We start from the raw sequence: 99,835 nt of genomic DNA, 5'->3' as shown, positions 1-99,835 counted from the left end.
ACTTTTTGATCCTTCAAAAAGTTACCCGCCGTAAGGGCGGAAAGGTGAATAAGCGTCGACATCACAAATGAATGCGCCTACAACTTACAAAACAATCAAAAAACCAAAAAAACCCAACCCTACTCCACTACCAAATCCCGCCCAACATCCCACCCTCCCCCAAGCGCCGCGATCAACTGCACACTCGCCACCAACCGCCCCTGCAACAACGTCAACACACTCCGCTCGTTGCTTAGCGCCGTCGTCTGCACATTGACCACATCCAGATACCCGATCAACCCCGCCTTGTACTGGTTCTCGGTCAACCGCAACGACTCCCGCGCCGCGTCCAGCGCCTCCTGCCGCACCACCGCCTCGTCCCCGTACACCTTGAGCTGCACCAGATAGTTCTCGACCTCCTTGAACCCGTCGAGCACCGTCTGCCGATACTGCGCCACGGTCTGGTCGTACACCGCCACCGTCCGGTCAACCTCGGCGCTACGCTTGCCGGCGTCGAACAGCGTCAGCGCCAGTTGCGGCCCTACCGACCAGTAGCGGTTGGGCAACTCGATCCAGTTGTTGAAGCTGCTGCTGGAGTACCCCCCGTTCATGCTCAGCGACAGATCCGGGAAATACGCCGCCCGCGACACGCCGATGTTCGAGTTGGCCGCCATGACCTTGCGCTCGGCCGAAGCGATGTCGGGACGCCGCTCGAGCAACTGCGATGGCAACGACAGCGGCACCTGCGGCAACGCTGGAATGTCGTTGCTCGCCGCCAGGGCAAAATCGGCTGGCGCCTTGCCCATCAGCACGGCGATGGCGTTCTCGTACTGCGCCCGCTGCCAGGCCAGGTCGATCAGGTCGGCCTGGGTGCTCTTGAGCTGGGTGCGCGCCTGGGCCACGGCATCCGGCCCGGCAACCCCGGCGCGGTACTGGTTTTCGTTCATCTTCAACGACCGTTCATAGGTCGCGACCGTGGCTTCGAGCAGGCGCTTCTGCGCGTCGATCACCCGCAGTTGCAGGTAGTTCTGCACCAGCTCCGACTGCTGGCTCAGGCGGATGGCCGCCATGTCGGCCAGGCTGGCCTCGGCGCTGGACTCGTTGGCGTTCATGGTTTCACGCAACTTGCCCCACAGGTCGATCTCCCAGCTCACCCCGAGCTGCGCGTTGTAGGTGTCGCGGATGCCGCTGCTGTTGTTCGACAGACTGGAGCTGGAACTGCCGGTGCCCTGGGCCGAACGGTTCTTGCTGGTGGTCAGGTTCAGCGAAGGGAACAGCGAGGCACGGCTGCTGCGCACCAGCGCCTGGGCCTGACGGTACTGCGCCTCGTACTGCGCCACCGTCTGGTTGCTGCGGTTGAGCTCCTCCACCAGGGCGTCGAGCTGCTTGTCGCCATAGATCTCCCACCACGCCCCGCGGGCAATGGCGTCGGACGGGTTGGCCTGGGTCCAGCCTTCGGCCTGCTTGAACTGCGCCGGGGTACTGACCTCAGGGCGGTGGTAGTCCGGGCTCAGGGTACAGGCGCTGAGCATGGCCACGCACAGCCCGGCGCTGACCAGGCGCGAACCGCGTCCCTGGGTCAGCAGCTTGAGGGCACGGTGGATTCGGGTGTGGGCAAAGTTCATAGCGGGGTATCCAGGGCAGCGTCGGTGCGCACGCCGCGCCAGCGGTTGAACCGGTGGCGCAGACGATCGAGGTACAGGTAGACCACGGGAGTGGTGTAGAGGGTGAGAATCTGGCTGAACACCAGGCCGCCGATGATGGTCAGGCCCAGCGGCTGGCGCATCTCGGCGCCCTCGGCGCGGCTGAGCAGCAGCGGCAGCGCGCCGAGGATCGCGGCCAGGGTGGTCATCAGGATCGGCCGCAGCCGCAGCAGGCAGGCGCGGCGGATCGACTCCTCCGGCGACAGGCCGTCATGGCGCTCCAGCTGCAGGGCCAGGTCGATCATCAAGATGGCGTTCTTCTTCACCACGCCGATCAGCAGGAACAGCCCCAGCAGGGAGATCAGGCTGAACTCGCCACCGGTCAGGTACAGCGCCAGCAAGGCGCCGACCCCGGCCGAAGGCAGCGTGGAGAGGATCGTCAGTGGGTGGATGTAGCTCTCGTAAAGAATGCCCAGCACCAGGTACACCAGCACCAGGGCGCCGAGGATCATCAGCGGCTGGCCTTCGGTGGTCTTGGTGAAGGCGTCGGCGTCGCCGCCGAGCTTGGCGATCACCGACTCGGGCAGGCCGAGCTTGGCCACCGCGCGTTCCAATGCGGCCATGGCCTGGTCGGGGCTGTAGCCTTCGGCGACGTCGAACGAGATATCTTCGGAGGCAAACTGCCCTTCGTGGCTGACGCGGTCGTTGGCCAGGCTGTTCTCGTAGCGGGCGAAGGTGGACAGCGGCACCCGGGCGCCGTCGGCGGTGATCACCTGCACCTGCTCGAGGGTGCTCGGGTCCCAGGCGTATTTCGGGTTGATCTCCAGCACCACCTGGTACTGGTTGAGGCTGTCGTAGATGGTCGAGATCTGCCGCTGGCTGTAGGCGTTGTTCAGCACCGCGGTGACCATGTCCATGTCGATGCCCAGGCGCTTGGCCTGGTCACGGTCGACCACCAGGGTCACCTGCTGGGTGCCGGCGCCGTCGCGGGCGTCGATGGCGGTCAGCTCGGGCAGCTTGCGCAGCTCGGCGGCCACCTTCGGGAACCACTCGCGCAGGGCCGCCAGATCGCCGCTCTGCAGGGTGTAGAGGTACTGCGAGGTGCTCTGGTCGCGGCCACCGCCGCCCAGTTGCAGGTCCTGGTCGGCCATCAGGTACAGGCGCCCGCCAGGGATCTTCGGCAGGTCCTTGCGCAGGCGATCGATCACCTTCTGCGCGTTCTCCTTGCGCTCGGCGATCGGCTTCAGGCGCACCAGCACGAAGGCGTTGTTGGTGCCGCTGTTGCCACCGATGAAACCGGCGACGCTCTCCACCGCCGGGTCCTTGAGCAGGGCGCGGCGGTAGATCTCCATCTTCGGCTGCATCACGGTGAACGACAGGCCGTCATCGCCACGGATGAAGCCTTGCAACTGGCCGGTGTCCTGCTGCGGCATCAAGGTCTTGGGCACCACCACGTACAGGGCGATGTTCAGCCCGATGGTGGCCAGCAGGCTGAACAGGGTCAGGCGCTTGTGGCGCAGCGCCCAGCCCAGGCTCTTGTCGTAGCCGGCGACCATGCGCTGGTGGATGCGGTCGCTCCAGCGCTGCAGGCGGGTCTGCTGCTGCGGGCCGTGGACCTTGAGCCAGCGCGAACAGAGCATCGGCGTCAGCGTCAACGACACCACCAGCGAGACGATGATCGCCGCCGCCAGGGTGATCGAGAACTCCTTGAACAGCCCACGGACGATACCGCCCATGAACAGGATCGAGACGAACACCGCCACCAGCGAGACGTTCATCGACAGCAGGGTGAAGCCCACCTCCTGCGCGCCCTTGTAGGCGGCGCGCATGGGATTTTCGCCGTTCTCGATGTGCCGCGAGATGTTCTCCAGCACCACGATGGCGTCGTCCACCACCAGGCCGGTGGCAAGGATCAGCGCCATCAGCGACAGGTTGTTCAGCGAGAATCCGCACAGGTACATGACCGCGAAGGTGCCCACCAGCGACACCGGCACCGCCAGGCTCGGGATCAGCGAGGCGCGCAGGTTGCCGAGGAACAGGTAGACCACCAGGATCACCAGCACCACGGCGATCAGCAGGGTGTGCTCGGCTTCCTTCAGGGTGGCCTTGATCACCGGCGAGCGGTCCATGGCCACGTTGAGCTTGACGCTGGCCGGCAGCAGCGACTGCAACGCCGGCAGCTCGGCCTTGATCTGCTCGACGGTCTGGATGATGTTGGCGTTGGTCTGGCGGTTGACCACCAGCAGCACCGCGCTCTCGTCGTTGAAGAAACCGCTGTTGTAGCGGTTCTCCACGCCATCGCTGACCTTGGCCACGTCGGACAGGCGCAGGATCGCGCCGTTCTGCTGGCGGATCACCAGCGGCTTGTAGTCCTCGGCGGTTTCCAGCTGGTCGTTGGCCCGCACCTGCCAGTTGCGCTCATGGTCTTCGACGAAGCCCATGGGCCGGCGCTGGTTGGCGTTGGCCACCGCATTGCGCACATCGTCCAGGGACAGGCCGTACTGGTTGAGCAGCTGCGGTTCGAGTTCGATGCGCACCGCCGGCAGCGAGCTGCCGCCGATCTGTACCTCCCCTACTCCGCTGACCTGCGCCAGGCTCTGGGACAGGATGGTGTCGGCCAGGTCGTAGAGCTTGCCCTTGGACAGCACGTCCGAGGTCAGCGACAGCACCATGATCGGCGCCTGGGACGGGTTGATCTTCTTGTAGGTGGGCATGCTGCGCATGCCGCTGGGCAGCAGGTTGCGGGTGGCGTTGATCGCCGCCTGCACCTCGCGCGCCGCGCCGTCGATATCGCGGCCCAGCTCGAAACCGATGATCACCCGGGTCGAGCCCTGGTTGGAGCTGCTGGTCAGGGTGGTGACGCCGGCGATGGCGCCGAGCTTGCGCTCCAGCGGCGTGGCCACGGTTGAGGCCATGACCTCGGGGCTGGCGCCGGGCAGGCTGGCCTGCACCACGATCACCGGGAAATCCATCTGTGGCAGCGGCGATACCGGCAGCAGGCCGAAGCTCACCCCGCCCAGCAGCATGATCGCCAGGCTCAGCAGCATGGTGGCTACCGGCCGGCGGATGAAAGGTCCGGACAGGTTCATGCTTCGGCCTGCCGCGCATCGTCAGCCGGGCGCCAGCGGCGCGCCAGGCGGTCGAAGTACAGGTAGATGACCGGCGTGGTGAACAAGGTCAGCACCTGGCTCACCAGCAGGCCGCCGACCATCACCAGGCCCAGCGGCTGGCGCAGCTCGGCGCCGGAACCGGTGGCGAGCATCAGCGGCATGGCGCCGAACAGCGCGGCCAGGGTGGTCATCAGGATCGGCCGGAAGCGCAGCAGCGCCGCCTGGTAGATCGCGTCGCGCGGGCTCATGCCCTGGTGACGCTCGGCCTCCAGGGCGAAGTCGATCATCATGATCGCGTTCTTCTTGACGATGCCGATCAGCAGGATGATGCCGATGATGGCGATCATGCCCAGGTCGTTGCCGCTCAGCAGCAGCGCCAGCAAGGCCCCCACCGCCGCCGAGGGCAGCGTGGAGAGGATGGTCACCGGGTGGACGTAGCTCTCGTAGAGCACGCCCAGCACGATGTACATGGTCACCACCGCGGCCAGGATCAGCAGCAAGGTACTCGACAGCGAGGCCTGGAACGCCTCGGCGGCGCCCTGGAAGCGGGTCTGTACGCCGATCGGCATGCCGATGTCCTGCTGCACCTGCTCGATCACCTTGACCGCCTCGCCCAGGGACGCGCCGTGGGCCAGGTTGAACGACATCATCACCGCCGGGAACTGGCCGATGTGCGAAATCGCCAGCTGGGCCTGGCGCTGCTCGATGCGCGCCAGGGCCGACAGGCGCACCTGGCCACCGTCGGTGGCCTTGACGTGGATCGACTCCAGGGCCTGCGGGCCGAGGCTGGCCGCGGTCTGCGACTGCAGCACCACGCGGTACTGGCTGGCCTGGGTGTAGATGGTCGAGATCTGCCGCTGGCCGAAGGCGTCATACAGCGCGTTGGTGATCTGCGCCACGGTGATGCCCAGACGACTGGCCATGTCGCGATCGATCACCAGGAATACCTGCAGGCCCTGGTCCTGCAGGTCGCTGGCCACGTCCTGCAACTCGGGACGGTCCTTGAGCGCCTGCACCAGCTTGCCGCTCCACTCGGCGAGCATGTCGGCATCCGGCGAGCTGAGGCTGAACTGGTACTGGGTGCGGCTGACCCGGTCCTCGATACTCAGGTCCTGCACCGGCTGCATGAACAGGCGGATGCCGACCAGCTTGTCGAGTTGCGGCTGCAGGCGGTTGATCACCTCGGAGGCGGTGACGTCGCGCTCGCCGTGGGGCTTGAGGTTGATCAGCAGGCGGCCGCTGTTGAGGGTGGCGTTGTCACCGTCGACGCCGATGTAGGAAGACAGGCTCTGCACCGCCGGATCCTGCAGGATCACCTTGGCCAGGGATTGCTGGCGCTCGCTCATGGCGGCGAACGAGGTCGATTGCGGCGCCTCGGAGATGCCCTGGATGACCCCGGTGTCCTGGGCCGGGAAGAAGCCCTTGGGCACCATCAGGTACAGCACCACGGTCAGCGCCAGGGTAGCCACGGCCACCAGCAGGGTCAGCGGCTGGCGCTCGAGCACCCAGGTCAGGGTGGTGCCGTAGTGCTTGATCAGCCAGTCGATACAGGCGCCGCTGGCGCGGTAGAAGCGGCCCTGCTCCTCTTCCTTGGGTTCGCGCTTGAGCAGGCGCGCGCACATCATTGGCGTGAGGGTCAGCGACACCACCAGGGAAATCAGGATGGCCACCGCCAGGGTGATGGCAAACTCGCGGAACAGCCGCCCGACCACATCGGCCATGAACAGCAGCGGAATCAGCACGGCGATCAGCGAGAAGGTCAGCGAGATCAGGGTGAAACCGATCTGCTTCGCGCCCTTGAGCGCGGCCTGCATGGGTGTTTCGCCCTCCTCGATGTGCCGGGAGATGTTCTCCAGCATGACGATGGCATCGTCCACCACGAAACCGGTGGCGATGGTCAGGGCCATCAAGGTGAGGTTGTTGACCGAGAAACCGGCCAGGTACATCACCCCAAAGGTGCCGATCAACGACAGCGGCACGGCGATGGAGGGGATGATGGTGGCGCTGAAACGGCGCAGGAAGACGAAGGTGACCATAACCACCAGGGCGATGGCGAACAGCAGCTCGTGCTGCACGTCGCGCACGGCGGCACGGATGGTCTGGGTGCGGTCGGTGAGCACGCTGACATCCAGGCCCGCCGGCAGGTTGTCGGTGATCGACGGCAACAGTTCCTTGATCCGGTCGACCACCTCGATGACGTTGGCGCCGGGCTGGCGCTGGATGTTCAGCAGCACCGCCTCGTTCTGGTTGGCCCAGGCGGCCAGGCGTTCGTTCTCGGCGCCGTCGACGATCTCGGCGACATCTTTCAGGCGCAGCGGCGCGCCGTTGCTGTACTTGAGGATGAGGTTGGCGTACTCCTCGGGCGAGCGCAGCTGGTCGTTGGCATCGAGCATCGACACCCGGGTCGGACCGTCGAAGTTGCCCTTGGGCTGGTTGACGTTGGAGGCGCCGATCAGGGTGCGCACGTCGTCCAGGTTGAGGCCGTTGGCGGCCAGGGCGTCGACGTTGACCTTGATCCGCACGGCCTGGCGCTGGCCGCCGGCGATGCTGACCATGCCGACGCCGCTGATCTGGGCGATCTTCTGCGCCACGCGGGTGTCGACCAGGTCGTTGAGCTTGGGCAACGGCATGGTCTTCGAGGAAATGGCCAGGGTCAGCACTGGGGTGTCGGCCGGGTTGACCTTGTTGTACACCGGCGGCGCCGGCAGGTCGCTGGGCAGCAGGTTGCTGGCGGCGTTGATCGCGGCCTGCACCTGCTGCTCGGCGACATCCATGTTCATGTCGAGGTTGAAGCGCAGGGTCAGTACCGAGGCGCCGCCGGAGCTGGTCGAGGCCATCTGCTCCAGGCCCGGCATCTGCCCGAACTGGCGTTCCAGCGGTGCAGTGACGGCGCTGGTCATCACCTGCGGGCTGGCGCCGGGGTACAGGGTCATGACGCGGATGGTCGGGTAGTCGACCTGGGGCAAGGCCGCCACCGGCAGCAGCTTGTAGGCAATCAGGCCGGCCAGGACGATGGCCAGCATGCTCAGCGTGGTGGCGACCGGCCGCAGGATGAACAGGCGCGAGAGGTTCATGCGCCCGCCTTGGTGCCTGGCTCAGCGGTCTGGGCCGAGCCCTTGGCGCCCTGCCCCTGCAGGTGCTGGCCGGGGGTGGTCGGGACCTGGGAGCTGTCCTCGACCACATCGACCTTGGTGCCTTCGCGCAGGCGGTCGGTGCCTTCCAGCACCAGGCGCTCGCCGGCGGCCAGGCCCTCGACGATCACCGTGTTCTCGCCATCGCTGGCGCCGACCTTGAGCTTGCGCACGTTGATGGTGTTCTCGGCGTTGACCACATAGGCGAAGGTGCCGTCGTTGCCGAACTGGATCGCCGCGGCCGGTGCCAGCACCACCTGCTTGAGGGTGTCGGCCAGCAGGCGCACGTTGACGAACTGGTTGGGGAACAGCGCGTGGTCGCTGTTCTGGAAGGTGCCCTTGAACTTCAGGGTGCCGGTGGCGACGTCGATCTGGTTGTCGAGGCTGCCCAGCACGCCGGTGGACTGCAGCTTCTGGTCGCCCCGGTCCCAGGCCTCGACCGGTAGGCTGGCGCCGCTGCGATAACGGGCCAGCACGGTGTCGAGCTGGGTTTCCGGCAAGGTGAAGGCGACGCTGATCGGCTGGGTCTGGGTGATGACCACCAGCGCCGTGGTGTCGTTGGCCGCCACCAGGTTGCCCAGGTCCAGCTGGCGCAGGCCCACGCGGCCACTGATCGGTGCGCGGATCTGGGTGAACTCGAGGTTCAGGCGGGCGTCGTTGACCTGGGCCTGGTTGGTCTTGACCAGCCCCTGGAACTGACCGACCTGAGCTTCGGCGGTGTCCAGGGTCTGCTTGGCGATGCTGTCCTCGGCGTACAGGCCTTTATAACGGGCCAGGTCGACCTGGGCGTTCTTCAGTTGCGCCTGGTTCTGCGCCAGGGTGCCTTCGGCCTGCTGCAGGGCGATGCGATAGGAACGTGGGTCGATCTCGGCGAGCAGATCGCCGGCCTTGACCTGCTGGCCTTCCTTGAAGTGGACCTTGACCAGCTCGCCGGCGACCCGGCTGCGCACGTTGACCGTGTTGGTCGCGGTCACGGTGCCGAGGGCCTTGTAATAAAGCGGGAAGTCTCCGACCCGCACCGGCTCGACCCGCACCGGCACTGCCTCGGTGGAGGCGCCGAAGCCCGGCCGCCCGCCCATGCCCAGGCCCTTGCCCGGACGGTGCCCGCCGCCTTCCTTGTGGACGGTCGCCGCGGGCCACAGCCACCAGGCCAGCAGGGCCACCAGCAGCAGGATCAGCAGGCCGAACAGCCAGCGACGAGGGGAACGGGAGTTGGAGGCTTGCATGGGTCGAACGAACCTTGTTCAGAGAAAGACGGCGTGGAGAGCGTGAACGATAAGCACTGGCATCGCTTTAGCAAAGGGGCTTTACCAGTGCTTTACCTTCGGCTGACGTTGGCAAAGGGGTGAACTTTAAATGAAAACGGCCTGGAACAGGGTCCAGGCCGTTACAGGGTGTGACGCACCCGTGGGAGCGGGCTTGCCCCGCGATGGCGTCGTATCAGGCTGTGACGTCTGCCTTCAAGGCGCAATCGCGGGTCAAGCCCGCTCCCACGCAGCCCCAAACGGGCACGCGGTGTTACTTCAGGACAGCCAGCGCCGCCTCGTAGTTCGGCTCGTCGGCGATTTCGCCCACCAGCTCGCTGTGCAGCACCTTGTCGTTTTCGTCCAGCACCACCACGGCGCGGGCGGCCAGGCCGGCCAGCGGGCCGTCGGCGATGGCCACGCCGTAGTTTTCCAGGAACTCGCGGCCACGCAGGGTCGACAGGTTCTTCACGTTCTCCAGGCCTTCGGCGCCGCAGAAGCGCGCCTGGGCGAACGGCAGGTCGGCGGAGATGCACAGCACCACGGTGTTGGCCACATCATTGGCCTGGGCGTTGAACTTGCGCACGGAGGTGGCGCAGGTCGGGGTGTCGACGCTCGGGAAGATGTTCAGCACCTTGCGCTTGCCGGCGAAGTCGGCCAGCGACTTGTTCGACAGATCGCCAGCGACCAGGGAGAAGGCAGGTGCCGCGGCGCCCTGCTTCGGCAGTTCACCGCTGACCTGAACCGGGTTGCCTTTGAGAGTCACTTGAGCCATGGCGGAAATCCTTATACGGGGTTGGAAAAGGATTCAGAGTTAACCATGAAGGGACGCAAGTGCCTATGGGTAAAGATGAAATTGTCCTACGTTCGGGCAATTCCTGTAGACAAACGCCCGGGTGACTGGCGTCGACCCGGGCGTTTTTCCTACGTGACGGGGGCTCAGGCCAGCAGGCCGTACACCACCGAGGTCAGGGCTACCAGGCCGACGACCACCACGAACAGGTTGGACAGCGCGCCGCTGTACTTGCGCATCGATGGCACGCGACGGATGGCGTACATCGGCATCAGGAACAGCAGCACGGCGATGATCGGGCCGCCCAGGGATTCGATCATGCCGAGGATGCTCGGGTTGAGGGTGGCGACGATCCAGCACACCACCAGCATCAGCGCGGCGACGATGCGGTCCAGGGCCTTGGCACCCGGGCGCATGCCGGACTTGACGATCATGCCCTTCAGGCCCTCGCTGGCACCGATGTAGTGGCCCAGGAACGACTTGGCAATGGCGATGAAGGCGATCAGGGGCGCAGCGAAGGCGATGGCCGGCTGCTCGAAGTGGTTGGCCAGGTACGACAGGATCGACAGATTCTGCGCCTTGGCCTCGGCCAGCTGGGCGCTGCTCAGGGTCAGCACGCAACTGAACACGAAGAACAGCACCATCAGCACCATCAGCAGGTGTGCGCGACGCAGGATCTGGCCGCTGCGCTCATCGGCGTGCTCGCCATAGCGACGCTTCTGGTCGACGGCGAAGGCCGAGATGATCGGCGAATGGTTGAACGAGAACACCATCACCGGGATCGCCAGCCACACGGTGTGCAGGAAGGCCGAGCCGGACGGCACCTGGGTGGCGGTGTCGAGGATGCCGCCGGTCCAGTGCGGCACCAGGTACAGGGCCAGTAGCGCCAGGGCGACGATGAACGGGTAGACCAGCAGGCTCATGACCTTGACCGTGGCCTGCTCGCCGCAGCGCACGATGGCCAAGAGGCCAAGGATCAGCACGAAGGACAGGATCGCCCGCGGTGGCGGCGCGATGTGCAGCTGGTGCTCCATGAAGCTGCTGACGGTGTTGGTCAGCGCCACGCTGTAGATCAGCAGGATCGGGAAGATGGCGAAGAAGTACAGGACGGTGATCAGCGCGCCGGCGGTGATGCCGAAATGCTCCTCGACCACTTCGGTGATGTCGCCGCCCTTGCTGCCGGAGAGCACGAAGCGGGTCAGCCCGCGGTGGGCGAAGTAGGTCATGGGGAAGGCCAGCAAGGCCAGCACCAGCAGCGGCCAGAAACCGCCAAGGCCAGCGTTGATGGGCAGGAACAGGGTTCCGGCGCCGATGGCCGTGCCAAACAGGCCCAGCATCCAGGTGGTGTCTTGACGCGACCAGCTGCCGAGGGTGGCGGGGGTCGATTCTACAAAGCGTTGTTCAACGCTTGGGGCCTGCTCATTCATTCCGGGTGACGCTCCACTCGCAAGACTGCAACAGGCTGAGAATGGCGAAATAGACGATTCGCCCAACTCAACCGGGGAAGAGGGGCGCGATTGTGCATGCAAAGGTTGCACTTGGGGAAGCCCCGCCCGAGGGACGGTTGCACTTGTCTTTACAAGAGATCTGGTTTTGCGGGGGCAAAAGCATCGCGGGGCAAGCCCGCTCCCACGCTGACCTCCTGGATGCGGGGCAGCGTGGGAGCGGGCTTGCCCCGCGATAAAGCCAGATCGGTCAGCGCCGAGCTCAGCCCTTTTGCACGGCGGCAAACGCCTCGGCCACCTGGCGCAGGTTGGCCGGACGCAGCCCGGACATGCACACCCGGCCGCTGTCGATCAGGTACACGCCGAACTCGTCACGCAGCCGACGCACCTGCTCCACGCTGAAGCCGGTGTAGCTGAACATGCCGCGCTGGCGCAGGAAGAACTGGAAGTCCTGGCCCGGCAGCAGCTCGCCGAGCAGGTCGACCAGGCCCTGGCGCATGTCGAGGATACGCTTGCGCATCACCTCCACTTCCGCCGCCCACTGGGCATTGAGCGCGGCGTCGCCGAGCACGCCGGCCACCAGCTGGGCGCCGAACGCGGGCGGGCTGGAGTAGTTGCGGCGCACGGTGGCCTTGAGCTGGCCGAGCACGCTGGAGGCGGTGGCGGCATCGTCGCAGACCACCGACAGGCCCCCTACCCGCTCGCCGTACAGCGAGAAGATCTTCGAGAACGAGTTGCTGACCAGGCACGGCACACCGGCACGGGCCATCTCGCGGATGGCGTAGGCGTCCTCCACCAGGCCTTCACCGAAGCCCTGGTAGGCGATGTCGAGGAACGGAATCAGCTGGCGCGCCTTGACCACCTCGACTACCTGCTGCCACTGGTTCTGCTCCAGGTCGACGCCGGTGGGGTTGTGGCAGCACGGGTGCAGCAGGACGATGCTGTTCGCCGCCAGGGTCTGCAGGGTCGCCAGCATGCCAGCGAAATCGACGCCACGGCTGGCGGTATCGAAGTACGGGTAGCTGTGCACCTTGAAGCCCGCGCCTTCGAAGATCGCCCGGTGGTTGTCCCAGGTCGGGTTGCTCACCCACACCTCGGAGCCCGGGAAGTAGCGCTTGAGGAAGTCGGCGCCGACTTTCAGCGCGCCGGAGCCGCCGACGGTCTGCACGGTGGCCACGCGGCCATCGGCCACAGCCGGGTGATCTGCGCCGAACAGCAGCGCCTGGATCGCCTGGCGGTAGGCGGCCAGGCCTTCCATCGGCAGGTACAGCGAGGCTTCATGGGGCTGGCCGGCCAGGCGCTTCTCCACCTCGCCCACCGCCGCCAGCTGCGGCACCACGCCAGCTTCGTCGTAGTACAGGCCGATACTCAGGTTGACCTTGTCGGCGCGCGGGTCGGCCTTGAAGGTTTCCATCAACGAGAGGATCGGGTCGCCGGCATAGGCATCGACATGTTTGAACACAGCGTGCAGCTCCTTGGAAATCAGGACAGTTCAGGGAAGGCTCCAGCGAGGATACCCGCAGTGGGGCGTCAGGAACATCACCGATGTGCAAGGAGTCGATGCAGGGGTGCAAGAGCGAGCGTTACGACGCAAAGACATTTCCCACATCAATTACGGAAACGGATGAATAGGCACCCTCTGCATCGGCCTGCCATTGTCCCGCTCACACGAATTACATCTATAAGAAAGAGAGGGACTGATGCAGGCGGACAGGACGTACCAGGTCATTGCCCATCATGGAATTGCCTTCGATATCAGCGAGTTCACCGTCCAGCCAGGTGAGCACTGTCAATTGCGCAAGTTGGCCTTACCCTTCGTGCACAAAGGGCATTACCAAATCGTGGAGGCCGTGGCCCAACTCTATGACCGCATGCTCGCAGGCAATCTGCCATGCCAGATGAAAGTTGCAGTATCACGCCCACTCACACGTCAGCAGGGGGACGTGCTGAATGATCAACGGAGCGATGTGCTCACCCTGGTCGGAGCAGCAGTGGGTAAAGCGGCAGGAACTACCGTTGTCGGAATCGCGGGTACGATGGCCGCTGGCTTAGTGGCCTCCGCTGCAGGATTTGCAGCTTCGAGGCTGGCAAAGGGAGCAATACCAACATTCCATGCCGGCGATGTTTTGGTATCGCTTCAAGCCCAGGTCAACGGGGGAATTGGCCCTCAACGTAGCGCGCTGCTGCTGATTCTCTGAGGACGGGTATACACAATGTCCTATATCTACCTGACTCTGTGTACTGCACTGACAGGCTGGTTCCTCGACTGGATCTGTAAACCGACGCTGGTACGCAGATGGCTCTACCTGGTTTTCCAGATCACAGGCATCACCGCTTGCACCCAACTCGGTGCCCAGGAGGTTCTTTACTGGGATGGAGGGGCATGGGGCCTGTTCTTTTCACTCGCCGGATTTCCTCTGCTGTTCGAACGCTCGAGTTGGTATGAGCGAAACCGATAGAGGAGGCACTCATGAACATGCTTTACCTGCTGATCTATCTGCCGGTCGCAGTCCTTCTGTTCGACTGGCTTTGCAGGTCAGTACTGCTTCGCAGAATCCTGTACATCGTCTTCATGGTGGCGGGCATCAGTACCTGTTCACAGCTGGGACAACGCGAGTTCATGAATCTCGATGGTGGGCAATGGGCTCTATTCTTCGTCGTGCTCGGCACGACCCTGCTGTTTGATCGCTCGCACTATTTTGATCGTGATCGGGATTGAGGACCTGCGCCCCATCCCGATCCAGATGGGGCCAATTCAGCCTGCCAACCCCTGCAACTCCCCCCACTCCCGCTCACTCAACGCCACCCCTTCCCGCCCGGCCACTTCACGCTCGCGATAACGCCGCTCGCCCGGCATCCGCGTCAACCCGACTGCCTGCATCTGCTCCACCAGTTCGCGGCTGCGCAGCGCAAAGCGCTCGCCCTCGGCCTTGTTCGGGTCGATCACGATGATCAACTGCCCGGTCCAGGGGGTCTTGGCTCCTGGGTGGCCCGACCAGTCGAACTCCCAGGAGAAATTGCCTCCTGTCAGCGCCGCCGCCAGCAGCTCGACCATCATCGACAGCGCCGAGCCCTTGTGCCCGCCGAACGGCAGCAAGGCGCCGCCCTCGAGAATCGCCTTGGGGTCGGTGGTCGGCTGGCCATCGGCATCCACGCCCATGCCCGGCGGCAGTTGCTCGCCCGCCCGCGCGGCGATCTGCACGTCGCCATGGGCCATGGCACTGGTGGCCATGTCGAAGACGATCGGATCATGCCCGGCGCAAGGCGCGGCAAAAGCAATGGGGTTGGTGCCGAACAGCGGCTTGCGCGCACCGTGTGGCACCACGCAGGTCATGCTGTTGACCACGCTCAGGGCGACCAGGCTCTCGTCGGCGAACGGTTCGACATCCGGCCACAGCGCGGCGAAATGGTGCGAGTTGTGGATCGCCAGCACCGCGATGCCGGCCGTGCGCGCCTTCTCCACCAGCAGCGGGCGGGCTGCGGCCAATGCCGGCTGGGCAAAGCCGCCCTTGGCATCGACTCGCACATAGGCCGGCGCAAGGTCGGTCACCTGCGGCTCGGCGCGACCATCGACCCAGCCGCTGGCCAGGGTCGAGACATAACCAGGAATACGGAACACCCCATGGCTGTGGGCACCGTCGCGCTGGGCACTGGCGCAATTGTGGGCAAGCACGGCGGCCACCGCCGCGCTGCAGCCATGACGCTCGAAGATCGCCTGCAGCAATGCCTGCAGTTCGTTAAAAGGCACGCGCACGACAGGGCCGGTGGAAGGTGAAGACATCTGGAGCTCCTTTCTTGGAATTGGATTCGCTACAGCGCAACTGCACAGACTTTCCCGCCAATGACAGCTATCTGTCAAATATTGACTTGATGACAGAAAACAGCCATTTTGGCTTCCACGCCAGAAATCAACCGGAACCGACCATGAGCCAATCGATCAAGCAACGCCTGGAAAGCAGCCTGCACACCGCTGCCGCCTCAGGCCGCCAGATCGCCAGCTACATGCTCGCCAACCTCCACGAACTGCCGTTCCAGACCTCGGCCAGCATCGCCACCAAGCTGGGCGTCAGTGAATCCAGCGTCGGCCGCTTCTGCCGCTCGCTGGGCTACGCGCACCTCAAGGCGCTCAAGCAGGACCTGCAGAACGACCTGGGCGACGGCCCCTGGCTGGTGGGCGACCGCCTGCAGGAATTCCGCCAGCAACCCGAGGATGACCAGCGCTCGGGCAGCCTGGAGCTGGAAATGGCCGCGCTGGTGCGCGTACACGAATACAGCCGCGGCGAAGCCTGGCAGCAGGTGGCCCGGCGCCTGGCGGAAAAACCACGGGTGTTCGTCGCCGGCTTTCAGACCGAGCGCGGCGTGGCCATGTGCATGAGCCACCTGCTGCAATACCTGCGCGACGGCGTGCAACTGGTCGACGGCAGCGCCGGGCACTTCGCCGAGGTGCTGCTGGGGCGCCCGCAGGACTGCGCGCTGGTGGTGTTCGAGGCGCGCCGCTATTCCCGCCATGCCCTGCAGCTGTGCCACAAGGCCCGTGAGCTGGGCATCCCGGTGACCCTGGTCACCGACACCTTCTGTGAATGGGCCGATGCCAACGCCGACGAGGTGTTCCGCATCCCCACCGAATTCAACCTGTTCTGGGAATCCACCGCGACCATGCTGTCGTGGGTGCACCTGATGGTCAACGAGGTCTGCAAGAAGCTCGGACCGGATGTTGAAAGACGCTTGGAAGCAACTGCCGCTCTACATAACGAGTTCGTCGGCTACACCTCGTGGCCGGCGGGCAAACAACAATAGCAAGAGTGCAACTACCGAGGTGCGAGATGAAAGGAACCATGGCTGTGGTGGGTGCGTGCGCCCTGCTGCTGGCGGCCGGCGCCAGTGCCGAGACCCTGCGTTTTGCCACTGAAGGCGCTTACCCGCCGTTCAACTACGTCGATGCGAACAACCAGCTGCACGGCTTCGACATCGACATCACCCATGCCCTGTGCGAGCAGATGAAAGTCGAGTGCACCCTGGTGGCCCAGGACTGGGAAGGCATCATCCCGGCGCTGATGGCGCGCAAGTACGACGCCGTAGTGGCCTCGATGATCGATACCGAGGAGCGGCGTCGCAAGATCTCCTTCACCGACCGCTACTACCGCACCCCGCTGACCGTGGCGGTCGCCAAGGACAGCAAGATCAGCGACGCGCAGACCGACTTCAAGGGCTACACGGTCGGCGCCCAGTCCGCCTCGACCCAGGCGATCTACGCCGAGGACGTGTACGGCAAGGCCGGTGCGGACGTGAAGCTGTACCCGACCCTGGACGAGGCCAACGCCGACCTTGCCGCCGGGCGTCTGGACGGGGTGATCGCCGACAAGTTCCCGCTGCACGAATGGCTGAACAAGAATGGCAAGGACTGCTGCAAGATCCTCGGCGACGTCGACGGTACCAAGGCCGATGCGGCGATTGCCGTGCGCAAGGACGACGAGGCCCTGCGCGTGCGGCTGAACGAGGCCCTGGCGGCGATCGTGGCCAATGGCACCTACCAGAAGATCGCGAGCAAGTATTTCGCCTTCGATATCTATAACTGATACGAATCCTGGGGCTGCTGCGCAGCCCTTTCGCGACACAAGGCCGCTCCCACAGGGCGCGCGCGATCCCTGTGGGAGCGGCCTTGTGTCGCGATCGGGGCGCTATGCGCCCCGCCGACCTCGAGGATGCACCCATGCTCGATCAACTCTCCCTGCTTTCCTTCGCCAGCGGCGGCTGGGGCCAGGCGCTGCTGGCCGGCGCGCTGGTGACCGTGTCGCTAGCCCTGGCCTGCCTGCCCATCGGCCTGCCGCTGGGCCTGCTGGTGGCGCTGGCCGCGCGCTCGCGCAAACGCCTGCCGCGAGCGTGGGCCACCACCTTTTCCACGGTGTTCCGCGGTCTGCCCGAACTGCTCACCCTGCTGATCATCTACTACGGCTGCCAGATCGCCGCGCAGAAGATCCTCGCCGCGCTGGGCTACGAGGGCGAGGTGCTGATCAACACCTTCCTCGCCGCGATGGCCGCCTTCAGCCTGGTGTTCGCCGCATTCTCCAGCGAGATCTGGCTGATGGCCTTCAAGACCCTGCCCAAGGGCCAGCTGGAGGCCTGCGCGGCCCTGGGCCTGGGCAAGCGCACAGGGTTCTTCAGGGTGGTGCTGCCGCAACTGACGCGCATCGCCCTGCCGGGCCTGTCGAACAACTGGCTGAGCCTGCTCAAGGATACTTCGCTGGTCTCGACCATCTCGCTGATCGACCTGATGCGCCAGACCAACCTGGCGGTCAGCGTGACCAAGGAACCGATGCTGTTCTACGGCGTCGCCTGCCTGGTCTACCTGCTGTTCTCGGCGCTGTCGGGCAGGGTCTTCGCCCTGCTGGAGCGGCGCAGCAACCGCCATCTGCAAGGAGCCCGCCCATGAGCCCGGAGCAACTGCAGGCCTACGTGCTCGATCCCGACCTGCTGGAGCGCTATGGCGCGCGCTTCGTCGATGGCCTGCTGGTCACCGCCAAGCTGGTGGCGATCTCCTTCACCCTCGGCGCGCTGCTGGGCATGCTCCTGGCCCTGGCGCGGATGTCGCAGCACCTCGTGCTGCGACGCCTGGCCGCCGGCTACGTGTATTTCTTCCGCGGCTCGCCGCTGCTGGCGCAGTTGTTCTTGCTGTACTACGGGCTCGGTTCGCTCAAGGGGTTCTGGCAGGACCTGGGGCTGTGGTGGTTCTTCCGCGAGGCCTGGTACTGCGCCCTGCTCGCCTTCACCCTCAACACCGCCGCGTACCAGGCCGAGATCTTCCGCGCCAGCCTGATGGCCGTCGCGCCGGGCCAGTACGAGGCCGCCAAGGCCCTGAACCTCAAGCGCTCGACCACCTTCTTCAAGGTGGTGCTGCCACAGTCGCTGCTGGTGGCCATCGGCCCGTTGGGCAACGAGCTGATCATGATGATCAAGGCCAGCGCCATCGCCTCGCTGGTGACCCTCTACGACCTGATGGGGGTGACCAAGCTGGCCTTCTCGCGCAGCTTCGACTTCCAGATCTACCTGTGGGCGGCGGTGCTTTACCTGCTGATCGTCGAGGTGGTCCGGCGCACCCTGAAACACCTGGAGGCCCGCCTGGGCCGCCACCTGAACTGATTGAAGGAATCCTTTCATGCATTGCCAGACCATCGTCCTGGGCGCCGGCATCGTCGGCGTCAGCACCGCCCTGCACCTGCAGGCCCGCGGACGCCAGGTGATCCTCATCGATCGCGACGAACCGGGCAGCGGCACCAGCCATGGCAACGCCGGGCTGATCGAGCGCTCCAGCGTGATCCCCTACGCCTTCCCGCGCCAATGGAGTGCCTTGCTGCGCTACGGCCTGAACCGCCAGCCCGACGTGCGCTACAGCCTGACCCACCTGCCAAAGGCCGCGCCCTGGCTGCTCAGCTACTGGCGCCAGTCCGCGCCCGGGCAACTGGCCCGGGCCGCCGCCGACATGCTGCCGCTGGTGCAGCGCAGCGTCGAGGAACACGATGCGCTGATCGAGGCCGCCGGCCTGCAGGGGCTGGTGCAGGCCAAAGGCTGGATCGAGGTGTACCGTGATGCCGCGCTGTTCGAGCAGGCCAAGCGCGACCTGAAGGGCCTGACCCGTTACGGCCTGCAGTACGAGATCCTCGAGCGCGAACAGCTGCAGGCCCGTGAACAGCAACTGGACGGTGGCGTGATCGGCGGCATCCACTGGCTCGACCCGAAGACAGTGAGCAACCCCGGCGGCCTGACCCGTGGCTATGCGGCGCTGTTCGTCCAACGCGGGGGGCAGTTCCTCCACGGCGACGCCCGTAGCCTGCGCCAGGTCGAGGATGGCTGGCAGCTGGACACGCGTCGCGGCAGCGTGACCGCCGACGAAGTGGTGGCCTGCCTCGGCCCGCAGTCGGCCGACCTCTACGAGCGGCTGGGCTACCGCTTTCCACTTGGCATCAAGCGCGGCTACCACATGCACTACGCCACCCGCGATGGCGCCGAGTTGGGTCATTCAATCTGCGATACCCAGGGCGGTTACGTCCTGGCGCCGATGGCCCGTGGCGTGCGCCTGACCACCGGCATCGAGTTCGCGGCGAGCGACGCCGCCGCCAACGAGATCCAGCTACGCCGCTGCGAGGCCCTGGCACGCCGGCTGTTCCCGGCCCTGGGCGAGCGCCTGGACGACAAGCCCTGGCTGGGCCGCCGTCCCTGCCTGCCAGACATGCGCCCGGTGATCGGCCCGGCCCCCCTGCACAAGCACCTGTGGTTCAACTTCGGCCATGCCCACCACGGCCTGACCCTGGGCCCGGTCAGCGGCCGCCTGCTGGCCGAACTGATGACCGGCGAGCGCCCCTTCACCGACCCTGCGCCCTACAGCGCCGCACGTTTCGACTGAATCTTGAGCGGGAGAACAACAAGATGACCGCCCCCCTGAGCCTTGCCAGCCTGCACCCTGCCCCCGATCCACGCCCGGAGCTGATCCGCATCGAGGGCCTGAACAAGCACTACGGCGCCTTCCATGTGCTGCACGACATCGACTTGTCGGTACGCGAGGGCGAGCGCATCGTCCTCTGCGGCCCGTCGGGCTCGGGCAAGTCGACGCTGATCCGCTGCATCAATCGCCTGGAGATCGCCCAGCAGGGCAGTATCCGCGTGGCCGGCACCGACCTCGCCAGCAAAGGCCGCCAGGCCGACCAGGTACGCAGTGAGATCGGCATGGTGTTCCAGCACTTCAACCTGTTCCCGCACATGAGCGTGCTCGACAACTGCCTGCTGGCGCCGATGAGCGTGCGTGGCCTGTCGCGCCGGGAGGCCGAGGAACGGGCGCGATTCTACTTGAGCAAGGTCGGCATCGAGAGCCAGGCGCACAAGTACCCCAGCCAGCTGTCCGGCGGCCAGCAGCAGCGGGTGGCAATCGCCCGGGCGCTGTGCATGAAACCGAGGATCATGCTGTTCGACGAGCCAACCTCGGCCCTCGACCCGGAGATGGTGGCCGAGGTGCTGGATGTGCTGGTGCAGTTGGCCGGCACTGGCATGACCATGCTTTGCGTCACCCACGAGATGGGCTTCGCCCGGCAGGTGGCCGAGCGGGTGCTGTTCCTCGAGGGCGGGAAGATTATCGAGGACAGCCCACCCGAGGTGTTCTTCGGCCAGCCGCGCACGGCGCGGGCGCAGGCGTTTCTCAAGCAGATCCTGCATTAGTTTCAATCAGGGCCGCGGTGCGGCCCTTTTTTCGACCAGCGTTCTCCAGCGCATGGCAGGTGACAGCCTGAACTGCCATTTTTATTGGCGCAGCCGCCCCAACGCCTCCAGTACATGTTCCGTCGCCCGTTCCACCTGCCCCTCGCGACAGGCAATCCCCAGCTGGCGCCACATCCCCGGTCGCAACGGCCGCCGGGCGATGCGTGGCGACGACTGTTGCACCTCCCCTTCCTGCGGCAGCAAGGTGGCGCCGTAGCCCGCCGCCACCAGGCTCTTGATCGCATCGTTGTAGTTCAGCTCGATCCGCGGCTCGGGGTACAGCCCCGCCGCGGCAAACCACTCCGATGTCACCCGCGACAACTGCGTGGAGTTGTCGTTGAGGATCAGCGCCCGAGCGGCGAGCCAGGCCGGCGTGACCCGGGCCGGCGGCAGCCAGTCGGCGGGAACATAGGCCATGATCGGGTCGCGCCGCCACGGTGTGATCCTCAGCCCTTTGCCCGCCACCTGCGGCAACGCCACCAGACCGATGTCCAGGGTGCCCTCGCGCAGTCGCGCCAGGGAGGCCTGGGAAGTGAGCACCTGAACCTGCACATCGATCCCCGGGTGGTCCACCTGCAGTGTTTCCAGGGCCTGGGGCAACAGGTGGGCGATGGCGCCGGTCGAAGCGCCCAGGCGCACCCGTCCGGTCAGGCCCTGCACCTGGCGGCGCACCTCGTCCAGAGCCTGGTCGGCGTCGGCCAGCAGGCGCCGGGCGCGGGCCAGCAAGGTTTCGCCGATGGCCGTGGGGCGCACCTGGCCGCGGGTGCGGGTGAGCAAGGGCGCACCAATGCGGGCCTCCAGCTCGGCCACGTGCAGGCTGATGGTGGGGGGCGCCAGATTGAGCTGACGGGCAGCGTCGGCGAAGGAAGCACGGTCGGCGATCACCACCAGGGTGCGCAGGCGGTCGAGGCTGATTTCTCGCATGGGGTCTCGGCACGGATGAAGAACTGACGGCTGACACGTCCCGGGTAGGAGCGGCCCTTTCGCGGCACAAGGCCGCTCCTACAGGGCAATGCGATTAAGTTCAGAAATACTGAACATGGAAATCATGATATTCAAATTTTCTTTCGTCCAGTGAACAGCGAGGATACGGCTATTCCTTCTCTTCACCGGACCACCGACATGCACCAGCCCCTCGTTTTCATCGACGGCGACCAAGGCACCACCGGCCTGCAGATCCATGCCCGCCTGCACGGCCGCCAGGACCTGCGCCTGCTCACCCTGCCCGAAGCCGAGCGCAAGGACCCGGCGCGGCGCAGCGAGGCGATCAACAGCGCCGATATCGCCGTGCTCTGCCTGCCCGACGACGCCGCCCGCAAGGCCGTGGCCACCCTGCACAACCCGGCGGTGCGGGTGATCGACGCAAGCTCCGCGCACCGCACCACACCCGGCTGGATCTATGGCCTGCCAGAACTGAACGAACAACAGGCCGAACGCATTGCCCAGGCATCCCGGGTAAGCAACCCCGGCTGCTACCCCACCGGCGCCATCGCCCTGCTGCATCCGCTGGTCAAGGCAGGCTTGCTGCCGGCGGACTATCCGCTGAGCATCCATGCCATCTCCGGCTACTCCGGTGGCGGCCGGGCCGCCGTCGAGCGGCATGAGCAGCGCAGCGACGCCTATCTGCCGACCCTCCAGCTGTACGGCCTGGAGCTCGCCCACAAGCACGTGCCAGAGATCCAGCAGCATGCGGGGCTGAGCGCGCGGCCGGTGTTCGTGCCGGGTTATGGCGACTACCGCCAGGGCATCGTGCTGAGCATCCCGCTGCAACTGCGCCTGCTGCCCGGGGTCAGCGCCGAGCAGCTGCAGGCCTGCCTGGAGCGACATTACCAGGGCGCCCGCCATGTGCAGGTGATGCCTCTGCACCAGCACGGCCCAGCTCAGGCGCTGGACCCGCAGGCGTTGAACGACAGCAATGACTTGCGCCTGGCCGTGTATGCCAACCCCGAGCATGGCCAGGTATTGCTGACCGCGGTGTTCGACAACCTGGGCAAGGGCGCCTCGGGTGCCGCGGTGCAGAACCTCGACCTCATGCTGGCCGGGCTGCGCTAGAATGATCGCCCGCCTCGTTCCGGGGCGGGTGTTTCAGTCCTGCCGGAGCCCGACCCGCAATGTTCATCCTCCGCCGCCTCGAAGGCGTGCCGCCCGAATCCTTCCAGAACCAGATCCGCCAGCTGGTGATCGACCATGTCGGCCAGCTCAGCAGCGTTGCCATCATCCCGGACAACCCGCTCTACCCGCTGTACCAGTACGGTGTTGGCCTGGAGGTGCACCAGTACCTGATGGCCCTGGACGGCACCCGCGGCCTGGCCGTCGAGCTGACCCTGGCCCTGGATGCCGAGGCTCCGGACCAACTGCTCGGCTTCGCCCTGGTACTGCCGGCCCAGGACAATCCCCAGGCCTGCGCCCTGGCCTACCTCGCCGTAGTCCCCAGCCACCGCCGCCAGGGCATCGCCCGTGGCCTGCTGCACGCGGTGCGTGAACGCTATGCCTGCGTCGAGCTGAGCACCTTTGCCCAGCAGGTGCCGTGGTTCGAGAACATGGGCCTGCAGGTGGTCGCCTGTACCGGGCCGCAGGTGTTGATGAGCAGCACCGGGCAGGCCAGCGGCGCGCTGATCGGGCGGCTGGACATCGCGCCGATCTACCAGACCGTCGAAGTCCGGCAGATCCACGCCTACCTGCTCAAGCAACAGGGCGAGGCGGCGATGATGGATGCCGAGCGCCTTCGCGACGAGCGGCTGGACGTCCTGACGGAACAGGCACGGGCGTGCGTCAGGGAACGCAAGACCGTGCATTGAGGCGCCTCGCCGTCAGCCCTTGATGGCCTTCTCGATCGTGGCAATGTCGATCCTGCCCATCTGCAGCATCGCCTCGAACGCCCGCTTCGCCAGGGCGCGATCAGGGCTGGCCACCGCCTGGGTCAATACCTGCGGGCTGATCTGCCAGGACAACCCCCACCTGTCCTTGCACCAGCCGCACACACTCTCGCTGCCACCGTTAGCGACGATGGCGTCCCAGTAGCGATCCGTTTCCTCCTGGCTGTCGGTCGCCACCTGGAACGAGAACGCCTCGCTGTGGCTGAACGCCTTGCCCCCATTGAGACCGATGCACGGGATGCCCATCACGGTGAACTCCACCGTGATCACATCGCCTGCCTTGCCCGAGGGGTAGTCGGCGGGCGCCTTGTGCACGGCGGTCACTTGGCTGTCCGGGAAAGTGCTGGCATAGAAGTTCGCCGCATCTTCGGCATCGTTGTCGTACCACAGGCAAACAGTGTTCTTGGCGGTCATGTCAGGGCTCCTGGGGTGGGCTAGTGTGGTGTTTCACAAATAACGACCATAACTCGCGGCGATTTTTGGTCGTATTTGCAAAACACCACACTAGACTCGTTGCCCACGAGTCTAGTCCTCTGTCCTGGCCTGCTCGGACAAGCGCGATCAGCGGCTGGCGAGCGGGATCCACAGGTCCACATGCCCGGTACCGCGCACAGGGTCGAAATCGGCGCTGTACTGCTCGAACTCCGGCGCGTCGGCCGCCTGGTGGCCTGAAGCCGGCAGCCACTGGTTGAACACGGTGAAGACGGTCTGATGAATCATCGACACATGACCCAGGTGGCGGAATACCACATAGTCTCGCGCAGCGAGCCTGAAGTGGTGAAAGTGCGCGGGCAGGTCATCGACACGGTGCACCTCGACCCCGGCGATGTACTCGAAACTGCCATCATCCCCCGGATTGCAGCACAGCCCGTAGGTGTCATCACCTACCTGCCCCGGCACCCGCCCAACGAAGGGATCGAAGGCCTGCCACAGGCCTGGGATCCCTTCGTTGCGCTCGAAGGTGAAGCGCTCGCCGAGGCCGGCGATGCAGAAATCCGGGCGACGCTCGAAGCGCGGCTCGGCCAGGGGAACGAAGTTGAGTGCTTTCATGCGCAAGGGCTCCACTAGGGCGATCGGTTGATGGGCACCACTGCGTACCCGGCTCGGCGCCACGCCGAACAGGTCGCAGAAGGCCCGGGTGAAGGCTTCGTGGGAGCCATAGCCTGCCGCCAGCGCCACCTCGAGGATCTCCCGTTTGCCGCTGCACAGCGTCTGCGCGGCCCGGCTCAGGCGCCGCGCCCGGACATAGCGCATCACCGACCAGCCGGTGGCAGCGGCGAACTGCCGCGCCAGGGCAAAGGGCGACAGGCCGAAATGCCCGGCGACATGGGTCAGATCCAGATCGCGGTCCAGGACGGTTTCGAGATACCACAGGATGTGTTCGATGCTGCGCATTGCCAGGCTCCTCACTCGACCCAGTCACCCTAGCAAAGCGACGCACCGGCCATTTGATCGTTCTTGCGCACTCAGCCCCGGCAGGCGAACGCCTGTGCCAGGTCACCGTCGCTCAGCGCGCTGGCCGGATGCAGCTGGCGATACTCGCTCAAGGCCTGCTCCAGCCGTGCGCCGCGCAGGCGCCCGTCGCTGGCGATGAACAGCAACGCATCGTCGCGGGCGGCCTGGTAAGTACGCGCCGGGTGGCTGGTGGAGCCGCTCACCGCTGCGGTGGCGAGGCTCGAGCCGACGGTGAAGTGGTCGGTCGAGTTGCCCTTGCCGTCCATGGCCAAGGCCGGGCCGGCAAGCAGCAACATCGCCAGCAATGCACGGCCGCGCAGGATCACGAGGCAACCCGTGCGGCTTGCACGACGTCAGCGTGCCGCTGACTGAAGGCCAGGTAATAGCCATTGCAATCACGCACGCCGAACTCCCGCGAACCATACTCCGTGTCGTGCAACGGCCAGGCGATATCCGCCAGCTCGCGGACTTGCGCGTAATAGCCGTCGACGTCCTCGACCACCAGGTAGAAGGTCCCGGCACACCCCGGCGGCAGCTGCCACAGGTCGTCCTCGGTGAACAGCAGGCTGCAGTCGTACAACTGCACGGTAAGGGTCGATTGCGCGGTGTCGGCGACAGAAAACTGCAGCACATCGCGGTAATGACGGCGGGTAGCGTCAAGGTCGGTGCAGCGCAAAAGCGGGGCAACAGGCATGCGGAACCTCCTTGTTGGTAAACGGGCTGCCGCGGATCATCGCCGCAAACCCAGGGAGCGGCAAGGGCTGTATGCCGCGTTTGCGGGCCATCTGTATCTAAACGCTGGCGCCGTGCACGCCTAGGATCGAGGTCTTCGACCCAAGGTAACTGCCATGAACGACCTGCCAACCGCCATCGACTTTCCCGGCCTGACCCTGCGCCGCCTGTTACCGGGCGACCATGCCATGGTCTGCGCCCATCGCGAGGCCATGTTCCTGGAAGCCGGTGGCGACCCGCATCGCCTGAAGACCATGACCGAGCACTTTGGCCCCTGGCTATCGGCGCGTCTGGCGGACGGTCGCTATTACGGCTTCGTATTGTTGGACGACGCGCAATCGGTGGCGGCGATAGGCCTGATGACGATCGAGTGGCCGCCGCATCCGGCCCACCCCGATCAGGAACAGCGCGGCTACGTGCTGAATGTCTATGTCGAGCCGTCCCATCGCCGTCAGGGCCTGGCGTCGAAACTGATGCGCCTCGCCGAATCGGAGTTCGCCGAGCGCGGCCTGGACTTCGCCGTGCTTCATGCCACCGACGTGGGCAGGCCGGTTTACGCCGGACTGGGTTGGGCGGCAACCACGGAAATGGCCAAGGCCCTTGGCTGAACGCTCAAGTCGGCCAGGCAAGAGCCGATACCCCTCGTGCATCCGATCGGATGCACGATTGTGCAGTTACTCAAGGAAGATTCATGTTACGCCACAACCTGCCAGCCCTGCTGGCACTGTCGCTGATGCTGTCACTCACCGGCTGCAATGGCCTGCCAAGCTCGAACGCCACCGACTCTGCGCCGCTCGGCCCGGTTCGCCCGGATAGCGAAGCCCGCACGACCTGGATCACGCAGATCCTGGCCCAGGACCCACTGGCCAGCCAGGACCGACAGCCACCACCGCGCCAGAGCAACGCGCAGATCGTCGACACATTGCGCCAGAAGCGCGACCTGAAGTTGCCGGATGCCTACTGGGCGCAATGGCAACGCAATCTCGATACTTTCGATGCCGAAGCCTCGCGTCACAAGGAAGCACAGCGCGCCCGTTACATCGCCACCTTCAGCGACCAGCTCAAGCGCGTCGACGACACCACCCTGCAACGCCTGGCCAGTGCGCCCGACACCCTGGACGCGGCCACCCGCGATGCCTGGAAGCAACGCCTGATCGAGCGCTACAGCCGCTACATCATCGACAGCGAAGTGGGCCGCGACATCCTCGACGCCCACCTGCGACGCATGGCGCTGATGGACCGGCAATTCGGCGTCTGCGACCTGGACAGCCATTGCTGGGACCGCACGCCCAAGCCGTGAAATTTGACTCGCGACGGCGCAGGGCTCAAGGTCGGTGATCCCACCGACTTGGAGCCCGACATGCATTTCGACCTGATCCAGAGCTTGTGCCTGGCTGGCAAGCCCGATGTGCCCAATGACGACCGTATCGGCAACGCCGACCGCCACGCCTGGGTCATCGACGGCGCCACCGACCTCGGCGCCCCCGGCCTGCTCGGCGAACGCGGCGGCGCGGCGTGGCTCTCGGCCACGGCCCAGCGCGCCTTCGCCACGGCCTCGGGACCACTGCGGCAGGTCTGCGAGACGGTCTTCGATTCGATTGCCCAGGCCTACCGGCAGGATCGCCGACGCGAGCCCCTGGCCACCTGGGAACTGCCGCGCGCCGCCTTTGCCGCGGTGGCCATCGAAGGTGAAGAACTGGTCTGCGCGCACCTGGCCGACTGCGTGGTGCTGCATCGCAGCGCGCAAGGCATCCGCTTCCTCACCCCCGAGCCCGATCGCGAGGTCGAACAAGCCGAAGCCGCCGCACTCGGCCCCGGCACCGGCGCCCACGGCGTGCGCACCCCGGCGGTGCTGGCCGACCGCCGCAGCGCCCGCGAGCGGCCCCGGGCCGTGCTCGGCGTCGATGCCGAGCTGTCCCGGGAGGGCACCTTCTACAGCCGAGCGCCAGTCGCCGTGGGTGACGATGTGCTGCTGATGAGCGATGGCTTCGCGGCGCTGTTCGATACCTACCGGGCCTATGACCCGGCAGGCTTCATCGAGCGCCTGCAAAGCCACGGCCTGGATGACCTGGCACGGACACTGCGCGGCATCGAGCACGACGATGCCGCATGCCTGCGCTACCCACGGTTCAAGATGAGCGACGACGCCTCGGCGATCTGGTTGCGGGTTGGTTGACCCTTGCAGGAGCGGCCTTGCGAGACGCTGAGGCGTGGCAGCCACCAATTGATATATATTTTTGTATACACCGTTGATTCCAATCCTGCGCAACGCTAGGATTGCCCCGCTCGACAATGCCCCCTGAAATTGTCAAGTGAAACTCCGCCCGTCGACACCCTGGGGAGGGCATATCGACGGGTTTTTATTGCCAACCGCTGTATACAAATAAATATAACGATACCGTGAGCCATCACCAGCACGGTCCCAGCAAGGAGCCGACATGAAGTCGCTAGCCCCGCGCCTGTCCCTGGCCGCACTCGCCGCCGTGACCAGCACATCCCCCTTCGCCGTCGAACAGGACAAGCCCTTCACCCTAGGTGAAATTCGCATCGCCGCCCCACAGGACGACAAGCTCGCTACCGGCAGCTCGGTGGTCGACGCCGCCGACATGCGCCTGCACGACCGCGAGACGGTGGACAAGGCCCTCGCCCTGGCACCCGGTGTCAACCTCGCGTACATGGGCGGGCGCGCCGAGCAGGTGGTGTTCGTGCGCGGCTTCGATCGCCTGCAGGTGCCGGTGTTCATCGACGGTATCCCGACCTACGTCCCCTATGACGGCAACATCGACCTGGGACGCTTCACCACCTACGACCTGTCGCGCATTGAAGTGGCCAAAGGCTTCGCCTCGCTGCTGTACGGCCCCAACACCCTGGGCGGCGCGATCAACCTGGTGACCCGGCGCCCGAGCAAGGCCTTCGAGGGTGAAGTGGGCGGCGGCCTGGAGCTGACCGACCATGGCAACGTCAATGCCTGGCGCAGCTATGCCAACGCCGGCTCCAACCAGGGCAACTGGTGGATGCAGGGTGGCGTCTCCTATGTCGACTACGACTACACCCTGCTGCCCGACGACTTCAAGCCCACCAACAACCAGCAGGGCGAGGGCCGCCGCGAGAACAGCGACAAGCGCGACGGCAAGTTCAGCTTCAAGCTTGGCCTTACACCCAACGACAGCGACGAGTACGTGCTCGGTTATGTCGAGCAGCATGGCCGCAAGGGCCAGCCGCCCTACGCCGGCGACCTGCCCGCCAGCGGCCAGCGCAAGCGCTGGTGGGAATGGCCAACCTGGGACAAGACCAGCCTGTACCTGGCCACCCACACACGCTTCGGCGAGCACGGCCTGAAGACCCGGGTCTACCACGACACGTTCAAGAACTCGCTGGAGAGCTTCGTCTACAACAATGGCATCGTCGGCCCCCTGCAGGCGGGTTTCCCCAGCAAGTACGACGACGCGTCCAGCGGCTTTTCCGTCGAGGGCGACCTGGCCCTGGGCAGCAGCAATCGCCTGGGCATCGCCTACCACTTCAAGGAAGACGTGCACCGCTCCCGCGACGGCGGCGATCCCTGGACGCATTTTCGCGACCAGACCCAGTCCGTCGCCCTGGAAGACACCTGGAAGCTCGACGAAGTGTTCAGCGTGGTCGGCGGCGTGTCGTACAACTACCGCAAGAGCCTGGATGCCGAGAACTTCGGCACCCACGCCGCTTCGCCGCGGATCAAGACCCTGTACGACGAGCCCACCGGCAGCGACGACGCGGTCAACACCCAGCTGGGCCTGTTCATGAACACCGGCCCGATGCTGGACATCGACCACGACGGCCAGGTACGCCTGACCGTGGCGCGCAAGAGCCGCTTCGCCACCATCAAGGACCGCTACTCGACCCGCTTCGGCACGGTGATCCCCAGCCCCGACCTCAAGTCCGAGCGCGCCACCCATTACGAGCTGGGCTACGCCGGCTCGCTGGGCGGCCTGTGGTCACTGGACGCGGCGCTGTTCGTCAGCGAGATCGAGGACTCCATCCAGCAGGTCAGCGTGGCGCCCAGACCCGGTTGCGCCGCCCCCTGCGGGCAGTACCAGAACATCGCCAAGGCCCGTAACCAAGGCGTGGAGCTGGGTCTGAAAGGTGACATCGGCGACTGGCAGCTCGGCGCCAGCTACACCTACCTGGACCGCACCAACCGCAGCAACCCCGATATCCGTCCGGTGGACACGCCACGGCAAAACCTGTTCGCCTCGGCCACCTGGAACCAGGGTGCCTGGCGCCACACCGGCAGTGTCGAGGCCGCCTCGCGCCGCTACAGCACCTCGGACGCCACGCAGATCGCCGCAGGTTACGCGGTCTACAACCTCAAGACCGGCTACACCTTTGCCAATGACCTGCGCATCGAGGCCGGCGTGCGCAACCTGTTCGACCGTCTCTACGAGTACACCGAGGGCTATCCGGAAATGGGCCGCAACTACTTCGTGCAGTTCAATGTGCCGCTGTAAGGCCTGGCTGGCGCCCCTCGTCCTGTGGGCCGGGGTCGCGTGCGCGGAGCCGGTGGTGGTGCTGACCAGCTACCCCGAAGCCATGATGACCCGCTTCGAGGATGCCTTCAGCCGCGCCCACCCCGAGCATCGCCTGCAACTGGTGTGGCGCCAGGGCTTCGATGCCCTGCCCTTCCTGCTGCAACCCGACCAGGGCGGCGTGGACGTGTACTGGGCGCCCTCGCCGGGCAACTTTGCCCGGGTGGCGCAAGCAAGTGGCTGGCAGCCGCTGGGTGTCGGCCTGCAGGGGCTGCCCGCGCAGATCGGTGGCATGGCGTTGCGCGATGCGCAGCAGCGCTACCAGGCCACCGAACTGGCCGGCTACGGTTTCGCCACCAACCCTGCACAGTTGCAGGCATTGGACCTGCCGACACCCAGCGATTGGCCCGACTTGCTCGATCCGCGCCTGCGCGGACGCATCGCCCTGCCCGATCCAGGCCGGGTCGGCTTCGCCCCGGTGCTGCTGGACATCGTGCTCGATGCCTATGGCTGGGATCGGGGCTGGGCGCTGTGGAGCGAGCTGACCGGGCAATCGCGGCTGGTCAGTCGCGGCGGCACGCTGGTCACCGACGAGGTCGCCAGCGGTCGCAGCGCGGTGGGCCTGTCCATCGACTTCTTCGTCGCCTCGGCCATCGCCAACGGTGAACCGGTCGACTTCGTCTACCCCCGTCATGGCGGGCTCAACCCCGCCCCTGTCGCGATCACCACCAAGGCGCGCCATGTGCAGGGCGCCAGGGCCTTCGTCGCCTTCGTGCTGTCGGAAGACGGCCAGAAGCTCCTGACCGATCCGGACATCCGCAAGCTGCCGGCACGCCCGAGCGTGTACGCGCAGTTGCCGGCCGACTATCACAACCCCTTTGCTGCGGCGCGCCAGGGGGCTTACCGCTATGGCAACGATGCGTCACGGGAACGCCTTGGAATGGTCAGCTCGCTGTTCAGCCAGTGGCTGGGGCAGCCCCATGAACGGCTGAGCGCGCTCTGGGGCCGGGTTCACGCTGGCGAAGCCGCCGGCCAGGACCTGGCAGCAGTGCGTGAACGGCTGACCCGCCCGCCGCTGGACGCGGCCCAGGCCGCTGCACCTGAATTGCTGGCCCTGTTCGCACAGCGCCAGGATCGGGGTGGGCAGGTGTCACCTTTGGATGACGCCTTGGGTCGGCGCGAGATCGGCTGGCAATTCCAGGCCGCGCTGCGTTTCACCGAAGCCGAACGACTGCTCGATGGGATGGGGCTATGAAGCCCCCTGCCCTCGGCCTGCTGGCGCTGCTGTGGATAGCCGGCCAGGCCTGGGCCGAACCACCCCGTACCGCTTACAGCCAGCCCCTGGCCAGCCTGACCCAGGAGGCCCAACTGGAGCGCTTCTTCCGTGGCCGCGGCCTGTTCCACCAGACCTGGGTGATCGCCCCCTCGCAGGACACCGCCGCCGATGGCCTGGGCCCGCTGTACAACCGCATCACCTGTGTCGCCTGCCACCCCCGCAACGGTCGCGGCCAGGCCCCCGTGCAGCCGGACGAACCGATGCGCAGCATGCTGGTGAGGCTGTCGGTGGACGGCCACGACGCCGATGGCGGCCCCGCCCCACACCCTGTCTATGGCGACCAGCTCAACGAAATCGGCATCCCCGGCGTAACGGGAGAAGGTCGCGCACAGTTGCAATGGACCGAACATCCCGTACGCCTGGCCGATGGCGAAGTGGTTCGACTGCGTCAACCCGGCTTGCGCTTTGTCGAACTGGGCTATGGCCCGCTGGGAACGGTACACACCTCTGCCCGGGTAGCGCCGTCGGTGTTCGGCCTCGGCCTGCTTGAGGCCATCGAGGCGAGCACTCTGCAGGCGATGGCCGACGAGACCAAACCCGACGGTGTCAAAGGTCGGGTCAACCAGGTGTGGAGTGTCGAACGCAAACGCCTGGAGACCGGTCGCTTCGGCTTGAAAGCCAACCAGCCGGATCTGCGCCAGCAGATCGCCAGTGCCATGCACGGCGACCTTGGCATCACCTCGCAGCTCTACCCGCGACAGAACTGCATGCCGGCGCAACATGCCTGCCGGCAAGCCACCAACGGCGGCGAACCGGAGCTCGACGGCGTGCAACTGGCAGACCTGCACTACTACTTCGCCCACCTGGCCGTGCCGCCCCGGCGCAACAGCGACACACCCGAAACGCTGGCGAGCGAGCGTCTGTTCAACGCCATCGGTTGTGCCGCCTGCCACCGCCCCCACCTGGTAACCGGCGTGCACCCGGACTACCCCGCCCTGTCCCGGCAACGGATAGCGCCCTACAGCGACCTGCTGTTGCACGACATGGGTAAAGGACTGGCCGATGGCCGCGCGGACTTCCTGGCCAACGGCCGCGAGTGGAAAACACCGCCGCTGTGGGGGCTGGGGCTGAGCCAGGTGATCGCCCCCGACAGCGGCTACCTGCACGATGGCCGGGCACGCACCCTGGCCGAGGCGATCCTCTGGCATGATGGCGAAGCCAAGGCCGCCCGGCAGCGCTATGAACAGCTGCCTGGTACCGCACGCCGGGCGCTGGAGGCATTTCTGATGTCGCTGTGAGGTGCCGCCCTATCAAAATCTTTGCGATTTTAATGCTGGGGTTGCAAAGCGGCCCCGGCTGTGAGGAGCGAGGTGCTAAGCCAACCGTTTATGCAGGAAATAACGGGTATGCCCAGGCGGAAAGTCGGCAAGCTCGCCAAACACCTCGAACCCCAGCTTGCGGTAGAAGTCCGGCGCCTGGAAGCTGAAGGTGTCCAGCCAGATCCCGCAGCAGCCCTTCTCCCTCGCCAGCGCCTCGGCCTGGGCCATCAGCTCGCGTCCGGTACCCTGCCCGCGCATGCGCTCGGGCACCACCAGCAGCTCGACGAACAACCAGCCCCCTCCGAGCCTGGCGTAGAGCCCGCCAACGACCTCATCATCGTCGGGATCGCGCAGCGTCCAGGCGACGGTAACCGCGCCGGGCGAACCGATCACGCTGTCGTTGAAGGCGCGCAGTGGCTTGAGAATCGCATCGTGATGCAGGCCGGTGGCCTGGTCGGTGAAATCGATCGTGAGCGTCATGGCAGGTCGTCCGGTTGACCACGTAGGAAGGCGGCGCAAAGCACGCCGGATTAAATTTACTTCACGTTGCGCCCTTTAGATATAAGGCATTCGACAGCGGTTCGGCCATACTCCAAAATGCAACGGTTTTTTGGGGGAAACCCTTGCACAGCCAACGACATACCAACATTTAGTGAGCCTCAACGTGAAAACTTCCCTGTCCATCCTCAGCCTGCTGCTGTTGCTCACAGGTACCGCGACCCTACCGTCGACCGCTGCTGCACAACCCCCGGCCCAGGTCCAACGCGACCCAAGCAAGCTGCACCTGGCCTCCGGCAGCGCCCTGTTGATCGACCTCAACACCAACAAGGAGCTGTATGCCAGCCACGCCGATCGCGTGCGCCCCATCGCCTCGGTCACCAAGCTGATGACCGCGATGGTCGTGCTCGACGCCAAGCTGCCCATGGACGAAATGCTCGGCATGACCATCGCCAACAACCCGGAGATGAAGGGCGTGTACTCGCGGGTACGCCTGGGCAGTGAGCTGAACCGTCGCGAGACGTTGCTGATCACCCTGATGTCATCGGAAAACCGCGCGGCCAACACCCTGGCCAACCACTACCCCGGTGGCTATGGCGCCTTCATCAAGGCGATGAACGCCAAGGCCCGCAGCCTGGGCATGAGCAACACCCGCTATGTCGAGCCGACCGGCCTGTCGACCCTCAACGTCTCCACCGCCCACGACCTGGCCAAGCTGCTGATGGCCTCGCGCAAGTACCCGCTGCTCAGCGAGCTGTCGACCACCCGCGAGAAGACCGTGGCGTTCCGCAAGCCCAACTACACCCTGGGCTTTCGCAACACCGACCACCTGGTGAACAAGAGCAACTGGGACATCGCCCTGACCAAGACCGGCTTCACCAACGAAGCGGGGCATTGCCTGGTGCTGCTGACGAAGATGGATAACCGCCCGGTGGCCATGGTGATTCTCGACGCCTACGGCAAGTACACCCACTTCGCCGATGCCAGCCGCATGCGCCAGTGGCTGGAGACCGGCAGCGCCAAGCCGGCACCGGCGGTGGCCATGCAATACAAGAGCGAAAGACAGCGAGCGCGCCTGGCGCAGGACTGACACACCGCTGAAACGACGACGCCCCGCATGATGCGGGGCGTCTTGCTTTACCGGTGTGGGCCTCAGGCCTGGGTGGCGATCATGCCACCGGCGCTGCTGCCGCCAGACTTGGTCAACGCTTCGAGCAACTGTTGCGTGGCGGCCAGGATCTGCCCGCTCAGGGTGGCGATGCTCGCCTGCTTGGCGGTGATCATGGCCAGCTTGGAGGTTTCGTCCATCTCTTGCTCGGCAATCATCGCCAGTTGCTTCTGCTCCTCGGCAAGCTGCTTCTGCAATTGCTTGATCATGTCGCGCAGCTGGGAGATGTGCCCCGGCTCGCCGCTGCCCTCACCCCCCTCGGCCTGCTTGGCCTCCTCGGCCTTGCCCGGGGTGGTCTCACCCGACAGGTCCACCGCGACACTCGTCAACGGTTTTTCTTTTTTTTCTGCGGGCTGGGCGTTAGCCACACTGGTGATCACGCCCATCGTCGCACTATTGATACCTACCATTCCCTAATCCTCCGTGGTGGGTCCTTTCAATACCAGCGCTATCGGCTGCGCCACGGCAGACTTGATGGCCATGTGCCGATAAATTTGCCGCCTCGTCATTCGTCCACCACATACCCGAGCCATGCCCTGGCGCCCCTGGCGACCCGACAGGCCGACCCGACCAGCCCCGCAACGAGATGGCAATGACCAAGACCCGTTCCCGCAAAGCCTTGTACATCGGCCTGCCCCTGGCCCTGGTGGCCGCCCTGGGTGGCGCCGCCGGCTATTACTTCTGGAAGCAGGACAGCGGCTATCCCCGCGCCATCGTGCAGCAGGCCAACGAACTGCACGAACACATGCTCTCCTTCGACAGCCATGTCACCGTGCCGCTGGGCTACGGCAGCGACGGCTACGAGGCCGACAAGGACGGCCGTGGTCAGTTCGACCTGGCCAAGGCGGCCAAGGGCCGGTTGTCGGGCGCGGCGCTCACCGTCTTCGGCTGGCCCGAGCTGTGGAACGGCCCGAACGCCCCGCACCGCCCGACCCCGGGCTTCGTCGACGAGGCCCGCAACCAGCAGGAAGTGCGCTACAAGATCATCAGCGGGATCGTGCGCGACTTCCCCAACCAGGTCGGCATCGCCTACACCCCCGAGGACTTCCGCCGCCTGAACGGCGAAGGCAAGTTCGCCATCTTCATCAGCATGCTCAACGCCTACCCGCTGGGTAACGACCTGTCGCAGCTCGACCTGTGGAGCAAGCGCGGCATGCGCATGTTCGGCTTCAGCTACACCGGCAACAACGCCTGGGCCGACTCCTCGCGTCCGCTGCCGTTCTTCAACGACACCCCCGATGCCTTCGGCGGCCTGTCTCCCCTGGGCGAGCAGGCAGTCAAGCGGCTCAACGACCTGGGCGTGATCATCGACGTCTCGCAGATGTCCACCCTGGCCCTGGAAGACGTGGCCCGCCTGAGCCGTGCCCCGTTCGTCGCCTCGCACTCGGCGCCGCGGGCGCTGGTGGACATCCCGCGCAACCTCTCCGACAAGGAGATGCAGCTGATCAAGGACAGCGGCGGCGTGCTGCAAGTCGTGGCCTTCACCACCTACCTCAAGCCGCTGAGCAAACCGACCCTGGAAAAACTCGAGGCCCTGCGCGCACGCTTCGACCTGCAGCCGCTACAAGGCCTGACCAACGCGCTGATGCCGGGTGACCCGATCATCGCCATCTGGCCCGAGGCGCGCTTCGGCGAGTACGCCAGCAGCCTCTATGCCATCGTCGACGAAGAACCCCGCGCCGGCCTCAAGGAATACGTCGATGCCATCGACTACGCCGTGAAGAAGATGGGCATCGACCATGTCGGCATCAGCTCCGACTTCAACGATGGCGGCGGTGTCACCGGGTTCATGAACGTCGGCGAGATCCGCAACGTCACCGCCGAGCTGCTGACCCGCGGCTACTCCGAGACCGATATCGCCAAGCTCTGGGCAGGTAACTTCCTGCGCGTCTGGGGGCAGGTGCAGAAAGCCGCCAATCCGGTCGCCCAGCACGACAGCAGCACCCGGGAAGTTCGCCATGACTGACCGCCGTGCCTTCCTCAAGCAGGCCGCCGCCCTGGCCGCCAGCCTGCCCTTGCTGCCCAGTGCCCTCGCCGCCAATCCGGTATCGCCGCCTCTGCAGGGGCCGGACAAATGGCGCCAATTGCGCGAGTTGTTCCCCCTGGCCCCCGATGTCGCGCACTTCGCCAATTTCCTGATCACCGCCCACCCACGCCCGGTGCAGGAAGCGATCGACCGCCACCGCGCCACCCTCGACCGCAACCCGGCCCTGTGCATGGACTGGGAAAGCGAGTACGAATGGCAGCGCGAGGACGAGGTCCGCGAATGGGCGGGGCGCTACCTTGACGTACGTCCGCGCCAGGTCGCCCTGACCGGCAGCACCACCGAGGGCCTCGGCATGATCTACGGCGGCCTGCACGTGGCGCCGCACCAGGAAATCCTCACCACCGAGCACGAGCACTACTCGACCCACAATTGCCTGGCATTCCGCCAGCGCCAGCACGGCACCCAGGTGCGCAAGCTGCGCCTGTTCGACAAACCCGGCGAGGTCTCCACCGATCGGGTCCTGAGCCTGATCGACCGCAGCATCCGCCCCGAGACCCGGGTGCTGGGCATGACCTGGGTGCACTCGGGCAGCGGCGTCAAGCTGCCGGTGGGCGCCATCGGCGAGCTGGTGCGCCAGCACAACCGCAACCGCGACGAGGCCGAGCGCATCCTCTACGTGGTCGATGCCGTGCACGGCTTCGGCGTGGAAAACGTGCGCTTCGCCGACTTCAACTGCGACTGGTTCATCGCCGGTACCCACAAATGGATGTTCGGCCCCCGGGGCACGGGGATCATCTGTGCGGCGTCGGAGCAGATGCAGCACCTGACGCCGACCTTCGCCACCTTCTCGCGCAACGAGGACTTCGGCACCATCATGACCCCGGGCGGCTACCACGCCTTCGAGCACCGCTGGGCGCTGGGCGAGGCCTTCAAGCTGCACCTGGCCCTGGGCAAGGCCGACGTCCAGGCGCGCATTCACCAGCTCAACGATTACCTCAAGGCACGCCTGGCCGAGCACCGCGCCATCGAACTGGTGACCCCGGCCAGTCGCGAGTTCTCCGCCGGCTTCACCTTCTTGCGTATCAAAGACCGCGATCCCGACGCCGTGGCGGCCTACCTGAACGCCAACAAGGTCATGGTCGATGCCGTGGACCGCGACGTCGGGCCGGTGATCCGCTTCGCGCCCAGCCTGCTCAACGACGAGCAGCAGATCGATCGGGCCATGGCGCTACTGCGCAAGCAGATCGGTTAAGACGCCTCCTGCTGTAAATGGGGCCGCTCTGCGGCCCTTTCGCCGACAAATCCAACTCCCCTTGCATGCATGCCTGCAGTCAGACGCGGCCCGGACTGAGCCGTGAGCCTGCTTGTCAGCGAAAAACCAACGTGCACGAGCGATCATTGCACCGATGCAATGAGCCGACTGCATCGTTAAATATTATTGACCTCAGCCCCCGCCAAACCCTTGCCAGCCAAGGCCTCGAACATCGCAAGCCCCCGGAAACCGGCGCCTGGACACCCCGCCACTCGTTTGACATATCGAACGGCTCTGGCAAGCTATGAGTCAGGCCCCGACCGACATCGCCTGCAAGGCGAGCCGGCAGTGCTCGGGGCTCCAGGCAGCACTCAAGGCCCCGGCCGTGCGCCTGCACAACAACGACAGGCATGACCTGTCTCAAGGTGACATATGTCCAACAGCAACATTGGCAACAAGCAACCCTCCCTGCGCAAACCCGTCGTCCTGATGACCATGGGCAGCCAAGAGCGCAAAGGCCATGACTATCAGGTCATGACCCACAAATACATCACCCCGCTGGTCGATTTCGCCGGTTGCGTCCCGGTCCTGGTGCCCACCTGCTGTGGCGTCGAAGACCTCGAGACCTACCTGGACATGGCCGACGGCGTCTACCTGACCGGTGCCGGCAGCAACATCGACCCGACCCTCTACGGCCAGGAAAACCAGACCCCCGGCAAGGGCCAGGACAAGGACCGCGACCTGTTCGACATGCCGCTGGTCAAGGCTGCGATCAAGCGCGGCCTGCCGATCTTCGGCATCTGCCGCGGCATGCAGGAAATCAACGTGGCCCTGGGCGGTGACATCTACCAGAAGGTCTACGCCGAACCCGGCTTCAACGACCACCGGGAAAACCCGGAAGATCCGGTCGAGGTCCAGTACGCCCCGGTACACAGCGTGAAGATCAAGCCAGGCAGCTGGCTGCGCGATACCCTGGGCACCGACGAGATCCGCGTCAACTCGCTGCACGGCCAGGGCCTGCGCAACCTGGGTGCCGGCATCGAGCCGATCGCCCATGCCGAAGACGGCCTGGTCGAGGCGATCCACGCCCCGAGCCTCTCGCCCTTCCTGTTCGCGGTGCAGTGGCACCCGGAGTGGCAGGCGGCGAAGAACCCCGACTCGATCAAGATGTTCCAGGCCTTCGGCGACGCCTGCCGCGCCCAGGTCCGCAAGTCCCAGGTCAAGCACCACCAGGCTGCCTGATCCACTGAAGCTTCGTTAGCTTTGATCGCGGGGCGGTGCAATACCGCCCCCGTTTCCCCGGTCACCCTCTGCTGGTCCCAGAACACTTCCCGTGGAAGCGGGCGGCGGGCTTGTGCCTGTCTCCGCGATCTTTTTTTCTTCCCCCGAAAGTCATACGACAACACTCCTCTGCCGAATTGTCGGGTTTACGCTTCCCCTGTAGGAGCGGCCTTGTGCCGCGAAAGGGTCGCATAGCGGCCCCGATTATCGTGGCTTCAACGCCGAATCCCGGGGCCGCTGCGCAGCCCTTTCGCGGCACAAGGCCGCTCCTACAGGGATTGGCGCTGTCATGGAGGGATGGATTCAAAATTTCTACCGCTAGGGGCTAGTCACGATTTAAGTTGTACGATAACTTACCTCTCACCTTGGTTCCCCCTCCTCCAAGCGCCACAGGATGCCTACAACAATGACCCCACAAGAACTGCAATCCATCCTCTCCCACGGCCTGCTGTCGTTCCCCGTCACCGACTTCGACGCCCACGGCGACTTCAACCCGGCCGGCTACGTCAAGCGCCTGGAATGGCTCGCCCCCTACGGCGCCAGCGCCCTGTTCGCCGCCGGCGGCACCGGCGAGTTCTTCTCCCTGGCCGCCAGCGAGTACAGCCAGGTGATCAAGACCGCCGTCGACACCTGCGCCACCTCGGTGCCGATCCTCGCCGGTGTCGGCGGCTCGACCCGTCAGGCCATCGAATACGCCAAGGAGGCTGAACGCCTCGGCGCCAAGGGCCTGCTGCTGCTGCCCCACTACCTCACCGAAGCCAGCCAGGACGGCGTCGCCGCCCATGTCGAGGCAGTGTGCAAGGCGGTGAACATCGGCGTGGTGGTATACAACCGCAACGTCTGCCGGCTGAACGCCGACTTGCTGGAACGCCTGGCCGAGCGCTGCCCGAACCTGATCGGCTACAAGGACGGCCTGGGCGACATCGAGCTGATGGTGTCGATTCGTCGCCGCCTGGGTGATCGCTTCAGCTACCTGGGTGGCCTGCCCACCGCCGAGGTGTATGCTGCGGCGTACAAGGCCCTGGGCGTGCCGGTGTACTCCTCGGCGGTGTTCAACTTCGTGCCGAAGACGGCGATGGACTTCTACCACGCCATCGCCCGCGACGATCACGCCACCATGGCCAAGCTGATCGACGACTTCTTCCTGCCGTATCTGGACATCCGCAACCGCAAGGCCGGTTACGCCGTGAGCATCGTCAAGGCCGGGGCGAAGCTCGCCGGCTACGACGCCGGCCCCGTGCGCACGCCGCTGACCGACCTGACCGCGCAGGAGTACGAGATGCTCGCCGCGCTGATGGACAAGATGGGCCCGCAATAAGCGAACGCCCTGCGGCCTGCCGATGCCGCCGCCGGAGCAGGGCCACCCTGCTCCGGCCCACAACCGATCCCCGTATAAAAATAATGAGTGGGAGTAACCAGCATGCAAGCGACGAAAAAGACGCATGTGCGCTACCTGATCCTGTTGATGCTGTTCCTGGTGACCACCATCAACTACGCCGACCGCGCCACCATCGCCATCGCCGGCTCCAGCCTGCAGAAGGACCTGGGCATCGACGCGGTCACCCTCGGCTACATCTTCTCCGCCTTCGGCTGGGCCTACGTGGCCGGGCAGATCCCCGGCGGCTGGCTGCTCGACCGCTTCGGCTCGAAGAACGTCTACGCCTTCAGCATCTTCACCTGGTCGCTGTTCACCCTGCTGCAAGGCTTCGTCGGCGGCCTGCCGGTGGCCTGGGCAGTGGTCACCCTGTTCACCCTGCGCTTTCTGGTCGGCTTCGCCGAAGCGCCGTCGTTCCCCGGCAACGCCCGGATCGTCGCGGCCTGGTTCCCGACGCAAGAGCGCGGCACCGCCTCGGCGATCTTCAACTCGGCGCAGTACTTCGCCACCGCGCTGTTCGCGCCGATCATGGGCTGGATCGTCTTCACCTTCGGCTGGGAACATGTGTTCGTGGTGATGGGCGCGCTGGGCATCGTGTTCTCGGCGGTCTGGCTGAAGACCATCTACAACCCGCGCCAGCACCCGCGCATCGGTGCCGCCGAGCTCGAGCACATCGAGCAGAACGGCGGCCTGGTGGACATGGACCAGAAACGCGGCAACGACGGCCCGAAATGGGGCTATATCAAGCAGCTGCTGACCAGCCGCATGCTGCTGGGCGTCTACCTGGGCCAGTACTGCATCAACGCCATCACCTACTTCTTCCTCACCTGGTTCCCGGTGTACCTGGTGCAGGAGCGCGGCATGACCATCCTCAAGGCCGGCTTCATCGCCTCGCTGCCGGCGGTGTGCGGCTTCATCGGCGGCGTGCTCGGCGGCGTGCTGTCGGACTGGTTGCTGCGCCGCGGCAACTCGCTGACCTTCTCGCGCAAGCTGCCGATCGTCTGCGGCCTGCTGCTGTCGACCACCATGGTCTTCTGCAACTACGTCGAGGCCGAATGGATGGTGGTCGGTTTCATGACCCTGGCGTTCTTCGGCAAGGGCATCGGCGCGCTGGGCTGGGCGGTGGTCGCCGACACCTCGCCCAAGCAGATCGCCGGGCTGTCGGGTGGGCTGTTCAACACCTTCGGCAACATCGCCTCGATCACCACGCCAATCGTCATCGGCTACATCATCAGCGCCACCGGCTCGTTCAAGTGGGCCCTGGTGTATGTGGGCGCCAACGCCCTGGTGGCAGTGTTCAGCTACCTGGTGATCGTTGGTCCGATCAAGCGTATCGAGCTCAAGGACGACCCGAAGCAGGAAGCGGCACCCACCGCTGAACTCGCCACTTCGCGCCATTGAGTGAAACACGCCTGCGCCCTGCCCGGGCGCAGGCTGGCGTACAAGAAGCCTGAAAGAAACGACAAGAAGGGCCTGACCATGCAGTTGATCGAACATTCCGAGTCGCCCCGCTACGTGCGCCTGCACCCCGACGACAATGTCGTGGTGGTGGTCAACGACGGCGGCCTGGGCGAAGGCGCGCGCTTCGCCGACGGCCTGACCCTGGTCGAGGGCGTGCCGCAGAGCCACAAGGTCGCCACCGTGGATATCCGCCGGGGCGAGGCGGTACGCCGCTACGGCCAGGTCATCGGCCATGCCCTGGAAGACCTGCGCCAGGGCAGTTGGGTCAAGGAAGATCAACTGGCGATGCCGGCCGCCCCCGAGCTCGACAGCCTGCCACGCTGCGACGCCGTGCCCGCCGCCCAGGCGCCCCTCGAAGGCTTCACCTTCGAGGGCTATCGCAATGCCGACGGCACCGTCGGCACCCGCAACATCCTCGGCATCACCACCACCGTGCAGTGCGTGACCGGCGTGCTCGACCACGCGGTCAAGCGCATCCGCAGCGAACTGCTGCCCAAATACCCCAACGTGGATGATGTGGTCGCCCTCACCCACAGCTACGGCTGCGGCGTGGCGATCAACGCCCGCGATGCCTACATCCCGACTCGCACCGTGCGCAACCTGGCGCGCAACCCCAACCTGGGCGGCGAGGCGCTGGTCATCAGCCTGGGCTGCGAAAAACTCCAGGCCGGCCAGGTGATGCACGAGGACGACCCATCCGTGGACCTCAGCGAGCCCTGGCTATACCGCCTGCAGGACGCCTCGCTGGGCTTCGTCGAGATGATCGAGCAGATCATGACCCTGGCCGAAACCCGCCTGAAGAAGCTCGACCAGCGCCGCCGCGAAACCGTGCCGGCCAGCGAGCTGATCCTGGGCATGCAGTGCGGTGGCAGCGACGCTTTTTCCGGCATCACCGCCAACCCCGCCCTGGGCCATGCCGCCGACCTGCTGGTGCGCGCCGGGGCCACGGTGCTGTTCTCGGAAGTCACCGAGGTGCGCGACGCCATCTACATGCTCACCTCCCGCGCCGAAACGCCGGAAGTCGCCGAGGCGCTGGTGCGCGAGATGGACTGGTACGACCGCTACCTGCAACAAGGCGCGGCGGATCGCAGCGCCAACACCACGCCGGGCAACAAGAAAGGCGGCTTGTCCAACATCGTCGAGAAATCCCTGGGCTCGATCGTCAAGTCCGGCAGCGGCGCCATTCAGGGCGTGCTTGGCCCGGGCGAGCGAGTCACTCGCAAGGGCCTGATCTTCTGCGCCACCCCGGCCAGCGACTTCGTCTGCGGCACCCTGCAGCTGGCTGCCGGGATGAACCTGCATGTGTTCACCACCGGCCGCGGCACACCCTACGGCCTGGCCATGGCGCCGGTGGTCAAGGTGTGCACCCGCAGCGAACTGGCCCAGCGCTGGCCGGACCTGATCGACATCGACGCCGGGCGCATCGCCAGTGGCCGGGCGAGCATCGAGGAGCTGGGCTGGGAGCTGTTCCACTACTACCTCGATGTCGCCAGCGGTCGCAAGCGCACCTGGGCCGAGCAGCATGGCCTGCACAACGACATCACTTTGTTCAATCCCGCACCGATCACCTGAACGACACAGGTGGCGTGGGAGTGGGCTTGCCCCGCGATGATGCAATCGCGGGACTAGCCCGCTCCCACGCCCTGGCTCATCACTCATCCAGGAGTTTCCATGCCCAATATCCTCGGCCACAACTTCATCGCCGGCCAACGCAGCGCCGTCGGCCCGCAACGCCTGCAGAGCCTGGACGCCACCACCGGCGAGGCACTGCCCTATAACTTCGCCCAGGCCACCGAGGGCGAAGTCGACCGCGCCGCCCGAGCCGCGGCCGGTGCCTTCGGCGAGTTCCGCCAGCTGCCCCCGGCACGCCGCGCCGAATTCCTCGAGGCGATCGCCGCCGAACTGGACGAACTCGATGACAGCTTCGTGGCCATCGTCTGCCGCGAAACCGCCCTGCCCGCCGCCCGTATCCAGGGCGAACGCGGCCGCACCAGCGGGCAGATGCGCCTGTTCGCCCAGGTACTGCGCCGCGGTGACTTCCTCGGCGCACGCATCGACCTGGCGCTGCCCGAGCGCCAGCCACTGCCACGGGTGGACATCCGCCAGATGCGTATCGGCGTCGGCCCGGTAGCGGTATTTGGCGCCAGCAACTTCCCGCTGGCCTTCTCCACCGCCGGCGGCGACACCGCCGCAGCCCTGGCCGCCGGCTGTCCGGTGGTGTTCAAGGCCCACAGCGGCCACATGGCCACTGCCGACCTGGTGGCCTGCGCCATCCTGCGCGCCGCCGAACGCACCGGCATGCCCAAGGGCGTGTTCAACATGGTGTTCGGTGGCGGTGTCGGTGAGTGGCTGGTCAAGCATCCGGCGATCCAGGCAGTCGGCTTTACCGGCTCGCTCAAGGGCGGCGACGCCCTGTGCCGCATGGCTGCCGAGCGGGCGCAACCGATCCCGGTGTTCGCCGAGATGTCCAGCATCAACCCGGTGATCATCCTGCCGGCCGCGCTGGCCAAGCGTGGCGAGGCCATCGCCCGCGAACTGGCCGGCTCCGTGTGCCTGGGTGCCGGGCAGTTCTGCACCAACCCGGGGATGCTGATCGGCCTGCGGTCGCCTGGCTTCAACCAGTTGCTGAATGACCTGGGCCAGCATCTGGACCAACAGGCTGGCCAGACCCTGCTCAACGCCGGCGGCCTGCGCAGCTATGTCGCCGGCCTGGATCACTTGCACGCCCATGCCGGCATCCAGCACCTGGCCGGTCAGGCACAACAGGGCGACCAGGCCCGTGCCCAGCTGTTCAAGGCCGACGTCCGCCTGCTGCTGGAGTCCGATCCGCTGCTGCAGGAAGAAGTGTTCGGCCCGGCCACGGTGGCCGTCGAAGTCAGCGACCTTGAGCAACTGCGCGCCGCCCTGCTCGGCCTGCGCGGCCAGCTGACCGCCACGCTGATCGGCGAGCCGGAAGACTTCGAAGCCTTTGCCTGGCTGGTGCCGCTGCTGGAGGAGAAGGTCGGGCGGATCCTGGTCAATGGCTACCCGACCGGGGTCGAGGTGTGCGACGCCATGGTCCATGGCGGGCCTTACCCGGCGACCTCGGATGCCCGTGGCACTTCGGTCGGCACCCTGGCCATCGATCGCTTCCTGCGCCCGGTGTGCTACCAGAACTACCCGCAGGCGCTGCTGCCGGAGGCGTTGCGCGATGGCAACCCGCTGGGGCTGCGGCGGTTGGTGAATGGGCAGTGGAGTGAAGGGGTGATTTGATCGTCTGTAAACGTGAATGAGGGGCCCTGCGATACCTGCATCGCGGGGCAAGCCCGCTCCCACGCATTCCCCCGACGTCAGCCCCTTTGCGCCTCGGCCTCTTCATGGGCCTGGCGCAGGCGCTCGCGGCTGTTGCTCAGGTGCATGCGCATGGCCATCTTCGCGCCTTCGCTGTCGCGCCGGGCGATGGCCTCGTAGATCGCCTCGTGCTCATGCATCAGCCGGCTCATGTAGTGCGCCTGGTCGTCATGGGCCAGGCGCGCCGAATTGAGCCGGGTGCGCGGGATGATGCTGGTGCCCAGGTGATTGATGATGTCGGCGAAATAGTGATTGCCGCTGGCCTGGGCGATTCGCAGGTGAAACTGGAAGTCCGCCGACACCGCATCCGAGGCATGGGCTGCGCCCTCGTTAAGCTCGTCCAGCGCGGCACGCATGCCGGCCAGTTCCTCGTCGCTGCGACGCTGGGCGGCCAAGCCCGCGGCTTCGATTTCCAGGGCGATGCGCAGCTCCAGCACCGCCAGCACCTCGCGCAGGGTGACGATGGTCGCCGGGTCGATCCGAAAGCCGCCAGTGCTCGGCGCGTCCAGCACGAAGGTGCCGATGCCATGACGGGTCTCGACCTGGCCGGCGGCCTGCAACCGCGAGATGGCCTCGCGCACCACGGTGCGGCTGACCCCTTCCTCGACCATGATCTGCGATTCGGTGGGCAGCTTGTCGCCGCGTTTGAGCTGGCCGCTGCGGATGCGTTCGGTCAGCACCGTGACCAGTTCCTGGGCCAGACTGCGCGGCTTGCGCCGGGTCCGTGCCTGTACCTGCTGCTCTGTCATGCCCTGTATGTCTGGTTGTGAAAGACAGGCGTGATGATAGCGCAAGCAGTTGTACGATCACATACGTCCAACGGGGTTTTCATCTGCCCTGGCGTGCCGCCGACGGCGGCTGGCCCATGACTCGCCGGTACAGGCTGGAAAACGCGCTGGGGCTTTCATAGCCCAGGTCCAGGGCGACGGTGGTCACCGGCTCGCCGGTCGCCAGTCGTGTCACCGCGGCCATCAGGCAGGCCTGCTGGCGCCACTGGCCGAACGACAGCCCGGTCTGCTCGCGAAAGCGCCGGCTGAAGGTACGTGGGCTCCAGTTGAGCTGGCCTGCCCATGTTTCGCCACGGGTGTGGATTGATGGCTGCGCCAGGAACGCCTGGCACAGGGCCGCCAGACGCGGCTCGGCCGGCAGCGGCGCGAACAGCGGCAGACGCTCGGCCTGGCCCAGCTCATGCAGCACCAGCCGCAGCAGCAGGCCGTCGCGCCCCGCCTCGTCATGCAAGGCCGGCACCTCGGCGCTGGCCAGCAACAGCTGGTGCAGCAGCGGTCCGACCCGCAGTGCCTCGCACACGCTGCCCGGTCTGGGCAGCGCGGTCGGTTCGATGTACAGGCTGCGGGTGCTCACGCCACGCATGCGCACTTGGTGCGGCTTGCCGGGCGGAATCCAAACCCCGCTGCCGGGCGGGATGACCCAGGCGCCGTCATCGGTCAGCACCTCCATCAGCCCGCTCATGCCATAAAGGAACTGCGCCCGGCGATGGACATGCCTGGGCAGCAGGGTACCGGGCGGATAGTCGGTGGCGATGGCCAGCACCGCACGGGGGCTGGCATCGACCTCGGACAAGGGAACATTGCGCATGAAGGAAGGTTCTGGCCGAAACACGATGATTATTGGCCAGGTTGCGCAAGTCAGCCAAGAGGCAGGCACCCTACCCTGACCACCTCACCCCTGACCCGAGACCCACCCCATGCTCTATCCCCTGCTTGGCCTGTTCGGCCTGTGTGCCGGCGTCACCACCCTGCTGTTCGGCTTCGGCGGCGGCTTCTTCGCCGTGCCGCTGTTCTATGCCCTGCTGCTGGCCAGCCATGGCGCGGGGACGGCCGTGGCCCAGCACGCCATGCAGATTGCCGTGGCCACCTCGGCCACAGTGATGATCTTCAGCAGCGCCCTGGCCACCTGGCGTCACCATCGCGCGGGCAGCCTGCGCTGGGACCTGGTGCGCCCACTGGCGCCGGCCATCGCCCTGGGCGCGCTGCTCGGGGCCTGGGCGGCGCTGTACCTGGCCAGCGCCTGGCTGCGCTGGCTGTTCATCGCCTACCTGGCGCTGAGCCTGCTGGACGCCTGGCTGCGCCCGGGCTTCATACGCGCTGGCGAACATCGCCTGGCGCCCCTGGGCAGGGCCGGCGCCAGCCTGGTCGGCGTGCCCATCGGCGCATTGGCGGCGCTGCTCGGGGTGGGCGGCAGCGTGATGACCGTGCCGCTGATGCGCCGACGCGGCGCCAGCATGCGCACCGCCACGGCCATGGCCAACCCGCTGTCACTGCCCATGGCCCTGGCGGCCACGCTGGTCTATGCGCTGCTGCCGGCCGGCCAGTTCAACCTGGGCCCGGGCCTGCTGGGTTTCATTGACCTGCGCGCGGCCCTGGTGATGACCGTCGGCGCCTGGCTCGGCATGCACCTGGCCGCGCCCCTGCTCGGGCGCATCCCCGACAGCGTGCATGCCCGGGCCTACCTGGCGCTGCTGGCCTGCGTGCTGCTGGTGATGCTGGTCAACGGCCGTTGAGGCTGGCGAATGGCCACGGCGACGCGCTAGGCTGCGTCCTGCACTCACCAAGGAAGGCACTGCATGAAGACGTTCGACCGCCTGCTGCTCGCCAGCGGCCTGCTCATTCCCCTCTGGCTGCTGCTGGGCGTCACCCTGACGGCGCTGGCCTACCCCGGCTACGACCACCTGCAACAAGCCATGAGCCAGCTCGGCGCGGTCGGCGCCCCCACCCACGGGCTGTCGCCATGGGTCAACAATTTCCCGCTGGCCCTGTTGTTCGCACTATTCGCCTGGGGCCTGGCGCGGCGCTGGCGACGCTCGAAGCTGGCGCGGCTGAGCGCCCTGCTGGTGCTGTTGCATGGCCTGGGCAGCCTGGTGACCGGTGGGTTCGCCTGTGACCAGGGCTGCGCACCGCTGGAACCATCGTTCTCGCAGCAGATGCACAACCTCGGCGGCCTGCTGATGTTCCTCTCGCTGACCCTCGCCAGCGTGCTGTGGATCGGCCTGGGCACGCGCCTGGCCCGATCCCCGTGGCTGGCCTGGTGGTCGCTGCTGAGCGCGCTGCTGGCGGTGGTCACCGTGGTGTTGATGGCCAAGGCCGTGCACAGCGGTGAACTGTTCGGTCTCTACCAGCGCCTGAACTACGGCGTCGGCGTGCTGTGGATCGCGGCCCTGGCCCTGCAGTCGCTGCGCACGCGCCAGCACGGTGGCCTGCAAATGGCCATCGCCTGACGGCAAACTGCTGGCCCCCAGGCGCCGGAAGCAAAGGCAAACTTTGTTTTCCTTCAGATGCTTAGGACAGCAACATGCGAGTGATTCTAGCAACCGTGGCCGGCTGCCTGCTGGCCACCGCCGCCTTCGGCGCCCAGGCCCGGGCACTGAGCCAGAACGATCGCCAGGTGTGCGGCTGGGGCGCGCAGATCGCCGCCGAGGCGCAGCAGGCCAAGCTTTCCGGCGTCACCCTGTACGCCACGCGCAAGAAGCTGCAGGCGCGCAAGTTCGCCAAGCCGTGGATGCGCATGACGGCCTTCGGCATCACCGAGCAGACCTACAACAGCCGGTCTCGGCTGAAGCCGGCGGCGATCAAGCAGACGTATTACGAGCAGTGCGTACAGCATGCAGTAGCGAAAAGATAAATTCTTATAATTCAATTAATTACTAGCATTATTGAATGTTGAATATCACCGTTACGTATCGTGCTTGCCAGCCCTCCTGGGCTGTGCAATAGCGTTATCGCCGGGAGCAAATGACTCGGTAATCGGGTGGCAGGGTCTACGCTGAAGGGTTCACGACAACGAGATCCCTGCCCATGCCCTTGCGATTCTGCTCATTGGCCCTTGCCCTGGCCTGTGCCACCGCCCAGGCCGCCGACCCGACGCCCCAGGAACTGTTCAGCCAGGCCCAGGCCGAACAACCTCATTACCTGGAGACCCTCAAGACCCTGGTGGCTGTGGACACCGGCACCGGTACGGAGCCCGGCCTGAAACAGGTCGGCAGCGAACTGGTGAAACGCCTCGAGGCCCTCGGCGCCAAGGTCAGCACCCAGCCGGCCACGCCCTCGATGGGCGACAATATCGTCGGCACCCTCAAGGGCAGCGGAGACAAGGACTTCCTGCTGATGGTCCACTACGACACGGTGTTCGGCCCCGGCACCGTGGCCAAGCGCCCGTTCCGGATAGACGGCGAACGCGCTTACGGCCCCGGCGTGGCCGACGCCAAGGGCGGCGTGGCGATGATCCTGCATGCGCTGAAACTGCTGCAGGACCAGCAGTACAAGGGCTACCGCACCCTCACCGTGCTGTTCAACCCGGACGAGGAAATGGGCTCGGCCGGCTCGCGGCAACTGATTGCCGAACTGGCGCGCAAGCATGATTTCGTCTTCTCCTACGAGCCGCCGGACAAGGACGCGGTCACCGTCGCCACCAACGGCATCAACCGCCTCAAGCTCGAGGTCAAGGGCCGCGCCTCCCACGCCGGCTCCGCCCCGGAAGCCGGGCGCAACGCACTGATGGAGCTGGCGCACCAGTTGCTGCAGTTGAACGACCTCGGCGACAAGAGCAAAGGCACCACCGTCAACTGGACCCTGGCCAAGGCCGGGGAAAAGGCCAACATCATTCCTGCCCAGGCCAGCGCCGAGGCCGACATGCGCTACTCCGACCTGAGCGAGACCGAGCGGGTGCAGGAAGATGCCCTGCGGATCATCAAGAAACAGCTTGTAGCTGATACCCAGGTCGAGCTGGTCGTGGAGAAAGGCCGCCCGCCGCTGGCCAGGAACGACGCCTCCACGGAGCTTGCGCAAACCGCGCGGCAGCTCTACAGCAAGATCGACCGGCAGTTGCAGCCGATCGCCATGCGCTTCGGCACCGACGCCGGCTACGCCTACGTGCCCGACAGCGACAAGCCGGCGGTGCTGGAAACGCTGGGTGTGGTCGGCGCCGGCCTGCATGGCGACGACGAGTACATGGAGATCGCCAGCGTGGCGCCACGCCTGTACCTGACGGTGGCGATGATCCGGCACCTGGCGCAGTAAGCCTGCATGAATATCCTTTACGACGAACGTGTCGATGGACCGTTGCCGGCCGTGGACAAGCCGGCACTGCTGGCCGCCCTGCGCGAGGCCCTGCCCGATCTGCAGATCCTGCACCGCAGCGAAGACCTCAAGCCCTACGAGTGCGACGGCCTCTCGGCCTACCGCACGCTGCCGCTGCTGGTGGTGTTGCCCGAGCGCATGGAACAGGTACAAACACTGCTGCGGCTCTGCCATCAGCGCGGCGTGCCGGTGGTGGCGCGCGGCGCCGGCACCGGCCTGTCCGGCGGCGCCCTGCCGTTGAGCCAGGGCATCCTGCTGGTGATGGCGCGCTTCAAGCGCATCCTCGAGATCGACCCGCAGGGCCGCTTCGCCCGGGTCCAGCCCGGTGTGCGCAACCTGGCGATCTCCCAGGCGGCAGCGCCCCATGGGCTGTACTACGCGCCCGATCCGTCCTCGCAGATCGCCTGCTCGATCGGCGGCAATGTCGCCGAGAATGCCGGTGGTGTGCATTGCCTGAAATACGGCCTGACCGTGCACAACCTGCTCAAGGTGGAGATCCTAACCATCGAAGGCGAACGCCTGGTACTGGGCAGCGACGCCCTGGACAGCCCCGGTTTCGACCTGCTGGCGTTGTTCACCGGCTCCGAGGGCATGCTCGGCATCGTCACCGAAGTCACCGTCAAGCTGCTGCCCAGGCCGCAGGTGGCGCGGGTACTGCTGGCCAGCTTCGACAGCGTCGAGGATGCCGGGGGCGCGGTGGCCGAGATCATCGGCGCCGGGATCATCCCAGCGGGGCTGGAAATGATGGACAACCTGGCGATTCGTGCCGCCGAGGATTTCATCCATGCCGGCTACCCGCTGGACGCGGCGGCAATCCTGCTGTGCGAGCTCGACGGCGTCGAGGCCGACGTGCAGGACGACTGCGCCCGGGTCGATGCCGTGCTGCGCAAGGCCGGCGCCCGCGAGGTGCGCCTGGCCTGCGACGAAGCCGAACGCGTGCGCTTCTGGGCCGGGCGCAAGAACGCCTTCCCGGCGGTGGGGCGCATTTCCCCGGACTACTACTGCATGGACGGCACCATCCCGCGCCGCGAGTTGCCGCGGGTGCTCAAGGGCATCAGCGACCTTTCCCGGCAGTACGGCCTGCGGGTGGCCAACGTGTTCCATGCCGGCGACGGCAACCTGCACCCGCTGATCCTGTTCGATGCCAACCTGCCCGGTGAACTGGAGCGCGCCGAAGCCATCGGCGGGCAGATCCTCGAACTGTGCGTGGCCGTCGGCGGCAGCATCACCGGCGAGCACGGCGTGGGCCGCGAGAAGATTAACCAGATGTGCGCGCAGTTCAACAGCGACGAGATCACCCTGTTCCACGCGGTCAAGGCCGCCTTCGACCCCCGGGGCCTGCTCAACCCGGGCAAGAACATCCCCACCCTGCAGCGCTGCGCCGAGTTCGGCGCGCTGCATGTGCACCACGGGCAACTGCCCTTCCCCGACCTGGAACGTTTCTGATGGACAGGGACCTCGGCCAGGACCTGCTGGAGCAGGTCAACCAGGCGCTGGATCGGCGCATTCCGTTGCGCATCCAGGGCGGCAACAGCAAGGCCATGCTCGGTCGCCCGGTGACCGGGCAGGTCATCGACACCCGTGGCCACCGGGGCATCGTCGGCTACGACCCCACCGAGCTGGTGCTCACCGCCCGCGCCGGCACGCCCCTGCGGGAGGTCGAGGCGACGCTGCACGAGGCCGGGCAGATGCTGGCCTGCGAGCCACCGCACCTGGGGCCCGAGGCGACGCTGGGCGGCATGGTCGCGGCCGGGCTGTCGGGGCCACGCCGGCCCTGGGCCGGGTCGGTGCGTGACTATGTCCTCGGCACCCGTCTGATCACCGGCCACGGCAAACACCTGCGCTTTGGTGGCGAGGTGATGAAGAATGTCGCCGGCTACGACGTGTCGCGGCTGATGGCGGGCAGCTTCGGCTGCCTGGGGCTGCTCACCGAAGTGTCGCTCAAGGTGCTGCCGCGGCCACGCCAGTGCCTGGGCCTGCGCCTGGAGATAAGCATGCAGCAGGCGCTGGCCGCACTCGCCGAATGGGGCCGGCAAGCGCTGCCGATCAGCGCCGCCTGCCATGACGGCGAGGCACTGCATCTGCGCCTGGAGGGCGGCGAAGGTTCGGTGCGATCGGCCCGTGAGCGCCTGGGTGGCGAAACCTTCGACACCGGCTTCTGGCAAGACCTGCGCGAGCAGCGCCTGGCGTTCTTCGCCGCACCCGCAACGCTGTGGCGACTGTCCCTGCCCATTGCCTGCGGTGCACTCGAACTGCCGGGACAGCAGTTGATCGACTGGGGTGGCGCCCAGCGCTGGCTCAAGTCCGACGCCCCGGCGTCGGTCATCCGGGCATTGGCGGCCGAGGCCGGCGGTCATGCCACCGCCTACGCGCCCGGCGACGACAGCAGCGCCCCACTCGATCCGCTGACGCTGCGCTATCACCAGGCGCTGAAACGCCAACTTGATCCCCAGGGTGTGTTCAACCCTGGCCGCCTGTACGCCGATCTGTGAGGCCACGGCATGCAAACCCACCTGAGCGAATCCGCCCGCCAGCTGCCGCGCGCCGACGAGGCCGAGCGCATCCTGCGTTCCTGCGTGCACTGCGGGTTCTGTACCGCCACCTGCCCCACCTACCAGCTGCTCGGCGATGAACTGGACGGGCCTCGCGGGCGCATCTACCTGATCAAGCAGGTGCTCGAAGGCGAACCGGCGGGCACCAGCACCCAGGCGCATCTGGACCGCTGCCTGAGCTGCCGCAACTGCGAGACCACCTGCCCGTCGGGGGTGGAGTACCACAACCTGCTCGACATCGGCCGCGCCGTGGTCGACCGGCAAGTCCCCCGGCCACCGGGGCAACGCCTGCTGCGCGCGGGCCTGCGTGCCGTGGTGCCACGGCCGGGCGCATTCAAGGCCTTGGTGCGCGCCGGGCTGGCCCTGCGCCTGCTGCTCCCGGCCAGCCTCAAGGACAAGCTGCCGGCGCAGGTCGTCGCCCCGGGTCAACGCCCGGCGCCGCGCCACGCCCGCCGCGTGCTGCTGCTCGAAGGCTGCGTGCAGCAGGCCCTTTCACCCAACACCAACGCCGCCGCCGCTCGCCTGCTCGACAGGCTCGGCATCAGCGTCGAGCCGGCCCCCGCAACCGGTTGCTGCGGTGCAGTGGACTATCACCTGGATGCCCAGGCACGAGGCCTCGACCGCGCCCGACGCAACATCGATGCCTGGTGGCCGGCCATCGAGGCCGGGGCCGAGGCCATAGTACAAACCGCCAGCGGCTGCGGCGCCTTTGTCCGCGACTATGGCCACCTGCTGCAACAAGACCCACGTTACGCCGCCAAGGCCGCCACGGTCAGTGCCCTGTCCCGCGACCTGGTGCAGGTGCTGCAGGCCGAGCCACTGGAGCATCTGGGCCTATGCGCCGAACAGCGCCTGGCAGTGCACTGCCCCTGCACCCTGCAGCACGCCCTCAAGCTTGGCGGCGCGGTGGAAGGTCTGCTGGCCCGCCTGGGCTTCCATCTCACCCAGGTGCCGGATAGCCACTTGTGCTGTGGCTCAGCCGGCACCTATTCACTGACCCAGCCGACGCTGGCGCGCCAGCTGCGCGACAACCGCCTCAACGCTCTGGAAAGCGACAACCCACAGGTCATCGCCACCGCCAACATCGGCTGCCAGCTGCACCTCGGCGGCGCCGGTCGCACGCCGGTGCGGCACTGGATCGAAATCGTCGAGGCGGCGCTTGAGCCCGGCGCTGTCGCGGCGACGGAAATTGTGCCCCGCACCTGACGCGGATCAAGGCGATGTTTAACCTGGTGCCTGTAATTTCGGAACCCTCCTACCGAAAGTACGGAAGCTTCTAGATTGTTGCCCCACCCTCGGCAAAACATCATCAGGACTGGAGACGTGACCGCCGCCCCGGCGCGGCCAACCCCATCCAGACGAGGCCATGCCATGCCCACAAATGCTCATCGCCCTACCCGCGAACTGTGCCACACCCTGCGTCAACTGCTGGCCCACGAGGTCAGCAACCCCGACGACAACCCGCACCTGTCCGGGGTGCGGTTCTTCTGCGCCACCGACGAGCACACCCGCCAGCTGATCGAGCGTGTCGAGCTGCTCGCCAGCGAAGCCTTCTTCGATGCCAAGGGCCGCGCCATCCCCGCGCGCATGCGCGAAGCGGCGGTGGATGGCGTATGCATCCAACAGAAACGCAAGGCCTGCGAGGATGAAACGGTGATCCGCATCGCATTGCCGGAAAAAGGCTACATCACCATCAGTACCGCTCGCCTGTGAACACGCCGTCCTGCAGCAAATTAATTGCCCAGACCTTTTGGCTGCGTGGGAGCGGGCTTGCCCCGCGATGGCGTGGGTTCAGACAGCATCGTTGCCTGTGCTTATGCCATCGCGGGGCAAGCCCGCTCCCACGCTGATGATGCTGGTAACGCTAATCCCTGTTCGACAGCGCAGTCATCTACAGGGCCCTTGCAGCTTTGTCGATAAAACCCGAAGCTTTTACACCCCCTGCGCTTCGGACCCCCTGCCCCGATGGAACTGCACATCCGCCTCGAAGGCCGCAAAGGCCTGGCCGACCAGCTCTACCAGCAACTGCGCGCCGGCATCGACAGCGGCCACCTGGCGGCCGGCACCCAACTGCCACCCACACGCCTGTTGGCCGAGCAGTTGGGCGTTTCGCGCAAGACCGTGGCCGAGGCCTACTCGCGCCTGACCTACGACAACCTGCTCAGTGGCGTGGTCGGCCGCGGTACCTTCATCACCCCACGCCACACGCCGCGCCAGGGCGACAGCGACAACATCCCCCTGGCCGCCGCCGACACCCTCGAACGCTGGCGCCAGCGCGCCACGGTGCTGGGTCGGCGGGCGCTGGACGCGCCGTCGCGCTACGACTTCATTGGCGGCGCCTCGAGCAAGGCGCAGTTCCCCTACGACCACTGGCGCAGCTGCATGAACTACGCCCTGCGCCGCAGCCAGCGCCACCCCGACCGACAGTTTTCCGCCCAGGGCCTGCCCGAGCTGCGCGAGGCCATCGCCCACCAGATCGCCTTCACCCGCGGCATCCAGTGCACTGCAAGTGATGTGCTGGTGTGCAACGGCGCCCAGCAGGCCCTCGACCTGATCGCCCGGGTACTGGTCGAACCCGGCTGCAAGGTGGCCATGGAGGACCCGGGCTACCCACCGGCGCGCCAGCTGTTCCTGGCCCTGGGCGCGCGCCTGCAGTCGGTGCCGGTGGACGACCAGGGGCTGTGCGTCGAGCAGATCGAGGACGGCACCCGGCTGATCTACGTGACACCCTCGCACCAGTTTCCGCTCGGCATGCCCATGGCCGAGCCGCGGCGCCAGGCGCTGCTGGCCCGGGCTGCCGAGCTCGGCGCGCTGATCATCGAGGACGACTACGACTGCGAGTTCCGCTACCAGGGGCCGGCCGCCGAAGCCCTGCTGCGCCTGGACCGACATGGCCTGGTGGCCTATGTCGGGACCTTCTCCAAGACTCTGTTGCCGGAGCTGCGCCTGGGCTACGCGGTGCTGCCGCCGGCCGTGCTGCAGGCCGCCTGCGTGGCCAAGCACCTGAGCGACTGGCACAGCCCGACCCTGCAGCAATGGGCCCTGGCCCGCTTCATAAGCGAAGGTCACCTGAACAAGCACATTCGCCGTTGCCACGAGGTGTACAGCGCCCGCCGCGAACGGATCCTGGCGCGCCTGGGTGGCGACCTGGCGCCGTGGTTCGACGCGGTGCCGGCCAGCGCCGGCTTTCACCTGAGCGCGCTGGCCAAGCCGGGGGTGGATATCGAGCTGTTGATCAACCTGGCGCGCAAGGTAGAAGTCGGCCTCTACTCCCTGGCCCCGTTCTTCAGCGAAGCGCCGGTCAGGCCGGGGCTGCTGTTCGGCTTCGGTGCCATCGAGCTGCTGGATATCGACCCGGCGCTGGACCGGGTCGGTGACACCTTGCAGCGCCTCAGTTGAGCGCTGCCTCAGCGACTCGCCCCTCACGGGCGATGGCCCGCGCATAGCCTTTCGGGGCGAAACGCACGGTCACCAGCAGCATCGCCAGCACGGTGCAGGTGAGCAGGGTCCAGGAGGCCTGGAAGTCGCCGCTGGCATCACGCAACCAGCCGGTGATGTACGGCACGATACCGGTGACGATAAAGCCCACACCCTGGACGAAAGCCGCCAGGCTGCCGGCTTCGCCGGGCGTGCGCAGGTGCTCCAGGGTCAGCGTCAGGCTCAGGCTGAAGCACGCGCCCAGGCCCAGGCCGATCAGCGCCACCCACAAGCCCATGGCGCTGGCCGGCGCCAGCAGCAGGCCAAGGAAGCCAGCGAGCTGGATCAGCAAGGCCAGCCACAGGCCCGGCCGCCGATCGACCAGTCGCCGCAGCAGCAACGGCAGGCCCAGGGCACCGCAGACCTGGAAGATGGTCATCAGACCAACCAGCTCGCCGCCACCCTGGGCCGTGCCGCCGTGCTCGAGGTGATAGGCTGGCAACCAGGCGACCATGCTCGTGTAGCCACCATTGATCAGCCCGAAGTAAAGCGCCAGCAGCCAGGCCCGGCGGTTGCCGAACCAGTGCCCGCCGCCACCACCGGCCAGGGCCGGTGTGTCCTGGCGCGGACGCAGGACAGTCCACGCCACGATCGCCAGCAGCGCCGGCAACGCCCACAGGCCAAGGCCGAACTGCCAATGGCCAAAATACGCGGTGATCGATGGGCCAAGCACCGCCGCCAGGCCACCGCCGCTCATCAACGCCGCCGAATACAGCCCCATGGTCGCCGCCAGGCGGCCGGGGAACCAGCGGTTGACCAGCCCCGGCATCATGCCCTGCACCACGGCGACACCGAGGCCTGCGACCACCGCGCTTACGATCAGCGCCCAGGCGCTGTCCAGCTGCAGGCGCCACAGGCACGCCAGGGCGATGGCCGCCAGCCCCGCCAGCATGCCGCCATGCTCGCTCAGCCAGCGCCGCAGCCAGGGTTGCAGCAGCGGCACCAGGCCCATGCACAGCACCGGCAATGCGGTCAGCAGCGCTGCCTGCTGGTAGCCCAGGCCGGTGCTCTGGCGCATGGGCTCGAGCAGCGGGCCGATGCTGGTGAGGATCGGCCGCAGGTTCAACGCCAGCAGCACCACCAGCAACAGGTTCAACACGCCCCTCATGCTTCGCCGGCCTGCTGCCATTCACGGTACAGGCCGCTTTCACCCACCGGTTTCAGCGGGCGCAGGGGCAGGCTCTGCTGCTGAGGCGGGCGGGCCATCTGCGCATACACCGCGGCGGTGGACAAACCATAGGGCTCGCCCTCGTCGTTGTCGTAGGCAAACCAGGCGCGCTCGATGCCGCACAGGTGCATGGCGGCCAGGCACATCGGGCACGGATGGCCGCTGGCGTAGATCTCGGCGCCGTCCAGACGCGCTCGGCCGAGCACCTGGGCGGCCTGGCGGATGGCCTGCATCTCGGCGTGGCTGGTGGGGTCCTGGGTGCTGTGGATCTGGTTGACGGCACGGGCGATTACCTGCCCCTGGTGGACCAGCACGGCGCCGAAGGGGCGGCCACCGGCCTGGATATTGGCGCGGGCAAGCTCGAGGGCCTCGCGCATGAATCGATCTGCGGACATGAAACGGTTCTCAGGTGAAGACCTGCCCATTATCCCGCCTCGGCCGCCCTGGCAGAAATGAAGAGATTGGATGCCTGTCAGTGCGCATCCGAATGGTGGATTGGCCTCCTGGCAAAGCGCGGGATTGGCTATTCGGCGCGGCCCGGCCTGGCGCTAAGGTAGTGCCACTTTCCTCTTGTCGAACTGGAGCCTCACCATGCATGACCGTATCGAATGGGCCAAACACTCGCCGGAAGCCTACAAGGCCATGATCGGCCTCGAGCAGGCGCTGGTCGCCTCGGGCCTGGAGCATTCGCTGCTCGAACTGATCCGCCTGCGCGCCTCGCAGATCAATGGCTGCGCCTACTGCGTCAACATGCACGCCAACGATGCGCGCAAGGCCGGCGAAACCGAGGCGCGCCTGCAGACCCTGAGCGTCTGGCGCGAGACCCGCTACTTCAGCGAGCGCGAGCGGGCCGCCCTGGCCTGGGTCGAAAGCCTGACCCGCCTGCCCGAGCGTGGCGCGCCGCAGGACGAATACCAGGCGCTGCTGGAGCACTTCAGCGCCAAGGAGGTCGCCAACCTGACCCTGGCCATCGCCACCATCAATGCCTGGAACCGCTTCGGCGTGGGCTTTGCCATGGTGCCGGCATAACCGCTCAGGGCGCCTGCAACAGCACCGCCCTGGCCAACTGCTCACGCAACCACTGATGCGCAGGATCGCGGTGCACCCGCTCCGGCCACAGCATCAGCATCTCGAAGCCCGGCACCGCCAAGGGCGCCTCCACCACCCTGAGGGCCGGATTCCCGGCCACCAGGCGCTGCGGCAGCATGGCCACCAGGTCGCTGTCGACCAGCATCGCCGCAAGCCCCGAAAAGCGCGGTACCGACAGCACCACATTGCGCGCCAGGCCCTGCTTGGCCAGGGCGTCGTCGGTGGGCCCCGTGAAACCTCCACCGTCGGGCGAGACGATGACATGCTCCAGCGCACAGAACTGCTTGAGCGTTGGCCGACGCCTGAGGCGCGGGTGATCGACACGCCCGGCCAGCACGTAGCGGTCGGCGAACAACGGGCGCTGGCGCAAACCAGGCGGTGCATCGATGGCGATATGGAAGGCCAGGTCCAGCTCACCCTGCTCGGCCTTGCGCACCAGCGTCGGCGGGTTCATGTCGACGATCGCCAGGCGCGTGCCGGGGGCGGCCGCGCGCAGTGCGCCCAGCGCAGGACGCAGGATGGTCGCTTCGGTGTAGTCGGTCGCGGCCACCCGCCAGGTCAGCTGCGCCAGGGCCGGGTCGAATGGCCGCTCGGCGGCGATGGCCAGGCGCAACGCTTCCAGGGCCTGGCTCAAGGGCTCGCGCAGCACCAGGGCGCGGGCGGTCGGGCGCATGCCGCGAGCCCCCGGCAACAGCAACGGATCGCCCAATGCATCGCGCAGACGTGCCAGCTGCACGCTGACCGTCGGCTGGGCGAGGTGCAGGCGTTCGGCGGCGCGGGTGACGTTGAGTTCGGCAAGCAGCGCGTCGAGGGTGACCAGCAGGTTCAGGTCCAGACTTCGCAATGAATCATGCATGGCAATACCTGCAATTTCATCTATTCATTTCAACAATATTCCGGGTATCCGCATGCTTTGGCCATCCCCTACTGGAGCCCGACCATGAATATCCTGATCGTCTACGCCCATCCCGAACCCCGCTCGCTCAATGCCGCCCTCAAGGACTTCGCCGTCCGTCATCTCGAAGACCAGGGCCACCATGTCCAGGTCTCGGACCTCTATGCGATGAAGTTCAAGGCCGTGCTGGACGCCGACGACAGCGTCGAACACCCCGCCGATGAACGCTTCAGTCCCTCCGACGCCTCGCGCCGGGCGTTCGCCGACGGCACCCAGGCGGCCGACATCGTCGCCGAACAGGCCAAGCTGCAGTGGGCCGACGCAGTGATCCTGCAGTTTCCGCTGTGGTGGTTCGGCCTGCCGGCGATCCTCAAGGGCTGGGTCGAGCGGGTGTACGCCTATGGCTTCGCCTACGGTGTCGGCGAGCACTCCGACCAGCACTGGGGGGATCGCTACGGCGAGGGCCGGCTGGCGGGCAAGCGCGCCATGCTGATGGTCAGCATGGGTGGCTGGGCCTCGCACTACAGCGAGCGCGGCATCAATGGCCCGCTCAACGACATCCTGTTCCCCATCCAGCACGGCATCCTGTTCTACCCGGGGTTCGAGGTGCTACCGCCGTTTGCGGTGTACCGCACCAGCCGGGTCGATGAGGCGGGCTTTGCGGCGGCGTGCAAGGCGCTGGGCAAGCGGCTCGATGGATTGTGGCGTGATGCGCCCATTCCGTTCCGGCGGCAGAACGGCGGGGATTATGCGATCCCGGCGCTGACCCTGCGGCCTGAGCTTGCGCCTGGCCGGGATGGATTGGGTGTGCATGTTGCCGACGACATGCCGGCAACAGTGGTCTAGCGAGAGGCACGAGGTGTCCGCCACAACTCTGTCGGTGGACACTGTTGATCATCAATCTGACACAATTATTTTCACCATATTGATTAATGAAATATTTCATGTCATTTTCTTCTCCGTGCCCAGGCCCCTCCCAAACAGGGCCCTGAACGGTACGCCCCACCCACCGGAGTCAAGAACATGAACAAGACAGGACTTCTCGGCGCGCTGGCACTCTGTGCCTGCAGCGCCTTCGCCCAGGCCGACGACGCCAGCCTGCGCCTCGGCATCGAGGCCGCCTACCCGCCCTTCTCCTACCGCACCCCTGAAGGCGAACTCGCCGGCTTCGACTACGACATCGGCAATGCCCTGTGCGCGCAAATGCAGGTCAAGTGCCAGTGGGTGATCCAGGAGTTCGACGGCATGATCCCGTCGTTGAAGGTGCGCAAGATCGACGCGGTGCTGTCGTCGATGTCGATCACCGAGGATCGCTTGAAGTCGGTCGACTTCACCGACAAGTACTACCAGACCCCCGGCAAGTTCGCGATGAAGGCCGGCAGCCGGCTCGACACTCCGGCGGTGGACCTAAAGGGCCGCAAGGTCGGGGTTCAAAGGTCGTCCACCTATGACCGCTTCGCCACCGAGCAACTGGAGCCGGCGGGGGTCGAGATCGTCCGCTACGCCTCGCAGAACGAAGCCTTCCTCGACCTGGTGTCCGGGCGCCTGGATGCCACCCTCGCCGACATCGTCAACACCGAAGAGAGCTTCATCAAGACCCCGTCAGGCCAGGGCTTCGCCCTGGTCGGCCCGGACATCGCCGACCCGCACTATTTCGGCCGCGGCGCCGGCATCGCCGTGCGCAAGGGCGACAGCGCCAACCTGGCGCGGCTCAACGCCGCCATCGCCGCGATCCGCGCCAATGGCACCTACCAGCAGGTGCAGCGCAAGTACTTCCCGTTCGACATCTACGGCCAATAGCGCAGGCTGACGAGGATTTTCATCATGCTTCACGGCTACGGATCGAGCATTCTCGATGGCGCCTGGCTGAGCATCCACCTGGCCCTGCTGGCGATGGCCCTGGCCATCGGCCTGGGCCTGTTCGGTGCGGCCTGTCGCCTGTCCCCCCTGAAATGGCTGGCGCTACCGGGCGAGGTCTACACCACGGTGGTGCGCGGCATTCCCGACCTGGTCCTGATCCTGCTGGTGTTCTATGGCGGCCAGGACCTGGTCAACCGCCTGGCGCTGGCACTGGGTTACGAGCAGTACATCGACATCAACCCCTTCGTCGCCGGCGTCTGCACGTTGGGCTTCATCTTCGGCGCCTACCTCTCGGAGACCTTTCGCGGCGCCTTCCTGGCCATCCCCAAAGGCCAGGCCGAGGCCGGCATGGCCTACGGCATGAGCGCCCTGCAGGTGTTCCGGCGGATCAGCCTCCCGCAGATGGTGCGCTTGGCGCTGCCGGGCTTCACCAACAACTGGCTGGTGCTGACCAAGTCCACCGCGCTGATCTCGGTGATCGGCCTGCAAGACATGATGTTCAAGGCCAAGAACGCCGCCGACGCCACCCACCAGCCGTTCACCTTCTTCCTCGCCGTGGCGGCGCTGTACCTGCTGCTGACCAGTGCCTCGCTGCTGCTGTTGCGCGGCGTGGAGAAACGCTATTCGGTCGGCTTCAACGCCGCCGAACTCTAGGGGATCTGCCCGATGACACTCGACTATCCGCTGATCTGGCAGAACCTGCCGCTGTACCTCAACGGCATCGCCCTGACCCTCAAAGTGCTGCTGATCTCGCTGGCCTGCGGCCTGGCCCTGGCTATCCCGCTGGGATTGATGCGGGTCTCGCGCGCGTGCCTGCTGCGCTACCCGGCCTGGCTCTACACCTATGTGATCCGCGGCACGCCGATGCTGGTGCAGCTGTTCCTGATCTACTACGGGCTGGCGCAGTTCGAGGCGGTGCGCCAGAGCCCGTTGTGGCCCTACCTGTCCAGCGCCACGTTCTGCACCTGCCTGGCGTTCGCCATCAACACCAGCGCCTACAGCGCCGAGTTGCTGGCAGGGAGCCTGCGCGCCACGCCGCGCGGCGAGGTGGAAGCGGCACGCGCCATGGGCATGTCGAGGCTGACGCTGTACCGGCGCATCCTGCTGCCCTCGGCGCTACGCCGCACCTTGCCGCAGTACGGCAACGAAGTGCTGATGATGCTGCAGACCACCAGCCTGGCCTCGATCGTCACCCTGGTCGACATCACCGGCGCGGCCAAGACCTTCAATGCGCGCTATTACCTGCCGTTCGAGGCGTTCATCACTGCGGGGCTGATCTATCTGGTCCTGACCTTCCTGCTGGTACGCCTGTTCAAACTGGCCGAGCGCCACTGGCTGGCCTACCTCGCCCCCCGCAAGCACTAAGGAGCTTTCATGCAGCACATCGACCATATCCTGCCCTGGTGCGCCTGCGGGACCCAGCGCTCCCTGCGCGTGCTGCGCTTTGGCAGCGGCCCGCGCAAGGCCTATATCCAGGCCTCGCTGCACGCCGACGAGCTGCCGGGGATGCGCGTGGCCATCGAGCTCAAGCGCCGCCTGCTCGAACTCGAGGCGCAAGGCCGGCTGACTGCGGTGATCGAACTGGTGCCGCTGGCCAACCCGATCGGCATCGGCCAGATGTTCCAGGCCACCCACCAGGGCCGCTTCGAGTTCAACAGCGGCAAGAACTTCAATCGCGACTTCCCGGCACTGACCGAAGCGCTGGCCGCCCACCTGGAAGGCCGCCTGGGCAGCGATGGCCAGGCTAACGTGGCAACCATCCGCCGGGCCATGCTCGAACTGCTTGATGAACTGCCCGCGCCCGACTCGGAGCTCGACGGCCTGCGCCGCCTGCTGCTGCGCCACGCCTGCGACGCCGACCTGGTGCTGGACCTGCACTGCGATTTCGAATCGGTGATGCTGCTGTACGCCATGCCGCAGCACTGGCCCCAGCTGCGCCCGCTCGCCGCCCGCCTCGGCGCGCAAGCGGCGCTGCTGGCCGAAGGCGCCGGCGGCGATGCCTTCGATGAAGCCTGCGCGGCGCCTTGGCTGCACCTGCGCGAGTACTTCCCCGAAGCCGAGATTCCCCTGGCCTGCGTAGCGACCACCATCGAGTTGCGCGGCATGGCCGACACCGAGCGCGAGCAGTGCCAGGCCAGCGCCGAGCAGATCCTCGGCTACCTCGCCGACCAGGGCCTGATCAGCGGCCCGTGGCCGGCCGCGCCGGAACACTGCTGCCAACCCACGCCCTTCGCCGGCGCGCAGTACGCCTACGCCGAACACCCGGGCGTGGTCAGCTACCTGCAGCCGCTGGGCGCGCAGGTGCGGGTCGGCGATCCGCTGTTCGAAGTGCTCGATCCGCTCAGCGATCGCCACAGCGTGGTCAGGGCCACCACCGACGGCATCCTCTACGCCCGTGAACGCCTGCGCTTCGCCCAGCCCGGCCTGTGGCTGGCCAAGGTCGCCGGCAGCACCTCCATCCGCCAAGGTCGCTTGCTCAGCGACTGACCCCTGCGAGTACCGACTGATGAACAAACTGCAAATCCACGACCTGCACAAAAGCTATGGCAACCACCAGGTGCTCAAGGGCGTTTCGCTGCAGGCCGACGCCGGTGATGTGATCAGCATCATCGGCTCCAGCGGCTCGGGCAAGAGCACCTTCCTGCGCTGCATCAACCTGCTCGAGCAACCCAATGCCGGGCAGATCCTGGTCAACGGCGAACAGCTCAAGCTGCGCGAATGCGCCCGCGGCGGGCTGCGCGCGGCGGACCCGCGCCAGCTGCAGCGTCTGCGTGCGCGGTTGAGCATGGTCTTCCAGCACTTCAACCTGTGGTCGCACATGAGCGCCCTGGACAACGTCATGGAAGCCCCGGTGCACGTGCTCGGCATGAACCGCAAGGAGGCCCGGGACAAGGCCGAGCACTACCTGGCCAAGGTCGGTGTCGGCCATCGCCGCGACGCCTACCCGGCGCACATGTCCGGTGGCGAACAGCAACGGGTGGCGATTGCCCGGGCCCTGGCCATGGAGCCCGAGGTGATGCTGTTCGACGAGCCGACCTCGGCGCTCGACCCGGAGCTGGTCGGCGAGGTGCTCAAAGTCATGCAGGATCTCGCCCAGGAGGGCCGCACCATGGTCGTGGTCACCCACGAGATGGGCTTCGCCCGCGAGGTGTCCAACCAGCTGCTGTTCCTCCACCAGGGCCAGGCCGAGGAGCGCGGCGACCCACGCGAAGTGCTGGCCCGGCCGCAGTCCGAACGCCTGCGCCAGTTCCTCGCCGGCAGCCTGAAGTAAACGCCGAGGCGCTCCGCAGCTCCGCCGCCGGGCGCCTTGGGATACACTACCGGCAACTTTCAGGGAGCGTCGCGCCGGATGTCGAGCCATACCAAGAACACCACCGTCTACGCCTCCGCGGTCATGCGCAAGCTGTCGCAGAGCCTGGGCGAACTGCCGCCGTCCCTGCGCAAGGTCGCCGACTACATCCTGCGCCATCCGCTGAAGGCCGCGACCCTGACCATCGAGGAGATGGCCCAGGCCACCGCCACCTCGCCGGCCGCGGTCAACCGCCTGGCCAAGGCCCTGGACCTGGGCGGCTACAGCGGCATGAAGGCCGAGCTGGTGGCGACCCTGCAACAGATGGTCTCGCCGGTGGACAAGCTGCGCAACGAACTGGCCCAACGCCCAGGTGGCGAGTTCGGCCTGCATGAGCAGATCCAGAGCGCCAGCAGCAACCTGGCGACCACCGCCAGCAACAACCAGGCCGACGCCTTCGAGGCGTTCGTCGGCTGCCTGCTCGAGGCGCGCAAGGTCTATGTGCTGGGGTTCGGCAACAGTGTCTACCTGGCGGGCCTGGCCGCCTCGACCCTGGTGCCGTTCTGCAAGGACGCCTGCGCCATCAGCATGGAAGGCGGCAACGAGAACGCCGCCTACCGCCTTGCCGCGATCACCGAGCAGGATGTGCTGCTGGCCATCGCCCTGCCACGCTACTCCCAGGACACCCTGCAGCTGTCGCGCTTCGCCCATGAGCGCAAGGCCACCGTGCTGGCCATCACCGACTCCCCGGCCTCGCCGCTGGCGCCGCTGGCCCGTCACGTGTTGTATGCCCCTGCTGATCATCCGGTGCTGACCAGCTCCAACATCGCCGTGCTGGCATTGATCGAAGGCCTGGTGGCCGGGGTTATGGCGCGTAACAAGGAAGCGGTGAAACTGGCCACCGAGCTCACTGAAAGCGTGATGTCGTATCTGCATGTGCCAGGTGACAAGTTCAGCAGAAAGTAGGTGCGCCAGACAGCTGGGTAGATCACCGTGAATTTACGCCGCTCCCCCTGAGCAGCCCTCGGCACTCAATCGGGGCAACAGGTAGTCGAGCAACGCCCGTACCTTGGGCAATCCCTCCCGCCTTTTCAGCCAGACCAGATTCATCGGCAATCCCTGCGAGGTGAGCTGCGGCAACACCTCGACCAGCGTGCCACCCTCGATATGCGTTCGGGTCAGCCAGGTCGGCAGCTGGCCGATGCCCAGACCCGCCAGGACCGCGTCGAGCATGCCTTCGCCATCGCCGATGGCCAGGTGTGGCTGGACGATCCTCTGCCTGATCTCGCCCGGCAACCCACCGCCCAGGTACCACGGCGTGACCAGACCTGTGGCCTCGCCATAGCCGATGCACAGGTGGTGCTCCAGGGCCTGCTCGTCCTGTGGCGTGCCGTGTCGCGCCAGGTAGTCGGGCGAGGCGCAGAACGCCAGGCGCTGGGCACCGAAATACCGGTGCCCCAGGGCCGCAGGCCAGGCTTGCGCGCCGCCGATGCGCACCAGGATGTCCACGCCCTCCTGCACCGGGTCGATGTAGCGGTCGGAGAACGACACATGCGGCTGCAAACGCGGATGCGCCTGAGTGAACGCCACGATCAGCGGCAGCACATGCAGTCGGCCAAAGGCGGCCGGCAGATCGATGCGTACCTTGCCGTGGGGGGTGTCGCTTTCGGCGAAGATGGCCTGCTCGGCCTCTTCCAGATCGGCCAGCACGCTGGTGCAGGTCTTGTAGAACAGCGCGCCCGCCTCGGTCAGCGACAGCCTGCGGGTAGTGCGGTTGAACAATCGTGCCCCCAGGCGCGCCTCCAGCCGCGCCACCCCCTTGCTTACCGCCGAGCCACTGAGACTCAGGCGCTCGGCGGCAGCGCTGAAGCTGCCCATCTCGGCCACCGCGACGAAGACGTCGATTCCCTTCAACCGTTCGGATGCGTACATCAGCCACTCCATTGATGACGAAAATTCCGCTACCTGCGGAATTTATCGCCCAGATCAATCCTGGGTTCTCCAATAGGCTACGGCAAAAGCAAGGTGGCCCCAAGCGCCTGCCTGCCCCTTTCACCTGCCCAGGGACCTGGACCATGACCATTGAAACGCAACCTGCACAGCACACGGAAACCGGCCGCTTGCTACCGGTGGCCACCGCGGTGTTCCTCGGCCTGATGACCATGGGCATGCCACTGGCCAGCGTGCCGTTGTGGGTCCATGGGCAGTTGGGCTACGGCATGCTCATGGTGGGGTGCGTCATGGGCGTCGAGTCGCTGGCTACCCTGCTCACCCGTCATTTCGCCGGGACCGCCGCGGATCGTCGCGGCCCGAAACGGGCGGTGGTTCTGGGTCTGCTGGGCAGCGCGGTCTCCGGCCTCTGCTACCTGCTGGCCGCGCAACTGCAGGATGCCCCTGCGGCCAGCCTGGCGGCCATCATCGCCGGGCGGATCGCCATGGGCTTTGCCCAGAGCCTGCTGTTTACCGGTGGCAGTACCTGGCCGATCGCCCTGTTCGGCGCAGAGCAGGCCGGCAAGGCGCTGTCCTGGATCGGCATCGCCATGTTCGCCGGCATCGCCTGCGGCGCGGCAGTGGCGGCGCAGCTGGGTGAAGTCGCAAGCTTTGCCTGGGTGTCGGCGGTGACGGCGATCATTCCGCTGTTCGGCCTGCTCGTTGCACTGCGCACGCCGGCGGCCCGCCTCGTCCACGCGTCGGGCGCGTCGATGCCCCTGGCGGCGCTGCTGGCCCGAATCTGGCGCCCTGGCCTGGTGTTTGCGCTGGCGACCGTGGGCTATGTGTCGGTGTCGTCGTTCATCACCCTGACCTACGCGCACCATCAGTGGAACGGCGCCGGCTATGCCCTCGCGGCGTTCGCCGCCGGTTACGTCTGCGCCCGCCTGTTGTTCGGCGCTCGGGTGGACAGCACCGCGGGGCCGGGCATGGCCTTGTCGATGCTGGCCATCGAGGCCATCGGCCAGTTGCTGCTGTGGCTGGCGGCAAGCCCCGCCCAGGCGATGCTGGGGGCGGCACTGAGCGGCTTCGGTGTGTCGATGATCTATCCCTTGCTGGCGCTGGTGGCGCTGCGTGCGGTGCCATTGCACAGCCTGGGGTTGGCCATCGGCTTCTATGACGCCTGCTTCGATATTTCCATCGGCCTGACGGCACCGCTGGCCGGCCTGCTCGCCCGCCAGCAGGGGGTACCCGCGGTATTCCTGATCGGCGTGCTGGCCTCGCTGGTGGCGATGCTGGCCGCGCTTTGCGCCTATCGTCACGTGGTCGATGGTCCCCGGGTCAGTTGCTCACGCAACCACCCGGGTTGACCCCTCTACTACCACTCGCTGGACAGATCGGGAGGCATTGCAACCTCAGGCGCCGATAGCGGAGGAGAAACGGATTTATCCATGACGCGCCCAGCTTCGTGGGTGATCGCGGATAAACCCGCTTCTACGGATCCGCGCCGCTCAGTCCTTGAGCTTCGCCGCCAACTCCCGGACCCGCTCGAGATCGGCCTTGGCCACCTTGGCCAGACCGGTGCCGTAGTCCGCATCCGCCTTGTAGAAGAATGACAGCATGATGTAGCGGCTCTGCTCGTCCGCCGTCGCCAGGGCCTGGCCGAGGCTGTTGATCAGGTCGGTCTGGTCCTTCTTGCCGTAGGAACGGAACAGCTCGCCCGCCTGCTTGAAGTTCTGCTCGCGCTGGATCTTCGCCTGCTGGGTGCTGCCGCTCAGCGGGGTCTGCACGTAACGCGCCTCGGCCTGCTCGTCACGCGGCTCGCGGCGGCTCGGCTGGTAGTTCACGCCGCTGTCGGTGTGCCCGGCGTTCATCGCGCCATCCTGGTTGACGGTGTTGACCTCGGCCCGCGGGCGGTTCACCGGCAGGCTCAGGCCATTGGCGCCGACCCGGTACATCTGGGTATCGGCGTAGGCGAACAGGCGCCCCTGGAGCAGGCGATCCTCGGACGGCTCGATGCCCGGTACCAGGTTCGACGGCGCCATGGCCACCTGCTCGGTCTCCTGGAAGAAGTTGTCGACGTTGCGCTCGAGCACCATCTGGCCGATCTTGCGCTCCGGCACGTCGGGCCAGATCTTGGTCGCGTCCAGCGGGTCGAAGTCGAACCTGGCCAGTTCCTCGGGTTTGAGCACCTGGATGTACAGGTCCCATTTCGGCAGCTTGCCCTGGCTGATCGCGCTGACCAGGTCGTGGGTCATGTGGCTGTAGTCGCGGCCCTGGACCTGGGCGACCTGTTTCGGGTCGAGGTTCTTCTGCCCTTGCAGGCTCTTCCAGTGGAACTTCACGTAGTGCACCTGGCCCTTGGCGTTGACCAGCTTGTAGGCGTGCACGCTGTTGCCGTCCATCTCGCGGTAGCTGGCTGGCGTGCCTTCATTGGAGTACAGCAGGGTCAGGGTGCGGGTGGCTTCCGGTACATGGGAGAAGAAATCGAAGCGGCGCGAATCGTCATCGAGGTTGCTGCGCGGATCCGGCTTGAAGGCGTGGACCATGTCCGGGAACTTGATGGCGTCGCGGATGAAGAAGGTCGGGAAGTTGTTGCCGACCAAGTCCCAGTTGCCGTCGGCGGTGTAGAACTTGGTGGCGAAGCCGCGTGGGTCACGCAGGGTTTCCGGCGAGTGGTTGCCGTGCACCACCGAGGAAAAGCGCACGAACACCGGGGTCTTCTCGCCGGGGCGGAACACCTTGGCCATGCTCAGGTCGCTGATGTCGGCACTGGCGGTGAACTGGCCATGGGCGCCGGTGCCGCGGGCGTGCACCACACGCTCGGGGATGCGCTCACGGTCGAAACGCTGCAGCTTCTGCAGCAGTTGCACGTCCTGCAGCAGCACCGAGCCGTTGGGGCCGGCGGTTTGCGAGTTCTGGTTGTCGCCGACCGGCGCGCCGTTGTCACGGGTCAGGGTGGCGGCCTGCACGGACAGCGACAGCAGACTGGCGGCGAGGCTGCCCGCCACCAGCAGGCGACCGGGTTGGAACAGCTTGAGCAAAGGGATCATGGGTACTCCTAAAGGTTCTTTTCAGGCGTCTTGATGCGCCTCGAAAAGGGTAAGGAGCCCGTGACCGATCACTAAATTGATCCTGCTCATCAGTGCAATTGGTAATTTCAATCCTGTTTTTTATTCATGAATGCTATAGGCAAGCAGAGCTGTCCTGCATTGAGCCCTAGAAATCCACCTTTCCGCGCCCCGCCTTGATCGTCCCACGCCTGGACTTCGAATCGAGGCGGCGGGTCTTTGAACCGAGGGTCGGCTTGGTCGGCCGGCGCTTCTTCTCGACCTTGCCGGCGCCGATGATCAGCTCGGCCAGGCGCTCCAGTGCGTCCATGCGGTTCTGTTCCTGGGTACGGTACTGCTGGGCCTTGATGATCAACACGCCGTCACCGGTAATGCGGCTGTCGCGCAGCGCCAGCAGCCGCTCCTTGTAGAACGCGGGCAGCGACGAGGCCGGGATGTCGAAGCGCAGGTGCACGGCGCTGGAGACCTTGTTGACGTTCTGCCCGCCGGCGCCCTGGGCGCGGATGTAGGTCAGTTCGATCTCGGCATCCGGCAGATGCACGTTGTTGGAGATGATCAGCATGGTGCGCCTCTTGTGATAGCGCGGCCATTATCGCATCTCCTTGGCGCCCTGGGGTGTCAGGCCTGTGCCATGCGCCGCCGGTACTGCCTGGCGCGCATGGCGTCGGTCCATTGCTGGCGAAGCAGCGCCCATAATGGAGAGACCCCGGGCTCGGGCGCCTTGGCCTCGCTCAGCCTGCGCAGCTGGAACTTGACCATGGCCATGTTGCCCAGCGAAGCCAGCGCCTTGTTCTTCCAGGTGATCGGGCGCAGTTCCGGCACCACCGTCTCCCCCGCCTGCCACGCACGGGGCAAGGCCGGCGCAATGGCCAGGGCGGTGCCGATACCGACCATCTCGACGCCGCTCTGCACCACCTGCTCGGCGACCGGTCGACGGCGGATACCGCCGGTGACCATCACCGGCATCTTCGCCACCGTGCGAATGTCCCGGGCGAACTCCAGAAAGTACGCTTCACGCGCAAGCGTGCGGCCATCCCGAGCCTGGCCCTGCATCGCCGGCGCCTCGTAGCTGCCACCGGACAGCTCCACCAAGTCGACCGCCAGCTCATTGAGCAGGCGCACCACCTGCCGGGCATCGTCAGCACTGAAGCCGCCACGCTGGAAGTCCGCCGAGTTGAGCTTGACCGCCACGGCGAAGCCGGGCGACACCACCGCGCGCACCGCCTTGACGATCTCCAGCAGCAGCCGCGCGCGGTTGTCCAGGGAGCCGCCCCACTGGTCGGTGCGCTGGTTGCTCAGCGGCGAAAGGAACTGGCTGAGCAGGTAGCCATGGGCCGCGTGGATCTGCACGCCGCTGAAGCCGGCCTGCTCGGCAAGCCGCGCGGAGTTGGCGAAGCGCCGGATCACCTCGTCGATTACCTCGGCAGGCATCGCCCGCGGGGTGGAGAAATGCCTGGACATGTTGCCCAGGTCCAGCGCCACGGCCGAGGGCGCCCAGGTCTGCTGCCCGAGGCTCGCCGGCATCTGCCGTCCGGGGTGGTTGATCTGCAACCAGAACTGCGCACCCTTCGAGCGGCCAACGGCGGCCCACTGGCGAAAACGCGCCAGGTGTCGGTCATCCTCCAGCACCACGCCGCCGGGGCCGGTCATGGCGCGCTGGTCGACCATGACGTTGCCGCTGATGAGCAGACCGGCGCCGCCCTGCGCCCAGGCCTGGTACAGGCGCATCAGGCGGTCCGAAGGCGCATGGTCGGCATCGGCCATGTTTTCCTCCATGGCGGCCTTGGCGATGCGGTTGGGGACGACCGCGCCATTGGGCAGGGTCAGGGAGGAGAACACGTCCATCGGCAATACCTCGAGAAAGTGGCGTTGCGCAGACGTTAGCCTTGAAGTCAACTTTAAGGTCAAGCCCTGAATTGTCGAAAATTTGATCATTGACTCTCAAGTTGGGTTGAACGTTAGGGTGATTGCGCAGTGACTGCCCTTACCCACCCCTGGAGATACCGCACCGTGAAACTCGCAAGCGCAACCGCCTTGGCCGGCGCCCTGCTGATGCCCGTCACCCACGCCGCCAATGGCCTCCCTGAACACGCCGAAACCACGCAGATCGACATCGCGGGGCTCTCGGTGCCGGTGCTCAAGGGCGGGCTTTACGACCGCTACCGTTCCAACCCGCCGCTGGCCGTGATCCAGGCCGAGGCGCCGGGCATCGACCTGAGCTGGTTCAAGGGCCTGGAGAAGACCCGGGTCGACATGGGCTTTACCTCCTATTCGCCGAACTTCTACTACAGGAACAGCCGCGTCACCGCCGTCTATACCGCCGACCTGGACCGCCTGCGCGCCCTGATGCCCGCCGAAGTGCTGGAACAAGTGCAACCGTTGCAGGTGTGGCCGGGGCGCGGGCTGGTGGCGTTTACCGCCTACACCTACGACTACTGCGACAACGACAGCTACAACGAGATCGCCCTGTCGATCATCACCAGCAAGCCCGGCAAGGCGAACTTGGGGCCCTTCTCCCTGCTTGGCCAGTCGATGGCCAAGGATTTCTGGGGTTATGTGCTCAAGCTGCCGGTCAATACCGAGCTGGCGCGGGTGCGCGGCGTGGTGGGCTACAACCTGCCCAAGTGGCTGACCGCGATCGACCGCCGCGAGGATGCGCGGGCGGTGACCTACAACATCGGCGATGCGTGCAGCGGCAAGGTGGACGTGATCTTCAGGGCGAAGAAACTCGAGGGGCTGTCCGCTGAACCGGGCCTGGTGACCAACAGTTTCACCAACCTCGACCACAAGGGGCAACTGGCCTACGGCTACGCCACCTCGCGCCAGACCCTGCATGCCTCGAGCATGAGCGGGGATTCGGCGGAGCTGGTGCTGGGGGATGGCGAGCTGTCGCGCTATATCCGCGATCTGCAGCTGGGGCGAATGGTCAAGTACGAGTATGTGCCTGAGTTCCAGAGCGCGTTGTATGCGCCCAGGCCGCTGGCGGCGCTGGCCTCGGGCGACTGAAGCGAAACGCGATTCAATGATCTGATGGGGGCTGCGTGGGAGCGGGCTTGCCCCGCGATGCGGTGCATCGTGCCGAGTGATCGCGGGGCAAGCCCGCTCCCACGCTGGTGGTATCTACAACTTTGAACGCTGGGCAAGCTCCTCGCGCAACCGCTCCAGCACCCGTTGCGAGTTGTCCACGCAAGGCATGCCCTCGGGCTTGCTCTCGATCCCTTCGATCACCAGCAGCAACTGCGCCTTGTTGCGCGCCAGGCGCTCCTGCAGCCGCTCGATTTCCTCGACCTTGCGCTTGAGCCCGCCGAGCAGTTCGTCATGCTGCCAGCCCTTGGCCTTGGCCGGCAGCAACTGGCGGATCTCCTCCAGCGAGAACCCGGCAGCCTGGGCGTTGGTGATCATCTCCAGCACCCACACCGCGTCGGCGTCGTAGTCGCGATAACCATTGGCCTTGCGTTCGACGGAACTGATCAGCCCGCTGGCCTCGTAGAAGCGAATGCGCGACGCGGCCAGCCCGGTAAGTTTGGCCAACTCTCCTATTCTCATCCGGCACCTTTGAATTTGCATTGACCTTCAAGCGCACTTTAATCCTAGAGTTGTCCGGTGGCCAGGTGAACCTTCACCGGCCTGACCGCTCCACACCCTGGAAACAAGGAGAAGCGAAATGGGATACGTCACAAGCAAAGACGGTGTCGAAATCTTCTACAAGGACTGGGGACCCCGTAACGCCCAGGTGATCTTCTTCCACCACGGCTGGCCGCTGAGCGCCGACGACTGGGATGCCCAACTGCTGTTCTTCGTCGCCGAAGGTTATCGCGTGGTCGCCCATGACCGCCGTGGCCACGGCCGCTCGAGCCAGGTCTGGGACGGCCACGACATGGACCACTACGCCGACGATGTGGCCGCCGTGGTCAAGCACCTGGGCGTCGAGGGCGCAGTCCATGTCGGCCACTCCACCGGCGGCGGCGAGGTGATCCACTACATGGCCCGCCATCCCGAAGACAAGGTGCCCAAGGCCGCGATCATCGCCGCGGTTCCGCCGCTGATGGTCAAGACCGACGGCAACCCCGGCGGATTGCCCAAGTCGGTGTTCGACGACCTCCAGGCCCAGCTCAAGGCCAACCGGGCGCAGTTCTATCACGATATCCCGGCGGGGCCGTTCTACGGCTACAACCGCCCCGGGGCCAAAGCGGACCAGGGGGTGATCCTCAACTGGTGGCGCCAGGGCATGATGGGCGGCGCCCAGGCGCACTACGACGGCATCGTCGCGTTTTCCCAGACCGACTTCACCGAGTCGCTGAAGAAAGTGACCGTCCCGGTGCTGGTGATGCATGGCGACGACGACCAGATCGTGCCCTACGAGAACTCGGGGCCGCTATCGGCCAAGCTGCTGCCCAAGGGCATCCTGAAGACCTACAAGGGCTACCCCCACGGCATGCCGACCACCCATGCCGACGTGATCAACAAGGACCTGCTGGCATTCTTGCGCGGTTGAGGCACATGTCGGGGGCCGCCGCGCCCCCGACAAATATTTCATCGAGCAACAACTTTAAAACTTTTTACATATTGCCTACACGCACTTACAGCTGTTCAACACCCATTAAAATACTTTCACCAAAAACCTCCATATCGGCCACAACTGTTAATTGAATTAACAGGCCACGAGCCAGACAATTAAATACCCGTGTACCTGGTAACGTCCCGCGTTACCTGGGCAGGGTGGTTTCAAACCAACCAGGTACGGCTGCCTTCTCTTGACTCAAGAGTGCGTATGACTGTGCGCCTGAAACTGCTGTTCGGCCCAACTTCCACAACACTTCTACACCCCGTCACGGGATGTAGTCCGGGCCCGTCATTGACCGAGGAAACCTATGAACACCCCTGCCACCGTCACGCTCGACGTTGTCCATCCAACCCAGGAACGTATCCTGCTGACCGGCGCCACAGGTTTTCTCGGGGGCGCCGTCGCCGCCCGGATGATCACCGAAGGCCATGCCGACGCCCTGTGCTTCCTGGTCCGCGCCGACAACCCGGCCCAGGGCCTGCAACGCCTGCGCGACAACCTGCGCCAGCATGGTGTCGATGACCGCCAGGGCCTGGCGCTGAGCGAGGCGCAGATCATCTGCGGCGATTTCCTCGACACCGCCTGGCTGGCCCGCGAGACTCCGCGGCTGATGCAGATCGACCGGGTGATCAACTGCGCCGCCGTGGCGTCGTTCTCGAAAAACCCCAACATCTGGCCGGTGAACGTCGAGGGCACCTTCGCCTTCGCCCAGGTGCTGAGCCGCTCCGCGCGCCTGAAGCGCTTCCTGCACGTGGGTACCGCCATGTGCTGCGGCCCGCAGCGCGAGTCGCCGATCAGCGAGTCCTGGGAATTCCCCGAGGCGGCCCAGCAACTGGTGGACTACACCGCTTCGAAGGCGGAGATCGAGCGACGCCTGCGTGAGGAGCTGCCCGCCCTGCCCCTGGTGGTGGCGCGACCGTCCATCGTGGTCGGCCATCGCAGCCTGGGTTGCCAGGCGTCGGGCAGCATCTTCTGGGTGTTCCGCATGGGCTTCGCCCTGGAAAGCTTCACCTGCGGCCTGGACGAACAGATCGACGTGATCCCGGTGGACTATTGCGCCGAGGCGCTGATCGGCCTGGCCCTCAAGCCGCGCCTGGGCCATGACCTGTACCACATCTCCGCCGGCCATCACTCGGCCTGCACCTTCGCTGAAATCGACCAGGCCTTCGCCCTGGCCAATGGCGCTCAACCGGTGGGCGAGCGCTACCGCAAGGTCGATGTCGACGACCTGAAGTCGCTGGCCAGCCGCTTCGAAGCCCGCATCGGCCCGGCCAACCCGCGGCTGGTATTGCGCGCACTGCGCCTGTACAGCGGCTTCGCCGATCTCAACTACCTGTTCGACAACAGCCGGCTGCTGGAAGAAGGCATCGCCGTGCCGCCACGCTTCACCGACTACCTGGACGTGTGTGTCAAGTCGTCCAGCGGCGTGAGCATCGCCACGCAGATGCAGTGGGATTTCAAGTAAAAGCCATTCGCCATGCAGCCGCTGGCGGCGATTTACTTAACATATTCATGAGGCGCATGATCACCACACCTCCCGTGGAGGTCATGCTGCCGCCGTATGCCTTTTGAGATGGAATCCCTGGCAGCCTGAAGCAAAATCCTGGCAGCCCCAGGCAAGACACCTACCAGTCGTTAGGTGCTCAATGCCTGCAACCGCCAGCGCTTGTGCAAGCCCTGCTGTCCAACAATTCCAACTGTCCAGGCTGCGCCATGATCAACATCGAAACGCCTACCTACTACACCGCCACCAAGAAGTACAACCTGAGCTTCCCCACCCTGGAAAGCGACATCGACGCCGATGTCGTGGTGATCGGCGGCGGCTTCTCGGGCATCAACACTGCCCTGGAGCTGGCCGAGAAAGGCATCACCAACGTCGTCGTGCTCGAGGCCCGCTACCTGGGCTTCGGCGGCACCGGCCGCAATGGCGGGCAGATCATGGCCGGCATCGGCCACGACCTGGAGAAGATCAAGGGCAGCGTCGGCGAGAAAGGCCTGCGCGAGATCTTCGAGATCAGCGAACTGGGCGCCGGCATCATCAAGGACCGCATCGCCCGCTACCAGATCGACGCCGACTTCTGCCACGGCTACGGCTACATGGGCTTCAACGCTCGTCAGGAAAAAACCCTGCGCGCCTGGGAAAAGGACTTCAAGGCGATCAACGGCAAGGACGAGATTCGCTTCCTCGGCGGCTCGGAGGTCAAGCAGATCATCGGCTCCGACGCCTACAGCAGCGCCCTGCTGCACATGGGCGGCGGTCACGTGCATTCGCTGAACCTGCTGCTCGGCGAAGCCCAGGCCCTGGTCGGCCACGGCGCACGGATCTTCGAGCACAGCCCGGCCCTGGAGGTGCACTACGGCGAGCGGATCACCGTGCGCACCGGGCGCGGCTCGGTCAAGGCCAACAAACTGCTGTGGGCCTGTGACAGCTTCCTCAACAAGCTCGAACCCGAGCTGCATGCGCGCACCGTCAACACCTACGCCTTCCAGCTGATGACCGAACCGCTCTCGGACGAACTCATCCAGCGCATCAGCCCGATCCGCGGCGCCTACAGCGACATCCGCCCGGTGATCGACTACTACCGCGTCACCCGCGAGAACCGCCTGCTGTTCGGCGCCGCCACCCCGTTCGTGGAACACATCCCGAAGGACCTGAAGGCCTGGAACCGCAACCTGATGCTGAAGATCTTCCCCTACCTCAAGGACGTGCGCATCGACCTGGCCTGGGGCGGGCCGATGGCCACCAGCGCCAACCTGTTCCCGCAGATCGGCACCCTGAGCAACCGTCCCAACGCCTTCTACGTGCAGGGCTATTCGGGTTTCGGTGTCACCCCCAGCCACATCATCTGCAAGATCCTCGCCGAAGGCATGAGCGAAGGTTCCAGCCGCTACGACCTGATCAGCTCGGTCAAGCATGCGCGCATCCTCGGCAAGGACCATATCCGCCCGCTGCTGCTTACCGCCGGCAAGACCGTGCATCAGCTGTCGGGCTTCTTCAACGGCCGCCGTTGATTCCTTTTGAACAAGACCAGGAGAACCACCATGACCCTCACCGCCGTCCGCCAGGGTGTGCAACTGTCCGAACTCGACGCCTGGGGCACCGTTGCCGACCTGGGCTCGACCATCCTCGAAGGCGAGGTCAAGTGCTACGGCAAGATGACCCATGGCGCCCCCACCGACCCGGTCAGCAGCGCCTACTTCGGCACCACCCAAGGCAAGTTCCGCATGGTCTATCCGTTCAGCGAGCAGGCGGTGATCGTGACCGGCGAGATCCAGCTGACCGATGAATCCACCGGTCAGGTGACGCGCTACAAGGCAGGCGATGCCTGGTTCGTGACCAAGGGCACGCCGGTGCTGTGGGAGGTGCTGAGCGAGACCTTTGTGAAGCACTACCTGGCGATTGCCTGATACCCCCTGTGGGAGCGGGCTTGCCCCGCGATAGCGGCTGCCGGTACATCCTCGTCAGGCAGACTGATGCTATCGCGGGGCAAACTCGTTCCCACGCCGATGACGCTTCAGGCGCTGCATCCTGCATCTGCAGGATGGTCTTCCCCCTCCCCACTTGGCGATACTCCCCCCAGGCCCTGACAACAACAAGAACGTCGCAGCCAGGTACCGCCCATGTCCGATTTCCTTGCGTCCCCAGGCTTCACGCTGTTCAACGCCCTGGTCCTGGAACTGCAGCGCCTGGCCCAGGAACAGCCGCTGCAAAGCTTCCATGACCGCATGCTCGAACGCGCCGGCGAGTTGATCCCGTTCGACAAGGCCTGGTGGGGCCGCGCCGCGCTGGTCGACGGCTTGCCCCACGAACACAGCAGCCATGTCTACAGGTTGCCGCCTGGCTACGTGCAGGACTGGCAGTCGATTCGCCACCAGGACATCACCGTGCAGCAGGTGCACGCCCAGCCGGGCCGCTCGGTGATCGTCGACAGCCAGGCCGACGGCGCCCCCGAGGGCCTGCGCTGGCTCGGCGCCCGCCACGGTTTCGGCGAATTCCTGTGCATCATCCATATCGACCCGCAGACCCGCCTCAGCGTGCACCTGACCCTCTACCGGGTCCACGGCGCGGCCAGCTTCACCGCCCACGAGCGTTTGCTGCTCGATCACCTGATGCCGCACCTGGTGGCCGCCGAGGGCGCCAACCAGATCCGTGCCCTGGTGGCGCTGCGCGAGGCGCTGGACGGCGCCAACACCCTGTCGCTGGCCGTCTGCGACCGCCAGGGCACCCTGCACCACGCCGAACGCGGCTTCGTCGAGCGCCTGCTGCTGGAGTGGCCACGCTGGAGCGGCCCGCACCTGCCGTCCGAGGTCAGCCCCGCCAGCTACCGTGGCCAGCACCTGCAACTGGACGCCACCGCCGTGGGCGACCTGTTCCTGTTGGCCGCCCGGCCCCGTTCGGCCCTGGCCCAGCTCAGCGCCCGCGAGGCAGATGTGGCCGAACGCTTCGGCGGCGGCGGCACCTACAAGCAGATCGCCCGCGAACTGGGGGTGGCGCCCAATACCGTGCGCCACCACATCCGCAGCATCTACAGCAAGCTGGGCGTGAACAGCAAGGCCGGGATCACCCAGCTGCTGCATCACCCACCGCTCTGACTCCTTCCTGACACCTTCCTGACGCCCTCCTGCCCGCCGGCCTTGCCGGCGGGGTTGGGGCGCCTTTGCCCGCTGTTCGCCAACCACAACAACAAAGGAACACGCCCATGCCCGACCCTCGCAGCCGCTGGCTACCCTTGGCCCTCACCCTGGCCGGCGCCCATGCCCAGGCCGCCGACCTCAATGCCCGCGATTTCGTCAGCGCCCCGGTGGGCACCAGCCTGGGGGTCGCGTACCTGCCGCTGACCCGCGCCAACGACTACCATGGCGCCGCCGACGGCAACGGCAAGGCCGACCTGTCGGTCAACGCCTTCGCCTATCGCCAGCTGTGGTTCAGCGATATCTGCGCCACGCTGTGCACGCCGCAGTTCATCGTGCCCTACGTCGACACCGAGGCGCGTCTGCCGGGTAGCGACGGCCACACCCGCGAGCGCGGCATCGGCGATCCGCAGGTCGGTGGCACGCTGTTCTTCATCAACGATCCGCAAAACCGTACCTACAGCGGGCTGCTGGCATTGCTCAGCGTGCCGGTCGGCGAGTACCACGCCAGCAACCCCGGCGTATCACCCGGCGCCAACCGCTGGGCGCTGCACCTGAACTACAACTACACCCAGGGCGTGGGCGAACGCTGGCTGCTCGAGGCCAACCTCGAAGCCCAACTGTACGGCCGCAACGACGACTACTTCGACAGCGAGCTCAAGCAGAAGCCGCTGTACCGCCTGCAGGCCTTCGCCTCCTACGACTTCACCCCCACCACCTACGGCGCCCTGCGCCTGATCCACGCCGACGGCGGCGAACTGGAGCTCGATGGCCGGCGCCTGGACGACAGCCACCAGCGCTACACCCAGGTCGGCTTCGAGCTCGGCCATTGGCTCGACCGGCGCAACCAGGTGCTGCTCGGCCTGACCCGCAATGTCGCCACCGACAACACCTACGCCCAGGACAACCTGCTGCTGCGCTTCGTCCACGTCTTCTGAGGAATCGTCATGCCTGTGTTCACTGCTATCGGCCTGCCGCCGCTGCGGCTGCTGGCCATCGTGCTGTTCGCCGCCGTGGTGCCCTGCGTGCTGATGACCGCGCCGGCGGTCGCCGGCCAGTATGCCGCCCAGCTGGGCCTCGGGCCGGCGCGTGTCGGCCAGCTGTTTTCCGCGGAGCTGGCAGCCATGAGCCTGGCCACCCTGCCCGCCTACTACTGGCAGCCCCGCTGGGACTGGCGTCGGGTGGCGCGAGGCGCGGCGCTGCTGTTCATCCTGGCCAACCTGGCCTCGGTCGGCTGCGACAGCTACCTGGCGCTGATGGCCCTGCGCGTGCTCAGCGCCCTGGCCGGCGGCACGCTGATGGTGGTGTGCATCGCCAGCGCGGCCAGCAGCCGGCAGCCCGACCGGGTTTATGGGCTGTGGGTCAGCGGCCAGTTGATCCTCGGCGCCGTGGGCTTGTGGCTGCTGCCGCCGCTGTTCGGGTCATTCGGGCTCAAGGCACTGTACCTGGGCCTGGCGCTGCTGATGCTGCTGTGCCTGCCGCTGGCAGGCGCCTTCCCGGCCTCGGCCACGCCCGGCCCGATGAAACCTGCGCACGACCCGCTCGAACGCCGCTGGCTCCCGGGCCTCTACGGCCTGCTGGCGGTACTGCTGTTCTACACAGGGCTCAGCGCGGTGTGGACCTTCATCGGCAGTATCGCCGCCAGCGCGGCGATCGACCCGGGCAGCAGTGGCCGGATCCTGTCCATCGCCACCCTGATGGGAATCGCCGGCTCGCTGTGCGCCACGCTGATCGGCCCACGCTGGCCGCGCAACCTGCCACTGGTGCTGGGCATCGGCCTGATGGCGCTGGCCGTCGCCCTGCTGCTGGACAACCCCGACCTGCGCCGCTTCGCCCTGGCCGCGCTGCTGTTCAAGTACTGCTGGACCTTCGCCCTGCCGTTCATCCTCGCCTGCCTGGCCGACCACGACCGCGCCGGGCGCCTGATGAACAGCGCCAACCTGGTCATCGGTGGCGGCCTGGCCCTGGGCCCGGCCATCGCCGGCCCCCTGCTCGAATCGCGCCACGGCATGCCCGCCGTGCTGCTCGGCAGCATCGGCTGCCTGCTGCTGGCGTTCGTCAGCCTGATGCTCGCCCGCCTTTCCCGTTCCCCGCTCACCACTGGAGTCCACCCATGAGCCGCCGTACCGCGTTTTTCTCCGATGAACTGTGCTTCTGGCACAGCGCCGGGCTACATGCCCTCACCTTGCCGGTCGGCGGTTGGGTGCAGCCCCCTGCTGCCGCGGGCTTCGCCGAGTCGCCGGAAACCAAGCGACGCCTGAAGAACCTGCTGGAGGTCTCGGGCCTGTCGCGCCAGTTGCTGCAGCGTGGCGCCGAAGCCGCCAGCGACACCGACCTGCTACGCGTGCACCCGGCGCATTACCTGGCGCGCTTCAAGGCGCTGAGCGATGCCGGCGGCGGCGAACTGGGGCTGCAGGCGCCGATCGGCCCGGGTACCTTCGAGATCGCCAGGCTCTCCGCCGGCCTGGCCACCGCCGCCGTCGACGCGGTGCTGCGCGGCGAGGCCGACAATGCCTACGCGCTGTCGCGCCCGCCGGGGCACCACTGCCTGGCCGACCTGGCCATGGGCTTCTGCTTCCTGGCCAACATCCCCATCGCCATCGAGGCGGCCAAGGCACGCCACGGCCTGGGACGGGTGGCGGTGATCGACTGGGACGTGCACCACGGCAACGGCACCCAGTCGATTTATGCCCAGCGCGGTGACGTGCTGACCGTGTCCCTGCACCAGGAACACTGCTACCCGCCGGGCTACAGCGGCGCCGATGAGCGTGGCGTGGGTGATGGCGAGGGCTGCAACCTGAACATTCCGTTACCGGCCGGTACCGGGCATGCGGGGTACCTGCAGGCGATGGAGCAGATCGTGTTGCCAGCATTGCAGCGCTTCCAGCCGGAACTGATCGTGGTGGCCTGCGGCTACGACGCCAACGCGGTCGATCCGCTGGCGCGGATGCTGCTGCACAGCGAGTCGTTCCGGGTCATGACGCGGATGCTGCGCGAGGCCGCCGAGCAGCTGTGCTCAGGGCGATTGGTGATGGTGCACGAGGGTGGGTATGCCGAGGCGTATGTGCCGTTCTGCGGGTTGGCGGTGATGGAGGAGTTGGTGGGGGTGAGGACTGCGGTGGAGGACCCGATGCTGGCATTCATCGAGTTGCAGCAGCCGGGGGCGGAGCATGGGTGTTTTGTGGCGCAGTACGTAGAAGGGCTGCGAGCGCGCCTGGTCTGACTGCATCATCGCGGGGCAAGCCGCATCGGCGCAGCGCCGCTCCCGCAGGTTCGATGAGTACCTTGTCGGAGTGGGCCAGCCCCGCGATGTCCTTACCGCCCAGGCATCAGAGCCATCGCCCGGAAATCCTTCGGCGACTGCTCGAAGTGCTTCTTGAATGCCCGGCTGAAATGCGCCGAGTCGGTGAACCCCCACTTGTAGGCGATCGAGGTGATCGACTCGCGCTTGAGGAACGGGTTGGACAGGTCATCCGCGCTGCGCTTGAGCCGTGAGCGCTGGATGTAGCGACAGACGCTGTCGCCCTCCTCCTCGAACAGGCGGTACAGGTGGCGTACCGAGATGCTCAGGCGCTCGGCCAGGTTGGCTGGGGTCAGGCCAGGTTGGCCCAGGGATTCGTCGATGACCTTCTGCACATAGCCGCGCAGGCTGGCGCCGCTGAGCCCGGCGAGCGACCCGGGATTGTCGTCGCCGCGCTCGAAACCCGGTTCCAGCAAGGCGATGAACGCCGCCTGCAACGCCTCGCCCTGGGTTTCCCCGGCCTCGTCGCCCTCGCGGCACAGCTGGTCCATCAGCAGGTGCAGCATGCGCCCGCAGGCGTTGGTCGAGGAAATCTTGCCGAAGGTCGCGCCCTGCCCGGTCACGTGCTTGCGCACCTGTTCGCGGGACAGCGACAGCGAGACATGCTCGATCAGGCCGAACGGGGTGATCTCGCACGGGCCCACCGAATCCATCAGCAGCAGCTCGCCCGGCGACAGCTGGATGCTCACGCCGTCCTGGGTGATCTGCGAGTAGCCCATGCGTTGGCTGACCAAAAAGCAATGCTGGTCGTCGTCGCGGTCGGGGTTGTCGCCCAGGCGGCGGATCGTGCCGGCGTTGGTGCGCAGGTTGGCCAGGGCCAGCCCGGCGCGGTTGTAGGTCGAGATCTCGCCGATGAACAGCGAGCGATTGAAGGCCAGTTCGGTCTGGAACCGGCCGCAGACCTTCTGCATGGCCGTGGTCCAGTGCTCAAGGCCGTCCAGGGCGGGTCTGGCGTTGCAGTGAGTGACGGGCTGGGGCATGGCAACCTCCACACGCGAGCGTTGTTGTTATGCATCAATTGTTAACATGTTATCAATGAGCATACAACTGTCATCGTTCGCGGGGAGCTGCGCAAGGCCGCTCCAGAAGGATTCGATCATCTACAGGAGCGGCCTGGTGCCGCGAAAGGGGCCAGGGTCAAAGATCGCGGAGCAGGTGCTCCAACGCATCGAATGCCTGCCAGAGGTGCTTGCGCTGTTCAGCGTCGAGGGGAATGTAGCGGCGCAAGGCGGGCATCCGGTTGACCACCTCGCTGGCGCCCATATGCTCCAGGGTGACCTGCCATTGGCCGTCCTGGCAATCGATGGTCAGGCGCTTGAAATCCAGGGGCATCAGGATGGCGTGAACCGCTGCGAGGCGCGCGTCGAGGCGCTCGAACATGGCTTGGTCACCGCCCCGCCGTCGGCAGGCAACGCCGCTGCGGCGCAGCGCGCCGGTGTGGTGCAGTTCCGCCCGCAGTCTGCCCTGGCCGTGGGCAGGCACGCACAGGATGAACTCGCACATCACCAGGTGCATCAGCAGGTGGCTTTCGGTACGCTCACGCACCTCGATACGCGGACCATCCTCGCGGTAGGTAAAGGATGCGACGGATTGCAAATCCGTCAATCCGAGATTGTGCCGCAGCCGCGCCAAGGTCGCCCCCGGCCGATAACCGGCCGGGGTACGCGGGCCGGTCAGGCGTTCAAGCCAGCTTGCCGACATGCTGCACCTGCTCGTTGTGAGAATGACCGGGCTCGGCGGCGAACTCTTTCTCCAGCACATCCTCGACCCGCGCCGGCCGGAACGGGTTGACCTTCTGCACGCACAGCGTCCAGAACAGCGCGTAGGCCGCGGTGGCGCCGAGCATCACGGCGAACGGCACATAGACATCGGCCGGATTCATGCCCGGCGGGGTGATGAACCACATGCCCAGCAGGATGCCGATGCTGGAAATGATCTGCGGCAGCGGGAACAACGGCGAACGGTAGGCGCGCGGCAGGTCCGGGCGGCGGATGCGCAGGATCACCACCGACAGGGTCACCAGCAGGTACGCGGTGCTCCAGGCACACACCGCCGCCAGCACCAGGTGCAGGATGTTGTCGGTGTTGCCGCCCAGGTACCAGGCGTGCAGGCACGGGATCAGCGCCACCACCAGGATGCACAGCAACGGCGTCTTGAAGCGTGGGTGCAGGTAGGTGAACACCTTGGGCAGCGCCCCATCCACCGCCATGCCGTAGAGAATCCGCGGCACCCCGGCCATCAGCGTGTTGATGGTGGCGGCGCCGGCGAACAGGAAGCCGATGCCCAGCCACACCGGGCCGATATCGCCCATCACCTGCTCGGCGAAGCGCGGGATGGCCATCGGCGTGTCCAGCAGGTGCACGCCGCTGGCGGCGTCGAGCACGACGTTCTCCACCTGGCGCTTCATCGCCGCGCCGTAGATGAACATGCAGCTGGCCACGCCGAACAAGCCCAGGGCCATGGCCTTGGGCATGACCCAGGCCGAGCGGCGCAGCTCCGGGGCCAGCGGGGTGACGAATTCGCAACCGACGAACATGAACATGGCCATGCCCACCAGTGACAGGATGGTCATCAGGTCGGTGCCGACCAGCGACACGCCAAAAGGCCCGTCCAGCTCCACGGCGGGCGCTGCGATCAGGCCAAGCACGCCGAACACCATCAACGTGGTCCACATGCCGAAGGTCAGCACCACTTCGGCGCGGCCAAAGGCGCTCACGCCGAAAGCATTGAGCACGCCGAACACCAGCACGAAACCCACCCCCAGCAGCCAGGATCCGCCAGCCGACTCGGCCAGGGTGTTGAGGTGCTCGAAGTTCACCAGGGCCATGACCCCGGAGAGGATGGTCTCGGCGGTGCCGGCGAACACATGCACGATCAGGTAGGCCGAGAGGGTGCCGGTGATGGCGAAGAAACGGCCCAGGCCGCAGTTGATGTAGTCGTAGACGGAGCCGGTGGTCGGCAGGATCGCCGCCGCCTCGGCGAAGGTGGTCGACTGCGCCAGCATCATCACCGCGGCGATCACCATGGCCACGGCGAAGGCGCTGCCGCCGATGCCGAAACCCATGGTCGCGGTGAGGATCACCGGGCTGGCCATGATCAGGCCGACGGTGCTGGCCAGCGCGGTGGGAAAGCCGACGCTGCCACGGTTGAGGTGCTCGGTGAGCTTATTGTTTATTGTCATGGGAAGGCCCTGGGTGGACGAGGGAAAGATGATCGCTTGCCCGGCGCGCCGCAAGTGCAGGCGAACGCCGGGCCTGCCCCGCGATGAGCTTGACACCCATTGCCGGCATTACCCCTTCACTTTGCGGCCTCCTCCCAGGCGGGTCTTGCCACAGCCTGCCGCCGATCTTGCCGCTCCCTGCCAGCCCTGCTGCATGCCCTGTGGCCGGTGTGCCGAGGACTGAACCTCGACGCGGTCCTCGCCGGCCCTATTCCACCGCCTCGAATGGCAGCCCCACATAGTTCTCGGCAATATTGGCAAGGCCGACCGGCGAGCCCAGGTAATACTCACGATCCGCCTCCTGCATCTTGCGGTCCCAATCATCCTGGTGCTCGCCGAAATCATGCAGCAGCCGGGTCATGAACCAACTGAATCGCTCGCCCTTCCATACCCGTCGCAAGGCCATCGGCGAATACTCGGCCAGCAGGTCGGTGCGCCCCTCGCGGTACACCTTGACCAGGATCCGGTACAGATAGTTGACGTCCGACGCCGCCAGGTTCAGGCCCTTGGCGCCGGTGGGCGGGACAATATGAGCGGCGTCGCCGACCAGGAACAGGCGGCCATGCTGCATGGGCTCGAGCACATGGCTGCGCAGCGGCGCGATGCTCTTCTCCAGCGCCGGTCCCGTGACCAGCTGCGCGGCCACCTCTACCGGCAGGCGTGCCTTGAGCTCTTCCCAGAAGCGCGCGTCGGACCAGTCCTCCACCCGCTCCTGCAAGGGCACCTGCAGGTAATAACGGCTGCGGCTCTGCGAACGCTGGCTGCACAGCACGAAGCCACGTTCATGATGGGCGTAGATCAGCTCGTGGTTGACCGGCGGTGTGTCGGCCAGCAGTCCCAGCCAACCGAACGGATAGACCCGCTCGTAGACCTTCAGCACATCGGCCGGAATGCTCTGGCGCGCTACACCGTGGAAGCCGTCGCAGCCGGCGATGTAGTCGCAGTCGACGCGGTGCTGGCGACCGTCCTTGTCGAAGGTGAGGTAGGGCCGCTCACCGTCGATGGCATGGGGGCGGACATTGTCCGCCGAATAGATGATCGGCGCCCCGCTGGCCTGGCGCGCCTGCATCAGGTCGCGGGTGACCTCGGTCTGGCCGTACACCATCACCGTCTTGCCGCCGGTCAGTGCCTTCAGGTCCAAGCGCTGGCGACGGCCATTGACCAGCAGCTCGACGCCTTCATGCACCAGCCCTTCACGGTCCATGCGCTCGGCCACCCCGGCTTCGCGCAGCAGGTCGACCGTGCCTTGCTCGAGCACGCCGGCGCGGATGCGCGCCAACACATAGTCCGGGGTCTGGCGTTCGACGATCAGCGTGTCGATGCCCGCACGGTGCAGCAGCTGGCCCAGCAGCAGGCCGGAGGGGCCGGCGCCGATGATTGCAACCTGAGTCTTCATTGTTGTTGTCTCGCGATGACGATGCCGGCCGGTACTGGCAATGGCCGCACATCTGCTGTTAGGGTTTGCACCTGTATTTTTACTGGCGAATCTGGCGTGTAACGTGTGATATCCGTGGAAAAATCTGCACTTTTACAAAATTCGTTCGATTAACGGACATCCCCTCATGCACAACCCCCTCCCCGGCATCCCGCTGTTCCAGCTGTACGGCGAACATCACGCCTGGCCGGACACCGACCTGCTGCACTGCGAGTCGATCCCGGCGCGCAGCCGCCTGCACCATTGGGAGATCAAGCCGCACCGGCATGCCGAACTGTTCCAGCTTCTTTATGTGCAACGGGGCGAGGCCCAGGTGGAGATCGAGGGCGAGCGCCGGGTGATTCGCGAGGCGGCGATCCAGGTGGTGCCGCCGCTCACCGTGCATGGCTTTCGCTTCAGCGCCGACATCCAGGGGCATGTGCTGACCTTCGGCACGGCCCTGGTGGTCGACCTGGAACAGCGCCTCGGCGCGCCCTTGAGCGTACTGGCGGCCCCCCGCTGTTACCCGCTGGGCCAGGACCGTGCGCGCCTGCACGGGCTGATCGACACACTGCAGCAGGAGTACCAGGGCAGCGCGCAGGCGCGAGGCCCCATGCTGCAGGCGCTGGTCACCGCGCTGATGATCTGGATCCACCGCCAACAGCAGGCCTTGCCTGCGCGCAACCAGGACGAACGGGACCAGCAGCTGCTGGGACGTTACCTGCGCCTGGTCGAGGCGCATTACCGCGAGCACTTGGCCGTGGACGTGTTCGCCAGCCGGCTGGGCATCACCAGCCTGCAGTTGAACCAGCTGTGCCGTGCGCTGGCCGGACAATCGGCGTTGCAGGTGATCCACCAGCGCCTGCTGCTCGAGGCGCGGCGCAACCTGGCGTATACCCGCATGAGCATCGGCCAGTTGTCCGACAGCCTGGGGTTCAGCGACCCGACCTACTTTGCGCGGTTCTTCAAGCGGCTCGATGGCCAGACGCCCAAGGAATACCGCAGGTCGGTCAATGCCTGAACGGGCCTCATCGCGGGGCAAGCCCGCTCCCACGGGGATGGTACGTGGGAGCGGGCTTGCCCCGCGATGAGGCCCAGGCAAACACCACGGCTTGCTTGACGTATACGTCAACCTGGCATTAGGTTACTCGCATTCCCTCCCCCGAGCCCAAGCATGAGCAGCCAGACCTACAGCATCTCCGACCTCTCCCGTGAGCTGGACATCACCACCCGCGCCATCCGCTTCTACGAGGAACAGGGCCTGCTCAGCCCCGAGCGCCGTGGCCTGGAGCGCATCTACTCGGCACGCGACAAGGTCACCCTCAAGCTGATCCTACGCGGCAAGCGCATCGGCTTCTCGCTGGCCGAATGCCGCGAGCTGATCGAACTCTACGACCCCACCAGCGGCAACCAGAAGCAGCTCACCAGCATGCTGGCCAAGATCGCCGAACGCCGCGCCCAGCTCGAACAGCAGATGCTCGACATCCAGCAGATGCACCTGGAGCTGGACACCGCCCAGGAGCGCTGCGAGCAGGCCCTGGCCGCCACCCTGAACCCGTCGCACCCCCACCGTTGATCCGCCACAGGAAGCCCGCCATGTCATTGCCCAAGAATGTCCGCCTGGTCGAAGTCGGCCCGCGCGACGGCCTGCAGAACGAAGCCCAGCCCATCAGCGTCGCCGACAAGGTCCGGCTGGTGGATGACCTCACCGACGCCGGGCTCGGCTATATCGAAGTGGGCAGTTTCGTCTCGCCCAAGTGGGTGCCGCAGATGGCCGGTTCCGCCGAGGTGTTCGCCGGTATCCGCCAGCGCGAAGGGGTCACCTATGCGGCCCTGGCACCCAACCTGCGCGGTTTCGAGGATGCCCTGGCCGCCGGGGTGAAGGAAGTGGCGGTGTTCGCGGCAGCCTCGCAAGCTTTCTCGCAACGCAACATCAACTGCTCGATCAGTGACAGCCTCAAGCGCTTCGAGCCGATCATGGACGCCGCCCGCAGCCAGGGTGTGCGGGTGCGCGGCTATGTGTCCTGCGTGCTCGGCTGCCCCTACGAGGGGCGTATCAGCGCCGAGCAGGTCGCTCCGGTGGCACGTGCCCTGCACGACATGGGCTGCTACGAGGTGTCGTTGGGCGACACCATCGGTACCGGCACCGCCGGTGACACCCGCCGCCTGTTCGAGGTGGTCGCGGCCCAGGTACCCCGCGAGCAACTGGCCGGGCACTTCCACGACACCTATGGCCAGGCCCTGGCCAACGTCTATGCCGGCCTGCTCGAGGGCATCAGCGTGTTCGACAGCTCGGTGGCGGGCCTGGGCGGTTGCCCGTACGCCAAGGGTGCCACCGGTAACGTCGCCAGCGAGGACGTGGTGTACCTGATGCAGGGGCTGGGCATCGAGACCGGGATCGACCTGGACAAGCTGATCGCCGCCGGCCTGCGCATCAGCGAAGTGCTGGGGCGCGCCACCGGTTCGCGGGTAGCACGGGCACGTGGCGTGCGCTGAGTCATACGCGTGTCACACAGGTGTGGGCGGAGTGTTACCGCCTACACGCTTTGCAGAAAAAAATCGGGTAACAGGGAAACAAATCGACAGAATTTCACGTGCCAGCCTTCCCTCAAAAATCATCAAACCATTGATTTTAAAGGATTTTAAAAAGTTGGCACGCCACCTGCTATATCTTTTGGCATAACAAGAACAAAAAACGCGATACCCAATAAAAACAACAGTAAACGGCTCTGACATAACAAGAACAACACGGCAGAGGCGTAGCAAGCAGATTTTTTTGGAGTCGACGTGCTTTCCAGGGGTTCCGGCCCCGCAGCCTGACACAGAACAATAAAACTACCTCCAAGGTAGCGGCAGTCAAGGTTGGATCACGTTGGATGAACGCAGGTCAGCGCTCAAAAAAATACGTTTGCTCTTGGCCCCGGTTGGGGGCCCCGCAATGCAGAGACAACCGCCGACAAAAACAACAACAGGCCCGTCTCCAATAATAAGAAAAGAGCAGGCAACAACGCTTATGAGGGGAGCTTCGGCTCCCCTCAGTGCTTCCTGCCCTCCTCATCCTCCCCGCCCTTCTTCTCCCGCACCTCGCCCTCGACCTTGTCCACCAGCAGCGGCATGCTGGCCAGTACCAGCAACGCCAGCACTGTGCTGACCAACGCCGTGGCCTCGCGCCCCATGCCTGCGGCGGTGCCGATGGCGGCGGTCATCCACAGCCCGGCGGCCGTGGTCAGGCCCTTGACGTGGCTGGCGTCCTGGCCGTTGCCCTTGAGAATCGTGCCCGCCCCGAGAAAGCCGATGCCGGCGACGATACCCTGGATCACCCGGCTCAACGCCTGCTCGTCGGCGCCGGCCATGCTCGGTGCCAGCACGAACAACGCCGCCCCCATCGACACCAGCATGTGCGTGCGCACCCCGGCGGCCTTGCCCTTGCTTTCGCGCTCGAAGCCCAGCACCGCCCCCAGCAGGGCCGCCATCAGCAGGCGGATCAAGATACGCGCGACCTCGCGCTCGTCGGTGACATCGGCGAATTCGGTCTGCAAGGCCTCGAGCATGGCATGCCAGAATGCGTCCATCGGTTACCTCCCGGTGTCTTCTACAGAGGACCGCGGCACACGCACCACGTGCGTTGCGCTGCGCCAAACGGAACTGCGCACACGATAATAGAGGTGCGGTGGATAGCCGCAGGCATCTGCAACCAAGCCCTCAAGGCTGCGAAATTCGAGGCCTGAGCAAATCAACAAAGCATCTGATATGGTTTTTATCTCAATACCTGGGCCTGTGCTGAAAACAGATCGAGGGCCATAGTGCCCTGGCCTGATCGAGGCCTGATGAGCGATGAACCATGAGCGATAGAATCCCCTTCCGAGTCATCGAGATTGCCCCCGCCGCCAACAAGAGCAAAAGCCAGGTGGCCGATGGCATCCACACCCGCAGCTTCACCGGCTTCTACCGCAACCTGCGGATTGCCTTCGCCGGGTTGCTGTTCGTACTGTTCTTCGGCACCGCCTGGTTGCAGTGGGGCGACCGCCAGGCCGTGCTCTGGGACCTGGCCGAAAGCAAGTTCCACATCTTTGGCGCGACCTTCTGGCCGCAGGACTTCATCCTGCTGTCGGCGCTGCTGATCATCTGCGCGTTCGGCCTGTTCGCCATCACCGTGTTCGCCGGGCGCGTCTGGTGCGGCTACAGCTGCCCGCAGAGCACCTGGACCTGGCTGTTCATGTGGTGCGAGAAGATCACCGAAGGCGACCGCAACCAGCGCATCAAGCTGGCCGCCGCGCCCTGGGGCGTCGAGAAGATCGCCCGGCGCGGTCTCAAGCATGGCCTGTGGCTGGCCATCGGCCTGCTCACCGGCCTGACCTTCGTCGGCTACTTCACCCCGATCCGTCCACTGGCCGCCGAACTGTTCAGCTTCGAACTGGGCGGCGTTGCGCTGTTCTGGATCCTGTTCTTCACCGGCGCCACCTACCTCAACGCCGGCTGGCTGCGCGAGGCGGTGTGCATGCACATGTGCCCCTATGCGCGGTTCCAGAGCGTGATGTTCGACAAGGACACCCTGGCGGTGGCCTACGACCCCAGCCGCGGCGAAGCCCGTGGCCCGCGCAAGAAAGGCAGCGACCCGCGCAGCCAGGGCCTGGGCGACTGCATCGACTGCACCCTGTGCGTGCAGGTCTGCCCCACCGGCATCGATATCCGCGAGGGTCTGCAGATGGCCTGCATCGGCTGCGCCGCCTGCATCGACGCCTGCGACGGGGTGATGGACAAGATGGGCTATGCCCGCGGCCTGATCGGCTACAAGTCCGAGCACAACCTGCAAGGCGGCAAGACCCACTGGCTGCGCCCTCGCCTGCTGGGCTACGCCGCCGCGCTGACGGTGATGATCGGCGCCCTGGTGGTCGCCCTGCAGATGCGCCCGATGGTGTCGATGGATGTGATCAAGGACCGTGGCCTGTTCCGCGAGAACGCCCTGGGCCAGATCGAGAACATCTACCTGCTCAAGATCATCAACAAGACCCAGGAAGCGCAGCACTATCGCCTGCGCCTGGTGGATGCCGACGGCTTCGAGCTGCACGGGCGCACCGAGTTCACCATCGCCGCCGGCGAGATGGGTGAGCTGCCGGTGTCGGTGGCGATGCTCGCCGACCGCCCAAGCAGCAGTTCCCAGGAGCTGACGTTCGAGATCCAGGACAGCGACCAGCCGGGCATCCGCAGCACCGCGCACAGCCGTTTCGTCGCGCCGATGAATCGCTGATCCCCTACACTGACCACCACCTTGCCTGCCCAGACGATAATGAAACGCTACGAACGATTTGCCGACGACATTGCCGAACTGATCCGCTCCGGGGTGCTCGGCCCCGGCCAGCGGGTGCCTTCGGTACGCTACGCCAGCCAGACCCACGGGGTCAGCCCGTCCACGGTGTTCCAGGCCTACTACCTGCTGGAGCGGCGCGGCCTGATCCGCGCCCGACCGCGCTCGGGCTACTTCGTCAACGCCCATGCGCCGCGCCCGTTCAGCGAGCCGCAGCCCCAGGCGCCGGCCAGCGAATCCACCGATGTCGATGTCAGCGGCCTGGTGTTCTCGATCCTCGATTCGATCAAGGATCCGCACACCGTGCCGTTCGGCTCGGCCTTCCCCAGCCCGACCCTGTTCCCCCTGCAGCGCCTGTCACGCTCGCTGGCCAGTGCCAGCCGGGCCATGGACCCGCGCATGGTGGTCACCGACCTGTCGCCGGGCAACCCGCAACTGCGTCGGCAGATCGCCCTGCGCTACATGGTCGCCGGGCTGATGCTGCCGATGGAGGAACTGCTGATCACCAACGGGGCCCTGGAAGCACTGAACCTGTGCCTGCAAGCCGTGACCCAGCCCGGCGACCTGGTGGCCATCGAGGCACCGGCTTTCTACGCCTGCCTGCAGGTGCTCGAGCGCCTCAAACTCAAGGCGGTGGAGATCCCGGTGCACCCGCGCGAGGGCATGGACCTCGGCGTGCTGGCCCAGACTCTGGAGAAACACCCGGTCAAGGCCGTGTGGTGCATGACCAACTTCCAGAACCCGGTGGGCGCCAGCATGCCGGAGGCCAAGAAGCAGGAACTGGTCGAGCTGCTGCGCCGCCACCAGGTGCCGCTGATCGAGGACGACGTCTACGCCGAGCTGTACTATTCGCAGCAGGCACCGAAACCGGCCAAGGCCTTCGACACCGAAGGCCTGGTGATGCACTGCGGCTCGTTCGCCAAAAGCCTGGCCCCCGGCTACCGGATCGGCTGGGTGGCGGCCGGGCGCTTCGCGCAGAAGATCGAGCGACTCAAGCTGATGACCTCGCTGTGCGCCTCGATGCCGGCCCAGGCGGCGATCGCCGACTACCTGCAACACGGCGGCTATGATCGCCACCTGCGCAAGCTGCGCTACGCCCTCGAGGGCCAGCAGGCCAACATGCTGGCCGCCATCGCCCGCCACTTCCCGGCGCAGACCCGGGTCAGCCAACCCTCCGGGGGCTACTTCCTGTGGCTGGAGCTGCCCGAGCAGATGGACGCCCTGAAGCTGTTCCACATGGCGTTGGCCCAGGGCATCAGTATCGCGCCGGGACCGATCTTCTCGCCGACCCGGCGCTTCGGCAACTGTATCCGCCTGAACTACGGCAGCCCCTGGGGCGATGCCGCCGAGCAGGCCATGGAGACCCTGGGGCGGATCGTGCGGTCGTTCTAGCCGCCGACGGGCAGGCAGGCTACAGTTGGGCCACGCCCAACGCCGGACACCTGCATGCCCGAACGCGAAATCCAGGCATTGCGTCAACGCAATGCCGAACTCGAGTCCCGCCTCGCTCAACACCGTGAAATCGACGACAGCGTCTATCGCTTTCTGTTCGACACCATGGACGAGGGTTTCTGCGTCATCGAGTTCTTCGATGGCCCCCACGGACCGCTCAGTGACTACATCCATGTCGTTGCCAACGCTGCCTACGCTCGCCACGCAGGCATACCCAACGTAGTCGGGCAGAAACTGCGGGAAATGGTACCCGACGAGGCCGACGACTGGGTGGCCCGCTACGGCCAGGTATTGCGTACCGGCCAACCACTGCAGTTCGAACAAGAGCTGGTTGCCACCGGCCGGGTGCTGTCGGTCACCACTTTCCGCATCGAGCCCGCAGAGCGCAATCAGGTCGCCGTGCTGTTCCAGGACGTCACCGAACGACGCCGGGCCGAGACCGCGCTGCAACAACTCAACGACCACCTCGAGCAACGGGTCACCGCCGCCCTGGCCGAACGTAGCCTGTTCGCCGAACTGGTCGAACGCAGCGTCGCACGCGTGCAGGTGGTGGATACCTCGTTACGCTTTCTTGCGGTGAATGCCCGGGCGGTCAAGGACTTCGAGTTTCTGTTCGGGCGAACCGTCAAGGCCGGTGACAGCCTGGTCGACTGCCTGGCCGGCTTCCCCGAAGAGTGCGAGCGCTCGGTGATGTTCTGGCAGCGGGCACTGGCCGGTGAGAGCTTCATCGAAAGCATCGAGTACGGCCGTGGCAATCGCCTGCGCCATTTCGAACTGCGCTTCAACCCGCTACGCGACGCCAACGACAGGATTGTCGGCGCCTACCTGTTCGTCTACGACATCAGTCGGCAGGTCAGTGAGCAGCAGCGCCTGCTCGAAGCAGAGGAGGCTTTGCGCCAGGCGCAGAAGATGGAGGCCGTGGGCCAGCTCACCGGCGGCATCGCCCATGACTTCAACAACCTGCTGGGCAGCATCCTGGGCGCCCAGGAGTTGGTGCGCCAACGCCTGCAGCAGGCTCGCCCAGAGGATGTCCCGGCCTTGCTCGACACGGCCAGCGATTCGGCGCGCCGCGCAGCGGCACTGGTGCATCGGCTGTTGGCGTTCTCCCGACGCCAGACCCTGCTGCCACAGGCCACCGCAGTGGGCGCACTGATCCTCGACATGGAGGAACTGATCCGCCGCAGCGTCGGCCCCGCCATCGCGGTCGGCGTCACCTGCGCCCAGGAACTCTGGCCAACCTTCATCGATCCGCCGCAACTGGAAAGCGCCCTGCTCAACCTGTGCATCAATGCCCGCGACGCCTTGCCCAGCGGGGGACGAATCGAGATCCGCTGCGAAAACCAGTCGCTTGACGACACCAGTGCCGCCGCACTCGACCTCACGGCAGGTGATTACCTGCATCTGAGTGTCGAGGACGATGGCCGTGGCATGACGCAAGAAGTGATCGAACGGGCAATCGACCCGTTCTTCACCACCAAGCCACAGGGCCAGGGCACTGGACTGGGATTGTCGATGGCCTTCGGTTTCGTGCGCCAATCCGGCGGGCAGCTGCAAATCCGCTCGACATTGGGCGAAGGTACGCGAATCGAACTCTACCTGCCCCGGCACCTTGAAGCGCCGGCACCAGTGCGGGCCGAGCCCGCGCTCGCGCGATTGACACACCCTGAGCGTGCCCGGGTCCTGCTGGTGGAGGATCAGGCCGCACTGCGCCTGGTGATCGGCGAGGTACTTGACGAGCTCGGGCATGAGGTGCGAAGTGCCGAGAACGGCCCCGCCGCGCTGGCAATGCTCGAAGGCGGATTCGTACCAGACCTGCTGATCAGCGATATCGGTTTGCCCGGCGGCCTCAATGGCCGCCAGGTCGCGCAAGCAAGCCGCGCCCTGCATCCCGGCCTGCCGGTACTGTTCATCACCGGTTACGACGAAAGCGCGGCCCTGAGCGATGGGCAACTGCCACCACGCACCACCGTCCTGCGCAAGCCCTTCGAGCTCAACGCGATCGCCGACCTGGTGGCGCAGTTGCTCAGCGCCAGGTGATGAGCGTCAGCGCCCGCCGCTCAGGTCGATAAAGGTGCCAGTCGCATAGGACGCCTTGTCCGACAGCAACCACAGGATCGCCTCGGCCACTTCCTCGGGCTGGCCACCGCGCCCCATCGGCAAGCCCGGCTCGAGCTTGCTGACGCGGTCCGGATCGCCGCTCAGGGCATGGAAGCCGGTATGGATGTAGCCTGGCCGCACGCCATTGACCCGCACGCCCTCGCCGGCCACCTCCCTGGCCAGACCCACCGTGAAGGTGTCCAGAGCACCCTTGGAGGCGGCATAGTCGACGTATTCGTTGGGCGAACCCAGCCGCGCGGCCATCGACGACACGTTGACGATCGCCCCGCCCTGGCCGCCATGGCGGCGGGCCATGCGCAGCAAGGCGTGCTTGGCGCACAGGATCGGGCCGACCACATTGGTCTTCATCACCTTGAGCAGGCGGAACTCGGACATGTCCTCGACGCGACTCTGCTGACCGATGGTGCCGGCGTTGTTGACCAGCGCGGTGACTGGCCCGAGTTCCTGGTCGACGCAGCGGAACAGCCGCATCACCTCGTCCTCGACGCTGGCGTCGGCGCGCACGGCGATGGCCTCGGCACCCAGTGCACGAACCTGCGCCAGCATCGCCTCGGCGGCCTGGTCGTCAGCGTGGTAGTTGATGCAGATGCGGTAACCCTGTTGCGCCGCCAGCAATGCCGTGGCGGCGCCGATGCCCCGGCTGGCGCCGGTGATGACGATGACCTTGTCCATGAGTCTGCCAAGTAGCCAGGTAAAGGCCTACAAGATTAGGGGAAATGCCATCATTTGAAAACGGGGCAGGTACTGCATGGACAGGATCATTGCTTCAATGCCCCGCCGAAGCCGGCCCGGCCTTGGCGGTAAAGGGCGGCTTGGCCAGCCACACCAGCAGGATCAGCCCGGCGAACACCCAGGTGAGCAAGGTGAAATAGTCCACCGTCGACATCATGTACGCCTGGCTGTTGAGGATCTGCTCCAGCTTCGCGTAACCCTGCGGGCTGGCCCCGCCCAACTGCTCCAGGGTCTGCCGGGTGGCCGGATCGAAGTTGCTGATGTGCTCGCTCAGGTAGGCGTGGTGCTGGTCGGCACGACGAATCCAGATCCAGGTGGTCAGCGACGCGGCGAAACTGCCGCCCAGGGTGCGCAGGAAGGTGGCCAAGCCCGAACCGTCGGCGATCTGGTGCGGCGGCAGGTCCGACAGCAGGATGCCCAGGGTCGGCATGAAGAACAGCGCCACGCCGATGCCCATGAACAACTGCACCAGGGCGATGTGCAGGAAGTCCACCTCGTTGGTGAAGCCGGCACGCATGTAGCAACTGGTACCGATCGCCAGGAAGGCGATGCCGGCCAGCAAGCGCAGGTCGAAGCGATGGGCGTACTGGCCGATGAAGGGCGACATGAGCACCGGCAGCAGGCCGATCGTCGCCACCGCAAGGCCCGCCCAGGTAGCGGTATAGCCCATCTGGGTCTGTAGCCATTGCGGCAGGATCAGGTTGATGCCGAAGAACCCCGCGTAGCCACCCACCAGCACCAGGGTGCCGATGCGGAAATTGCGGTGCACGAACAATCGCAGGTTGACCACCGGATGGCGATCGGTGAGCTCCCAGATGACGAACACCGCCAGGAACACCACCGAGATCAAGGTGCCGATGACGATGAACGATGACTCGAACCAGTCCAGGTCATTGCCCTTGTCCAGCACCACCTGCAACGCGCCGACCCCGACGATCAGGGTCAGCAGGCCGATGTAGTCCATCGGCTGGCGGCTGGTGACCACTGGCCGCGTGCGCATCTGCTGGCGCACCACGGCGGCGGCGAACAGGCCGATCGGCACGTTGATGAAGAAGATCCATGGCCAGCTGTAGCTGTCGGTGATCCAGCCGCCGAGGATCGGCCCGGCAATCGGCGCCACCACCGTGACCATCGCCAGCAGCGCCAGGGCCATCCCCCGTTTCGCCGGCGGGTACACGGCGATCAGCAGGGTCTGGGTCATCGGGTACAGCGGGCCGGCCACCACGCCCTGGATCACGCGGAACAACACCAGCTCAGGCATCGACTGGGCAACGCCACACAGGAACGAGGCCAGCACGAACAGCAGCGTGGCCCAGATGAACAGCTTCACCTCGCCGAAGCGCCGGCTGAGCCAGCCGGTCAACGGCAAGGCGATGGCGTTGCTCACCGCGAACGAGGTGATCACCCAGGTGCCCTGCTCCGAACTCACGCCGAGATTGCCGGAAATGGTCGGCAACGCCACGTTGGCGATGGTGGTGTCGAGCACCTGCATGAAGGTCGCCAGCGACAGGCCGATGGTGGTCAGCAGCAGGCTTGGCGGGGTGAACTGCGCGGGGGCCTGCTGGCTCATCGCTGGGCCGTCTTGCCGGTGGCGCTGTTCTCGTGGATCAGCCGGGCGATCAGGTCGTCGGCCTCGACCAGTTGACGGTCATACACCTGGGTGGTGTAGCTGGCCTGCTGCGGTGGCTGCTGGGCCAGGGCCGGGCCGTTCTGGTCGTGCAGGTCGACCTCGGTGACCGTGGACAGGCCGATGCGCAGCGGGTGCTTCTTCAGTTGCTCGGGGTCAAGGTGGATGCGTACCGGTACGCGCTGGACAATCTTGATCCAGTTGCCGGTGGCGTTCTGCGCCGGCAACAGGGCGAAGGCACTGCCGGTGCCCGCGCCGAGGCTGTCGACGGTGCCGGTGTACCTGACTTCGCTGCCGTACAGGTCGGCGGTGATCTCGACCGGCTGGCCGATGCGCATGTCACGCAGCTGGGTTTCCTTGAAGTTGGCGTCGATCCACACCTCGTCCAGCGGGATCACCGCCATGGTTGTCGTGCCCGGCTGCAGGCGCTGGCCCAGTTGCACGGTGCGTTTGGCGACATAGCCGGTCACCGGCGCCACCAGCGTGGTGCGGGCATGGTCGAGGTAGGCCTGGCGCAGGTCTGCTGCGGCGGCCATCACTTCCGGATGCGAGGACACCACGGTGTCGTCGACCAGCGCGGTGCTGGTGTTGAGCTGTTGACGGGCGCTGTTGACGGCAGCCTGGGCCACGGTCAGGTCATCGCGGGAGTGGGCGACTTCCTCGGCGGCGATGGCGCCGCTGTCGGCCAGCACCTTGCGTCGGTTGTAGTCCTGCTGGGCCTTCTGCAGCTCAGCCTGGCGGGTCTGCAGTTGCGCCTTGAGCGAGTCGACATTGCTGTACAGCCCGCGCACCTGGCGCACGGTGCGCGCCAGCTTGGCCTCGGCCGACTGCAGGGCGACTTCGCTGTCGGCCGGGTCGAATTGCAGCAGCACCTGGCCAGCATGGACCAGGTCGCCGTCATCGGCGCCAATGCTGGTGACGGTGCCGGTCACCAGCGGGGTGATCTCCACGACGTTGCCGTTGACGTAGGCATCGTCGGTGCTTTCGTGCCAGCGCCCGACCAAGCTGTACCAGGCCCAGGTGCCTGCACCGGCGAGGATCAGTATCAGCAACAGGGCGAGCAGCCAGACCTTGCGCTTGCGTGTGTTGTCAGGCGCGGGGGCCGGGGTGGAGGTGTCAGCGGGAGTGGCCATGACAATACCTTGGAAGATGCGTGACAGGGTTCAACGATCGCCAAAGCGGCGGATCGTCAGGGGGTCGCCGGCGTTGATCAGGACCTTGGCGAGCAGTTGCTCGAGGGTCTTGAGTTCCTCGGGCTGCAATACGCCGACCAGTTCGTTCATCGCCGCCGCGCCGACCTGCGGCAGGCGGTCGGCCAGGCGCTGGCCATCGGCGGTCAGGGCCAGGCGCACCTGGCGGCGGTCGTCGGGGCAGCGATTGCGCAGGATCAGGCCCTTCTGCTCGAGGCGGTCGAGCATGCGGGTCATCGAGCCGCTGTCCAGGCCCAGGTAGCGGCACAGTTCGGCCGGGGTGTCGACCTGGTACTGGGTGACGATGATCAGCACCTTGAACTGGGCGGCGGTAACGCCGTCGGCTTCCAGGTGCCAGTCGAGGATGCGGTCCTTGAGGAGAGCGGCGCGGCCGAGCAGCATGCCTATGGCGCAGGTCTGGAAGGTTTCCGGGGTGTAGTGGGGCATTGGGGCTGCTCGTTGAATTGTGTGAAAATATTACTGCTTAGGCAGTGAATGTCAAAGCTTTGATTAGGGGGCTAAAGAAATTTTTTTGTTTGGGATTGGGATCGGATGTGATTGTTTTGAATTTTGTACTCATATTCTTTAAATATGTCGACATCTAGTCACCTTTTCGCCTTTACGGCGACCTACTTTTGCTCTTGGGCAAAAGTAGGCAAAAACCGCTGGCTCCATTCATACGGCCCCTGCGCTGCGCTCCGGGGTTCCCTCGCTCCGTTCTTGCTCCCGGGAGGACCGCGCTGAACGCCCCATCCTG

Annotated in this window: 91 protein-coding genes; 57 read left to right on the top strand and 34 right to left on the bottom strand. The window is 66.0% G+C overall.

Features of this window, described 5'->3' with window-relative positions; all coding sequences use genetic code 11:
* Positions 1-119: 119 nt before the first annotated feature.
* From HU735_RS18100 to HU735_RS18070, 7 genes are all read right to left on the bottom strand, one after another.
* Positions 120-1,604, bottom strand: a complete 1,485-nt coding sequence (locus HU735_RS18100; protein WP_186714633.1) for an efflux transporter outer membrane subunit — start codon at positions 1,602-1,604, stop codon at positions 120-122.
* Positions 1,601-4,711, bottom strand: coding sequence for a multidrug efflux RND transporter permease subunit (locus tag HU735_RS18095; protein ID WP_186714632.1), 3,111 nt, complete (start codon positions 4,709-4,711; stop codon positions 1,601-1,603). The genes HU735_RS18100 and HU735_RS18095 overlap by 4 nt, the downstream gene beginning before the upstream one ends.
* Positions 4,708-7,806: an MdtB/MuxB family multidrug efflux RND transporter permease subunit gene (locus HU735_RS18090; RefSeq protein WP_186714631.1), complete on the bottom strand. Its 3,099-nt coding sequence runs from the start codon at positions 7,804-7,806 to the stop codon at positions 4,708-4,710. The genes HU735_RS18095 and HU735_RS18090 overlap by 4 nt, the downstream gene beginning before the upstream one ends.
* Positions 7,803-9,089: an MdtA/MuxA family multidrug efflux RND transporter periplasmic adaptor subunit gene (locus HU735_RS18085; RefSeq protein WP_186714630.1), complete on the bottom strand. Its 1,287-nt coding sequence runs from the start codon at positions 9,087-9,089 to the stop codon at positions 7,803-7,805. Before HU735_RS18085 ends, HU735_RS18090 begins: the two co-directional genes overlap by 4 nt.
* 292 nt (positions 9,090-9,381) lie before the next feature.
* Positions 9,382-9,882, bottom strand: a complete 501-nt coding sequence (gene tpx, locus HU735_RS18080) for a thiol peroxidase (RefSeq protein ID WP_028692156.1) — start codon at positions 9,880-9,882, stop codon at positions 9,382-9,384.
* Between the two features lie 164 nt (positions 9,883-10,046).
* Complete coding sequence (locus HU735_RS18075) at positions 10,047-11,327, bottom strand: serine/threonine transporter (RefSeq protein WP_050705937.1); 1,281 nt, start codon at positions 11,325-11,327, stop codon at positions 10,047-10,049.
* A gap of 280 nt (positions 11,328-11,607) precedes the next feature.
* Positions 11,608-12,807 (bottom strand): aromatic amino acid transaminase, encoded by a 1,200-nt coding sequence (locus tag HU735_RS18070; RefSeq protein ID WP_186714629.1) that lies wholly within the window; start codon positions 12,805-12,807, stop codon positions 11,608-11,610.
* A 238-nt stretch (positions 12,808-13,045) separates the two neighbouring features.
* Here HU735_RS18070 and HU735_RS18065 point away from each other — a divergent pair, with 238 nt between their 5' ends.
* Together HU735_RS18065 and HU735_RS18060 are read left to right on the top strand one after the other, a co-directional pair.
* On the top strand, positions 13,046-13,543 hold the full coding sequence (locus tag HU735_RS18065) for a hypothetical protein (RefSeq protein ID WP_186714628.1): 498 nt from the start codon (positions 13,046-13,048) through the stop codon (positions 13,541-13,543).
* Between the two features lie 272 nt (positions 13,544-13,815).
* The gene (locus HU735_RS18060) at positions 13,816-14,064 is read left to right on the top strand and encodes a hypothetical protein (RefSeq protein WP_186714627.1); all 249 of its coding nucleotides are present in this window, start codon (positions 13,816-13,818) and stop codon (positions 14,062-14,064) included.
* A 36-nt stretch (positions 14,065-14,100) separates the two neighbouring features.
* Here the strand turns inward: HU735_RS18060 and HU735_RS18055 are convergent, their stop codons facing one another.
* On the bottom strand, positions 14,101-15,126 hold the full coding sequence (locus HU735_RS18055; RefSeq protein WP_186714626.1) for an Ldh family oxidoreductase: 1,026 nt from the start codon (positions 15,124-15,126) through the stop codon (positions 14,101-14,103).
* A gap of 143 nt (positions 15,127-15,269) precedes the next feature.
* Here HU735_RS18055 and HU735_RS18050 point away from each other — a divergent pair, with 143 nt between their 5' ends.
* The 6 genes from HU735_RS18050 (at position 15,270) to HU735_RS18025 (ending at position 20,549) form a co-directional block, all read left to right on the top strand.
* The gene (locus tag HU735_RS18050; protein ID WP_186714625.1) at positions 15,270-16,142 is read left to right on the top strand and encodes a MurR/RpiR family transcriptional regulator; all 873 of its coding nucleotides are present in this window, start codon (positions 15,270-15,272) and stop codon (positions 16,140-16,142) included.
* A gap of 26 nt (positions 16,143-16,168) precedes the next feature.
* Positions 16,169-16,921, top strand: coding sequence for a transporter substrate-binding domain-containing protein (locus HU735_RS18045; protein ID WP_186714624.1), 753 nt, complete (start codon positions 16,169-16,171; stop codon positions 16,919-16,921).
* Between the two features lie 134 nt (positions 16,922-17,055).
* Positions 17,056-17,775: an ABC transporter permease subunit gene (locus tag HU735_RS18040; protein ID WP_186714623.1), complete on the top strand. Its 720-nt coding sequence runs from the start codon at positions 17,056-17,058 to the stop codon at positions 17,773-17,775.
* The gene (locus HU735_RS18035; protein WP_186714622.1) at positions 17,772-18,482 is read left to right on the top strand and encodes an ABC transporter permease subunit; all 711 of its coding nucleotides are present in this window, start codon (positions 17,772-17,774) and stop codon (positions 18,480-18,482) included. The genes HU735_RS18040 and HU735_RS18035 overlap by 4 nt, the downstream gene beginning before the upstream one ends.
* A 16-nt stretch (positions 18,483-18,498) precedes the next feature.
* On the top strand, positions 18,499-19,743 hold the full coding sequence (locus HU735_RS18030; RefSeq protein WP_186714621.1) for an FAD-binding oxidoreductase: 1,245 nt from the start codon (positions 18,499-18,501) through the stop codon (positions 19,741-19,743).
* Positions 19,744-19,766: 23 nt separating this feature from the next.
* A complete protein-coding gene (locus HU735_RS18025) occupies positions 19,767-20,549 on the top strand; it encodes an amino acid ABC transporter ATP-binding protein (protein WP_096047910.1) in 783 nt (260 codons plus the stop codon).
* Positions 20,550-20,630: 81 nt separating this feature from the next.
* Here HU735_RS18025 and HU735_RS18020 read toward each other — a convergent pair whose 3' ends face one another.
* Positions 20,631-21,512, bottom strand: a complete 882-nt coding sequence (locus tag HU735_RS18020) for a LysR family transcriptional regulator (protein WP_186714620.1) — start codon at positions 21,510-21,512, stop codon at positions 20,631-20,633.
* A gap of 198 nt (positions 21,513-21,710) precedes the next feature.
* Here HU735_RS18020 and argC point away from each other — a divergent pair, with 198 nt between their 5' ends.
* Entirely contained in the window at positions 21,711-22,640 is a 930-nt protein-coding gene (gene argC / locus HU735_RS18015; RefSeq protein WP_186714619.1) for an N-acetyl-gamma-glutamyl-phosphate reductase, read from the top strand.
* Between the two features lie 59 nt (positions 22,641-22,699).
* Entirely contained in the window at positions 22,700-23,386 is a 687-nt protein-coding gene (locus HU735_RS18010) for a GNAT family N-acetyltransferase (protein ID WP_186714618.1), read from the top strand.
* A 12-nt stretch (positions 23,387-23,398) separates the two neighbouring features.
* On the opposite strand, the gene HU735_RS18005 is transcribed toward HU735_RS18010, so the two are convergent.
* From HU735_RS18005 to HU735_RS17990, 4 genes are all read right to left on the bottom strand, one after another.
* Positions 23,399-23,878, bottom strand: a complete 480-nt coding sequence (locus HU735_RS18005) for a VOC family protein (protein ID WP_186714617.1) — start codon at positions 23,876-23,878, stop codon at positions 23,399-23,401.
* A gap of 147 nt (positions 23,879-24,025) precedes the next feature.
* Positions 24,026-24,859, bottom strand: coding sequence for an AraC family transcriptional regulator (locus HU735_RS18000; RefSeq protein ID WP_186714616.1), 834 nt, complete (start codon positions 24,857-24,859; stop codon positions 24,026-24,028).
* Positions 24,860-24,930: 71 nt separating this feature from the next.
* The gene (locus HU735_RS17995) at positions 24,931-25,245 is read right to left on the bottom strand and encodes a DUF2388 domain-containing protein (protein WP_346655369.1); all 315 of its coding nucleotides are present in this window, start codon (positions 25,243-25,245) and stop codon (positions 24,931-24,933) included.
* Positions 25,242-25,613, bottom strand: a complete 372-nt coding sequence (locus tag HU735_RS17990; protein WP_186714615.1) for a bleomycin resistance family protein — start codon at positions 25,611-25,613, stop codon at positions 25,242-25,244. The genes HU735_RS17995 and HU735_RS17990 overlap by 4 nt, the downstream gene beginning before the upstream one ends.
* Positions 25,614-25,767: 154 nt before the next feature.
* Between HU735_RS17990 and HU735_RS17985 the strand changes: the two genes are divergently transcribed.
* The 6 genes from HU735_RS17985 (at position 25,768) to HU735_RS17960 (ending at position 32,727) form a co-directional block, all read left to right on the top strand.
* Complete coding sequence (locus tag HU735_RS17985; protein WP_186714614.1) at positions 25,768-26,259, top strand: GNAT family N-acetyltransferase; 492 nt, start codon at positions 25,768-25,770, stop codon at positions 26,257-26,259.
* Between the two features lie 83 nt (positions 26,260-26,342).
* Positions 26,343-26,951, top strand: coding sequence for a hypothetical protein (locus tag HU735_RS17980; protein ID WP_186714613.1), 609 nt, complete (start codon positions 26,343-26,345; stop codon positions 26,949-26,951).
* Between the two features lie 60 nt (positions 26,952-27,011).
* Positions 27,012-27,827, top strand: a complete 816-nt coding sequence (locus tag HU735_RS17975) for a protein phosphatase 2C domain-containing protein (RefSeq protein WP_186714612.1) — start codon at positions 27,012-27,014, stop codon at positions 27,825-27,827.
* Between the two features lie 262 nt (positions 27,828-28,089).
* A complete protein-coding gene (locus tag HU735_RS17970; protein ID WP_186714611.1) occupies positions 28,090-30,135 on the top strand; it encodes a TonB-dependent receptor in 2,046 nt (681 codons plus the stop codon).
* A complete protein-coding gene (locus HU735_RS17965) occupies positions 30,122-31,408 on the top strand; it encodes an extracellular solute-binding protein (protein ID WP_186714610.1) in 1,287 nt (428 codons plus the stop codon). Before HU735_RS17970 ends, HU735_RS17965 begins: the two co-directional genes overlap by 14 nt.
* Positions 31,405-32,727 (top strand): di-heme oxidoredictase family protein, encoded by a 1,323-nt coding sequence (locus HU735_RS17960; protein WP_186714609.1) that lies wholly within the window; start codon positions 31,405-31,407, stop codon positions 32,725-32,727. The genes HU735_RS17965 and HU735_RS17960 overlap by 4 nt, the downstream gene beginning before the upstream one ends.
* Positions 32,728-32,802: 75 nt before the next feature.
* Here the strand turns inward: HU735_RS17960 and HU735_RS17955 are convergent, their stop codons facing one another.
* Positions 32,803-33,228: a GNAT family N-acetyltransferase gene (locus HU735_RS17955; RefSeq protein ID WP_186714608.1), complete on the bottom strand. Its 426-nt coding sequence runs from the start codon at positions 33,226-33,228 to the stop codon at positions 32,803-32,805.
* A gap of 184 nt (positions 33,229-33,412) precedes the next feature.
* Here HU735_RS17955 and pbpG point away from each other — a divergent pair, with 184 nt between their 5' ends.
* Positions 33,413-34,336, top strand: coding sequence for a D-alanyl-D-alanine endopeptidase (pbpG, locus tag HU735_RS17950; protein WP_186714607.1), 924 nt, complete (start codon positions 33,413-33,415; stop codon positions 34,334-34,336).
* A 62-nt stretch (positions 34,337-34,398) separates the two neighbouring features.
* On the opposite strand, the gene HU735_RS17945 is transcribed toward pbpG, so the two are convergent.
* On the bottom strand, positions 34,399-34,824 hold the full coding sequence (locus HU735_RS17945; protein WP_238349843.1) for a hypothetical protein: 426 nt from the start codon (positions 34,822-34,824) through the stop codon (positions 34,399-34,401).
* A gap of 182 nt (positions 34,825-35,006) precedes the next feature.
* Here HU735_RS17945 and pvdM point away from each other — a divergent pair, with 182 nt between their 5' ends.
* The 7 genes from pvdM (at position 35,007) to HU735_RS17910 (ending at position 45,022) form a co-directional block, all read left to right on the top strand.
* Positions 35,007-36,380: a pyoverdine-tailoring dipeptidase-like protein PvdM gene (gene pvdM, locus HU735_RS17940; RefSeq protein WP_186714606.1), complete on the top strand. Its 1,374-nt coding sequence runs from the start codon at positions 35,007-35,009 to the stop codon at positions 36,378-36,380.
* Positions 36,373-37,653: an aminotransferase class V-fold PLP-dependent enzyme gene (locus HU735_RS17935; protein WP_186714605.1), complete on the top strand. Its 1,281-nt coding sequence runs from the start codon at positions 36,373-36,375 to the stop codon at positions 37,651-37,653. Before pvdM ends, HU735_RS17935 begins: the two co-directional genes overlap by 8 nt.
* A gap of 432 nt (positions 37,654-38,085) precedes the next feature.
* Positions 38,086-38,895, top strand: coding sequence for a type 1 glutamine amidotransferase (locus tag HU735_RS17930; RefSeq protein WP_186714604.1), 810 nt, complete (start codon positions 38,086-38,088; stop codon positions 38,893-38,895).
* 445 nt (positions 38,896-39,340) lie between these two features.
* Entirely contained in the window at positions 39,341-40,252 is a 912-nt protein-coding gene (gene kdgD, locus HU735_RS17925) for a 5-dehydro-4-deoxyglucarate dehydratase (protein WP_186714603.1), read from the top strand.
* Positions 40,253-40,354: 102 nt separating this feature from the next.
* Entirely contained in the window at positions 40,355-41,710 is a 1,356-nt protein-coding gene (locus HU735_RS17920; RefSeq protein ID WP_050705309.1) for an MFS transporter, read from the top strand.
* 78 nt (positions 41,711-41,788) lie between these two features.
* Positions 41,789-43,342, top strand: coding sequence for a galactarate dehydratase (garD, locus tag HU735_RS17915; RefSeq protein WP_186714602.1), 1,554 nt, complete (start codon positions 41,789-41,791; stop codon positions 43,340-43,342).
* Between the two features lie 99 nt (positions 43,343-43,441).
* A complete protein-coding gene (locus HU735_RS17910) occupies positions 43,442-45,022 on the top strand; it encodes an aldehyde dehydrogenase (NADP(+)) (protein WP_186714601.1) in 1,581 nt (526 codons plus the stop codon).
* A gap of 77 nt (positions 45,023-45,099) precedes the next feature.
* On the opposite strand, the gene HU735_RS17905 is transcribed toward HU735_RS17910, so the two are convergent.
* Complete coding sequence (locus HU735_RS17905; protein ID WP_186714600.1) at positions 45,100-45,849, bottom strand: FadR/GntR family transcriptional regulator; 750 nt, start codon at positions 45,847-45,849, stop codon at positions 45,100-45,102.
* A gap of 79 nt (positions 45,850-45,928) precedes the next feature.
* Positions 45,929-46,696, bottom strand: a complete 768-nt coding sequence (locus HU735_RS17900; RefSeq protein WP_186714599.1) for a helix-turn-helix transcriptional regulator — start codon at positions 46,694-46,696, stop codon at positions 45,929-45,931.
* Between the two features lie 109 nt (positions 46,697-46,805).
* Between HU735_RS17900 and HU735_RS17895 the strand changes: the two genes are divergently transcribed.
* From HU735_RS17895 to HU735_RS17855, 9 genes are all read left to right on the top strand, one after another.
* Positions 46,806-47,621: a sulfite exporter TauE/SafE family protein gene (locus HU735_RS17895; RefSeq protein ID WP_186714598.1), complete on the top strand. Its 816-nt coding sequence runs from the start codon at positions 46,806-46,808 to the stop codon at positions 47,619-47,621.
* 63 nt (positions 47,622-47,684) lie between these two features.
* Positions 47,685-48,335: a DUF998 domain-containing protein gene (locus HU735_RS17890; protein WP_186714597.1), complete on the top strand. Its 651-nt coding sequence runs from the start codon at positions 47,685-47,687 to the stop codon at positions 48,333-48,335.
* A 74-nt stretch (positions 48,336-48,409) separates the two neighbouring features.
* Positions 48,410-48,739 (top strand): hypothetical protein, encoded by a 330-nt coding sequence (locus tag HU735_RS17885; protein WP_186714596.1) that lies wholly within the window; start codon positions 48,410-48,412, stop codon positions 48,737-48,739.
* A gap of 173 nt (positions 48,740-48,912) precedes the next feature.
* The gene (locus HU735_RS17880) at positions 48,913-50,133 is read left to right on the top strand and encodes a M20/M25/M40 family metallo-hydrolase (protein ID WP_186714595.1); all 1,221 of its coding nucleotides are present in this window, start codon (positions 48,913-48,915) and stop codon (positions 50,131-50,133) included.
* Between the two features lie 6 nt (positions 50,134-50,139).
* Positions 50,140-51,639, top strand: coding sequence for a glycolate oxidase subunit GlcD (gene glcD, locus HU735_RS17875; protein WP_186714594.1), 1,500 nt, complete (start codon positions 50,140-50,142; stop codon positions 51,637-51,639).
* Positions 51,639-52,685: a glycolate oxidase subunit GlcE gene (gene glcE, locus HU735_RS17870; protein WP_186714593.1), complete on the top strand. Its 1,047-nt coding sequence runs from the start codon at positions 51,639-51,641 to the stop codon at positions 52,683-52,685. The genes glcD and glcE overlap by 1 nt, the downstream gene beginning before the upstream one ends.
* A gap of 9 nt (positions 52,686-52,694) precedes the next feature.
* Entirely contained in the window at positions 52,695-53,951 is a 1,257-nt protein-coding gene (glcF, locus tag HU735_RS17865; RefSeq protein WP_186714592.1) for a glycolate oxidase subunit GlcF, read from the top strand.
* Between the two features lie 165 nt (positions 53,952-54,116).
* Entirely contained in the window at positions 54,117-54,458 is a 342-nt protein-coding gene (locus tag HU735_RS17860) for a hypothetical protein (RefSeq protein ID WP_186714591.1), read from the top strand.
* 252 nt (positions 54,459-54,710) lie between these two features.
* The gene (locus HU735_RS17855; protein ID WP_186714590.1) at positions 54,711-56,144 is read left to right on the top strand and encodes a PLP-dependent aminotransferase family protein; all 1,434 of its coding nucleotides are present in this window, start codon (positions 54,711-54,713) and stop codon (positions 56,142-56,144) included.
* Here the strand turns inward: HU735_RS17855 and HU735_RS17850 are convergent.
* Both HU735_RS17850 and HU735_RS17845 read right to left on the bottom strand, forming a co-directional pair.
* On the bottom strand, positions 56,137-57,330 hold the full coding sequence (locus tag HU735_RS17850) for a cyanate transporter (RefSeq protein ID WP_186714589.1): 1,194 nt from the start codon (positions 57,328-57,330) through the stop codon (positions 56,137-56,139). The two genes, HU735_RS17855 and HU735_RS17850, sit on opposite strands and share 8 nt — an antisense overlap.
* Entirely contained in the window at positions 57,327-57,785 is a 459-nt protein-coding gene (locus tag HU735_RS17845; RefSeq protein WP_186714588.1) for a nucleoside deaminase, read from the bottom strand. The genes HU735_RS17850 and HU735_RS17845 overlap by 4 nt, the downstream gene beginning before the upstream one ends.
* Positions 57,786-57,981: 196 nt before the next feature.
* Here HU735_RS17845 and HU735_RS17840 point away from each other — a divergent pair, with 196 nt between their 5' ends.
* Entirely contained in the window at positions 57,982-58,419 is a 438-nt protein-coding gene (locus tag HU735_RS17840) for a carboxymuconolactone decarboxylase family protein (protein ID WP_186714587.1), read from the top strand.
* Positions 58,420-58,423: 4 nt separating this feature from the next.
* Here HU735_RS17840 and HU735_RS17835 read toward each other — a convergent pair whose 3' ends face one another.
* Positions 58,424-59,335, bottom strand: coding sequence for a LysR family transcriptional regulator (locus HU735_RS17835; protein ID WP_186714586.1), 912 nt, complete (start codon positions 59,333-59,335; stop codon positions 58,424-58,426).
* A gap of 84 nt (positions 59,336-59,419) precedes the next feature.
* Between HU735_RS17835 and HU735_RS17830 the strand changes: the two genes are divergently transcribed.
* The 7 genes from HU735_RS17830 to HU735_RS17800 all read left to right on the top strand — a co-directional run bounded on the left by HU735_RS17830 (position 59,420) and on the right by HU735_RS17800 (position 65,489).
* A complete protein-coding gene (locus tag HU735_RS17830; protein ID WP_186714585.1) occupies positions 59,420-60,220 on the top strand; it encodes an NAD(P)H-dependent oxidoreductase in 801 nt (266 codons plus the stop codon).
* 177 nt (positions 60,221-60,397) lie between these two features.
* Positions 60,398-61,174 (top strand): ABC transporter substrate-binding protein, encoded by a 777-nt coding sequence (locus tag HU735_RS17825; RefSeq protein WP_186714584.1) that lies wholly within the window; start codon positions 60,398-60,400, stop codon positions 61,172-61,174.
* Positions 61,175-61,198: 24 nt separating this feature from the next.
* Positions 61,199-61,888 carry an ABC transporter permease gene (locus HU735_RS17820; RefSeq protein ID WP_186714583.1) on the top strand — a complete coding sequence of 230 codons (690 nt, stop codon included), beginning with the start codon at positions 61,199-61,201 and terminating at the stop codon, positions 61,886-61,888.
* 12 nt (positions 61,889-61,900) lie between these two features.
* The gene (locus tag HU735_RS17815) at positions 61,901-62,599 is read left to right on the top strand and encodes an ABC transporter permease (protein WP_186714582.1); all 699 of its coding nucleotides are present in this window, start codon (positions 61,901-61,903) and stop codon (positions 62,597-62,599) included.
* Positions 62,600-62,608: 9 nt separating this feature from the next.
* Positions 62,609-63,721: a succinylglutamate desuccinylase/aspartoacylase family protein gene (locus HU735_RS17810; protein WP_186714581.1), complete on the top strand. Its 1,113-nt coding sequence runs from the start codon at positions 62,609-62,611 to the stop codon at positions 63,719-63,721.
* A gap of 19 nt (positions 63,722-63,740) precedes the next feature.
* The gene (locus tag HU735_RS17805) at positions 63,741-64,505 is read left to right on the top strand and encodes an ATP-binding cassette domain-containing protein (RefSeq protein WP_186714580.1); all 765 of its coding nucleotides are present in this window, start codon (positions 63,741-63,743) and stop codon (positions 64,503-64,505) included.
* A 78-nt stretch (positions 64,506-64,583) separates the two neighbouring features.
* Complete coding sequence (locus HU735_RS17800) at positions 64,584-65,489, top strand: MurR/RpiR family transcriptional regulator (protein ID WP_186714579.1); 906 nt, start codon at positions 64,584-64,586, stop codon at positions 65,487-65,489.
* A 33-nt stretch (positions 65,490-65,522) separates the two neighbouring features.
* Here HU735_RS17800 and HU735_RS17795 read toward each other — a convergent pair whose 3' ends face one another.
* Positions 65,523-66,455, bottom strand: a complete 933-nt coding sequence (locus HU735_RS17795) for a LysR family transcriptional regulator (RefSeq protein WP_186714578.1) — start codon at positions 66,453-66,455, stop codon at positions 65,523-65,525.
* A gap of 143 nt (positions 66,456-66,598) precedes the next feature.
* On the opposite strand from HU735_RS17795, the gene HU735_RS17790 reads away from it, so the two are divergent.
* Complete coding sequence (locus HU735_RS17790) at positions 66,599-67,822, top strand: MFS transporter (protein WP_186714577.1); 1,224 nt, start codon at positions 66,599-66,601, stop codon at positions 67,820-67,822.
* 141 nt (positions 67,823-67,963) lie between these two features.
* On the opposite strand, the gene katB is transcribed toward HU735_RS17790, so the two are convergent.
* From katB to HU735_RS17775, 3 genes are all read right to left on the bottom strand, one after another.
* Positions 67,964-69,505, bottom strand: a complete 1,542-nt coding sequence (gene katB, locus HU735_RS17785; protein WP_186714576.1) for a catalase KatB — start codon at positions 69,503-69,505, stop codon at positions 67,964-67,966.
* Positions 69,506-69,671: 166 nt separating this feature from the next.
* Complete coding sequence (gene arfB / locus HU735_RS17780) at positions 69,672-70,085, bottom strand: alternative ribosome rescue aminoacyl-tRNA hydrolase ArfB (RefSeq protein ID WP_084942307.1); 414 nt, start codon at positions 70,083-70,085, stop codon at positions 69,672-69,674.
* Between the two features lie 56 nt (positions 70,086-70,141).
* Positions 70,142-71,368 carry an NADH:flavin oxidoreductase/NADH oxidase family protein gene (locus HU735_RS17775; RefSeq protein WP_186714575.1) on the bottom strand — a complete coding sequence of 409 codons (1,227 nt, stop codon included), beginning with the start codon at positions 71,366-71,368 and terminating at the stop codon, positions 70,142-70,144.
* A 207-nt stretch (positions 71,369-71,575) separates the two neighbouring features.
* On the opposite strand from HU735_RS17775, the gene HU735_RS17770 reads away from it, so the two are divergent.
* Positions 71,576-72,529: an acetoacetate decarboxylase (ADC) gene (locus tag HU735_RS17770; protein ID WP_186714635.1), complete on the top strand. Its 954-nt coding sequence runs from the start codon at positions 71,576-71,578 to the stop codon at positions 72,527-72,529.
* 114 nt (positions 72,530-72,643) lie between these two features.
* On the opposite strand, the gene HU735_RS17765 is transcribed toward HU735_RS17770, so the two are convergent.
* Complete coding sequence (locus HU735_RS17765) at positions 72,644-73,069, bottom strand: MerR family transcriptional regulator (protein WP_186714574.1); 426 nt, start codon at positions 73,067-73,069, stop codon at positions 72,644-72,646.
* A 118-nt stretch (positions 73,070-73,187) separates the two neighbouring features.
* On the opposite strand from HU735_RS17765, the gene HU735_RS17760 reads away from it, so the two are divergent.
* The 8 genes from HU735_RS17760 (at position 73,188) to HU735_RS17725 (ending at position 81,942) form a co-directional block, all read left to right on the top strand.
* Entirely contained in the window at positions 73,188-74,018 is an 831-nt protein-coding gene (locus tag HU735_RS17760) for an alpha/beta hydrolase (protein WP_186714573.1), read from the top strand.
* 376 nt (positions 74,019-74,394) lie between these two features.
* The gene (gene cprA / locus HU735_RS17755; RefSeq protein ID WP_186714572.1) at positions 74,395-75,552 is read left to right on the top strand and encodes a cationic peptide resistance protein CprA; all 1,158 of its coding nucleotides are present in this window, start codon (positions 74,395-74,397) and stop codon (positions 75,550-75,552) included.
* A 248-nt stretch (positions 75,553-75,800) separates the two neighbouring features.
* Positions 75,801-77,099, top strand: coding sequence for an FAD-binding oxidoreductase (locus HU735_RS17750; RefSeq protein ID WP_186714571.1), 1,299 nt, complete (start codon positions 75,801-75,803; stop codon positions 77,097-77,099).
* A 30-nt stretch (positions 77,100-77,129) separates the two neighbouring features.
* Positions 77,130-77,495: a cupin domain-containing protein gene (locus HU735_RS17745; protein WP_050705511.1), complete on the top strand. Its 366-nt coding sequence runs from the start codon at positions 77,130-77,132 to the stop codon at positions 77,493-77,495.
* 213 nt (positions 77,496-77,708) lie between these two features.
* Complete coding sequence (locus HU735_RS17740) at positions 77,709-78,680, top strand: helix-turn-helix transcriptional regulator (RefSeq protein ID WP_186714570.1); 972 nt, start codon at positions 77,709-77,711, stop codon at positions 78,678-78,680.
* 107 nt (positions 78,681-78,787) lie between these two features.
* Positions 78,788-79,657 (top strand): transporter, encoded by an 870-nt coding sequence (locus HU735_RS17735; RefSeq protein WP_186714569.1) that lies wholly within the window; start codon positions 78,788-78,790, stop codon positions 79,655-79,657.
* Between the two features lie 9 nt (positions 79,658-79,666).
* Positions 79,667-80,836, top strand: a complete 1,170-nt coding sequence (locus HU735_RS17730) for an MFS transporter (protein ID WP_186714568.1) — start codon at positions 79,667-79,669, stop codon at positions 80,834-80,836.
* Positions 80,833-81,942, top strand: a complete 1,110-nt coding sequence (locus tag HU735_RS17725) for a class II histone deacetylase (RefSeq protein ID WP_186714567.1) — start codon at positions 80,833-80,835, stop codon at positions 81,940-81,942. Before HU735_RS17730 ends, HU735_RS17725 begins: the two co-directional genes overlap by 4 nt.
* Positions 81,943-82,034: 92 nt before the next feature.
* Here HU735_RS17725 and feaR read toward each other — a convergent pair whose 3' ends face one another.
* From feaR to pobA, 4 genes are all read right to left on the bottom strand, one after another.
* Positions 82,035-83,000 carry a transcriptional regulator FeaR gene (gene feaR / locus HU735_RS17720; RefSeq protein ID WP_186714566.1) on the bottom strand — a complete coding sequence of 322 codons (966 nt, stop codon included), beginning with the start codon at positions 82,998-83,000 and terminating at the stop codon, positions 82,035-82,037.
* A gap of 157 nt (positions 83,001-83,157) precedes the next feature.
* Complete coding sequence (locus HU735_RS17715) at positions 83,158-83,721, bottom strand: DUF3156 family protein (protein ID WP_186714565.1); 564 nt, start codon at positions 83,719-83,721, stop codon at positions 83,158-83,160.
* The gene (locus HU735_RS17710; RefSeq protein WP_186714564.1) at positions 83,702-85,201 is read right to left on the bottom strand and encodes an APC family permease; all 1,500 of its coding nucleotides are present in this window, start codon (positions 85,199-85,201) and stop codon (positions 83,702-83,704) included. The genes HU735_RS17715 and HU735_RS17710 overlap by 20 nt, the downstream gene beginning before the upstream one ends.
* 247 nt (positions 85,202-85,448) lie before the next feature.
* Positions 85,449-86,636 (bottom strand): 4-hydroxybenzoate 3-monooxygenase, encoded by a 1,188-nt coding sequence (pobA, locus tag HU735_RS17705; RefSeq protein ID WP_186714563.1) that lies wholly within the window; start codon positions 86,634-86,636, stop codon positions 85,449-85,451.
* A gap of 166 nt (positions 86,637-86,802) precedes the next feature.
* Here pobA and HU735_RS17700 point away from each other — a divergent pair, with 166 nt between their 5' ends.
* The 3 genes from HU735_RS17700 to HU735_RS17690 all read left to right on the top strand — a co-directional run bounded on the left by HU735_RS17700 (position 86,803) and on the right by HU735_RS17690 (position 89,150).
* On the top strand, positions 86,803-87,675 hold the full coding sequence (locus tag HU735_RS17700; protein WP_186714562.1) for a helix-turn-helix domain-containing protein: 873 nt from the start codon (positions 86,803-86,805) through the stop codon (positions 87,673-87,675).
* Positions 87,676-87,828: 153 nt separating this feature from the next.
* A complete protein-coding gene (locus HU735_RS17695; RefSeq protein WP_028692177.1) occupies positions 87,829-88,230 on the top strand; it encodes a MerR family DNA-binding transcriptional regulator in 402 nt (133 codons plus the stop codon).
* Between the two features lie 20 nt (positions 88,231-88,250).
* Positions 88,251-89,150 carry a hydroxymethylglutaryl-CoA lyase gene (locus HU735_RS17690; RefSeq protein ID WP_186714561.1) on the top strand — a complete coding sequence of 300 codons (900 nt, stop codon included), beginning with the start codon at positions 88,251-88,253 and terminating at the stop codon, positions 89,148-89,150.
* A gap of 539 nt (positions 89,151-89,689) precedes the next feature.
* Here HU735_RS17690 and HU735_RS17685 read toward each other — a convergent pair.
* Positions 89,690-90,226, bottom strand: a complete 537-nt coding sequence (locus HU735_RS17685) for an MgtC/SapB family protein (protein ID WP_238349842.1) — start codon at positions 90,224-90,226, stop codon at positions 89,690-89,692.
* 269 nt (positions 90,227-90,495) lie between these two features.
* Here HU735_RS17685 and ccoG point away from each other — a divergent pair, with 269 nt between their 5' ends.
* The 3 genes from ccoG to HU735_RS17670 are packed head-to-tail and all read left to right on the top strand — an operon-like array spanning position 90,496 to position 95,448.
* Positions 90,496-91,902 (top strand): cytochrome c oxidase accessory protein CcoG, encoded by a 1,407-nt coding sequence (ccoG, locus tag HU735_RS17680; RefSeq protein ID WP_186714560.1) that lies wholly within the window; start codon positions 90,496-90,498, stop codon positions 91,900-91,902.
* Between the two features lie 39 nt (positions 91,903-91,941).
* Positions 91,942-93,351 carry a GntR family transcriptional regulator MpaR gene (gene mapR / locus HU735_RS17675; RefSeq protein ID WP_186714559.1) on the top strand — a complete coding sequence of 470 codons (1,410 nt, stop codon included), beginning with the start codon at positions 91,942-91,944 and terminating at the stop codon, positions 93,349-93,351.
* A gap of 54 nt (positions 93,352-93,405) precedes the next feature.
* Positions 93,406-95,448: a PAS domain-containing protein gene (locus tag HU735_RS17670; protein WP_186714558.1), complete on the top strand. Its 2,043-nt coding sequence runs from the start codon at positions 93,406-93,408 to the stop codon at positions 95,446-95,448.
* 6 nt (positions 95,449-95,454) lie between these two features.
* On the opposite strand, the gene HU735_RS17665 is transcribed toward HU735_RS17670, so the two are convergent.
* The 4 genes from HU735_RS17665 to HU735_RS17650 form a co-directional block, all read right to left on the bottom strand.
* Positions 95,455-96,201 (bottom strand): SDR family oxidoreductase, encoded by a 747-nt coding sequence (locus HU735_RS17665; protein ID WP_186714557.1) that lies wholly within the window; start codon positions 96,199-96,201, stop codon positions 95,455-95,457.
* A gap of 94 nt (positions 96,202-96,295) precedes the next feature.
* Entirely contained in the window at positions 96,296-97,831 is a 1,536-nt protein-coding gene (locus tag HU735_RS17660; RefSeq protein ID WP_186714556.1) for a DHA2 family efflux MFS transporter permease subunit, read from the bottom strand.
* A complete protein-coding gene (locus HU735_RS17655; protein ID WP_186714555.1) occupies positions 97,828-99,021 on the bottom strand; it encodes an HlyD family efflux transporter periplasmic adaptor subunit in 1,194 nt (397 codons plus the stop codon). Before HU735_RS17655 ends, HU735_RS17660 begins: the two co-directional genes overlap by 4 nt.
* 30 nt (positions 99,022-99,051) lie before the next feature.
* Positions 99,052-99,525, bottom strand: a complete 474-nt coding sequence (locus HU735_RS17650) for a MarR family transcriptional regulator (protein WP_186714554.1) — start codon at positions 99,523-99,525, stop codon at positions 99,052-99,054.
* Between the last annotated feature and the right edge of the window lie 310 nt (positions 99,526-99,835).

This window comes from Pseudomonas sp. BW16M2 (genome assembly GCF_014268865.1).
GTDB classification, from domain to species: domain Bacteria; phylum Pseudomonadota; class Gammaproteobacteria; order Pseudomonadales; family Pseudomonadaceae; genus Aquipseudomonas; species Aquipseudomonas peradeniyensis.
Note: the sequence above shows the minus strand (reverse complement) of the source record. Positions and strands in the feature narration are given on the sequence as shown.

Coding starts and splice junctions, on each gene's coding strand:
- feaR (WP_186714566.1), bottom strand. CDS start 83,000: ATGCCCCAGCCCGTCACTCACTGCAACGCCAGACCCGCCCTGGACGGC.
- HU735_RS17790 (WP_186714577.1), top strand. CDS start 66,599: ATGACCATTGAAACGCAACCTGCACAGCACACGGAAACCGGCCGCTTG.
- HU735_RS17760 (WP_186714573.1), top strand. CDS start 73,188: ATGGGATACGTCACAAGCAAAGACGGTGTCGAAATCTTCTACAAGGAC.
- HU735_RS17900 (WP_186714599.1), bottom strand. CDS start 46,696: ATGCGCAATGTTCCCTTGTCCGAGGTCGATGCCAGCCCCCGTGCGGTG.
- HU735_RS18060 (WP_186714627.1), top strand. CDS start 13,816: ATGAACATGCTTTACCTGCTGATCTATCTGCCGGTCGCAGTCCTTCTG.
- HU735_RS17695 (WP_028692177.1), top strand. CDS start 87,829: ATGAGCAGCCAGACCTACAGCATCTCCGACCTCTCCCGTGAGCTGGAC.
- pvdM (WP_186714606.1), top strand. CDS start 35,007: ATGACCAAGACCCGTTCCCGCAAAGCCTTGTACATCGGCCTGCCCCTG.
- HU735_RS17700 (WP_186714562.1), top strand. CDS start 86,803: ATGCACAACCCCCTCCCCGGCATCCCGCTGTTCCAGCTGTACGGCGAA.
- glcD (WP_186714594.1), top strand. CDS start 50,140: ATGAATATCCTTTACGACGAACGTGTCGATGGACCGTTGCCGGCCGTG.
- HU735_RS18095 (WP_186714632.1), bottom strand. CDS start 4,711: ATGAACCTGTCCGGACCTTTCATCCGCCGGCCGGTAGCCACCATGCTG.
- HU735_RS17860 (WP_186714591.1), top strand. CDS start 54,117: ATGCCCACAAATGCTCATCGCCCTACCCGCGAACTGTGCCACACCCTG.
- HU735_RS17980 (WP_186714613.1), top strand. CDS start 26,343: ATGTTACGCCACAACCTGCCAGCCCTGCTGGCACTGTCGCTGATGCTG.
- HU735_RS17685 (WP_238349842.1), bottom strand. CDS start 90,226: ATGGACGCATTCTGGCATGCCATGCTCGAGGCCTTGCAGACCGAATTC.
- HU735_RS17690 (WP_186714561.1), top strand. CDS start 88,251: ATGTCATTGCCCAAGAATGTCCGCCTGGTCGAAGTCGGCCCGCGCGAC.
- HU735_RS17910 (WP_186714601.1), top strand. CDS start 43,442: ATGCCCAATATCCTCGGCCACAACTTCATCGCCGGCCAACGCAGCGCC.
- HU735_RS17750 (WP_186714571.1), top strand. CDS start 75,801: ATGATCAACATCGAAACGCCTACCTACTACACCGCCACCAAGAAGTAC.
- HU735_RS17935 (WP_186714605.1), top strand. CDS start 36,373: ATGACTGACCGCCGTGCCTTCCTCAAGCAGGCCGCCGCCCTGGCCGCC.
- HU735_RS17850 (WP_186714589.1), bottom strand. CDS start 57,330: ATGAGGGGCGTGTTGAACCTGTTGCTGGTGGTGCTGCTGGCGTTGAAC.
- HU735_RS17960 (WP_186714609.1), top strand. CDS start 31,405: ATGAAGCCCCCTGCCCTCGGCCTGCTGGCGCTGCTGTGGATAGCCGGC.
- HU735_RS18000 (WP_186714616.1), bottom strand. CDS start 24,859: ATGCGCAGCATCGAACACATCCTGTGGTATCTCGAAACCGTCCTGGAC.
- tpx (WP_028692156.1), bottom strand. CDS start 9,882: ATGGCTCAAGTGACTCTCAAAGGCAACCCGGTTCAGGTCAGCGGTGAA.
- HU735_RS17650 (WP_186714554.1), bottom strand. CDS start 99,525: ATGCCCCACTACACCCCGGAAACCTTCCAGACCTGCGCCATAGGCATG.
- HU735_RS17945 (WP_238349843.1), bottom strand. CDS start 34,824: ATGGTAGGTATCAATAGTGCGACGATGGGCGTGATCACCAGTGTGGCT.
- HU735_RS17840 (WP_186714587.1), top strand. CDS start 57,982: ATGCATGACCGTATCGAATGGGCCAAACACTCGCCGGAAGCCTACAAG.
- HU735_RS17795 (WP_186714578.1), bottom strand. CDS start 66,455: ATGTACGCATCCGAACGGTTGAAGGGAATCGACGTCTTCGTCGCGGTG.
- HU735_RS18075 (WP_050705937.1), bottom strand. CDS start 11,327: ATGAATGAGCAGGCCCCAAGCGTTGAACAACGCTTTGTAGAATCGACC.
- HU735_RS17810 (WP_186714581.1), top strand. CDS start 62,609: ATGCAGCACATCGACCATATCCTGCCCTGGTGCGCCTGCGGGACCCAG.
- HU735_RS18090 (WP_186714631.1), bottom strand. CDS start 7,806: ATGAACCTCTCGCGCCTGTTCATCCTGCGGCCGGTCGCCACCACGCTG.
- HU735_RS17820 (WP_186714583.1), top strand. CDS start 61,199: ATGCTTCACGGCTACGGATCGAGCATTCTCGATGGCGCCTGGCTGAGC.
- HU735_RS17825 (WP_186714584.1), top strand. CDS start 60,398: ATGAACAAGACAGGACTTCTCGGCGCGCTGGCACTCTGTGCCTGCAGC.
- HU735_RS17835 (WP_186714586.1), bottom strand. CDS start 59,335: ATGCATGATTCATTGCGAAGTCTGGACCTGAACCTGCTGGTCACCCTC.
- argC (WP_186714619.1), top strand. CDS start 21,711: ATGCACCAGCCCCTCGTTTTCATCGACGGCGACCAAGGCACCACCGGC.
- ccoG (WP_186714560.1), top strand. CDS start 90,496: ATGAGCGATAGAATCCCCTTCCGAGTCATCGAGATTGCCCCCGCCGCC.
- katB (WP_186714576.1), bottom strand. CDS start 69,505: ATGATCCCTTTGCTCAAGCTGTTCCAACCCGGTCGCCTGCTGGTGGCG.
- HU735_RS18035 (WP_186714622.1), top strand. CDS start 17,772: ATGAGCCCGGAGCAACTGCAGGCCTACGTGCTCGATCCCGACCTGCTG.
- arfB (WP_084942307.1), bottom strand. CDS start 70,085: ATGCTGATCATCTCCAACAACGTGCATCTGCCGGATGCCGAGATCGAA.
- glcF (WP_186714592.1), top strand. CDS start 52,695: ATGCAAACCCACCTGAGCGAATCCGCCCGCCAGCTGCCGCGCGCCGAC.
- HU735_RS17885 (WP_186714596.1), top strand. CDS start 48,410: ATGCGAGTGATTCTAGCAACCGTGGCCGGCTGCCTGCTGGCCACCGCC.
- HU735_RS18045 (WP_186714624.1), top strand. CDS start 16,169: ATGAAAGGAACCATGGCTGTGGTGGGTGCGTGCGCCCTGCTGCTGGCG.
- glcE (WP_186714593.1), top strand. CDS start 51,639: ATGGACAGGGACCTCGGCCAGGACCTGCTGGAGCAGGTCAACCAGGCG.
- pobA (WP_186714563.1), bottom strand. CDS start 86,636: ATGAAGACTCAGGTTGCAATCATCGGCGCCGGCCCCTCCGGCCTGCTG.
- HU735_RS18010 (WP_186714618.1), top strand. CDS start 22,700: ATGTTCATCCTCCGCCGCCTCGAAGGCGTGCCGCCCGAATCCTTCCAG.
- HU735_RS17920 (WP_050705309.1), top strand. CDS start 40,355: ATGCAAGCGACGAAAAAGACGCATGTGCGCTACCTGATCCTGTTGATG.
- HU735_RS18025 (WP_096047910.1), top strand. CDS start 19,767: ATGACCGCCCCCCTGAGCCTTGCCAGCCTGCACCCTGCCCCCGATCCA.
- HU735_RS17855 (WP_186714590.1), top strand. CDS start 54,711: ATGGAACTGCACATCCGCCTCGAAGGCCGCAAAGGCCTGGCCGACCAG.
- HU735_RS17735 (WP_186714569.1), top strand. CDS start 78,788: ATGCCCGACCCTCGCAGCCGCTGGCTACCCTTGGCCCTCACCCTGGCC.
- HU735_RS17715 (WP_186714565.1), bottom strand. CDS start 83,721: ATGTCGGCAAGCTGGCTTGAACGCCTGACCGGCCCGCGTACCCCGGCC.
- HU735_RS18065 (WP_186714628.1), top strand. CDS start 13,046: ATGCAGGCGGACAGGACGTACCAGGTCATTGCCCATCATGGAATTGCC.
- HU735_RS17830 (WP_186714585.1), top strand. CDS start 59,420: ATGAATATCCTGATCGTCTACGCCCATCCCGAACCCCGCTCGCTCAAT.
- garD (WP_186714602.1), top strand. CDS start 41,789: ATGCAGTTGATCGAACATTCCGAGTCGCCCCGCTACGTGCGCCTGCAC.
- HU735_RS17930 (WP_186714604.1), top strand. CDS start 38,086: ATGTCCAACAGCAACATTGGCAACAAGCAACCCTCCCTGCGCAAACCC.
- HU735_RS18100 (WP_186714633.1), bottom strand. CDS start 1,604: ATGAACTTTGCCCACACCCGAATCCACCGTGCCCTCAAGCTGCTGACC.
- HU735_RS17880 (WP_186714595.1), top strand. CDS start 48,913: ATGCCCTTGCGATTCTGCTCATTGGCCCTTGCCCTGGCCTGTGCCACC.
- HU735_RS17890 (WP_186714597.1), top strand. CDS start 47,685: ATGAAGACGTTCGACCGCCTGCTGCTCGCCAGCGGCCTGCTCATTCCC.
- HU735_RS17740 (WP_186714570.1), top strand. CDS start 77,709: ATGTCCGATTTCCTTGCGTCCCCAGGCTTCACGCTGTTCAACGCCCTG.
- HU735_RS17670 (WP_186714558.1), top strand. CDS start 93,406: ATGCCCGAACGCGAAATCCAGGCATTGCGTCAACGCAATGCCGAACTC.
- HU735_RS18030 (WP_186714621.1), top strand. CDS start 18,499: ATGCATTGCCAGACCATCGTCCTGGGCGCCGGCATCGTCGGCGTCAGC.
- HU735_RS17730 (WP_186714568.1), top strand. CDS start 79,667: ATGCCTGTGTTCACTGCTATCGGCCTGCCGCCGCTGCGGCTGCTGGCC.
- HU735_RS17665 (WP_186714557.1), bottom strand. CDS start 96,201: ATGGACAAGGTCATCGTCATCACCGGCGCCAGCCGGGGCATCGGCGCC.
- HU735_RS17905 (WP_186714600.1), bottom strand. CDS start 45,849: ATGACAGAGCAGCAGGTACAGGCACGGACCCGGCGCAAGCCGCGCAGT.
- HU735_RS17710 (WP_186714564.1), bottom strand. CDS start 85,201: ATGACAATAAACAATAAGCTCACCGAGCACCTCAACCGTGGCAGCGTC.
- HU735_RS18005 (WP_186714617.1), bottom strand. CDS start 23,878: ATGACCGCCAAGAACACTGTTTGCCTGTGGTACGACAACGATGCCGAA.
- mapR (WP_186714559.1), top strand. CDS start 91,942: ATGAAACGCTACGAACGATTTGCCGACGACATTGCCGAACTGATCCGC.
- kdgD (WP_186714603.1), top strand. CDS start 39,341: ATGACCCCACAAGAACTGCAATCCATCCTCTCCCACGGCCTGCTGTCG.
- cprA (WP_186714572.1), top strand. CDS start 74,395: ATGAACACCCCTGCCACCGTCACGCTCGACGTTGTCCATCCAACCCAG.
- HU735_RS17990 (WP_186714615.1), bottom strand. CDS start 25,613: ATGCCTGTTGCCCCGCTTTTGCGCTGCACCGACCTTGACGCTACCCGC.
- HU735_RS17655 (WP_186714555.1), bottom strand. CDS start 99,021: ATGGCCACTCCCGCTGACACCTCCACCCCGGCCCCCGCGCCTGACAAC.
- HU735_RS17985 (WP_186714614.1), top strand. CDS start 25,768: ATGAACGACCTGCCAACCGCCATCGACTTTCCCGGCCTGACCCTGCGC.
- HU735_RS17800 (WP_186714579.1), top strand. CDS start 64,584: ATGTCGAGCCATACCAAGAACACCACCGTCTACGCCTCCGCGGTCATG.
- HU735_RS17805 (WP_186714580.1), top strand. CDS start 63,741: ATGAACAAACTGCAAATCCACGACCTGCACAAAAGCTATGGCAACCAC.
- HU735_RS17660 (WP_186714556.1), bottom strand. CDS start 97,831: ATGAGCCAGCAGGCCCCCGCGCAGTTCACCCCGCCAAGCCTGCTGCTG.
- HU735_RS17955 (WP_186714608.1), bottom strand. CDS start 33,228: ATGACGCTCACGATCGATTTCACCGACCAGGCCACCGGCCTGCATCAC.
- HU735_RS18085 (WP_186714630.1), bottom strand. CDS start 9,089: ATGCAAGCCTCCAACTCCCGTTCCCCTCGTCGCTGGCTGTTCGGCCTG.
- HU735_RS17975 (WP_186714612.1), top strand. CDS start 27,012: ATGCATTTCGACCTGATCCAGAGCTTGTGCCTGGCTGGCAAGCCCGAT.
- HU735_RS18020 (WP_186714620.1), bottom strand. CDS start 21,512: ATGCGAGAAATCAGCCTCGACCGCCTGCGCACCCTGGTGGTGATCGCC.
- HU735_RS17815 (WP_186714582.1), top strand. CDS start 61,901: ATGACACTCGACTATCCGCTGATCTGGCAGAACCTGCCGCTGTACCTC.
- HU735_RS17775 (WP_186714575.1), bottom strand. CDS start 71,368: ATGGACGTGTTCTCCTCCCTGACCCTGCCCAATGGCGCGGTCGTCCCC.
- HU735_RS18040 (WP_186714623.1), top strand. CDS start 17,056: ATGCTCGATCAACTCTCCCTGCTTTCCTTCGCCAGCGGCGGCTGGGGC.
- HU735_RS17745 (WP_050705511.1), top strand. CDS start 77,130: ATGACCCTCACCGCCGTCCGCCAGGGTGTGCAACTGTCCGAACTCGAC.
- HU735_RS17845 (WP_186714588.1), bottom strand. CDS start 57,785: ATGTCCGCAGATCGATTCATGCGCGAGGCCCTCGAGCTTGCCCGCGCC.
- HU735_RS18055 (WP_186714626.1), bottom strand. CDS start 15,126: ATGTCTTCACCTTCCACCGGCCCTGTCGTGCGCGTGCCTTTTAACGAA.
- HU735_RS17970 (WP_186714611.1), top strand. CDS start 28,090: ATGAAGTCGCTAGCCCCGCGCCTGTCCCTGGCCGCACTCGCCGCCGTG.
- HU735_RS17965 (WP_186714610.1), top strand. CDS start 30,122: ATGTGCCGCTGTAAGGCCTGGCTGGCGCCCCTCGTCCTGTGGGCCGGG.
- HU735_RS17765 (WP_186714574.1), bottom strand. CDS start 73,069: ATGAGAATAGGAGAGTTGGCCAAACTTACCGGGCTGGCCGCGTCGCGC.
- HU735_RS17895 (WP_186714598.1), top strand. CDS start 46,806: ATGCTCTATCCCCTGCTTGGCCTGTTCGGCCTGTGTGCCGGCGTCACC.
- HU735_RS18050 (WP_186714625.1), top strand. CDS start 15,270: ATGAGCCAATCGATCAAGCAACGCCTGGAAAGCAGCCTGCACACCGCT.
- HU735_RS17770 (WP_186714635.1), top strand. CDS start 71,576: ATGCCCGTCACCCACGCCGCCAATGGCCTCCCTGAACACGCCGAAACC.
- HU735_RS17725 (WP_186714567.1), top strand. CDS start 80,833: ATGAGCCGCCGTACCGCGTTTTTCTCCGATGAACTGTGCTTCTGGCAC.